Origin of the sequence: Luteibacter sp. UNCMF366Tsu5.1, assembly GCF_900119235.1 — a bacterium.
Lineage (GTDB): Bacteria > Pseudomonadota > Gammaproteobacteria > Xanthomonadales > Rhodanobacteraceae > Luteibacter > Luteibacter flocculans.
Window position 1 is genome coordinate 57,672 of the sequence record NZ_FPIS01000003.1, and the last position, 115,343, is coordinate 173,014.

Annotated in this window: 88 protein-coding genes, 1 pseudogene and 1 riboswitch (2 of these 90 cut by a window edge); of the genes and pseudogenes, 49 read left to right on the top strand and 40 right to left on the bottom strand. The window is 65.2% G+C overall.

All coding sequences use genetic code 11. The features are described 5' to 3' along the window. From BT115_RS14100 to BT115_RS14115, 4 genes are all read right to left on the bottom strand, one after another. A protein-coding gene (locus tag BT115_RS14100; RefSeq protein ID WP_072323268.1) for a copper resistance system multicopper oxidase crosses the window boundary here: on the bottom strand, positions 1-743 show its 5' end (the start). 943 nt of this gene lie to the left of the window's left edge; 743 of the gene's 1,686 nt are visible here — the first part of the coding sequence; it begins with the start codon at positions 741-743; its stop codon lies beyond the left edge, outside the window. A 90-nt stretch (positions 744-833) separates the two neighbouring features. Beyond that, positions 834-2,309 (bottom strand): S8 family serine peptidase, encoded by a 1,476-nt coding sequence (locus tag BT115_RS14105; protein WP_072323269.1) that lies wholly within the window; start codon positions 2,307-2,309, stop codon positions 834-836. Then, positions 2,306-2,848 carry a hypothetical protein gene (locus BT115_RS14110; RefSeq protein ID WP_072323270.1) on the bottom strand — a complete coding sequence of 181 codons (543 nt, stop codon included), beginning with the start codon at positions 2,846-2,848 and terminating at the stop codon, positions 2,306-2,308. Before BT115_RS14110 ends, BT115_RS14105 begins: the two co-directional genes overlap by 4 nt. A 124-nt stretch (positions 2,849-2,972) precedes the next feature. Beyond that, positions 2,973-3,815 (bottom strand): fimbrial protein, encoded by an 843-nt coding sequence (locus tag BT115_RS14115; RefSeq protein ID WP_177257423.1) that lies wholly within the window; start codon positions 3,813-3,815, stop codon positions 2,973-2,975. A 231-nt stretch (positions 3,816-4,046) separates the two neighbouring features. Here BT115_RS14115 and ligD point away from each other — a divergent pair, with 231 nt between their 5' ends. Together ligD and BT115_RS14125 are read left to right on the top strand one after the other, a co-directional pair. Then, the gene (gene ligD / locus BT115_RS14120) at positions 4,047-6,611 is read left to right on the top strand and encodes a DNA ligase D (RefSeq protein ID WP_072323272.1); all 2,565 of its coding nucleotides are present in this window, start codon (positions 4,047-4,049) and stop codon (positions 6,609-6,611) included. A gap of 76 nt (positions 6,612-6,687) precedes the next feature. Further along, complete coding sequence (locus BT115_RS14125; RefSeq protein ID WP_072323273.1) at positions 6,688-7,593, top strand: acyltransferase; 906 nt, start codon at positions 6,688-6,690, stop codon at positions 7,591-7,593. A gap of 27 nt (positions 7,594-7,620) precedes the next feature. On the opposite strand, the gene BT115_RS14130 is transcribed toward BT115_RS14125, so the two are convergent. Continuing rightward, positions 7,621-9,723 carry a prolyl oligopeptidase family serine peptidase gene (locus BT115_RS14130; protein ID WP_072323274.1) on the bottom strand — a complete coding sequence of 701 codons (2,103 nt, stop codon included), beginning with the start codon at positions 9,721-9,723 and terminating at the stop codon, positions 7,621-7,623. Positions 9,724-9,850: 127 nt separating this feature from the next. On the opposite strand from BT115_RS14130, the gene BT115_RS14135 reads away from it, so the two are divergent. The 4 genes from BT115_RS14135 to BT115_RS14150 all read left to right on the top strand — a co-directional run bounded on the left by BT115_RS14135 (position 9,851) and on the right by BT115_RS14150 (position 16,279). Next, the gene (locus BT115_RS14135) at positions 9,851-12,265 is read left to right on the top strand and encodes a S9 family peptidase (protein WP_072323275.1); all 2,415 of its coding nucleotides are present in this window, start codon (positions 9,851-9,853) and stop codon (positions 12,263-12,265) included. A gap of 192 nt (positions 12,266-12,457) precedes the next feature. Continuing rightward, on the top strand, positions 12,458-15,109 hold the full coding sequence (locus BT115_RS14140; RefSeq protein WP_072323276.1) for a sensor histidine kinase: 2,652 nt from the start codon (positions 12,458-12,460) through the stop codon (positions 15,107-15,109). After that, positions 15,106-15,804 carry a response regulator gene (locus BT115_RS14145; RefSeq protein WP_072323277.1) on the top strand — a complete coding sequence of 233 codons (699 nt, stop codon included), beginning with the start codon at positions 15,106-15,108 and terminating at the stop codon, positions 15,802-15,804. Before BT115_RS14140 ends, BT115_RS14145 begins: the two co-directional genes overlap by 4 nt. 145 nt (positions 15,805-15,949) lie before the next feature. Beyond that, complete coding sequence (locus BT115_RS14150) at positions 15,950-16,279, top strand: hypothetical protein (protein WP_072323278.1); 330 nt, start codon at positions 15,950-15,952, stop codon at positions 16,277-16,279. A gap of 25 nt (positions 16,280-16,304) precedes the next feature. Here the strand turns inward: BT115_RS14150 and BT115_RS14155 are convergent, their stop codons facing one another. Next, the gene (locus BT115_RS14155; RefSeq protein WP_218184760.1) at positions 16,305-17,096 is read right to left on the bottom strand and encodes an AraC family transcriptional regulator; all 792 of its coding nucleotides are present in this window, start codon (positions 17,094-17,096) and stop codon (positions 16,305-16,307) included. A gap of 138 nt (positions 17,097-17,234) precedes the next feature. Here BT115_RS14155 and BT115_RS14160 point away from each other — a divergent pair, with 138 nt between their 5' ends. From BT115_RS14160 to BT115_RS14180, 5 genes are all read left to right on the top strand, one after another. Further along, positions 17,235-17,489 (top strand): hypothetical protein, encoded by a 255-nt coding sequence (locus BT115_RS14160; RefSeq protein WP_072323280.1) that lies wholly within the window; start codon positions 17,235-17,237, stop codon positions 17,487-17,489. 59 nt (positions 17,490-17,548) lie between these two features. Then, positions 17,549-18,007, top strand: coding sequence for a MarR family winged helix-turn-helix transcriptional regulator (locus BT115_RS14165; RefSeq protein WP_072323281.1), 459 nt, complete (start codon positions 17,549-17,551; stop codon positions 18,005-18,007). Positions 18,008-18,029: 22 nt separating this feature from the next. After that, entirely contained in the window at positions 18,030-19,490 is a 1,461-nt protein-coding gene (locus BT115_RS14170) for an efflux transporter outer membrane subunit (protein ID WP_072323282.1), read from the top strand. Positions 19,491-19,514: 24 nt separating this feature from the next. Continuing rightward, positions 19,515-20,726 (top strand): efflux RND transporter periplasmic adaptor subunit, encoded by a 1,212-nt coding sequence (locus BT115_RS14175; RefSeq protein WP_072323283.1) that lies wholly within the window; start codon positions 19,515-19,517, stop codon positions 20,724-20,726. A gap of 106 nt (positions 20,727-20,832) precedes the next feature. Next, positions 20,833-22,359: a DHA2 family efflux MFS transporter permease subunit gene (locus BT115_RS14180; protein WP_072323284.1), complete on the top strand. Its 1,527-nt coding sequence runs from the start codon at positions 20,833-20,835 to the stop codon at positions 22,357-22,359. A gap of 288 nt (positions 22,360-22,647) precedes the next feature. Here the strand turns inward: BT115_RS14180 and BT115_RS14185 are convergent, their stop codons facing one another. Beyond that, positions 22,648-23,178, bottom strand: a complete 531-nt coding sequence (locus tag BT115_RS14185) for an acyloxyacyl hydrolase (RefSeq protein ID WP_072323285.1) — start codon at positions 23,176-23,178, stop codon at positions 22,648-22,650. 238 nt (positions 23,179-23,416) lie between these two features. Between BT115_RS14185 and BT115_RS14190 the strand changes: the two genes are divergently transcribed. Then, positions 23,417-26,404, top strand: a complete 2,988-nt coding sequence (locus BT115_RS14190; RefSeq protein ID WP_072323286.1) for a bifunctional diguanylate cyclase/phosphodiesterase — start codon at positions 23,417-23,419, stop codon at positions 26,402-26,404. A gap of 730 nt (positions 26,405-27,134) precedes the next feature. Here the strand turns inward: BT115_RS14190 and BT115_RS14200 are convergent. The 3 genes from BT115_RS14200 to BT115_RS14210 all read right to left on the bottom strand — a co-directional run bounded on the left by BT115_RS14200 (position 27,135) and on the right by BT115_RS14210 (position 32,984). Next, on the bottom strand, positions 27,135-27,578 hold the full coding sequence (locus tag BT115_RS14200) for a hypothetical protein (protein ID WP_143144577.1): 444 nt from the start codon (positions 27,576-27,578) through the stop codon (positions 27,135-27,137). Between the two features lie 192 nt (positions 27,579-27,770). After that, positions 27,771-28,016: a hypothetical protein gene (locus tag BT115_RS14205; RefSeq protein WP_143144578.1), complete on the bottom strand. Its 246-nt coding sequence runs from the start codon at positions 28,014-28,016 to the stop codon at positions 27,771-27,773. A 405-nt stretch (positions 28,017-28,421) separates the two neighbouring features. Further along, positions 28,422-32,984, bottom strand: coding sequence for an RHS repeat-associated core domain-containing protein (locus tag BT115_RS14210; RefSeq protein WP_072323290.1), 4,563 nt, complete (start codon positions 32,982-32,984; stop codon positions 28,422-28,424). Positions 32,985-33,228: 244 nt separating this feature from the next. On the opposite strand from BT115_RS14210, the gene BT115_RS14215 reads away from it, so the two are divergent. Then, positions 33,229-34,005: a DODA-type extradiol aromatic ring-opening family dioxygenase gene (locus tag BT115_RS14215; RefSeq protein ID WP_072323657.1), complete on the top strand. Its 777-nt coding sequence runs from the start codon at positions 33,229-33,231 to the stop codon at positions 34,003-34,005. Positions 34,006-34,025: 20 nt separating this feature from the next. On the opposite strand, the gene BT115_RS14220 is transcribed toward BT115_RS14215, so the two are convergent. Next, complete coding sequence (locus BT115_RS14220) at positions 34,026-34,802, bottom strand: SDR family NAD(P)-dependent oxidoreductase (RefSeq protein ID WP_072323291.1); 777 nt, start codon at positions 34,800-34,802, stop codon at positions 34,026-34,028. Positions 34,803-34,912: 110 nt separating this feature from the next. Between BT115_RS14220 and BT115_RS14225 the strand changes: the two genes are divergently transcribed. Both BT115_RS14225 and BT115_RS14230 read left to right on the top strand, forming a co-directional pair. Continuing rightward, entirely contained in the window at positions 34,913-35,875 is a 963-nt protein-coding gene (locus tag BT115_RS14225; protein ID WP_072323292.1) for a LysR family transcriptional regulator, read from the top strand. A gap of 61 nt (positions 35,876-35,936) precedes the next feature. Beyond that, on the top strand, positions 35,937-36,536 hold the full coding sequence (locus BT115_RS14230; protein WP_072323293.1) for a hypothetical protein: 600 nt from the start codon (positions 35,937-35,939) through the stop codon (positions 36,534-36,536). 54 nt (positions 36,537-36,590) lie between these two features. On the opposite strand, the gene BT115_RS14235 is transcribed toward BT115_RS14230, so the two are convergent. After that, positions 36,591-39,818: an efflux RND transporter permease subunit gene (locus tag BT115_RS14235; protein ID WP_083527495.1), complete on the bottom strand. Its 3,228-nt coding sequence runs from the start codon at positions 39,816-39,818 to the stop codon at positions 36,591-36,593. A 116-nt stretch (positions 39,819-39,934) separates the two neighbouring features. After that, a complete protein-coding gene (locus tag BT115_RS14240) occupies positions 39,935-41,815 on the bottom strand; it encodes a TonB-dependent receptor domain-containing protein (RefSeq protein WP_072323294.1) in 1,881 nt (626 codons plus the stop codon). A 135-nt stretch (positions 41,816-41,950) separates the two neighbouring features. Further along, positions 41,951-42,189: riboswitch (cobalamin riboswitch) on the bottom strand. 248 nt (positions 42,190-42,437) lie between these two features. Between BT115_RS14240 and BT115_RS14245 the strand changes: the two genes are divergently transcribed. Beyond that, positions 42,438-45,461 (top strand): TonB-dependent receptor, encoded by a 3,024-nt coding sequence (locus BT115_RS14245; protein ID WP_072323295.1) that lies wholly within the window; start codon positions 42,438-42,440, stop codon positions 45,459-45,461. A 318-nt stretch (positions 45,462-45,779) separates the two neighbouring features. Here the strand turns inward: BT115_RS14245 and nagA are convergent, their stop codons facing one another. From nagA to BT115_RS14260, 3 genes are read right to left on the bottom strand one after another with little or no spacing between them, the layout of a single operon-like run. Beyond that, positions 45,780-46,925: an N-acetylglucosamine-6-phosphate deacetylase gene (gene nagA / locus BT115_RS14250; RefSeq protein WP_072323296.1), complete on the bottom strand. Its 1,146-nt coding sequence runs from the start codon at positions 46,923-46,925 to the stop codon at positions 45,780-45,782. 22 nt (positions 46,926-46,947) lie between these two features. Next, on the bottom strand, positions 46,948-47,982 hold the full coding sequence (locus BT115_RS14255; RefSeq protein ID WP_072323297.1) for an SIS domain-containing protein: 1,035 nt from the start codon (positions 47,980-47,982) through the stop codon (positions 46,948-46,950). Positions 47,983-47,996: 14 nt separating this feature from the next. Beyond that, positions 47,997-48,749 carry a GntR family transcriptional regulator gene (locus BT115_RS14260; RefSeq protein WP_072323298.1) on the bottom strand — a complete coding sequence of 251 codons (753 nt, stop codon included), beginning with the start codon at positions 48,747-48,749 and terminating at the stop codon, positions 47,997-47,999. A gap of 236 nt (positions 48,750-48,985) precedes the next feature. On the opposite strand from BT115_RS14260, the gene zwf reads away from it, so the two are divergent. The 5 genes from zwf (at position 48,986) to BT115_RS14285 (ending at position 54,641) form a co-directional block, all read left to right on the top strand. Beyond that, entirely contained in the window at positions 48,986-50,458 is a 1,473-nt protein-coding gene (gene zwf, locus BT115_RS14265; RefSeq protein WP_072323299.1) for a glucose-6-phosphate dehydrogenase, read from the top strand. After that, entirely contained in the window at positions 50,455-51,156 is a 702-nt protein-coding gene (gene pgl / locus BT115_RS14270; protein WP_072323300.1) for a 6-phosphogluconolactonase, read from the top strand. Before zwf ends, pgl begins: the two co-directional genes overlap by 4 nt. 123 nt (positions 51,157-51,279) lie before the next feature. Beyond that, complete coding sequence (gene edd, locus BT115_RS14275) at positions 51,280-53,091, top strand: phosphogluconate dehydratase (RefSeq protein WP_072323301.1); 1,812 nt, start codon at positions 51,280-51,282, stop codon at positions 53,089-53,091. Between the two features lie 16 nt (positions 53,092-53,107). Next, positions 53,108-53,758: a bifunctional 4-hydroxy-2-oxoglutarate aldolase/2-dehydro-3-deoxy-phosphogluconate aldolase gene (gene eda, locus BT115_RS14280; protein WP_072323302.1), complete on the top strand. Its 651-nt coding sequence runs from the start codon at positions 53,108-53,110 to the stop codon at positions 53,756-53,758. A gap of 28 nt (positions 53,759-53,786) precedes the next feature. Beyond that, positions 53,787-54,641 carry a DMT family transporter gene (locus BT115_RS14285; protein ID WP_072323303.1) on the top strand — a complete coding sequence of 285 codons (855 nt, stop codon included), beginning with the start codon at positions 53,787-53,789 and terminating at the stop codon, positions 54,639-54,641. A 145-nt stretch (positions 54,642-54,786) separates the two neighbouring features. Here the strand turns inward: BT115_RS14285 and BT115_RS14290 are convergent, their stop codons facing one another. Together BT115_RS14290 and BT115_RS14295 are read right to left on the bottom strand one after the other, a co-directional pair. Further along, positions 54,787-55,815 carry a LacI family DNA-binding transcriptional regulator gene (locus BT115_RS14290; protein ID WP_072323304.1) on the bottom strand — a complete coding sequence of 343 codons (1,029 nt, stop codon included), beginning with the start codon at positions 55,813-55,815 and terminating at the stop codon, positions 54,787-54,789. Positions 55,816-55,904: 89 nt separating this feature from the next. Next, positions 55,905-57,194 carry a sugar MFS transporter gene (locus BT115_RS14295; RefSeq protein WP_072323305.1) on the bottom strand — a complete coding sequence of 430 codons (1,290 nt, stop codon included), beginning with the start codon at positions 57,192-57,194 and terminating at the stop codon, positions 55,905-55,907. Between the two features lie 387 nt (positions 57,195-57,581). Between BT115_RS14295 and glk the strand changes: the two genes are divergently transcribed. The 3 genes from glk to BT115_RS14310 all read left to right on the top strand — a co-directional run bounded on the left by glk (position 57,582) and on the right by BT115_RS14310 (position 64,046). Next, positions 57,582-58,607: a glucokinase gene (gene glk, locus BT115_RS14300; protein ID WP_255369458.1), complete on the top strand. Its 1,026-nt coding sequence runs from the start codon at positions 57,582-57,584 to the stop codon at positions 58,605-58,607. Between the two features lie 119 nt (positions 58,608-58,726). After that, positions 58,727-61,459 (top strand): TonB-dependent receptor, encoded by a 2,733-nt coding sequence (locus tag BT115_RS14305; protein ID WP_072323306.1) that lies wholly within the window; start codon positions 58,727-58,729, stop codon positions 61,457-61,459. Between the two features lie 313 nt (positions 61,460-61,772). After that, positions 61,773-64,046 carry a beta-N-acetylhexosaminidase gene (locus BT115_RS14310; protein WP_072323307.1) on the top strand — a complete coding sequence of 758 codons (2,274 nt, stop codon included), beginning with the start codon at positions 61,773-61,775 and terminating at the stop codon, positions 64,044-64,046. Positions 64,047-64,077: 31 nt separating this feature from the next. On the opposite strand, the gene BT115_RS14315 is transcribed toward BT115_RS14310, so the two are convergent. Then, positions 64,078-68,385 (bottom strand): DEAD/DEAH box helicase, encoded by a 4,308-nt coding sequence (locus tag BT115_RS14315; protein WP_072323308.1) that lies wholly within the window; start codon positions 68,383-68,385, stop codon positions 64,078-64,080. 126 nt (positions 68,386-68,511) lie between these two features. Between BT115_RS14315 and BT115_RS14320 the strand changes: the two genes are divergently transcribed. Both BT115_RS14320 and BT115_RS14325 read left to right on the top strand, forming a co-directional pair. Next, the gene (locus BT115_RS14320; protein ID WP_072323309.1) at positions 68,512-70,719 is read left to right on the top strand and encodes a beta-glucosidase family protein; all 2,208 of its coding nucleotides are present in this window, start codon (positions 68,512-68,514) and stop codon (positions 70,717-70,719) included. A gap of 238 nt (positions 70,720-70,957) precedes the next feature. After that, positions 70,958-71,743, top strand: a complete 786-nt coding sequence (locus tag BT115_RS14325) for a transporter (protein WP_177257424.1) — start codon at positions 70,958-70,960, stop codon at positions 71,741-71,743. Between the two features lie 326 nt (positions 71,744-72,069). On the opposite strand, the gene BT115_RS18485 is transcribed toward BT115_RS14325, so the two are convergent. From BT115_RS18485 to mprF, 3 genes are all read right to left on the bottom strand, one after another. Further along, positions 72,070-72,261 carry a hypothetical protein gene (locus BT115_RS18485; protein WP_143144580.1) on the bottom strand — a complete coding sequence of 64 codons (192 nt, stop codon included), beginning with the start codon at positions 72,259-72,261 and terminating at the stop codon, positions 72,070-72,072. A gap of 128 nt (positions 72,262-72,389) precedes the next feature. Next, entirely contained in the window at positions 72,390-73,193 is an 804-nt protein-coding gene (locus BT115_RS14330; protein WP_072323311.1) for an AcvB/VirJ family lysyl-phosphatidylglycerol hydrolase, read from the bottom strand. Beyond that, positions 73,190-75,799, bottom strand: coding sequence for a bifunctional lysylphosphatidylglycerol flippase/synthetase MprF (gene mprF / locus BT115_RS14335; protein WP_083527497.1), 2,610 nt, complete (start codon positions 75,797-75,799; stop codon positions 73,190-73,192). Before mprF ends, BT115_RS14330 begins: the two co-directional genes overlap by 4 nt. A 402-nt stretch (positions 75,800-76,201) precedes the next feature. Here mprF and BT115_RS14340 point away from each other — a divergent pair, with 402 nt between their 5' ends. Continuing rightward, positions 76,202-78,148 carry an LTA synthase family protein gene (locus tag BT115_RS14340; protein WP_072323312.1) on the top strand — a complete coding sequence of 649 codons (1,947 nt, stop codon included), beginning with the start codon at positions 76,202-76,204 and terminating at the stop codon, positions 78,146-78,148. A gap of 194 nt (positions 78,149-78,342) precedes the next feature. Here BT115_RS14340 and BT115_RS14345 read toward each other — a convergent pair whose 3' ends face one another. Further along, positions 78,343-79,779 carry a nicotinate phosphoribosyltransferase gene (locus BT115_RS14345; protein WP_072323660.1) on the bottom strand — a complete coding sequence of 479 codons (1,437 nt, stop codon included), beginning with the start codon at positions 79,777-79,779 and terminating at the stop codon, positions 78,343-78,345. 42 nt (positions 79,780-79,821) lie between these two features. Then, a complete protein-coding gene (locus BT115_RS14350; RefSeq protein ID WP_072323313.1) occupies positions 79,822-80,523 on the bottom strand; it encodes a pirin family protein in 702 nt (233 codons plus the stop codon). 192 nt (positions 80,524-80,715) lie between these two features. Between BT115_RS14350 and BT115_RS14355 the strand changes: the two genes are divergently transcribed. Next, positions 80,716-81,723 carry an LLM class flavin-dependent oxidoreductase gene (locus BT115_RS14355; protein WP_072323314.1) on the top strand — a complete coding sequence of 336 codons (1,008 nt, stop codon included), beginning with the start codon at positions 80,716-80,718 and terminating at the stop codon, positions 81,721-81,723. A gap of 4 nt (positions 81,724-81,727) precedes the next feature. Further along, entirely contained in the window at positions 81,728-82,153 is a 426-nt protein-coding gene (locus BT115_RS14360; RefSeq protein ID WP_343124054.1) for a PIN domain-containing protein, read from the top strand. Positions 82,154-82,175: 22 nt separating this feature from the next. Here BT115_RS14360 and BT115_RS14365 read toward each other — a convergent pair whose 3' ends face one another. Both BT115_RS14365 and BT115_RS14370 read right to left on the bottom strand, forming a co-directional pair. Continuing rightward, a complete protein-coding gene (locus tag BT115_RS14365) occupies positions 82,176-82,823 on the bottom strand; it encodes a DUF6348 family protein (RefSeq protein WP_072323315.1) in 648 nt (215 codons plus the stop codon). 28 nt (positions 82,824-82,851) lie between these two features. Further along, a complete protein-coding gene (locus BT115_RS14370) occupies positions 82,852-83,682 on the bottom strand; it encodes a DUF72 domain-containing protein (RefSeq protein ID WP_072323316.1) in 831 nt (276 codons plus the stop codon). Between the two features lie 113 nt (positions 83,683-83,795). Here BT115_RS14370 and BT115_RS14375 point away from each other — a divergent pair, with 113 nt between their 5' ends. Next, the gene (locus BT115_RS14375; protein ID WP_072323317.1) at positions 83,796-84,416 is read left to right on the top strand and encodes a response regulator; all 621 of its coding nucleotides are present in this window, start codon (positions 83,796-83,798) and stop codon (positions 84,414-84,416) included. Between the two features lie 9 nt (positions 84,417-84,425). Here the strand turns inward: BT115_RS14375 and BT115_RS14380 are convergent, their stop codons facing one another. The 5 genes from BT115_RS14380 to BT115_RS14400 form a co-directional block, all read right to left on the bottom strand. Then, positions 84,426-84,923 (bottom strand): hypothetical protein, encoded by a 498-nt coding sequence (locus BT115_RS14380; protein WP_072323318.1) that lies wholly within the window; start codon positions 84,921-84,923, stop codon positions 84,426-84,428. Between the two features lie 111 nt (positions 84,924-85,034). Next, positions 85,035-87,173, bottom strand: a complete 2,139-nt coding sequence (locus tag BT115_RS14385) for a phospholipase effector Tle1 domain-containing protein (protein ID WP_083527498.1) — start codon at positions 87,171-87,173, stop codon at positions 85,035-85,037. A gap of 30 nt (positions 87,174-87,203) precedes the next feature. Next, positions 87,204-87,716 carry a hypothetical protein gene (locus BT115_RS18490; protein WP_143144582.1) on the bottom strand — a complete coding sequence of 171 codons (513 nt, stop codon included), beginning with the start codon at positions 87,714-87,716 and terminating at the stop codon, positions 87,204-87,206. Positions 87,717-87,834: 118 nt separating this feature from the next. Beyond that, the gene (locus tag BT115_RS14395; protein ID WP_072323320.1) at positions 87,835-88,317 is read right to left on the bottom strand and encodes a peptidoglycan-binding domain-containing protein; all 483 of its coding nucleotides are present in this window, start codon (positions 88,315-88,317) and stop codon (positions 87,835-87,837) included. Continuing rightward, positions 88,314-90,164 (bottom strand): type IV secretory system conjugative DNA transfer family protein, encoded by a 1,851-nt coding sequence (locus BT115_RS14400; protein WP_083527500.1) that lies wholly within the window; start codon positions 90,162-90,164, stop codon positions 88,314-88,316. Before BT115_RS14400 ends, BT115_RS14395 begins: the two co-directional genes overlap by 4 nt. A 226-nt stretch (positions 90,165-90,390) precedes the next feature. On the opposite strand from BT115_RS14400, the gene BT115_RS14405 reads away from it, so the two are divergent. The 10 genes from BT115_RS14405 to hemC all read left to right on the top strand — a co-directional run bounded on the left by BT115_RS14405 (position 90,391) and on the right by hemC (position 100,307). Next, positions 90,391-92,601 (top strand): TonB-dependent receptor family protein, encoded by a 2,211-nt coding sequence (locus BT115_RS14405; RefSeq protein WP_072323321.1) that lies wholly within the window; start codon positions 90,391-90,393, stop codon positions 92,599-92,601. Positions 92,602-92,605: 4 nt separating this feature from the next. After that, positions 92,606-93,679, top strand: a complete 1,074-nt coding sequence (locus BT115_RS14410) for a PepSY-associated TM helix domain-containing protein (RefSeq protein ID WP_072323322.1) — start codon at positions 92,606-92,608, stop codon at positions 93,677-93,679. 97 nt (positions 93,680-93,776) lie between these two features. Then, on the top strand, positions 93,777-94,598 hold the full coding sequence (bla, locus tag BT115_RS14415) for a subclass B3 metallo-beta-lactamase (protein ID WP_072323323.1): 822 nt from the start codon (positions 93,777-93,779) through the stop codon (positions 94,596-94,598). A 123-nt stretch (positions 94,599-94,721) separates the two neighbouring features. After that, positions 94,722-95,126: a DUF350 domain-containing protein gene (locus BT115_RS14420; RefSeq protein ID WP_218184761.1), complete on the top strand. Its 405-nt coding sequence runs from the start codon at positions 94,722-94,724 to the stop codon at positions 95,124-95,126. A 10-nt stretch (positions 95,127-95,136) separates the two neighbouring features. Then, a complete protein-coding gene (locus BT115_RS14425) occupies positions 95,137-95,634 on the top strand; it encodes a hypothetical protein (RefSeq protein WP_072323324.1) in 498 nt (165 codons plus the stop codon). Beyond that, a complete protein-coding gene (locus BT115_RS14430) occupies positions 95,634-96,734 on the top strand; it encodes a glutathionylspermidine synthase family protein (RefSeq protein WP_072323325.1) in 1,101 nt (366 codons plus the stop codon). Before BT115_RS14425 ends, BT115_RS14430 begins: the two co-directional genes overlap by 1 nt. A 64-nt stretch (positions 96,735-96,798) precedes the next feature. Further along, positions 96,799-97,467: an alpha/beta hydrolase gene (locus BT115_RS14435; RefSeq protein WP_072323326.1), complete on the top strand. Its 669-nt coding sequence runs from the start codon at positions 96,799-96,801 to the stop codon at positions 97,465-97,467. An 89-nt stretch (positions 97,468-97,556) separates the two neighbouring features. Further along, entirely contained in the window at positions 97,557-98,615 is a 1,059-nt protein-coding gene (locus tag BT115_RS14440; protein ID WP_072323327.1) for a sensor histidine kinase, read from the top strand. Beyond that, the gene (locus BT115_RS14445; protein WP_072323664.1) at positions 98,593-99,306 is read left to right on the top strand and encodes a LytR/AlgR family response regulator transcription factor; all 714 of its coding nucleotides are present in this window, start codon (positions 98,593-98,595) and stop codon (positions 99,304-99,306) included. Before BT115_RS14440 ends, BT115_RS14445 begins: the two co-directional genes overlap by 23 nt. Positions 99,307-99,386: 80 nt before the next feature. Next, positions 99,387-100,307: a hydroxymethylbilane synthase gene (hemC, locus tag BT115_RS14450; protein ID WP_072323328.1), complete on the top strand. Its 921-nt coding sequence runs from the start codon at positions 99,387-99,389 to the stop codon at positions 100,305-100,307. Positions 100,308-100,397: 90 nt separating this feature from the next. Here hemC and BT115_RS14455 read toward each other — a convergent pair whose 3' ends face one another. Both BT115_RS14455 and BT115_RS14460 read right to left on the bottom strand, forming a co-directional pair. Further along, positions 100,398-101,267 carry a DUF481 domain-containing protein gene (locus BT115_RS14455; RefSeq protein WP_072323329.1) on the bottom strand — a complete coding sequence of 290 codons (870 nt, stop codon included), beginning with the start codon at positions 101,265-101,267 and terminating at the stop codon, positions 100,398-100,400. Positions 101,268-101,351: 84 nt separating this feature from the next. Continuing rightward, the gene (locus BT115_RS14460; protein WP_072323330.1) at positions 101,352-102,275 is read right to left on the bottom strand and encodes a hypothetical protein; all 924 of its coding nucleotides are present in this window, start codon (positions 102,273-102,275) and stop codon (positions 101,352-101,354) included. Between the two features lie 212 nt (positions 102,276-102,487). Between BT115_RS14460 and BT115_RS14465 the strand changes: the two genes are divergently transcribed. Continuing rightward, entirely contained in the window at positions 102,488-103,477 is a 990-nt protein-coding gene (locus BT115_RS14465) for a helix-turn-helix transcriptional regulator (RefSeq protein WP_072323331.1), read from the top strand. A 7-nt stretch (positions 103,478-103,484) separates the two neighbouring features. After that, positions 103,485-104,432 carry a patatin-like phospholipase family protein gene (locus tag BT115_RS14470; protein WP_072323332.1) on the top strand — a complete coding sequence of 316 codons (948 nt, stop codon included), beginning with the start codon at positions 103,485-103,487 and terminating at the stop codon, positions 104,430-104,432. Between the two features lie 27 nt (positions 104,433-104,459). On the opposite strand, the gene BT115_RS14475 is transcribed toward BT115_RS14470, so the two are convergent. The 5 genes from BT115_RS14475 to BT115_RS14495 all read right to left on the bottom strand — a co-directional run bounded on the left by BT115_RS14475 (position 104,460) and on the right by BT115_RS14495 (position 108,361). After that, positions 104,460-105,176 (bottom strand): glycosyltransferase, encoded by a 717-nt coding sequence (locus tag BT115_RS14475; protein ID WP_072323333.1) that lies wholly within the window; start codon positions 105,174-105,176, stop codon positions 104,460-104,462. A gap of 175 nt (positions 105,177-105,351) precedes the next feature. Next, positions 105,352-106,086 (bottom strand): DUF3379 family protein, encoded by a 735-nt coding sequence (locus BT115_RS14480; RefSeq protein WP_072323334.1) that lies wholly within the window; start codon positions 106,084-106,086, stop codon positions 105,352-105,354. After that, positions 106,083-106,616, bottom strand: coding sequence for a sigma-70 family RNA polymerase sigma factor (locus tag BT115_RS14485; protein WP_072323335.1), 534 nt, complete (start codon positions 106,614-106,616; stop codon positions 106,083-106,085). The genes BT115_RS14480 and BT115_RS14485 overlap by 4 nt, the downstream gene beginning before the upstream one ends. Before the next feature lie 22 nt (positions 106,617-106,638). Continuing rightward, a complete protein-coding gene (locus BT115_RS14490; protein WP_072323336.1) occupies positions 106,639-107,511 on the bottom strand; it encodes a ParB/RepB/Spo0J family partition protein in 873 nt (290 codons plus the stop codon). Between the two features lie 13 nt (positions 107,512-107,524). Beyond that, positions 107,525-108,361: a ParA family protein gene (locus BT115_RS14495; protein WP_072323337.1), complete on the bottom strand. Its 837-nt coding sequence runs from the start codon at positions 108,359-108,361 to the stop codon at positions 107,525-107,527. 696 nt (positions 108,362-109,057) lie between these two features. Between BT115_RS14495 and BT115_RS18975 the strand changes: the two are divergent. The 3 genes and pseudogenes from BT115_RS18975 to BT115_RS14505 form a co-directional block, all read left to right on the top strand. Further along, a pseudogene (locus tag BT115_RS18975) lies at positions 109,058-109,174 on the top strand (hypothetical protein); the annotation flags it as partial. Between the two features lie 54 nt (positions 109,175-109,228). Beyond that, a complete protein-coding gene (locus BT115_RS14500) occupies positions 109,229-109,708 on the top strand; it encodes a DUF4329 domain-containing protein (protein WP_255369459.1) in 480 nt (159 codons plus the stop codon). Beyond that, positions 109,701-110,078 (top strand): hypothetical protein, encoded by a 378-nt coding sequence (locus BT115_RS14505; RefSeq protein ID WP_072323339.1) that lies wholly within the window; start codon positions 109,701-109,703, stop codon positions 110,076-110,078. Before BT115_RS14500 ends, BT115_RS14505 begins: the two co-directional genes overlap by 8 nt. Here BT115_RS14505 and rsmG read toward each other — a convergent pair. Further along, positions 110,063-110,719 (bottom strand): 16S rRNA (guanine(527)-N(7))-methyltransferase RsmG, encoded by a 657-nt coding sequence (rsmG, locus tag BT115_RS14510; protein WP_072323340.1) that lies wholly within the window; start codon positions 110,717-110,719, stop codon positions 110,063-110,065. The genes BT115_RS14505 and rsmG overlap by 16 nt on opposite strands. Positions 110,720-110,787: 68 nt before the next feature. Beyond that, on the bottom strand, positions 110,788-111,222 hold the full coding sequence (locus tag BT115_RS14515) for a hypothetical protein (RefSeq protein ID WP_072323341.1): 435 nt from the start codon (positions 111,220-111,222) through the stop codon (positions 110,788-110,790). A 231-nt stretch (positions 111,223-111,453) separates the two neighbouring features. Here BT115_RS14515 and BT115_RS14520 point away from each other — a divergent pair, with 231 nt between their 5' ends. The 4 genes from BT115_RS14520 to bglX all read left to right on the top strand — a co-directional run. After that, positions 111,454-111,723, top strand: coding sequence for a hypothetical protein (locus tag BT115_RS14520; RefSeq protein ID WP_072323342.1), 270 nt, complete (start codon positions 111,454-111,456; stop codon positions 111,721-111,723). Next, positions 111,723-111,986 (top strand): hypothetical protein, encoded by a 264-nt coding sequence (locus BT115_RS14525; protein WP_072323343.1) that lies wholly within the window; start codon positions 111,723-111,725, stop codon positions 111,984-111,986. The genes BT115_RS14520 and BT115_RS14525 overlap by 1 nt, the downstream gene beginning before the upstream one ends. A 4-nt stretch (positions 111,987-111,990) precedes the next feature. Continuing rightward, positions 111,991-113,568, top strand: a complete 1,578-nt coding sequence (locus tag BT115_RS14530) for a PepSY-associated TM helix domain-containing protein (protein ID WP_072323344.1) — start codon at positions 111,991-111,993, stop codon at positions 113,566-113,568. Positions 113,569-113,674: 106 nt separating this feature from the next. Beyond that, positions 113,675-115,343, top strand: partial view of a beta-glucosidase BglX gene (gene bglX, locus BT115_RS14535; protein ID WP_072323345.1) — the 5' portion only. 512 nt of this gene lie beyond the right edge of the window; only the first 1,669 of its 2,181 coding nucleotides appear in the window; the start codon lies at positions 113,675-113,677; its stop codon lies off the right edge, out of view.

A 115,343-nucleotide genomic window follows, 5' to 3' on the forward strand; every position in this document is an offset into this window, starting at 1 on the left:
GCCGAGACGTCCGCGAGGTCCGTCGGGTTCATTCGCATGCGGTTCCACATGCGCCGCTTGTCCATCGCAGCGGTCACACCGTTCGAACGCACGTCGCGAACAAGATCCGCCAGGGTGGGCTGGCCCATGTTGTAGACGTCACTGCGTGATCGCAACGACGCATAGATGCGCTCGGGGTCTTCGTCGCTCCAATCGCTGATAAGCAGCACGTAGTCGCGATCTGCGGCGTGGCGCTCGCCGCCCTTGGGTTCGATCACGATGGCGCCATAGAGTCCGCTCTGTTCCTGGAAGCGACTATGCGCGTGATACCAGTAGGTACCCGATTGCCGAACGGGAAACCGATAGGTGAAGGTTTCGCCCGCTGGAATACCTGCGAAGCTGATACCTGGCACGCCGTCCTGGTCCGCAGGCACGACCAATCCGTGCCAATGGATGGACGAAACGGTGCCGAGTTGGTTGTGCACATGAAGGGCGACTGTTTCGCCTTCCCGCCATCTCAGGGTGGGGCCCGGCACGCCGCCATTGACCGTCACGGCCTGCCGCGAACGGCCCGTAAAGTCGACCGTCGCCTCGCGAATCATGAGATGGGCGTCGGGACCGCCGACTTCCTGTAGCGGGGGCATCGGCGATGTTGCCCGCGCGGGACGAACGATGCCCAGGCCCAAGCCAATGCCGGCGATCGTCAGTCCCTGGACGAATCGTCGGCGTGGTAGCAGAAGAGACGGCTCGTCGAAGTCGCGCATTGCTATAGGAATCGGTGGCATGGAGCTGCGAGAGTAGCGAGCCGTCAGGATGCGCGACAACTCTCGACAGGGCTCCATGCGGTCCCCGCGCTAGTTCGACATGCTCTCCACGCAGTCATCGATCGCAACGAAGGCCTTCTTCAAGTCCGGGTGCGTACCGATCACGGCCGAGTCGTTGTTGTCGAAGCTCGTGCCCGTGCTGCTGAGCAAGGTGCGCACTTCGGTACCGCTCAACGGCAGATGTTTCGCCTTGGCGTAGCTCGAAGCGCTCGCGGCGGCGCCGCCCACGATGGCAGCCGCCGCCACGGTGCCGCCGTGGATGTCGGTGTATCCCTCGACCTCCTTGCCTTCGATTACACCAGGCCCGATCGTTGCGGTGAGTACGTCTTGGCAGCTCCAGCTCGCACTATCGACACGCGAACCGTAGTTGCTCGACGGAGAGCGCCTCCCATCCTTGGCGCAGATACCACCGACGAGGATGGCGCCCGAATCGCTGTGAGAGCGACTGAATCGACCTGCAAAATCCGCATGATCGAGATCGATACCACTGTCGCCCACATTCTCGACGACCACTACGCCCCGATCGGTCAGATGCTTGATGGCATCCGCCCAGGCGGGCATGTATTCCATCGGCAACCTGCATTCGACACGACACCCTGCAATCGGTGCGGCAGCCGCGGCGTAAGAAAGGGTCAGCACGTCGCCGCGATTCAGGTATCGCGCGAGTTCGACAAAGTTCTCGATATCCAGCGATGCATGCGCCAGCCTCGCCTTGTTGGCGATACCGATCATGCCCTGTCCGTCGGCGACGGCCGCGAGGATGCCTGCCGTTGCCGTGCCAGCGCTATCGATCATATAGGGACCGAAATTGCGAGCCGAATCCGGAAGGTCCGGGTGGCGGTCGTCCCAGCCACCCGGCTCCATGGTGATGACGGTGACGTTCTCGCCCTGCCCGCCGGGCAGGCGACTCGCGTAGTGGAAATCGACGCCGCCGAGCCTATAGCCCCGCATGGGCGCGTCCGGTGCGTAGAGATAGAACTGCCGGTTGCTCAGATCAGACGCGGGATGTGCGGCCTTAGCCAGACCGTCTCGCACGCGCGCCTGATGGCTTCCGGCCGCGTGAGGTGATTCGACGGGCACGGGGCGCAGCTCGGGGTAGACGAGATCGACATCGTCGCGCGCGGCCAGCGCTTCCATGTAGGTGTTGATGCGATCCGTGTCCAACGTTGCATCCGTAGGCAGCACCACGCGGTAGTAGCGTCCAAGGCCCCGCGGATCATCGCGCTTCCCAGTCGGCGCTTGCCCCGCGTGCATAACGCCGAACAGAGGGAACACGTCGAGCCGCTGCTTTGCAACGGGCGACAGGCTGCCGCTTATCGAGTCCTGGACACCGACGGCGTCGCGAGAAGACAGGCCTTCACTCACCTTGACGACAATGAAGTTGTACGAAATTCCCGTAGATGCGCGAAAGTCCACAGTGCCAGCGGTCGCCGACGGCGTACCGAGCGCCAGGCTCAGGGCGATAGCGAGAGTAGCGATGGTGAGGGTACGTTTCGTCGTGTTCATGGCGTCTCCTTGAGCATGGCGTGCGCAGCGTCGCTGTTGCGGCGGCTTGTCGTCGACGCGGATGAGAGGAAGGGGCAGACCGGTCGCCGCACGGCGATGCGTGCATCGACAAGGTCGACGACGGCCTGCTCATGGCCATCGAAGCCGGCGGTCGCGAGCCGGCCGGTGCGCAGGTCGCCGCCCCGTTCCACGGGGCCGGTGACGACCAGTTGGACCTTCGCCGCACCCACATACGATTTGATGATCCACCCCATATAGAGCTGCTCGGGCGCCACCGCCTGACCGGAGTTGTAGTAGTCGAAGAATGTGCGGATGCCGATGCCTTCCACGTTGGTATCGTAGACGCCATCGCCGAACGCGCTTGGCGTGGTGAAGAGATGCAGGGACGAAGTACGCGTGGGATGGAAACACGTGACGAGAAACGTGTATTTGGGAGAGCCCGTTCGCTCAGCCAGGACCGTGCCCGGCTTGGCGTCCTTGGGAACAGTGACCTCGCCGAAAGAGATGGTCTGGGTCGCACCTTGGCTGGGATGCGACAAACATTGCTTTGCGAAGGACGAGCCCGTAGCACATAGAAGAAGCGCGGCGGCGCAGCACGAATAGCGTGTTCGATGCATGGTGTTCCTCATGGATGGAAGGTTGCGTGGTGGTCGTCGCGATGCATCACCGATAGCCCACGTTGACGGTGATGTGGGCGTTCGCGGGCCCGGGGGTCAACGTGCCGCTGGTGACCTTGTAGCGAGCACGAAACTCATGCTGATGAGCGCTCTGCCATGCACGCAGTTCGATAGCGCGGGGATCGTTTGGAACGAGAGGTACGTCCAGGTAGGTGCTTCGCAGCTCTACGGCGACGCCACGTGCGGCGCCGAAGCCGTTCAGCCTGAACAGACCAGGGGCGTCCAGGTCCGCTTCTCCATCGAAGGTGAGCTGCAGCGTCGTCGCGTGCTGGCACTCCGTGACAACCAACGGGGCGGTAACCCATGCGCTGTGGCCGTGGGCGGCCAGCTCTGCGCTGTCGACCTTGCCGAGATCGAAATGCACGTTGCGCGATTGAAGGACGCAGGTCGGCCGTTCGGGCTCGATGCGCGCATCGGCAAGGTCCACCCATGCCTGCACCTTGCCGTCGTATCCCGCGTGCGCAAGTCTGCCAGTGCGCAGCGTTCCGCCCTGGGCGATGGGGCCGGTCTTGATCAACTGCACGCTGGCGCCTCGCAGTTCGTCCTTTATGACCCAACCGATGTTGAAGTTGTCAGGCGCGGCAACGTCGCCGTAATAGGCGTAACGAAAGTGGATGCGCACCCCCACACCGGGCACATTGGTCTCGTAGGTGTGATCACCGAGGGGGCTGGACGTCTGGAACATGTCGAGACCGGACGTACGTGTCGGGTATTTGCAGGTGAACCCCCCGGTGCTGCCTGTAGTGGATCGCTCGGCAAGCACAGATCCCACTGCCGCCGATGCCGGCACTCGCACCACGCCGAACGACACGGCCTGCGGTGCTGGCATGACCGGATGCGTCAGACACCCCTTTCCGTGAGACGCCCATGCCGACACGAGCATGAGGACGGCGGCGACGACGCGCGCAGCGGGGCATGGCTTCATGATGGACTCTCGGTAGGGAGGCTCCGAGTTTGTCCGTGGCGATGGCGGCGACCCATACGACCAGTCTGAAAGTGCCCCGACAGCGCTCGCCTACGCTGCACGGCGCGTTCACCCGGCCTCGCCAACCATCCCGCCATGAGCCTGCAGGACTACCGACGCAAGCGGAACTTCGCGAAGACCCGGGAGCCGGCACCGGAGAAGTCGGTGCGGCCGGGAGGCCGGGCGATCTTCGTGGTGCAACTGCACCATGCGTCGCGTCGACACTTCGACTTCCGCCTTCAGGTCGGTGACGTGTTGCGCAGTTGGGCCGTGCCCAAGGGGCCTAGCTACGACCCGAAGTTGAAACGCCTCGCCGTGGAAGTCGAAGACCATCCCGTGTCTTATGCCAACTTCGAAGGCGACATCGAGGAAGGCTACGGCAAAGGCCACGTCGATCTCTTCGATCGCGGCGTGTGGGCGACGCAAGGCGATCCCGAAGCGCAACTGCGCAAGGGTCATCTCACGTTCGAGTTGTTCGGCGAGCGCCTGAAAGGCAGCTGGCATCTCGTGCGAAGCGCGAAGAAAGAGCGCCAACCCGCCTGGTTTCTTATCAAGGCGGAAGACGCTTATGCCGGCGACGTCGAGGCAGACGACTTGCTCGACGCGAAGATGCGCGAGAGCACGCGCCGCGCGGCGACCACGCCACGACTTCGCGCGGCAGCAAAGAAGTCCACGTCGCGCAAGAAGGCGCCGCCGGCGTCGAAGACACGACGGATGTCGGCCGCATCGCTGACAAAGGCCGCCGCTGCCGTGCCAGGGGCGCGCAAGGCGAGAGCCGATAATGCGTTTTTCCCGCCGCAACTCGCCCGCCTCCGCGAGACGCCGCCCAAAGGCGACGAGTGGGTGCACGAAGTGAAATGGGATGGCTACCGCATTCTCACGGGCATCGCGGACAGGGAGGTCTTGCTTTGGTCGCGTAACGCCCTGCCCTGGAACGATCGCATTCCTGAGATCGTGCAAGCGATCAAGGGTCTTGGCCTGGACAGCGCGCGCCTCGACGGCGAGCTGATCGCACTCGACGCATCCGGCCGTAGCGACTTCAATGCCCTGCAGCGCACGTTATCGGGTGAGGCACAGGCGCCGCTCGTATACATGCTCTTCGATGTGCCCTATCTCCAAGGCTACGACCTCTCGCGCGCGTCGCTCGTCGATCGCAAGGCATTACTGGAACGCTTGCTGGCACACGCGCCGAAGCACCTTGCCTACAGCGCGCACAACGTCGGCCATGGTGACGACGTGTTCGCCATGGCAATGGATCAGAAGCTCGAAGGCATCATCGCCAAGCGTGCGAATGGTGCCTACCGCAGCGGTCGCGGTGACGACTGGCAGAAGATAAAGCGCCTCGAAAGCGATGAGTTCGCTGTTGTCGGCTATACGCCCGCGAAAGGTTCACGCCTCGCATTCGGCTCGCTACTGCTGGCGAAGCCGGATGGCACGGATGGCTGGATCTACGTGGGTCGCGTCGGCACGGGATTCACCGACGAGATGTTGCGCGAACTCGGCAAGACGCTGACGAAGCATGGTTCGAAGAAGCCCACCGTGCGTATCGACGCCGTGGACCCAACCCTACGCGGTGCGCTTTGGGTAGCGCCAACGGCGGTCGTGGAGGTCTATTACCGCGGCATCGGCAACAAGGATTTGCTGCGCCAGCCCAGCCTGAAAGCCCTTCGTACCGACAAGTCGCCCGACGACCTTCGCGATTCGGATCGGGCGCCATCCGCCCCCTCGGCCCGAAAGAAGACGCGTGCAACGAAGGCGTCCGCAAAAGCCGCTCCCGCCAATGCGAGCGCGGTGGTCATCACGCATCCCGACCGTGTCGTCTTCCCCGACGACGGCATCACCAAGCAGGACGTGGTGAATTACTACCGCACCGTGATGCCGTGGTTGCTGCCACCGATCGCGGATCGACCCACGTCCACCATCCGCTGCCCTGGCGGCATAGGCTCGCCGTGCTTTTTCCAGAAGCACGTCATGGCGGGACTCGAACACGTCGGCACTGCCAAGCTCAAGGAGGAAACCGGCGCGCAGGCGGTATACCTCTATCCGCGCGACGAAGCCGGTCTCATCGAACTCGTGCAGTTCGGCGCAGTGGAATTCCATCCCTGGGGTTCGCACGTAGGTTCTCCCGATATCGCCGACCGCGTGGTTTTCGACCTCGATCCCGGGGAAGACGTGGACTGGCGGCGCGTGGTGGCCGCAGCGCGCATGGTGCGCGGTCTACTCGACGAACTGGGCCTCGTGTCCTTCGTGCGCACCACCGGCGGCAAGGGCCTGCACGTGGTCGTACCACTCAACCCCGGCGCCGACTGGGACACGGTGAAAACCTTCGCGCGTGGCTTCGCCGAGGCCATGGCGGCGCTTCACCCCTTGGAATTCGTCGCCACGGCCACGAAGCGATTCCGGCGCGGCAAGATCTATGTCGATTACCTGCGAAATGGCCGGGGCGCGACGGCCGTGGCGTCGTATTCGCTCCGCTCGCGGCCGGGCGCCCCGGTGGCCGTGCCCCTGCGCTGGGAAGAGCTGGGCAAGGTGAAATCCGGCAATGCCTTCGACCTGCGCAGCCTGCCGAAGCGGCTGGCCCGCCTCAAGAAAGACCCTTGGGAAGGCATCGACGAGGTCCGCCAGGACCTGGCTTCGGTCAGTGAAAAGCTCGGCGCGTGACAGTCTGTCGCCGTCCCATGGCGGCCGGCGGCCGGCACAGCCTGTAAACTCACCGGATTTCGCCGGGTTGCCACCGATGTTCGCCTCCCTTCCCGTTTTCCTGCGCGTTCCCCTCGTCTGCGTCGTGCTGCTGGTCAATACGTTGCTCCACGTGTTGCCCCTGTTCGCGCTGACGCTGCTGCGCCTCGTGATTCCCGTGGCAGCCATTCGGCGCGGCATCGGCGCCGCCCTGGTGGGGATCGCCGAAAGCTGGTTGAGCGTGAACGGATGGCTGTTCGACGCCTTCACTCGAACCCGCTGGCAAGTGGAAGGTCTCGAAGGCCTCGGCCCGCGTGAGAATTATCTGGTGGTGTGCAACCACCAGAGCTGGGTCGATATCCCGGCCCTGCAGAAGGTGTTCAACCGGCGCATCCCGTTCATGCGCTTCTTCCTGAAAAGCGAGCTGATCTGGGTGCCGCTGCTGGGTCCGGCGTGGTGGGCACTCGATTTCCCGTTCATGAAGCGGCATTCGCGCCAGCAACTGGAAGCGCGGCCGGAGCTGCGTGGCAAGGACCGCGAAGCGACGCGGCGCGCCTGCGAGAAGTTCCGTCACCTCCCGGTGTCGGTGATGAACTTCACCGAGGGCACGCGGTTCACCCGCGCCAAGCACGATGCCCAGGGCTCCCCGTACACACATCTGTTGCGGCCAAAAGCCGGTGGTGTGGCCTTCGTGATCGATGCCATGGGCGATGCGATCCGCCACATGCTCGACGTCACCATCGTCTACCCTGACGGCTCGGGCACCATGATGGACATGATCGCGGGGCGTATCCGCGAGATCCGCGTCCATGTGCGCCGCCTGCCCATCCTGCCGGCACTGCGTGGCGATTACGAAGGCGATGCGGCGTTCCGCGAGCGCTTCCAGGCCTGGGTCAACGACCTCTGGGCCGAGAAGGACGCACGCATCACCGCGATGCTGGCCGCGTCCGCTGCCAGCCGCTGAGCGGCCTGGCAGCGGACGCGACGCCGGTCACTCGCCCAGCCCGAGTTCGGTGGCGAAGAAGGTCATCGACAACGCCGCATTGCCGACGCGCTGACTGAAGGGCGCACCGATGCCGTGACCGGCATTCATCCGCGTGAGCAGCAGCACGGGCTGTCCCGACGTGCTCGCGTCCTGCAGCGCAGCGGCGAACTTGCGCGACTGCCAGGGCGCCACACGCGGATCGTTGGCGCCGGTGGTCAGCAGCACAGCGGGATACTTCGTGCCCTTCTTCACGTTGTGCAGAGGCGAGTAGGCCAGCATCGCCTTCGCCACGGCGGGATCGGTGACGCTGCCGTATTCGCTCACGTTGTAAGGACCGTTCGCAAAGGCGGTCTCGTGGCGCGGGACGTCATAGATGCCCACGGCACCGACCACGGCGCGGTACTGCTCCGGATGCTGCGTCAGCGCGGCGCCCATCAGCAGGCCGCCATTGCTGCCGCCCAGGATGCCGAGGTGCTTCGTGTCGGTCCAATGCGTGTCGATCAATGCCTGCGACGCGGCATAGAAATCATCGAACACGTTCTGCTTGCGGGTCTTCTGCCCCTGCTCGTGCCACGCCTCGCCGAACTCGTTGCCGCCGCGGATGTTGGCGTACGCCAGCACGCCGCCGCGTTCCAGCCAGGCAAGATTGGCACCGATAAAGCCCGGGGTGACGGGGATGCCGAAACCGCCGTAGCTGTAGAGGATGGTCGGACGCTTGCCATTCGGCGTCACGCCATCCATCGAGATCACCGTCACCGGAATCTTGCTGCCGTCCTTCGAGGTACCGTCCACTCGCGTCACGCGCACCTTCGAATAGTCGGCGGCGGGCTTCACCTCGAAGATCGTCTTCATCGAGCCGTTGCTGCCGTCGTATTCCACCCAGCGCGTGGGCTGGGTCCAGCCGGTATAGCTGATCAACGCCTTGCCCTGGCCTTTTTCCGCCGCGACGCCGCCAATCGTGATGCCCGTGGCGGGCAGCGGCACGCGGCGCACGAAGCCGGCCTTGGCGTCGTACTGATCCGCCCACCAGTCCGGACCGGCACTGCGGACGACGAGGAAGCCATCGCCCAGCGCCGTCACGTGCTGGATGGCGCCTTCGCCCTGCGGTAGCACGTCGACCGCCTTGCCGTCGGCACCCAAGGCGACGATCTTGCCGCGCGGCGCGCCTGCAAAGCTCACCGCGTAAAGACGGTCGCCCACCCAGCTCGCTTCGCGCACGTCGGCTTCGTGACCGAGCACGCGCTTGAAGGCCGAGGTGCCCTCGCGCAGGTAGACCTCCGCCGGACCGCCATCGCCTTCGTTCGCGAGCAACGCCGTGGCCTTGCCGCCCGGGCTTTCCTTGAGGATGTATTCGGCCACATGCGAGTAGCCCTTGCCGAAGACCACGGTGTCTTTCGCGGCGGGCTGGCCGATGACGTGGTGGGCGAGATACGCGTCGAACTCGCGCAGCGGTTTCCCTTGCGTCGGCGCATCGAAGCGCGCATAGGTCACGCCCTTCTCGTCGGCGTCCCAGGCCAGCGCCTGTGGCGTGGTACCGCCGCCCGCGAAGGGCAACTCGTCGCCCAGCGGCTTGCCCGTGGTCGTATCGAGAATATGGATGGTGGTCAGTTCGCTGCCGCCTTCGGCCGTGCCGTAGGCAAGATAACGGCCGCTCGGCGAAGGCCAGTACGCCGTAACGGCGGTGTTTCCGTCGCCCTTGTTGAGGTCCACCAGCGTACGCGTCGGGCCATCGGGCCAGGCCTTCGCCACGAGTACCGGTTGCGGCTGCGGGGGCGTGTTCTCGAAGTAGAACAAGGTGCCGCCGGCAAGCGTGGGCGAGGAACGCGTGGTGGACGTGATGGACAGCTCGCGAATACGGGCACTCAGAGCCTTGCCCAGTGGCATCGCACCGATCGTCGCCTCGGTATAGGCGTTCTGCGCGTCGATCCACTGCTTCACGTCCGCCGCTTCGGGATTTTCCAGCCAGCGGTACGGATCGTTCACCGGCTGGCCGGCCAGCGTCTCGGAAACGACCCGTTTCGGTGTGGCGGGAGGGGGCGTCGTGGCAGCTTGGGCGGCAAAGGCGAGGAGCAGGCTCGCAGCGAGAAGGCGGGGAACGAGGACGCGCATGGGTGAACTCCCGTGGAGGATTCCCGAGGGTAGCAAAGGCGGCGACTCGGCGACGGTGCCGACGGTTGGTTAGATTCGGCCGTGACCGAGCGCTATGCTCGACCGATTTGTCCCGCCGGAAATGCCGATGCGCGTACTTGTCACTGCCCTGCTTACCGCCCTCGCCAGCCTGCCCGCGCTGGCGGCTCCGCCGCCGTTGGACATGGAAACGATCATGGCCAATCCCGACTGGATCGGCGCCCCGGTGGAAGATGCTTACTGGAGCGTCGATGGCAACCGGGTCTATTACGCGCTGAAGCAGGACGGCAGTCCGGTGCGCGATCTCTGGCGGGTACCGGCAGGCGGCGGCACGCCCCAGCGTCTCGATGCGGCCGCGGCGGCCACGGCAGACGGCGGCAAGCCGGTCTTCGACCGCGCGCATCGCCACGCGGCATTCGTTCGCCATGGCGACATCTTCCTCCGCGACCTTGCGAGTGGCAGCACCGTGCAGGTGACGCGTACTGCTGCCAAAGAACGTGACCCTCGCTTTTCCCTCGATGGCCGCCTGCTGACCTTCCACGCGGACAACGACTGGTTCGTCTATCCCGTGGCGGGCGGCCCCGTGTCGCGCGCGGCGGATCTGCAGGAAAAGGACGATCCCAAGGCGAAGAAAAAGGACGAGCTCGCCGACGACCAACAAGCGTTGTTCAAGACGCTGCGTACGCTGCGTGCGGACGAGGACGCCATGACCGCCGACGCCGATGCGCTGGCGGCTGCCGATCCCGGTCGCGCGCCAAAGCCCTTCTGGCTCGGTGCGAAGGTCTCCATCGCCGATACCTCGCTGTCGCCTGACGGCCGCTGGCTGATCGTGGTGACGCAGGCCAAGGACGCGGATACGGGCAAGGTGGCCGACCTCACCCATTACGTGACGGATTCCGGCTACGCGGAAACTGAAGCCACGCGCAGCTACGTCGGCCGCAACGATCCCGCACCGCAATCCCTCCGCCTGCTCGACCTCACGACGCACGCGAGCTACCCGCTCGACACCAAGACCTTGCCAGGCATCACGGACGACCCGCTGGCGGATATCCGCGCAAAGACCGTCGCCATGTTGCGCAAGGAGGGCAAGACGGATCAGGCCGATGCGCTCGCCGCGCCGAAGACGCGCCCGGTCATCGTCAACGGCGAGTACAGCCCCGGCATCGTCTGGAGCGACGACAGCCACGAGGTGGCGGTGCAGCTTCGCGCCATCGACAACAAGGACCGCTGGATCGCCAGCGTGGACCTCGACCGGCACGCGCTGGTCAATCAGCACCGCCTCACGGACAAGGCCTGGATCAACTGGGACGGCAACGATTTCGGTTGGCTGCGCGACGGCCGCACGCTGTGGTACCTGAGCGAAGAGTCAGGCTATGCGCAGCTTTACACCCGGCCGCTCGGCGGCAAGCCCACCGCCCTCACCGCCGGGCACTTCGAAGTCGATCACCCCGTGCTCAGCCCGGACGGCTCGCGCTTCTTCGTGCGCACCAACAAGGTGGCGCCGTACAGCTACGACGTCTACAGCGTGCCGGTAAGCGGTGGCGAACTGACCCGCATCACGCAGTTCGAGGGGCTCGACGACTTCGCCCTGTCGCCGGACGGCGATCACCTTGCCGTGCTGCATTCGTCGCCTTACGTGCCGTCGCAACTCGCCACGGTCGACATCGGCACGCATGCGGTCCACGAACTCACCGATACGCGGAAGCCGGCGTACAGCGCGCGCGAATGGATCGCCCCCGCCATTGTCGAGGTGCCCTCGCAACACGGTGCCGGCACGATCTGGGCCAAGTTCTACAGTGCGGGCAAGGCGACCGCACCGGCGTCGCGGCCGGCGGTGATCTTCATCCACGGTGCCGGCTATCTGCAGAACGTGCATCTTTCCTATCCCGCGTACTTCCGCGAACAGATGTTCCATAACCTGCTCGTGCAGCGTGGCTACGTGGTGCTCGACATGGATTACCGCGCGTCCAAGGGTTACGGCCGCAACTGGCGCACGGCCATCTACCGGCAAATGGGGCATCCGGAACTGGAGGATCTTCTGGACGGCAAGGCCTGGCTGGTGGCGAACCAAGGCGTCGATCCGAAGCGCGTCGGCGTCTACGGCGGCAGCTACGGTGGCTTCATGACGTTGATGGCGCTGCTGCGTGCGCCGGGTGAGTTCGCTGCCGGCGCCGCACTGCGCCCGGTGACCGATTGGACCAGCTACAACCACGAATACACGTCGAACATCCTCAACGACCCGCAGCTCGACCCTGATGCCTACAAGACAAGCTCGCCGATCCGTTATGCCGAAGCGCTGAGCGATCCGCTTCTGATCGAGCACGGGCTCATCGACGACAACGTGCTCGCCAGCGACTCGATCCGCCTGTACCAACGTTTCATCGAGCTGCACAAGAAGAACTTCTGGATGTCGCTGTACCCGATGGAACGGCACGGCTTCGTCCACCCGGATTCCTGGTACGACGAATACCGGCGCATCGACGAACTGTTCCGCGACACGCTGGAGAAGCCCGCCTCGCACTGATTTGCGAGGCGGTTCTGCCGCAGAATTTACGCAAACGTTACGCCACGGCCGCGGCACGATACGCGGCCGCTATGCGCCGTGCCCAACAATGCGGTCCGTTTACCTCGACGGATCGCATCCGCGTGAGCTGAATCCGTTCTGCTCTTGCGCGCGTTCCGATACCCTTTCTCCATCCCGACCCCGGCCTTCCCGATGAACGATGCCCGCGAAGCCCGCGCAGACGCCCTGCTCCACGCGGTGCAGGACGAAGGCCAACGCCTGAAGGTCTTCCTTGGCGCGGCGCCAGGCGTCGGCAAGACCTTCGCCATGCTCTCGGCAGCGCGCGACCTGCGCCGGCAAGGCGTGGACGTGGTCGTTGGCCTGGTCGAGACACATGGGCGCTCCGAAACCGCAGCCCTGCTGGAAGGGATGGAAGTGCTGCCGACGCGCGCCGTGCAATATGCCGGGCGTGAATTCCGCGAGTTCGACCTGGAAGCGGCGCTGGCGCGCAAGCCGGCCGTCATCCTCGTCGATGAGCTGGCGCACACCAACCTGCCCGGGGGCCGCCACGCGCTGCGCTGGCAGGACATCGCCGAACTGCTGGCCGCGGGCATCGAGGTCTACACGGCGCTCAACGTGCAGCACCTGGAAAGCCTCAACGATCAGGTGCGACGCATCACGGGCGTCGCGGTGCGGGAAACGGTGCCCGATGCGTTTCTCGATCGTGCGCGCGACATCGTGCTCGTCGATCTTCCACCGCGCGAACTCATCGCGCGGCTGCGCCAGGGCAAGGTCTATGTACCCGAGACCGCTGCGGTCGCGTTGGACGCCTTCTTCTCGCCGAGCAACCTGGCGGCGCTGCGCGAGCTGGCGGTGGAAACCGTGGCCGCGCATGTGGAGCACGATCTGCGCGGGCACATGCTGGCGCGTGGCGATGCCATGCCGGTACGTCGCCGCGTGATGGCGGCCATCGATGGCGCGGGGCAAAGCGAATACCTCGTGCGCGTGACCCGGCGCATCGCCGAGCGGCGCGGCGCGCCGTGGAGCGTGCTCTTCGTGGATCGTGGCGGTGTCGATCCCGAGCGACGCGAGCGCGTGGACAGCGCCATGCGCCTGGCACGACGTCTCGGTGGCGAAGCCGTCACGCTACGCGGCCATGCGGTGGCCGATGAGCTGCTGACCTGGGCAGACCGCGAAGGCGTCGGCCAGATCGTGGTGGGCCGGACCCGCGAGCGCCCCATCGCACGACGGCTGGGTTACTCGCTGACCCAGCAACTGTTGCGCCGGGGCGCGCATCTCGAGTTGACGATCATCGCCACGCCCGCGGAGCGTGCAAAGGCCCGCCGCCAACTGCGCGCCAGCATGCAACCGATGCCGTGGCGGGATTACGGCTTCGCCACGTTCACGACCGCGTGCGCCATGGCCCTGTCGTTCGTGGCGGACCGCTTCCTGTCCGTGGCGAACCTGTCGCTGATCTTCCTGACCTCCGTGCTCTTCGTCGCCGTGCGCACGCGCATGGCGGTGGCCGTGTATGCGGCACTGTTGAGCTTTCTCGGCTACAACTTCTTCTTCGCGCCGCCGCGCTACACGTTCGCGATCGCGAATGCCGACGATGTGCTTGCGGTGGTGCTTTTTCTCGTCGCCGCACTCGTGTGCAGCCGTCTGGCGACGCGCCTGGCCGGCCAGGTGGCGTCGTTGCGCGCTGCACAGGTGCGCGGTCGCGTACTGGTCACGCTGGGACAACAACTCGCGACGGCGGCCGACGCCGATGGCGTGCGCACGGTAGCGGCGCATGCACTGGCGCGCGCACTCGACGCCGAGGTTGCGGTGCTCGCGCGCGACGCCGTCGAACGGCTCGTCACGTCGGCATCGGTGCCGGCGACGTTCGCGCTGTCCACACAGGATCTCGCAGCAGCGGACTGGAGCGATGCGCACGCGGAGCCGGCCGGTCGCAGCACGGACACGTTGCATGGCGCGTCGTGCTGGATGCTGCCGCTGGGTAGCGAAGCGCGTCGCGCAGGCGTCGTGGCGCTGCGCTTCCCCCCGGATCGCGAGCCGGACGCGGACCGTCGCAGTCTTGCGCAGGCGATGGTCCTCGACATCAGTCAGGCGCTGGAGCGTGCACGCCTCGCCTCCGAACTGGAAAGCGCGCGCGTGCAAGGCGAAACCGAGCGGCTGCGCAACGCGTTGCTGTCATCGGTGTCGCACGACCTGCGCTCGCCGCTCGCGTCGATGATCGGCTCCGCGGGCACCTTGCTCAGCTACGAAACGCAATTGCCCGAGAACGAGCGCCACGAGCTGCTGAACGCGATCCTCGGCGAAGGGCAGCGACTGGACCGCTACATCCAGAACCTGCTCGACATGACCCGACTGGGCCACGGCACGTTGACCCTGAAGCGCGACTGGGTAGATGCAGGCGAAGTGGTAACCGCCGCCGTCGGCCGGGCGCACAAGCTGTTTCCCGATGTGCGCATGGACGTGCAAACGCCGGCGAAGACCCTGCTTCTCCACGTGCACCCGGCCCTGATCGAGCAGGCTCTGTTCAACATCCTGGAGAACGCGGCGCGTTTCTCCCCGCCGGGCGAGGCCGTGCGAGTCACGGTGCGATCGGAGGCCGAGCGCTTGCTCATCGATGTCGCCGATCGGGGCCCGGGCATTCCCGAAGACGAGCGTGCGCGGATCTTCGACATGTTCTATTCCGTGTCGCGCGGCGACCGCGGTGGCCAGGGTACCGGCCTGGGATTGGCGATCTGCCGCGGCATGATCGGCGCCCATGGCGGAAGCGTGGAGGCCTTGCCGCATGTCGGCGGAGGCACCACCATCCGTATTTCGTTGCCACTGCCGGCGACGCCGGATGAACGATGACTCCTGCGACACCCCGAGTTCTGGTGATCGACGACGAAGCGCAGATTCGCCGCTTCCTCGACATCGGTCTGCGCGCCGAGGGATACCACGTGCTGTTGGCCGCGACGGGCGGTGAAGGCCTGGGCCTCGCCGCCACGCAGTCGCCCGACCTCGTCATCCTCGATCTGGGCCTCCCGGACATGGAAGGCCACGACGTGCTACGTGAACTTCGCCAGTGGAGCGAAGTGCCGGTTCTGATGCTTTCGGTACGCGATGCGGAAACCGAGAAGGTCAAGGCGCTGGACAGCGGCGCAAACGATTACGTGACCAAGCCATTCGGCATCCAGGAGCTGATGGCGCGCCTGCGCGCTCTGTTGCGTCAAGGCGCAAAGAGCGGGCAGGCCGATGCATCGCTGCGCTACGACGACGATCGCCTCTCCATCGACCTCGCCCGCCGCGACGTCACCGTGGACGGACGGCCGGTCACGCTCACCCGCAAGGAGTTCGCCGTGCTGGCGCTGCTGGTGCGGCATCCCGGCCGGGTGGTCACGCAACAGCAGATGCTTCGCGAGGTCTGGGGTGCCACGCATACGCAGGACACGCATTACCTGCGCATCGTCATGGGCAAGCTGCGCCAAAAGCTCGGCGACGATCCCACGACGCCGCGATGGCTGAAGACCGAACCGGGTGTCGGCTACCGTTTTCCGGCCACCTGATTCCTCACTCCGTCTTCATCTTCGAACGCTCGGACGTGATGCTCGTCACGCCTCGAGCGGTTCGCCGCAATTCTCGGAATTGTCCGATATCCTTCCGCGCCGCGTCCGCGCAGCCTCGCCGCTCTTCATCAAGAGGAGCACCGCGATGCATCATCGTTTTCCCGTCATCGCCTGGATGGTCGCCACCGTGTCTCCCCCGGACATGGGCAGCCTGAATTGCGCCAACGAACACTTCGTCGCTGGAGAGCGCCAGCTACCCACCTACGTCGAAGCGATAGCGCAATGCGCGGAGGAAGAACGCGGCATGACTCACCCGAAGACGGGCGAGTACGAACTGCAACGCTCCTGCTACGACGCCAGTCCTCCGGGCGTACACGGTGAATGGCGATACGGGCGCATCTCCCTCGACGTGATCGAGCGGCGCAGCGGAGACGCCTATACGTTCGAGACGCTATGGATGTGCAAGCCGCTCTAGCGGCGCGCGACCAAGACCATGCGCCTCAGGCACCGGCGGCCTGCCGCGCGAGGTACCTGCCCGGCGAATCGCCGAAGGCCTTGCGGAACATCGCCACAAACGCACTGGGCGTGGCATAGCCGAGGGCATCCGCGACCACGGATACCGATTCGCCGTGGGCCAGGCGCTCCAGCGCGCAGGCGAGCCGAGCTTGTTGCCGCCACTGCGCGACGCTGCATTGCGTCTCCTGGCGAAACAACCGGGTGAGGGTGCGCACGGACATGCCGGCCCAACTGGCCCACTCCTCGATACCGCGCGTATCGTCCGGACGCTCGAACATCGCCATGGCGATGCGCCGCAGGCGGCGATCGACGGGCATGGGCAGATGCAGCCCCTCCACCGGCGCGCGCCGCATTTCATCCAGCAGCACGGCGAACAGGCGATCCTTCTCCGGCTCGCGTGCCGCGTCCACCGGCCAGGTGGCTGCGCGCTTGATGATGGCGCGGAAGAGGTCGTTCACTCCCACGACGCAGGGCCGGTCGGGCAAGCCTTCCGCCGCGCACGGTGCGATGAAGACCCCCCAGGCATGACTGGGGCCCGCGATGCTCACCGTGTGCCGCACGCCCGGTGGCATCCAACCCGCTCTATGCGGCGGAAGCAACCACGAGCCGTGCTCGGTACGCGTGATCACCAACCCCTGTTCCACGTAGAAGAACTGCCCGCGCAGGTGGCTGTGCCAGTCGATTTCTTCCAGCGGCAGCTCGCCCCGCGCCTCGTAGGCGATCAGCGGCGGATCGTCCTCGCTATCAAGCAGGGCACGCATGCGTTCGTCCAGCATTTGGCCGTTCCTCGACATAACTTGGCCCGATAACGATATCAGGCCGATAGCTTCCATGGCTAACATTTGCAGTCCCAAACAATGTCCTGAGTGGCGATTGACCTCGGCACTGCGGACCTCGACGCCGGAGAAGTCCCCATGATCCGTCTCGTCACTTACGACTACAGCGACCTCTCGGAAGGCACCGAGGCCGGCGAGGCCCTGGTCACCTTCGTGGCCTGCGCCCACGCCATGCTGGACCCAAGCACGCCGGAAGAGCAGGTACGCCACCTCGAACCGCGTCTCCTGGCGCAACTGCCCACACTGCGCGCGCTCGGCGTCTTCGAGCTCTTCGATGTGCGCGACTCCGCACTGGCCGCCCTGCTAGCTGACGAAGAAGCTATACCGAGTTGAATATATGCCCGACGCATATTTGCCTTGACAACTATATTTAGGGCAATAGAATATGCGGCATGAACAATCCCGCCTGCCCCACACCCGACGGCAGGGACAGCCTCGGCTCCCTGATCGGCCTCGTCCGTGGCGAGATCGTCAGGGCGATCGAGTCTGACCTCGCCGCGCAAGGTGCCGACCTCCGCTTCACGCAGTTCCACATGCTCAAGCGGCTCGCCCTTCTCGGCCCCATGTCCGCCACCGAACTGGCCCGGTCCGTGGACCTGGACGGCGGCGCCATGACCCGGCAGCTCGATCAGCTCGAAGCCAAGGGCTATCTCCGCCGCCAGCCGCACGAACAGGACCGCCGCGCCCTGCGTATCGAATTGACCGAGGCGGGCGAGGCACTGTGGCGGCACCTGTACGAAAGCAATGTGGCGACGCTCGAACGCGCCCAGCGCGACCTGTCCGCTGAAGAGCGCGAGCGACTGCACGACTACCTGGAGCGCGTGCTCGTCTCGCTCCGCGACAAAGATTGATCTAGACCTCGAGGCAAAACGCATGCGTCTGCACACTCTTGTGGCGGCCGTCGGAGCCGCATTGATCCTTTCCGGCTGTGTGACCAGCCGTGGCCTGGATCCGCAGGGCCGACTCGCCGATCCGTCCACCCTTCATGCCGAGCGCAGCCTGGCCAAGGCGCAGGTCTCGCCGGCCAACTGGCCCGCGGCCGATTGGTGGACCGGGCTTGGCGACAGCCAGCTCAGCGCGTTGATCGAGGAAGCGCTGAAAGACAACCCGGACCTCGCCGCTGCCGACGCGCGCGTGCGCCAGGCGCAGGCGCAGACCGGCTCCGCTGATGCCGCCCGCGATCCGACCTTCGCAGTCGGCGGTGGCGTCGCGGGCGCGCACCTGCCGGGCACGCTGTTCCCGGCGCCGCTCGGTAACCACTTCAGCTGGACGAAGTACGGCTACGGCAATTTCAGCTGGGATCTCGACCTGTGGGGCGGCAAGCGCGACGCGTGGGAAGCCGCCGTCGGCGCGCAGCGCGCCAGCGAAATCGACGCGCGCGCCGCTCGCATCGAAATCTCCACCAATGTGGCGCGTGCCTACGTGCAGCTCGGCTATGCGTTCACGCAGATGGACGTCGCCAAGGCCGAACTGGATCGTAGCCGTGCCTCGCGTGATCTCACCCGTCAGCGCGTGGCTGCCGGCGTGGACAACCAGATCCAGGTCAAGCAGGCCGATTCCGAGCTCGCCACGGCGGAGCGTGAAATGGCCGTGGCGCAGCGTGCGATCGATTCATCGCGCAGCGCGCTCAGCGTGCTGCTCGGCAAGGGCCCCGACCGTGGCTTGGACATCGAACGACCGGCCGTGCTGACGCCGTCGGCGGTGAGCGTGCCGGCGAATCTTCCGGCCGACCTGCTCGGTCACCGCGCCGACCTCGTCGCCGCGCGCTGGCGGGTCGAAGCCGCGTCGAAGAACATCGCGGCCGCGAAGACGGAATTCCTGCCGAACGTGAGCCTCGGCATCCTCGCGGCGCAGGTGGCTGGCGGCTCGGAGAACCTGTTCGCCTCGCGCGCCCGCTTCTGGCAGGTGCTGCCGGCCTTCAGCCTTCCGATCTTCGACGGCGGTCGCCTGCGCGCGAACCTCGCGGGCAAGGACGCCGACTACGACCTGGCCGTGGCGCAATACAACAAGGTGCTCGTGGGTGCGGTCAACGAAGTGGCCGACGATCTTTCGGCGCTCGACTCGCTGGGTACGCAGATCCAGGCGCAGCAGCGCGCGCAGGACGCCGCGCAGCAGGCCTATGACCTTTCGCAGCAGCGTTACAAGGCGGGCGTCGGCAGTTATCTGGAATCGCTCATCGTGCGCCAGCAACTGCTCCAGGCCGAGCAGCGCATGGCCGCGCTCCGGGCGCAGCAGGTCGATACCTCCGTCCAACTGATCCAGGCGCTCGGCGGCGGTTTCCGCCCCGAGGCAGACGACCAGCCGGTCGCCGCCGCCACGCCGGCCCATAACTAAGAACACGTCCCGAGGCAGCTAACGATGTCCCAAGAAACTACCGCCCCTGCCGGCGCCGTCGTGGCGCCGCCACCGAAGAGCCGTCGCGGCTTCTTCCTCAAGCTCCTGTTGCTCGTCATCATCCTCGCCGGCATCGGCTGGACCATCTGGTACTTCGTCGACGGTCGCTGGTACGAGGACACCGACGATGCCTACGTCAACGGCAACGTCGTGCAGATCACGCCGCAGATCGCGGGCACCGTGACCTCGATCGGCGCCGATGACGGCGACCTCGTCCACCAGGGCGACGTGCTGGTGAAGCTCGATCCGAGCGACGCGCAAGTCGCCCTGGAAAGCGCGCGCGCGAACCTCGCCAATACCGTGCGTCGCGTACGCGGCCTGTACAACAACGTAACCTCGGCGCAGGCCGATGTGGCAGTACGTCAGACCGCGGTGGATCGTGCCCGTGCCGACTACAACCGTCGCCGCGACCTCGCGAAGTCGGGTGCCATCTCGGCCGAGGAACTGTCGCATGCGCTGGACACCCTCACCTCCGCCGAAAGCAACCTCGCGTCCGCGAAGCAGTCGTACAGCAGCAGCAAGGTGTTGGTCGACGACACCGTCGTCGCGTCGCATCCTGATGTGCGCGCCGCGGCCGCCAAGCTGCGCTCCGCATATCTCGATGACGTGCGGACCACGCTGCTCGCACCGGTGGACGGTTACGTCGCGAAGCGCACCGTGCAGGTGGGTCAGCGTGTGCAGCCGGGCGCCGCGTTGATGGCGGTGGTGCCGCTCCATGAAGTCTGGATCGACGCGAACTTCAAGGAAACCCAGCTCACCCATATGCGCATCGGCCAGCCGGTGGACGTGACCGCCGACGTCTACGGCAGCGACGTCGTCTACAAGGCGAAGGTCCGCAGCCTCGGCGTGGGCAGCGGCAGCGCGTTCTCGCTGCTGCCGGCGCAGAACGCCACGGGTAACTGGATCAAGATCGTGCAGCGTGTGCCGGTGCGCGTGGTCTTCACCGATCCGAAGCAGTTGGACGAGAAGCCGCTGCGCCTGGGCCTGTCGACCAAGGTCACCGTGTCGCTGCACGACCAGAGCGGCCCGCTGCTGGCGAAGCAGGCACCGACGCAGCCGGAATTCTCCACCACCGTCTACGACAAGCAGCTTGCCGATGCCGACAAGGACATCGAACGCGTGATTCACGAGAACGCGTCGGTCGGTGACGGCGACCAACAGAAAGCTCCGAAGTAAGGGAACGGCCTCCCTCGCCGTGGGAGCGGGCGGCGGTCATCGACGGTAGTACCGACGATGGCCCGCCTCCCCGTCCCGGTCCCTCCCTCAAAGACCAGGCTTATCCATGAGCACCGAATTTCGACCGCCCAATCTGGCGCTGTCCACGGTCGGCCTCTCGCTCGCGACCTTCATGCAGGTGCTGGACACCACCATCGCGAACGTGTCGCTGCCGACCATCGCCGGCAACCTTGGCGTCAGTTCCAACCAGAGCACCTGGGTCATCACCTCGTTCGCGGTGAGCAACGCCATCGCACTGCCGCTCACGGGCTTCCTGACCCGCCGCTTCGGTGAGACCAAGCTGTTCGTCTGGGCGACCCTGCTGTTCTCGCTGGCGTCGTTCCTGTGTGGCATTGCGCAGAGCATGAGCATGTTGATCCTGTTCCGCGCGATCCAGGGCGCGGTGGCGGGTCCGATGTACCCGATCACGCAAAGCCTGTTGATCTCGATCTATCCACCGGCCAAACGCGGCATGGCGCTCGCGCTACTGGCGATGGTGACCGTGGTCGCGCCGATCGCCGGCCCGATTCTCGGCGGCTGGATCACCGACAACTACACCTGGCCGTGGATCTTCTTCATCAACGTGCCCATCGGCATCTTCGCCAGCTTCGTCGTGGCCAACCAGATGAAGGGACGCCCGGAGACCACCGAGCGGCCGAAGGTCGACTATGTGGGCCTCATCACCCTGGTCATCGGCGTGGGTGCGTTGCAGGTCGTGCTCGACAAGGGCAATGACGAAGACTGGTTCTCATCCACGTTCATCGTCGTGACCGCGATCATCGCTGCCATCGGCCTGCTGGTGTTCCTGATCTGGGAGCTGACCGACAAGGATCCGATCGTCAATCTCAAGCTTTTCCGCCACCGAAACTTCGCCATGGGCACGCTGTGTCTGGTGTTGGCGTACGCGGCGTTCTTTGCGATCGGTCTGCTCGTGCCGCAGTGGTTGCAGCGCAACGTGGGTTATACGTCCACATGGGCCGGTTTTGCGGCCGCGCCGCTCGGCATCCTGCCGGTGATCCTCACGCCGTTCGTCGGCCGCTACGCGCACAAGTTCGATCTACGTGTACTGGCGTCGGGCGCGTTCATCGTCATGGGCGCCACCTGCTTCATGCGCTCGGAGTTCTTCCTCGACATCGACTTCTTCAGCGTGGCAATGGTGCAGTTGATCCAGGGCCTCGGCGTGGCGTTGTTCTTCATGCCGGTGCTGAGCATCCTGCTGTCCGACCTGCAGCCGCGCGAGATCGCAGCGGGCTCGGGTCTGGCGACGTTCCTGCGTACGCTGGGCGGCAGTTTCGCGGCATCGCTCACCACGTTCCTGTGGGACCGGCGCGCGATCGTGCATCACGAACGACTGGCGGAAAACATCACGCCGTTCAATCCGACGGCACAGCAGACGCTGACGCAGATCGGCCACGGCGACTCGCAGTACGCGGCGGCGGCGGTCAACCAGATGATCACGCAGCAGGGCTACCAGATCTCCTTCAACGAGGTCTTCCACATGCTCGGCTACGTCTTCATGGCGCTGATCTTCGTGGTGTGGCTGGCGAAGCCACCGTTTGCGGCGAAGGCGGGGCCGGCAGCCTCGGGGCATTGATATAGAGAGAGCGTTGTGGGAGCCGCCATGGCGGCGAGGTTGTGGGAACCGCTATAGCGGCGAGAAGCCAACGGAGCGAAGGTGGGAGCCAGCCTGCTGGCGAAAAGCCAACGAAGCGGTATAGCGGTGAGGCAAATCCATCGCCACCAGGGTGGCTCCCACCAGCAAGCCCCTTCGCCGCCATGGCGGCTCCCACACGCATAGAAGAGCGCGACCTTAAGCCTTTTCTCAAACCCACAAAAAAGCCGACGCCTCACAGCGCCGGCTTTTTCGTTTCCAAGGACCGGATCAGATGTCGAAGCCGATACCGACCAGGGCCATCGTCTCGCCACGGTTGGGCTCCTTGAAGCTGCCGTTGGAGATGTGGCGGACCTGGAAGCTCACGTTCTTGTACTGCCAGCCGAGCGTGCTGACGAACTCGTAGCCACTGGACAGGGCCTGGGTGCGGCCGCCGGCCGTGCCCGCGACCTGGAAGCTGAAGAAGAACGGGTGGTACCAGTCGCCGTCGCTACCGTAGTGCAGTCGCGCACCGAGGGCGCCGACCCAGACGTCGTTGGTCACACCCGGATGCGAGTCGCGATACCGACCAATGTCACGCCCCTCGATGTAGCCCAGGGACACGTCCGGCGACCAGGTGAACCGGCTCTGGCCCATGGCGCGCGGGTCGAATACGGCCTCGACGAAGAAAGCGTTGGTGCCGTAGCTGTCCATGTAGCTGCGGCCGCCCTGCACTTCGATGTGGGTTTGGGCGGCGGCGGGGACACTGACAGCGGCAAGTAAGGCGGCCGCGAGGGCGCCGAGTGCGAGGGACGATCGCATGGAGGGGGTAGTCCTTGTAGTGGGGCGTTTATGAACTGGATCGTTCGGTAAATAGTGTCCAGCGAGCGTGAATAAAGAGGCCGGCGACATATTTTTTTATGGGTCATGCCGGAAAGGCTTGGCGGCCCCTGCCGTGAAGGCGCATCGTTCAAGCCGCCCGGGTCGCTGCCGTTAAGAACCCACAGACCTGTCAGCGTACGGGCGGGCATTCGGGTCAATGCGGCGGAGGACAGGAGACGTGAAAGGCGAGACGTTCAAGGGAGCGACGAAGATCCGCGCCCGCCACGTGCGCCTGGCGACCTGGTCCGTTTCGGTCGCGTTGTCCGTGGGCGTCGTGGCGCTTGTGGCCATCCTCCAATACGACGGCTACCAGCGCATGCTCGGCAGCGCACGGCGGCAGACGGCGGCGTCGGTCGCGGGAACGGTACGTCTCATCGATCAATACGTCGACGCGAGCCTGGGGCCGCTGCTGGCCCTGCGCAACGTCGTGGACAGCCCCGACACCGGGCTTTTGCACACGCGCCTTGCCGAAGTACAGGCACGGCACCCCGAGCTGCCGAGCTTCGTGGCGCTGGACGCCGATGGCGGGGTCATGGCCTTGACCAATGGCCCCCTGCTCAACTGGCGCGACGCCGTCGCTTTACCTCGGCACCTGGCGCTGGGCGCACGCGTCCGCGTCGGCGTGGCGCCCGCCGAGGACCGGACGCCCCCTTCGCTCCGCGTGCTGGTCGATTCTCGCGTGCCGGTCCCCGCGACCTTCGGCACGCTCGTGGACGCGGAGCGCGTACGCGATGGCATGCGGCACTCCATGCTGGGCGCCAGCGCCGCCATGAGCGTGTTTTCGTTGGACGGGCGCCTGTTCGTCAGCAACCGCGACGACATCGTCACGCCCTGGATTCTTGCGCCGCCCGACGCTGGCACCTCGGGTGGCTACGATGACGACGAGCGACTCTATTCGTGGGCGGCGTCGGATCACCACCCTTATGCCGCACTGGTGAGTCTGGATCGCGCCAGCATCCGTGACGAGTGGCTGCGTCAGGCGCAGCCGTCGATGCTGGCGACCCTTGCCCTCGTGCTCTTGCTCAACGGATGCGCCGCGGTCTTCGAGCGCGCCTACCGCCGCCAGGGTCGGCTGCTGGACGCCCTTTCGCGCAGCGCGCGGCACCTGGGCGACGTGCAGCGTTCGGGGCACATCGGCCTGTGGGAGGCCGACCTTGCCGACGGCACTATCAGTTGGTCCGGGCAGGTCCATGAGATCACCGGGCTGCCGCCCGAACGCATGGGCGGACGCCACGGCACCTATTACAAGCTGGTGCATCCGGAGGATCAGCCCGCCATCGTCGCGTGGCTCGACCTGTTCAAACTCGGCGATGGGCCGTACGAGTGCGAACATCGGCTTTGCCGCCCCGACGGCCGCGAGGTACGCGTCAACCTGCGCGCGTCGCGCATCACCAACGAAGAAGGCCACGCGGTCCTCGCGGGGACCATCAGCGAGATCACCGCCCTGCACGAAACGCGGCAGCGTCTGCAGGACACCGACCGCGATCTAGCCGCGAGCGAAGCGGCCTATCGACAGTTGCTGGCGCGGATGCCCTTGCCGCTCGTGGTCGTGCGCAACGACCTGATCGAGTACGCCAACCTGCTCGCAGAGGAACGTCTGGGCGACGGGCAGTCCACGCTCGTGGGCCGCGCCGCCGCGGACTATCTCGACACCGATGCGTTGAACGCCGTCCGGCGCGGTACCGCGGAAGGCTCCAGTCTCATGGCATGGCTGAACCCCGAGCGCGGCATGCCCTTCGAGGCCGAGCTGGCATTGTCGGAATACCGCGATCCGCGCGGACTCGGCACGCTCGTCATCGTGCGCGACGTGACCGACCAGCGCCGCTACGAAGAGCGCCTCAATCATCAAGCCACCCACGACGAACTGACCGGACTGCCGAACCGCCGCGCCCTCCGCGAAAGGCTCGACGAATTGGTGGCCGCCGCATCGGTCGACGGTTCGGGGCTGATGGTGCTGTTCGTGGACCTGGACCACTTCAAGGTCATCAACGACGCGCTAGGCCATGCACTGGGCGATCAGGTGCTGCGTGACGTGACGCTGCGCCTGGGCGATGCGCTGGGCGGTGCCGGACAAGTGGGCCGGTTTGGCGGCGATGAATTCGTCGCCATGCTGCCTTTCGAGGGCTCGCCGGCAAAAGCCATCGACATCCTGCCGCGCATCCAGCGCGCGATCGAGGAACCGCTGGAAGTGGCCGGTACGCTGCAGCGCTTGAAGTGCAGCATCGGCGTCGCCTTCGCGACGCGCGATGGCGCCGACGCGGATACGTTGATCCGCAACGCCGACACGGCCATGTACGACGCCAAGCGCTCGGGGCGACATACGTGGCGCTGCTATTCCGCGGAAATGCATGCGACAGCCATGGCGCGACTGACCGTGCTCACGCGGCTCGCCGGCACGAACCTCGACAACGAGCTGGCACTCGCGTGGCAGACGCAGCACTCGGGGAGCGACGGGCGAGTGACCGGCGTGGAAGCCTTGCTGCGCTGGCCGTCGGCACCTGGGGATCTCGTGCGCAACGATCGTCTCGTGCCATTGCTGGAAGAAACCGGCGCGATCGTGCAGGTCGGGCAATGGGTATTGCGCGAAGCATGCCGCCACCAGCGCCTGCTGCTCGAAACGATCGGCCCCCATTGTCGTATCGCGATCAACGTATCGGCGCAGCAACTGGTACATACCGATCTCGTGGCCGAGGTGCGTCAGGCGCTCGCAGAAACCGGCGCCAGCGCGTCGGCACTGGAACTCGAACTCACCGAAAGCGCGTTCATGCACGAACCGGAACGCGCCATCCGCACGTTGCACGAACTGCGCGCCATGGGCGTCAGCATCGCGCTGGACGACTTTGGCACCGGATACTCCAATCTGACCTATCTCTCGCGGCTACCGCTGGACAAGATCAAGATCGACCGCCACTTCACCTCCACCCTTTTGCAAGACGAAGTCGACGCGTCGATCTGCCGCTCCATCATCTTCTTAGCCCGCAGCCTCAGCCTCGAAATCGTCGCCGAAGGCGTCGAAACCGACCGGCAACGCCACTGGCTGCTAGCCGAGGGTTGCAATGCGATGCAGGGCTATTTCTTCTCGCGACCTGTGCCGATCGAGGAGCTGCATGGTCGGTATGCGGTGGTAGCGCAGGCTTATGATTCGCTGGGTTCGCCTTTGAGTTGATGCTACGGCGCAGGAGCATTACCTGCTGCATTGTTCGCCGATCAAACCCGTGCATATCGCTTCAATGCGGCCGACGTCCACCGCCGCCAGCCGCTCCAAGCGTGATGCAGATCGCGTTCGGACATGAAACGGGCGCCGGGGCTACCGGCTAGTGACCAGGGCAACCATCAGTGGTTGAGCCGCTCGGTGGAGAGCTTCGAGGCCCTCTGCCGCATCATCGAACCAGGCGGCGCAGTTACATCAACAACACCAAGCCTCAACTGCACTGCAACCTTAGGCCCGCGACTGGGCTCATCCCCGACCAGCTCTGCCCTTTTAGCGCTGGCGTATTCGATCACTAGATGCCGCCCGTCTTGCCAACGAACGTTCACACCGTAAGCGCTAGCGTTTCGCGCGGCGTCATACAGCGTTGCCACTCGTTCGGACGGTCGGCACACATGATTCCTCTCCACCAGGCATACGACGTAGAAGAACGAGGTCGTGGCACCGCCGCCCTGTTCCAATACCACCGCCTCGGATAGGCGATCCGGCGAGGGTATTCGCGCAACTTCGTCATCTTGCGTCGAACACCCGATGAGCAAGAGCAGCGTGATCTTCAAGAATAATAGTGCCCAAGGTCTCACGACAGAACCCGCTCCCCACATGTCGACCATGAATACCGCGGCGACCTAAGGCGCATAAATGCAACCCTGATCGTGGAAGCCTGCATGCACGCAGCAGCCGAGAAACATCAAGCGCAATAGTCCGGACTACCCGTTTGATAAGTCCACTTGACAGTCATATATGCCGTCGTGCCCTGCTCGGCAGGAGTGGGCTCAATGACAGCGGCAACTCCATCACGGCAGTACGTCAGGGACACGTATGGATGGTCTCTCTCGTCAGTCAAAAGCCAGCCAGATTCTGGCATCTCGGATTTGAACGTTGCGACAACCTCCCCCAGAGGCAATGGCGTTGCTAACTTCGCGCTCACAGCCACGGACACGTCCTTGTCGAACGACTTCGATATCGTTGCAGACTCCGAAAAAGGTAATTTTCTAAGCACTTCCCTTAGCTCGACCACTGTCGAGCGCCGCATATTTTTCCCGCGAATCCAGTCAGCGGTCGTCATATAAAGCGCGGTGGAAAATATAACCAGGAAGAGAGCTATGCCTAGCTTGTTCGCTATCTCAATCACCAAGAAAATCCCGTATCAATCGTCTTATGGTTGTTCTCGAGAACCTGAAACGAGACGCCCGGATTGCCGAAACCTGTCGCTAGGCCGACCCCGCCGCGTTATCTCGGGGGACGTCGAACCTGGCGTCGTAGACGAAGTCGCGTACGCCGATGCGTGTGGTGTTGCCATGGATCTCGGGAACACGCCGGCGCCTTAGGGACGCATAAATGCGATCGTGATTGCGAAAGCGAACACACATATGGCAACCGAGAAAGTTGCGGCAAGCGACCTGACGAAAAATCGTCCGCTCTTTCGTGTTCGCAGCACAAGACTGGCCGAGATGACAGTCGCGACGAAGCCATAGGCCAGCGTCAGCCACAGGTTTTCCACCGATGCGCCAACAAAATAACCTGAGTTCGGCGTAGCCAACAAAGAATTCGGCCGCAGAGCGAGCACCATGATTCTGTCGAAGGATAGAAGTCCCACCGCGACAAAGAAGCATGCAACCTGCGCAGGAAGACACCGTATTAGCGCCATAGCCTTATCCACTCAAACATTCCATTAGGACGGCACTAAGGACTCCTTGAACGCAAAGCAGGGATACCAGCAGCCCTACGTCCTTGAGTAACCCACCACTCCTGGCTGCGATCGCCACAGACAGGAGAAGACATGCGATGTTGACGCTCATTAAGACGCCTGCGGTCGAACCGCCAATCGACACAGCCGATGGAATGCGGAGACCGCCCAACATCTTCCAATCCAAAAGCACGCCATGCGCCAATCGCTCGGCAGAGAAGCAGCACGTCGCTACCGCCAGGCTTGCACAACACGTTTCGACGCCGTAAAGAAGGCTCCTTGGCACGCTCAGTTCTCCACCCTAATTCGCCCGTACCGAATCAGTTCTTCGCTATCCTGACCGCCAGGCCATCTACTCATCGAGCGAACAGTCACGCGGTCCGTACTCGTTTTTTGCAGAACCTGATCAATGGGACGCCAGTCGTCCCACGAATTAGCGGATATGCAGCCGATTGTCATGCCGGGGCGGTGCAATCTGAAGTTGTTGCGACCGGTTCCCTCATGAACATCGTCTCCGTAGGTAGAATCAATCGGCTCAAGGCGATAGAAGTCATCTTTACCTTTTCGCTCCAATATGTCGTACCAACCGGATGGGATTGGATCACCATACGGCTTGCCACCCGATACGAACATTTGACTAATTGTTTCACCAGTATCCGCGTCTACTAATGTAAGTTGATTCGTTTTTTTGTCATAAATACCGTTTACGTGCAAACCAAGCGGATCAACCCGCAAATACGGATTGCTCCCCACATACGCATACGTCGATATGCCGCCCGCCAAACCAATCGGATCACTTTGCACGTATCGGCCGCTGAGTGGATCGTAGTCGCGCCAGCCGTTCTGGTGGAGGCCGGTGACGGCGTCGAAGCGTTGGCCGGGGAAACGCATGTCGAAGACGTATCGCGTGCCGTCGCCGTCGGGGTCTTCGTTGGGGGCATCGCTGCCGAACGCGTCGCCGACGATGGACCAGGCCCAGATGGGCTTGTCGGTGGCACGATCGATGACCACACGTGGCGTGCCGAGGTGATCGGGCTGGATGTCGCGGATGGCATCGCCGTCGAATGCCACGATCGGCATGTCGCCTAGCCACGCCACCTGACGAATCGGACGGCCTGCGCCGTCGTAGTCGCCCAGCCAGTGGCCCGCTTCGTCGTGCAGTGAAACAGTGGTCTGACCGGCGATGTACTTGGCGATTTGCTGACCGAACGGGTTGTAGACGTAGTTCATTTCCACTACGCCATTGATCTTGGCCTGGCTCATGCGCCCGCTGGCGTCGTAGACGAATTCACGGTCGCCGATGCGCGTGGTGTTGCCGTTGGCGTCGTATTCGCGTGGTACGTCGGCAGCCATTAGCAGTCTGTGACTGTCTGCGGCGTAGTCGAAGCGACGCTTCTGTAATGCGCCGGTGTTCCAGCTCATGCGATTGCCCGTTGTGTCATAGGTGTACTGATGTCCGATGGCCGGCACGCCGAGCCAAGTGGCCATGGTGAGGCGGGATACGCCATCGGCGGACATAAAGCCCGAGGTCAGGCCAGCACTGATGGATTCGATCTCGCTGTCTATGTACTCAATGTTGAGGTTAAGTCCACCTGGACGGCGGTCATGCACGCCGGTGACGAGACCCAGGGGGTTATAGCTGCGCGTCAACGTTCGTGCGCCAGCGGTCCATCGTAACGTTTGCCCGAGGGCGTCGTACCGCACGTCGGTCACTAGGGGCTGCGGAGCGACCAGTGGCAGTTGCGTAGTCACTGCCACGACCTGTCCTACAGCATCGCGCGTATAGCTGACTGTGCGGCCATCAGGGTAGGTCATCGCCGCCAAGCGTCCGGCCGGTGTATAGGCATAGCGTAAGTCGAGCCGAACCCCGCGGGTCACCTGAGTCTTCTGCACGACCCGTCCTGCAAAGTCGTAACAGAAGCTGGTGTGGCCGTCGCGATCTGTTGCCTTGCTCAAATGCCCCACGGCATACGTTGCATCGGCCGCGCACGTCGTGTCGGCTTGATCGTAGGCATACGTGACGCTTGCGCCATCGCTGTAGGTCACGGTGGTCAAACGGCCTGCGGCGTCGTACGTACGTTCGATGGTTCGCGCATCGGCGGGTGTTTCGCGCACCGGCTGCCCTGCGGCATCATGTTCGAACGCCGTTTCACCGGTATCGGGGCTGCCCTGCCACAGCAGATCGCCCAACCCGTTGCGCAGGTAACCCGTGGACAGACCCTTCGGGTCCACGACGGTCTTTACTTTATCCGTGCCGTCGTAGTCGAGGCTTATCGCGGTGCCCTCCGACTCAGGGTCCTGGGTAATGCGATCGACTCGTCCTCGCGCATCACGTCGCAGGAGAGGGCCGTTGGCCGAACCATGCGCCTGCAGTAGACGCCCGTTGGCGTCCACATCGTAGTCGATTGGGTAGCCGGAATATTGGATCCGCTCAGGGATACCACGGCTGTCATAGGTGAATTCGCGTTCCAGGTCTTCGGTATTGTCCGCACGAAGGAAGGTGTCGCGGGAAATCCAGCCTTGTGCGTCGCGCTCGATGTTGCGCTTTCTTCCCACCGCATCGACCAGCCCAATCAATCGGCGCGCCGCGTTGTAGCGATGCGTAAGCGTACCTCCGTCAGGATCGGTGAGCGTGTGCACGTCGCCGTTAGCCGTATACGTCGTTCGGACGACGATGTCCTGTGCCGAGGGTGCGCCGTCTCGTCGGGCACGCATGGTCACCGTGAGCGGGCGACCCATGGCGTCATAGGTGCGTTCGGTACGCGCACCATTGGAGTCGGTGCTGGCGAGTACCCGACCGGCGGCGTCGTAAGCCAGCACGGTTTGGACGTGACCGAGCGGATCGGTGATCGTGTGCAGGTCGCCTTTGCGCCAGGCACACGAGACACCCGTGGCGCAGCCCGCATCGTCGGTCGCACGGTAGGCATAGCGAGTGGTGTCCGCCGAGCCGTCGAGCGGTCCGTCAATGGTCAGGAGTCGCCCGGCCGCGTCGTAGCTGAGCCGAGTGATACGCTCCTCGGGCCACGGCTCGCCGCCGGCTTGACCCGCGTCGGCCGCGCCGCCTTGCCGTTGTTCGATGAGATTGCCCTTCTCGTCATACTCGAAGGTGGTCCAATGGCTGCCGTTGTCGATGCGCGTGGGCTTGTCGAAGACGGTATGCCAGCGTGTGGTCACCGTGTGCTGCACAGGGGTGCCTTCCGCTTCCGTCCGCTCGATTTCCAACTGACGCTTGCGGTCGTACTGGTATGTCGTTGGCACACCGAGGTAATCGGTCTGGCGGGTGACGAGTCCGCCAAGGTAATTGAAGTCGCGCGTTACCGTCTCGTTGCGCACATCCTCCTGACGCTGACCAAGGCGGATCACACCGCTGGCATAGGCGGGAATCAGATAGGCATCCCGTTGGTCTGGACGCATGACACGGATACGATCACTCCGTATATCCAGATCGGTACGTTCCGTATCGTCGCCATGTGCCGAGCCGATGGCCCGGTTGTCGCTGTCATATCGGAATGTGGCAAAGCGTCGGCCGTCCTTGCCGATGATGCCGGTGAGCTTGTGGTTCGGCGTACCGCCGAAGGCCGGCTCGTCGTAGCGGTACTGCACGTTGTGTCCGTCGGGATAGCCGACTTTCACCAGGTCGGCGTCGAGACCTTCGAGGATGTCGCCGCTGTAGCTGTAGTTGAGCCTGCCGTCGGGCGTATCGACCGTTTCGACACGACCCAGGTGGTCGTAGCTCAGGCGTAGCTCGCGACCCTGCCGATCCATGACGTTGACGAGTACCGTTGCCTTGAGGCCTATACCGACGGTGATGTCGTCGTAGCGCAGCGTCAACACGTTACCGTTCGCATCAGTACGCGCTTGCAGACGACCCTTATCGTCGTAGCGCTCCTCGGTCAGGTCGGGCCAGGTGTAGACCCAGCCGCCTTCGGGATGCTCGCGTAGCTTGCCGCGCTCGCCTTCCGTCGGTACGAATCCATCACCCTGTTTGACGAAACGCGTTTCACGGCCATCTTCGCGCAGCAGGTACAGCGCCGTGCCATAGGCAAGGCCATTCGCGTCGTAATAAGGGCGCCGCACGAACGCGCGGTCGAAGCTGTGTCGCCATCGTGCACCGATGCGAGCACCTGCGGGGTAGCGCGCTCCGGCCGTGGGTGACATGCCGCCCATCGGGAATGCGCCACTGTGATAGGTACGGGCGAAGACCAGACCCGAAGACTCCGCGCCCTGGTAGTCCACCACCTGTTCGATCTTGCTCAAGGTCAGCGGATTGATCGGATTGCCAACGACCGGGCTATTGCCGATCGGGCATTGGTTCGCGCCGCTCTCTTCGGGAACGCCCAGGCTTTCTGGCTTGGGCAGCACGTCGGGTGAAACACAGGCGACGGCAAATCGACCCGTGTCCGGGTCGCGGTTCCTGAAATAGGTGCCCCCATCACTCACAAGCACAGCCTCCGCAGGGCAACTGCGGACAACCGAAATGCCGCCGTTGATGATCCGTTCGCGGGAGCCAGTGACATCCTCCGTCAGTAACCTGATGTCCAGCACCGAATAGGCGCTCTTCCGCTCGGCCTTGCCCGGAATCTCACGCAGCGCGTGGGTCACATAGTCACAGCGGGAAAGCGACGGTTGGCCTGCGCACCACTGCGCTGCCGCGGTGCGTGCGTCGGTATCGAGCTGGTCGCCTTCGTGGTGTTCCGGCCCGTCGGGCGTGGGAACAAGGTGACCATCGACGAAGGACGGAAAATACAGCGGCTCCGGCTCTTGGGCCCAGGCGCTACCGGTAACCAACGCTAGGCTGACCGCGAGGGTGAGCGAGCGGTGCCGTGAACGCAGCAGACAATGGTGCGACATGATGTCCTTCCTGGCCGGCAGTCGATGAGCGGGCCAAGGTAGAGGTCGATGTCGCGGGTAGATACGGGATTATTCTGAAAAGCACGTACGATGTTTCGTAATCGATGGGGAGGCGAAAGCGGGACTGATGCCCCCGTCGTTCACCACCAGCGCCAATGCGTTCGCCGTATGACGATTTAACGCAATGCCCCAGGCGCCTACATTCACCGTAGTGGCACGTGCCACGTTCCCACCCGGTGATGCCATGTTCCGCGCCCCCGCGATCTTCGTTTCCCACGGAGCCCCCACCTTCGCCCTTGAGCCGGGCCTGCTCGGCTCGCGCTTGACCGAGCTTGGCGAGCGATTGGCGAGTGCCACGGCCATCGCGGTGGTCTCGCCGCATTGGCAGACCTGCGGCATTCGTGTGACCGGCGCGGCGTGGCCGTCGACGATGCATGACTTCGGTGGGTTTCCCGCGCCGCTGTACAGCCTCACCTACCCTGCGCCCGGTTCTGCGAGCCTTGCCTCGGAAGTGGCAGCGCTGCTGATCGACGGCGGCTTCGTGGCGATGGTGGATACCGAGCGCGGTCTCGACCATGGCGCGTGGGTGCCGCTGCGTTACCTGCGACCGGACGCCGATACGCCGGTCATCCAGGTGTCCATGCCGCACAACCTCGACACGCGCGGTGCGTTGCGCCTGGGGCGTGTGCTGGCTGGGTTGCGTGATCGCGGCATCGTCGTTATGGGCTCGGGTAGCCTCACGCACAACCTGCACGAGGTTCGGCGCGATGGCGACGTAGCCGCTTATGCCCGTGATTTCGCTGGCTGGGTACGCAAGGCCGTGACGGCGGGCGATGTAGATGCGCTGCTGGATTATCGAACCAACGCCCCGAGCGCCTTGCGCGCCCATCCCACCGAGGAACACTACCTGCCGTTGCTGGTGGCCGTCGGCGCCGCGATGGACGATGTGCCCATGGCGATCGACGGCGGTATTACCTACGGCGTGCTGTCGATGGACTGCTTCGCCTGGGGCGTCGCGTAAGCGACGCCCCGAGTGCGCCATCAGATCTGCGCCTGACCGCCGTCCACGAAGAGCTCTACGCCGGTGATGTAGCTGGCGTCGTCGGAGGCCAGGAACGACACCGCCTTCGCGACTTCGTCCGGCTCGCCGGTGCGGCCCAGCGGCGTGACGCTCGCCACATAGTCCGAGTACTCGGCGATCTGCTGGTCGCTCATGCCCAGCTCGCTCTTGTAACCCGGGGTGACCACCGTGCCCGGCGCGACCACGTTGACGCGGATGTTGCGTCCCTTGAGGTCGTTGGACCAGGTACGAGCGAAGGAGCGCACCGCGGCTTTCGTCGCCGCATACACGCCAAAGGCCGGCGCACCCTTGATCGACACCATGGAGCCGTTCAGCACGATCGCCGAACCCGGGCCCATCAATTCGATCGCCTTCTGCACCGTGAACAGCGTGCCTTTGACGTTGATGCCGAAGTACTTGTCGAACTGCGCTTCGGTGATCTGGCCGAGCGGCGCGAACTCGCCGCCGCCCGCATTGGCGAAGAGGATGTCCAGGCGACCACTCTTTTCGCGGATGGTGGAGAAGATGCGATCGAGATCCTGCACGTTGGCAATGTCGCCCTGGATCGCGGTCACACCCAGGCGCGCGGCCACAGCGTCCAGCTCGGCCTGGCGGCGTCCCGTGATGTACACGGTGGCGCCTTCGCGCATCAGGCGTTCGGCGGTGGCGAGGCCAAGGCCCGAACTGCCGCCGGTCACAAGGGCGATCTTGCCGGCGTGGCGGGTCGCGTGGATCTTGCTGGTGTCGAGGGAAGTCATGGGAATCTCCGGGGAGGCCGCGGCGCGGCCGATGGACGCCACTCTAGTTATTCGCCGCTGGTGGATAAATAATCTGATTTCGATTTCTTCATTCATAGGAAGAAACAATCATGGATCGCCTCCTCGCCATCCGCGTGTTCGACCGCCTGGTGGAAACTGGCGGCTTCGGGCGAGCGGCAGAAGCTCTGGATATGCCGAAGTCGACAGTGACGAAACTGATTCAGGGGCTTGAGCGGGAGCTCGGTGTCCGCCTCCTAGACAGGACGACGCGGCGTGTCACCGTCACCGCCGAGGGCGCGGCCTATTACGAACACACGCGTCACTGGCTTGCCGACCTGGACGATTTCGAGACGACGCTGGCCGCGGGCCGGGGCAACCCCGTAGGCACACTGCGCATCGACACCGGTGGCTCCGTTGCCGCCGGACTGATCCTGCCGCGCCTCGCCGAGTTTCGTGCACGCTACCCCGGCATCCGCTTGCAGGTCGGGGTCACCGACCGGACCATCGACCTGGTGAGCGAAGGCGTCGACTGCGCCATCCGCAGCACGAATGACGACACGAGCCTCGTCACCCGGCAGATCGCCGAACTGCGCTGGTCGCTATGTGCTTCGCCCGACTACCTCGCACGGCGCGGCGCGCCATCGACGCCCGAGGACATTCACCGCGACGCGCACGACGTCGTCGGCTATTTCTCCGCACGCACGGGACGGATGCTCCCGCTGCGCTTCCGCCGGGCGGGTGAGGACATTGCGATCGACGCGGCCGCCGTGGTCCAGGTCAACGAAAGCAACGCACACACGGCCGCCGTGCTCGCAGGCCTCGGCCTGGCGCAGACGCTCGCTTTCAGCACCGACGCTCACGTGGCGGCGGGCCGACTGGTGTCCCTGCTGTCGGACCTGCAGCCGCCGCCTCTTCCGGTCTATCTCGTTTACCCCCCGGAACGGCGGAACAACGCGCGGCTGCGCGCGTTCGTGGACTGGATCGCGGACGCCCTCCCCGCCCAGGCGGCTTCGCTCATCCATCCGTCGAACTCGTCGCTGGGATACGCAAACCATCGCGATATTTCAGATTGATCGTATGGATGGCGTTGGCGCCGCGAATGAGGATGAGTGGCCCCCAACGCAAGGAGACACCATGTCCCTCCATAGCACCCTGCCACGTTCTATCGCGCTGACGTCGCTGCTCGCCATCGCGCCAGTCCTGGCGTTCGCCGGCACTCATGACGACGCACGCAACCGCCCGCTTACCACCGGCACCATGTCCTTCGAGTGCCCGGACATGCCGGGCACGTTCCCCGAAATCGGCGGCAACTGGAGCTTGACTGTCGATGGCGTGGCTCACGCGTCGGAACCAGCCTATAGCGAAGGCCACCCCCACCCCGACCCCCTGAAAAGCGAGCGCCCACACACAGTGCATCTGCTCGGAAAGACTCACGAAATCACCATCGAGATCTATCCGTTTCCCGGCGATCGCTGCGTCGCGCCCGGAAGTTACCTGATCGGTTCTACGCCGGGCCCGGGTGTCGCCATCGTCACGTACAAGGAAAAGTCGCAGTCGGGTTCGACCACGTACGACGGTCACGACGGATTTGTCATGTTCGTGTTCTCGGGCGACGACGGCAGGCGGCGCAAAATGGACGGCATCTTCGGCTTCCTCGCAACGCACAGCGAACTGGGCACGAAGACCATCGCCGACGGCGCGTTCAGCGCGAACAACGGCGAGCTCTTTCAGTAGAGATCGTCAATGACCCACGGCGCCCCGCCCTGCTGCCGGCAGGACGAGGCGCCTTCAGTTCTCGGGGGTCGTCACTCGTGTCATCGGACGCAGGGATCCACGTGGGTCCGTGTTCTGCTCCGCCGATGCCTTCGCACGCGCCTTGCGAATCTTCAACCAGCGCTTGTACCGGCGCTTGAGCTTGCGGCGGTATTTGCGTTCCTTGCGGTCGTGATTCCACAGATAGATGGCCGGCGTGCTCAGCAGCGTGAGCAACTGCGACACCAGCAACCCACCGACGATGGCGATACCGAGCGGGCGACGCATTTCCGAACCGACGCCGAAGCCGATGGCGAGCGGCAACGCCGCACCCATCGCCACGAGCGTCGTCATCGTGATCGGGCGGAAGCGCACCAGCGCGGCCTGGCGAATCGCCTCCACCGGCGACATGCCCTGCTCCCGCTGCGCCACCAGGGCGAAGTCGACCATGAGGATCGCGTTCTTCTTCACGATGCCGATCAACAGCAACACAGCGATGATCGCCATCAGCGTGAGCTGCGTCTGCGTGATGAGCATCGCCAGGAACGCGCCCGCACCCGCCGCCGGCAGCGTGGAGATGATCGTCAGCGGGTGACCGAGGCTCTCATAGAGAATGCCGAGCACGATGTACACCGCGAGAATCGCACCGATCAGCAGCACCATGCCGTTGGATTGCGCATCGCGCAGGCGCTGGTTGGCGCCTGTGAAATCCATCCGGATGCCTTCGGGCAGGTTAATGGCGCGCACCGCCTGCTCCACCAGCGTATTGCCCTTGTCCGCCGTGATCTTCGGCGCGAGGTTGTACGTGATGTCTGCCGACTCCAACTGGTTCTGGTGCGTCACTGCGCTGGGTACTGCCACGGGTGCGATCTTCGCCACCGCAGAGAGCGGGATCATCTTGCCTACCTCGTTCTTCACGTAGGTGTTGAGCAAGGCGTCAGGGCTCAGCGTCTGCGCCGCAGCGGCAGTCAGCACCACCCAGTACTGATTGATGTCGGAATAGATGATCGACACCTGGCGTTGGCCGAAAGCGTTGAACAAAGCGGAATCGATCATGCCCATGCCGATCTGAAGACGACCCGCGGCGTCACGGTCTACCTTCACCATCTGTTGCTTGCCGACGATGTCGAAGTCGCTGCCGACGTCACGGAACTCCTTCATCTTGCGCATCTGCCGTACGAGCTTCAGCGTCCATGGTTGGAGATCTTCGCCGCTGGTGCTGATCAACTGGAACGAGTACTGCCCGCGGTTGCTGTTGCCGCCTCCGCCGCCGAGGAACTGCACGGGGTTCATGAAGACCTGCACGTTGGAGATCTTCTCGTACTCCTTGCCGAGCCGATCCATGATCTCCTTCAGCGATTCCCGGCGTTCGCCGGGACCGCTGCCCTTGGGTTTCAGGTCCACGAACATCAGGCCCTGATTGCCCACGGCGCCGCCGTTGTCACCGCCGAGAATGGTGGACACATCGGCAACCGTGCTGTCCTTCTGCAGGACCTCGGCCACCTGGAGCAGGCGCCGGGTCATCTCGTCGGGAGAGATGTTGGCATCCGCGCTGACCTGCAACTGCAGCATGCCCGTGTCTTCGTCGGGCATGAAGTTGCCGCCGGCCGTCTTCACCACGGCGATGGCGAGCACCACCGTCGCTACGAGCAGAATCAACGGCTGCCAGCGCATCAGGCGGCGATGCCGCATCGCCCAGTCGAGCCCGCGCTGGTACAGGCGGAGGAAACCGCGGTCGAAACGTTCCAGCGCCAGCTCCCAGCGCGAGGGCTTGCGGTCCGGGGCGTCGTGTTTCAGGTAATGCGCGCACAACGCGGGAGTCAGCGTCAGCGACACCACCGCGGAAATCAGCACCGCCGCGGCAAGCGTTACGGAGAACTCGCGCAGCAGCTTGGTGATCATGTTGTTGCCGAACAGCAACGGCGCGAACACGGCCACGAGCGACAGTGTGATGGAGATCACCGTGAAGCCGATTTCGCGCACACCTTCCAGCGCGGCCTCCATAGGCTTCGCGCCATTTTCCATGTGGCGAACGATATTCTCGATGACCACGATGGCGTCGTCCACGACGAAGCCGATGCACAGCACCAGCGCCATGAGCGACAGCGTGTTCAGCGTGTACCCCAGCGACCACATCACCACGAACGCGCCCGCGAGCGACAACGGCACGCTGAGCGTGGCGATCATTGTCGGCCCCATCCGGCGCAGAAACACCAGCATCACCAGCACGACCATGACGATACTGATCATCAAGGCCACTTTGACCTCGTGCAGTGCCGACTGCGTGGTCTGGGTGAGATCGAAGATGGGCGTGACTTCCGCATCGGCGGGCAGCAGCGAGCGGAACCGCGGCAACGCCTGGCGGATGGCCTCCGCCGTGGCGATCGAGTTGGCTTCCGGCCGCTTGCTGATCTGCATGGTGACCGAGCGCTCGCCCTGGAACCACGCCTTCTGGTACTGGTCCTGCTGGCCGCTGTACACCTTGGCGATGTCGGAGAGCCGCACCGGGACGTTGTTGCGCACGGCGATGAGGATCTTGCCGAAGTCCTCGGGGCTGCGCAGGCCGTCGTTGGCGATCACCGTCATCTGTGAGTCGCCGTCGGAGAGCACACCTTGCGGTGAGTTCACGTTGGCGGCCTGCAGTGCATTCGACACGTCGTTCGCGGTGAGCCCCTTCGACGACAGGGCGTTGGTATCCAACTCAATACGGACCGCGTGCGGCGTACCGCCGAAGATCTGCACGCGCGATACGCCGTCGATCTGCGCGACCGCCGGCCGGATCAGCGTGTCGACCACGTCGTAGAGCTTGTCGGGCGGCATCGTCTTCGAGGTGAGCGCGACGAGCAGGACGGGGATCTGGCCCGTATCGAACTTGAAGTACTGCGGCGGCGACGGCATGCCGGCCGGCAAATCCGCGGCGGCGGCGTTGATGGCGGCCTGCACGTCGCGCGCAGCAGCGTCCGTCGATCGGTTCATATCGAAGCGGATACGTACGAACCCTGCGCCTTCCGTACTGTTCGAGTACATCTGGTCCACGCCCGGGATCTGCCCCAGGTGTCGCTCGAGGGGCGCGATCACGGTGGACGCCATCGTCTGCGCGCTGGCGCCAGGCATCTGCGTCTGGACAAACACCGCCGGCACCTCGATCGAAGGCAACGCGGCAACGCCCAGCAACATATAGGCGATGGCACCGGCCAGGGTCAGCCCCGCGGCAAGCAGCGAGGTACCGATGGGCCGGCGGATGAAGGGAGCAAAAAAATTCACGGCACGTCCTGTGTTCGCGGGAAGGTACCCCGCGCCCGCGGACTTTATGACGTCCCGCGCGTTTCGTCGCGTGTGCCTTTAGTGGGGCCCCTGCCGGAAGACAGGGGTTCCCGGTTTCAGTGTGCGGGGGCGTAGCGCAGGGTCAGATAGTAGGTGCGACCCAGCTGGTTGTAATAGGCCGCCGTCTCGTAGCGCTTGTCGGCGAGGTTGGCGACGCGGCCCTGCACGCTCCAGTCGGCATCGACGTGCCATGTCGCGCGGAGGTCGGCGGTGGCGTAACCGCCCAGCCGGCGCGTGTTGGCGGCGTCGTCGAAGCTGTGGCCGGCCGCGTTGAGCGAGCCGCCCAGCGTGAATGCGCCCAGGTCCTTGTCCAGGTCCACGCGGGCGGTGCGTTCCGGGCGACGCGCGAGCAGGTTGCCGTCCTGGCTTCCGCCGTCGCGGTTCTTCGGCTGCTGGAGCGTGACGTAGCCGCGCACGTGCCAGCCATCGACGTCCGCGCCCACCTGCCCCTCGATGCCACGGATGCGTGCCTTGCTCACGTTGATCGGCAGGAAGTTGGCATCGAAGCCGATGAGGTCGTTTACGGTGGTCTGGTAGGCGTTCACCGCCCAGTTCCAGATCCCGGGACGCGCAGACAGCCCGATCTCGGCGGTACGCGAGGTTTCCGGATTCAGATTGACGGGCGCGCCGTACGGATAGAACTCGTCGTTGAAGGTCGGCGCGTGGAAGGCGGTGCCGTAGGACGCCGTGAGCTTCATGCCGTTGTCGAAGCGGAAGCCATAGGCCGCCGAACCGGTGGTGTGGTTGCCGAACTGGGTGTTGTGGTCGTGACGGACCGAAAGCTGGAGTTCGTGGGCGCCAAACAGACCCTGGTACAGGGCGAAGATGCCTGTGTTGTTGCGCGAGTCGGCCAGGTAGTCGGTATCGCTCTTCAACTTTTCCTGCTGGTAGTCGACACCGGCCGTCAGGGTCTGGCCTGCGGCGAGGGTCACGTCGTTCTGCCAGGACGCCTGGTTGCGCTTGGAGTAGAGATAGCCCACCCGCGCCTTGTCCACGCCGTAGTTCACGAAGTCGAGCGTCTTGTCTGCGCCATTGAGGTAATTGTCGGCGCGGTCCTGGTTCTGGCCGAGCGCGAGCGACATGCGCCACGCCGGCATCACGTCGAAAGCCAGCTTCCCACCCGCCACCTGCTGGGAGCGGCGTGTGAAGTTCTGGAAGTCGCCGTCGTACTCGATGTCGCCCTTGCTGCGCAGCCAGCTACCGGTGAGCTCGGTGCCATCGTCCCAGCGATAACCGCCCGACAAGGCGCCGTTGTACATGCGCGAGGCATCGTGATCCGGCTCGTCGGTGAAGCAGCCCGCCATGGCCTCCGCGGCGCCGACGCGGCAAGCGTTGATACCGGCCGTGTATTGCCCGCCAAGGCTGGCGTTGTACCAGCCGTGCTGGCCGCCACCGGAAATGCCGGCCTGCCCCGCGGTATAGCCGTGGCTACCGCCCGTGACGGATAGCGTCGGGGTCGGCGCCTCACCGGCCTGGCCGTGGCGGGTGAAGATCTGGATGACGCCGCCAATGGCGTCCGATCCATACAGCGTCGAACGCGGGCCGCGCACGATCTCGATGTGGTCGATCTGCTCTACGGGGAGCTGCTCATAGGCTGGCAGACCGGCACCCACCGTGCCGACGCGCACGCCGTCCACCAGCACCAGCGTGTGCGACGAATTGGTGCCGCGCATGAACAACGAGGTCTGCTGGCCGATGCCGCCGGTGTTCGCGATCGCCACGCCGGGCAGGCCAACGAGAAGATCCTGCACGCTCACCGGCTGCAGCCGCTCGATGTCCTCGCGGGTGATGAGGGTGACCGGTGCCAGCACCTCGTCCAGCGGCGTGGGTGCACGGTTGGCGGTCACCACCACCGGATCGAGCCGGTCGGGCGCGTCGGCGGCATGGGCCATCGTCATCGTGGACAAAAGCGCCGCCGCGAGCAGGGTCTTCTTCATGGAACGTCTTCCTTTCGCCGCAAGGCGGCTCATGCAGGCAATCGGAGGACGTGCGACGAACGGCAAACGGGAGGGAACCCGGCGGCTGTCCGGATCCGCCCTCCGCGAATCGATCGAAACAGGGACGCCCGCCGGGGTGGCGGGTCGACATCGGGCCGGTCTCCGGACTCGCGTCAGCCATCGACGATGGCCGGACCCGGTGCCTTCCCGCTCGCGCAGTGGCGTCTTACCGAGTCCGCGAACGGGCAAAGCCCGCCTGGACGCATACCGTTGCGGGGGCAGTGCCGGCCTTGTCCTACGAAAGAACGCACCGGCTTCCCGTTTAATCCGCGCCAACCACCGTCGGCGCGGACACCCGAACGGCGCGGATAGTAGCCGGCAAGTGCTTGTTTGTCACGACAAATTTAATTTTTGCTTAACACAGGGTTGACCATCGCAAAATAATTCGATTACAAGCGAAAGGAATTGCTGTCGGGCGCGCGGTATGGCGCAACGGGAGGCATGGCCCACGAAACCGCGTCCGGGGAGACCGGTGGAGCGGGGCGATGAGACGGCAACACCGCCGGAGTTCGGCTCGCATCTTCGCAGCCGGCTTTCTTGCTTTCCTCGGGGAGACATACACATGCAGGCCTTCAACGTTCGCAATGGCGCCATGCGGCGCACCGCCTTGTGCACCGCCCTCGCCTTCTGCTTCGCCAGTGGCGCCGTGCTCGCCCAGTCCAATGCTTCCGGTGTCGTGTTCGGCCGCGTCGCGCAGCCGGACGGCGCCGTCGTCCATCTCGAAAACCTGGATACGGGTCTGACCCGCGACGTCGGCGTAGACGCCGATGGGCGCTACCGCGCCAGCTCGCTGCCGGTCGGCCGCTACAAGGTATCGGTCCAGCGCGGCGGTCAGGTCGCGGAAAGCCGCGACAACGTGCAGGTGAACCTCGGCGGCGGCGTGGACGTGTCCTTCGGCGGCGCAGCGACCGCTTCAGCGACTTCCGCGCAGAACCTGGAAGGCGTGCAGGTCACCGGCAACGTCCTCCCCGCGATCGACGTGTCCCAGGTCGACTCGCGCACCGTGCTCACCTCGGAACAGCTGCAGAAGCTGCCTCTCGCGCGCGACGTGACAGCGGCCGCGTTGCTCGCGCCGGGCGTCATTTCCGGCGACAGCCGCTACGGTAACGTCGCCTCGTTCGGCGGTTCGTCGGCGTCCGAGAACCAGTACTACATCAACGGCTATGCGGTGACCAACGCGCTCACCGGCCTGGGCTTCACCAGCCTGCCCTACGACGCGATCGACCAGCAACAGATCTTCACCGGTGGTTACGGTGCGGAATACGGTCGCTCGACGGGCGGCGTGATCAACATCGTGACCAAGCGCGGCGGCAACACCTGGAAAGGTGGCGTCGGCATGTACATCCAGCCGAACGGCGCACGCCAGTCGCCACGCAATATCTATCGCACCAACGGCCAGCTGTACCAGAACCGCGGCGACAACGAGCGCAGCGACACCCAGTACACCGCCTACATCAGCGGTCCGCTGATCAAGGACAAGCTGTTCCTGTTCGCTGCGGGCGATTTCACCCGCACCGATACCAAGTCCACCAGCAGCATTCTGGCCCCGCAGCGTACGAACCAGACGCAGAAGGCCACGAAGTGGATGGGCAAGATCGACTGGAACATCACCGACAACCATCTGCTCGAAGTCACCGGCATCGGCGACAAGACCAACACCGAACGCAGCGTCTACGCGTACGACTACGACACGCGAAGCCGCGGTGCGTATCTCGGCACCGACAACCTCAAGAACTTCGATGCGGGCGCGGGCTCGGCACCGGGCGGTGACGTCTACATCGGCAAGTACACGGGCTACATCACCGACGACCTGACCATCAACGCGCTGTACGGTCACACCACCACGAAGCACGAGCGCGATCTTGGCTACGCCGGTTCGTCGAACTGCCCGTGGATCACCGACAACCGTCGCGGCATCGCCAATCCGATTACGGGCTGCGGCCTCGTCAACGGCACGGTGCTGAATGCCGGTGCCAAGGACAAGACGCACGGCTGGCGTCTCGACGTGGAATACCGCGCGGGCGATCACGATCTGCGCGTCGGTGTGGACAACCAGACGCTCGAATCGACCTCCGGCAACATCTACGAAGGCGGCTACCGCTGGGTCTATCGCAACGCGGGCACGGTCACGGGCCGTCCCGACATCGTGCCGCCGCCCGGCACCACGTACGTCGCGGAAAAGCGTCTCTTCGAGACCGGTGCAAGCGTGAAGACCGAACAGGAAGCGCAGTACATCGAAGACCACTGGCAGGTCACCGATCGCTGGATGGTATACCTCGGCCTGCGCAACGAGCAGTTCAAGAACTTGAATGGCGACGGCGAGACCTATGTGAAGCAGCGTCATCAGCTTGCGCCTCGCCTCGGCGCGACCTGGGACGTGTTCGGCGATTCCACCTTCAAGATCTACGCGAACGCCGGCCGCTATCACCTCGCCATTCCGTCCAACGTCGCGATCCGCGGCGCATCGGCATCCACGTACTACAGCGAGTACTACACCTATAGCGGCGTGGCTGCCAACGGCGAGCCGACCGGCCTGACCCCGTTGGGCAGCCGCGCGTACCTCAACGGCGAGGACGGCACCACGCCCGACCCGAAGACCGTGGCCGCGAAGGGTATCGACGCGTATTACCAGGACGAATACATCCTCGGTTTCGACAAGGCCATCAACGAGAACTGGAGCTTCGGCGCCAAGGCCACATACCGCAAGCTGAAGAGCTCGATCGACGACTTCTGCGATTCGCGCCCGTTCGAGTCGTATGCCGCGCGCAACGGCATCGACATCAGCAACGCGTCGCTGCCCGGCTGCTATCTGTTCAACCCGGGCAAGTCGAACACCTTCCTCGTGGACGTAGGCGGCGGCCAGTACGTGCCGTTCAAGCTGACCAAGGACGACTTCACTTCCCCGCCGCCGGGCAATGTGCCGTTCCCGGATCTGAAGCGCAGCTATTACTCGCTCGACCTCTACCTGGAACACCACTTCGCGGATGATTGGTACGGCCGCATCGACTACACCTTCTCGCGCAGCTACGGCAACTCGGAAGGCCAGTTGAAGTCGGACATCGGCCAGCTCGATCCGTCGGTGACGCAGGACTGGGACGCGCCGGAAATCATGCAGTACGCAAACGGCCCGCTGCCGAACGACCGCACGCACCAGTTGAAGGCGTACGGTTACTGGCAGGCCACGCAGGAATGGTTGTTCGGCGGCAACCTGGCCGTCGCGACGGGTCGTCCGAAGAACTGCATCGGCCTCGATCCGGTCGATGCGATCCAGTACGGCGCCTCGTATTTCGAGTGCGGCTTCCAACCGTCGCCGCGCGGGTCGAAGGGCCGCTTGCCGTACACCTGGAACCTCGATCTCAACGCCGAGTACCGCCCGATGTGGGCAGGCCAGAACCAGCCACTGGCGTTCTCTGCCACGGTGTTCAACGTCGTCGGCAGCCAGCGTCCCGTCGGTCAGATCGACGTGGGCGAGACCGGTACGGTGCAGAACGGTGTGCCGGTGGTCAGCGACGACTACCGCCGCCCGATCGCGTTCCAGAACCCGCGCTACCTGCGGCTTGGCGTGCGTTACGACTTCTCGCTCTAAGACGAAGGACACAAAACAGCACAGGTGGGAGCCACCCTGTTGGCGATAAGCCAACGAAGCGGTGCGGCAGCGAGGCAAGTTGCCATCGCCAGCAGGCTGGCTCCCACCGACGATCTCCCTATCATGGCCGGCGCGGAGCGCCGGCTTTTTTTTGCGGCGATAAAGCGCAGACGCCGGGATGAGTAGCGTGTGGGAGCCGCTATAGCGGCGAGAAGCCTATGGCACGATGAAGCGGCAAGGCAGATTCCCCTCGCCGCCATGGCGGCTCCTACAACTTCCTTTCCTAGCTGGCTTGGATGCCTGAGCTGCTTTCGTGGCTTAGCCGAAGACCTTCGTGCCGCCGATCCAGGTTTCGGTGACCTCGAAGGCGTCGTCCATCACCACGAAGTCGGCGCGGTAGCCGGCGGCGACGTGGCCGTGAGTGCTGCCCAGGCCGAGGAACGCAGCGGGGTAGGTAGAAGCCATGCGAGCGGCTTCGTCATACGGCACGCCGACCATCTGCACCGTGTTGCGCACGGCGGTCGCCATGTCGAGCGCCGAACCGGCGAGCGTACCGTCAGCCGTCTGGCAGACGCCATCGCGTACCGTGATCGTCTCGCCCTTCAACACGAAGTTCGGATTGTCCGAGCCAACCGGCGGCATGGCGTCGGTGACCAGCATCATCTTCTCACGTGCCTTCGCCGCGATCGCCACACGCAGTGAGGCGGGATGCACGTGGTGACCATCCACGATCAGACCGCACCAACTCGCCGCGTCTTCGAGCGCCGCACCGACCACGCCGGGTTCGCGGCTGGTGAAGGGCGTCATGGCGTTGAACAGATGAGTGAACCCACGAACGCCGCTGCCGAGCGCATGGCGCGCGGTGTCGTAATCGGCGGCGGTATGTCCGGCCGCCACGATCACGCCGTTGGCGACGAGCTGCGCGAGGACGTCGTCCGAAGCGCGTTCCGGAGCCAGCGTGAGCAAGGTCACGCCGCCGTGGCGGCGCGCGATCATGGCGACGTCGTCCGCACCCGCGACGCGGAACTTGGCCGCATCGTGCACGCCCTTGCGCTCCGGTGCGATGAATGGACCTTCGAGATGAATGCCGAGCACGCCCGGCACGCCCTGCTCCACCGCCGCGTTCACGGCATCGATGGCTTTCGCCATCACGTCGGGGTCGTCGCTGATGAGCGTAGGCAGGAACCCCGTGGTGCCGAAGCGCGCATGGGCTTCGCCGATGGTACGGATCGCGTCCACGGTGGGCGCGTCGTTGAACAACACGCCGCCACCGCCGTTGACCTGGCAATCGATGAAGCCCGGGAGCAACGTTTGCCCACCGAGGTCGTGGCGCTCGGCAGCGCGTACACGCGGATCGGAAGGCAGGGCGAGGCCGGTGATCGTGCCGCCATCGACCAGGACGGCAAAGCCGCCCTGGAATCCGTTGTCGGTAAGTACGCGGCCGTTGACGAGGGCGATGGTCATGGAATGTCCTTGGAATGCGGCGTCACACCGTTTCCGTCACCTTGTTCAGGTGCGGCGGAACGTCGGGATTGAAGCCGCGCTTCAATGCCAGCGCGGCGGTGGCGCGATAGAAGCTCTGCACCGTGACGAGCGGTGCGCTGATCGGCGCGGTCGCAACGAGAGGCAATACGCCTTCACCGCTGGCCCCCGGGGCGGCGATCCACACCTTCGCACCGCGCTTGCGGAATTCGGCAGCGACGTCGAGCACACCCGGGAGCGTGTCGTCGTTCTGCGCAAAGAACAGCACCGGGAAGTCGGGGCCGACCAGCGCCATCGGGCCGTGCTTCACTTCCGCAGAACTGAAAGCCTCGGCATGCAGGCCGCAGGTTTCCTTGAACTTGAGTGCGGCTTCGAGCGCGCCGGCGAAGCCAAAGCCACGACCGACGACGAAAAGGTTATGTGCATCGACGAGACCATCGGTGAGCGCGCTCCAGTCGGCGTCCCACCCGCCGCGCAACTGCGCAGGCAAGGCAGCGAGGGCGTCGCCGATCTCGGCGCTGCCGCTCCAGCGCGCAGCGATATGCAGGATGGCGGCAAGCGCACCGAGGTAACTCTTCGTCGCAGCCACGCTTTTCTCAGGACCGGCATGCAGCGGCACCACGACATCCGCGATTGCAGCCAGCGGCGAGTCGACGACGTTGACCAGCGCGACGACATACGCACCTGCCTTCTTGGCGGCCTCCGCGTTGCGCACCAGATCGGGACTCTTGCCCGACTGCGATACGGCGATATACAGCGCGCCATCGAGACGCTGCTGCGCGTGATAGATCGACGTCACCGACGGTGATGCCGACGCCGTCACCACGCCGAGCTGGGTCTCGAAAACATACTTCGCGTACATCGCGGCGTGATCGGAACTGCCGCGCGCGCAGGTGATGATCATGCGCGGCGGGTTGGCGCGCAGACGGCCGGCCAGCGCGCTGACCACGGCCTCGTTGTCGGCCAACTGCCGTTCCACGACCGCGGCGGTCTCGTGCGCTTCGCGGAACATCAGGGTGTCTTGCGGCTGGATCGTCATGATGATGAGGCTCGTCAGTCGCTCTGCAGTTCGGCGACGAAGTCGTAGATGTCGCCGCGATACCAGGAGCAGGTGAATTCGACGATGCGGCCATCGTCGAGGAAGCTGCGCCGCTCGATGTTCAGGCCGGCACTGCCGGCCCCGAGACGAAGCAGACGCGTCTGCGCAGGCCCGAGCACCACGGCGCGCAAACGCTGCAGTGCGCGTCGCGGGCGGTTGCCGAGCTTGTCCAAGGCGTCGTAGAGGGAATCCTCCACAAGATGCGGATCGGGCAGGAGGTCCAGCGGCACCGCGCTTCGCTCGATGGCGAGCGGCTCGTCGCCTGCGTAACGCAGGCGGTGCAGGCGGACCACCTGGGTGCCCGGCGAGAGATTCATCGCCATGGATTCCTCGGGCGTGACCTCCCCGATGGCCTTCTCGAAGAACTCCGAGCGCGGGTTGAGTCCGCGTGCCCGCAGGTCTTCCGTAAAACTGGTCATGCGCGAGAGCGGTTTCACGATGCGCTCGGACACGAAGGTGCCGGCGCCGTGGCGCTGGGTAAGCAGGCCATCCTCGACAAGGCCTCCGATCGCCTTGCGCACCGTCACTCGGGATAGCGTGAGCGCCCGGGCGAGATCGCGCTCGCTGGGCAGCGCGTGGCCGACCTGGACCTCGCCCTTTTCGATCACGTTGCGGATGGCACGGCGCAGGCGCATGTACGCCAGCGGCTGCCGGGAAGCCGGATCGTGTTGAAGGCGCTGGTACTCGGCGACGAGGGCGTTTTCCATTCGCCGAAGATACCAATCCACGACCACTGCGGCAACCCTGTGCAAGGCCAAGCAGACCACCGGGGAGTTCAAACGCTCGTTTGCACGATCCAAAACGGTCATACAAACGTTTTCTGCGGGTTACCGATCCGTAAAACGGGGCGCAACGCCGCAGCCAGTGGTACGGGGCTGGTACCTCCTGGTATGTCACTGGTACGATCGACCGGACTCCACCGATCCCTCAAGAGGCCACTCCCGTGAGCGCTCCCCTCCTGCCGATCGAACCGTTCGATCTGGTCATTTTTGGCGGCACCGGCGACCTCGCCGTCCGCAAGCTGCTACCTGCCATGTACCACCGCTTTGTCGATGGACAGATCCAGCCGTCCAGCCGCATCGTCGGCGTGGCCCGCGAGGGCCTGGACGATGCCGCCTATCGCGAACAGGTCCGCGCGGCCGTCGAGAAGGGCGTCTCGCATGTGGTGCCGGCCCAATTGGATGCCTTCATCCGCATGATCGGTTACCGCTCGCTGGACGCGCGCAAGGCCGACGGCTGGGACGAGTTCGCGGCGCTGATGGCGGAACAGCCCACCCACATCCGCGTGTTCTATCTCTCGACCTCGCCGGACATCTTCACCGACATCTGTCAGCGGCTCGGTTCGCTTGGCCTCAACGGCGAGCGCTCACGCGTGGTGCTGGAAAAGCCCATCGGCCGCGACCTGGAAAGCGCCAACGCCATCAACGACGCCGTGGCGAAGGTCTTCGGCGAGTCGCAGACCTACCGTATCGATCACTACCTCGGCAAGGAGACGGTGCAGAACCTGCTTGCGCTGCGCTTCGGCAACGCGTTGTTCGAGCCGCTGTGGAATGCGCAGCACATCGACCACGTGCAGATCACCGTAGCCGAGACAGTCGGCGTCGGTCACCGCGCGGGCTATTACGACCGTGCCGGCGCGCTGCGCGACATGGTCCAGAACCACATTCTCCAGTTGCTTTGCATGCTCGCCATGGAGCCGCCGTCGTCGCTCGCGCCGGATGCGGTGCGCGACGAGAAGCTCAAGGTGCTGCGCTCGCTGCGCCCGATCGATGGCGCCAACGCCGCGCAACTCACGGTGCGCGGCCAGTACCGCGCCGGTGCGGCGGAAGGCCAGAGCGTGCCCGGTTACCTCGACGAACTGGGCAGCGACCAGTCGCGTACCGAAACCTTCGTCGCCCTCAAGGCGGAGATCGGTAACTGGCGCTGGGCCGGCGTGCCGTTCTACCTGCGCACGGGCAAGCGTCTGCCGAGCCGCGTGTCGGAAATCGTGGTCACGTTCCGCGCACTCCCGCATTCGATCTTCGACCTGTCCAGCGGTCCGCTCCTGCCGAATCGCCTGACCCTGCGCCTGCAGCCGGACGAAGGCGTGAAGCTGTGGCTGACGATCAAGCACCCGGGCCCGGGCGGTCTGCGCCTGCGCCACGTGCCGCTGGACATGAGCTTTGCCGCTGCGTTCGGCGTGCAACAACCCGACGCCTACGAACGACTGATCCTCGACGTCGTGCGCGGCAACCCGACCCTGTTCATGCGCCGCGACGAAGTCGAAGCAGCATGGAACTGGGCCGGCCCGATCCTGGATGCCTGGGAGGCCAGCGGCGATACGCCGAAGCCGTACACCGCCGGCACCTGGGGCCCGAGCGCCGCCGTGGCGCTCATTGAACGCGATGGCCGCACCTGGGCCGAGGACGCTGCATGAACGCCAAACTCGTACGCCATGAATTCGCCGACAAGCCGACCCTCGCCGACAAGCTCGCACGCGATGTCGCCAGCAAGCTGGAAGACGCCATTGCAGCGCGCGGCAAAGCCACGCTCGCCGTATCCGGCGGCAGCACGCCGAAGATGATGTTCGCGCTGCTCGCCGAACAGGAGATCGACTGGTCGAAGGTCACCATCACCCTCGTGGACGAGCGTTGGGTGGATACCGACAGCGACCGCTCCAACGCGCGGCTGGTGGGCGAGCATCTGCTGCATCACGAGGCGCACACCGCCGCGTTCCTGCCGCTGTTCGACCGCGCGCACAAGGACGACGTGGACGCCGCGCTTGCCGACGTCGGCGCACGCATCGATGCGCTCGGCCTTCCGTTCGATGCATTGATCCTCGGCATGGGGCCGGACGGCCATACGGCATCGTTCTTCCCGGGCGGCGACAACCTCGCCGCAGCGCTCGATCCGAACGGCAAGGCGACCGTGATCTCGATGCGTGCGGGAGGGGCGGGCGAACCGCGCATCACGCTCACGCTGCCGAAGGTGCTCGATACGCGCACGCTTTATCTGCACATCGAAGGGCAGGACAAGAAAGACCTGCTCGCCCAGGCCGAGGCCGGTGCGGATTTCCCGATCGCCGCCGTGCTGAAGCAGTCGAAGGTGCCCGTCGAGGTCTACTGGGCGCCGTAGCATCCATGCCACACGCCGCGCGGACAACGCGCGGCAACGGATCGTCCGGCAAGGGCCGGCGATCCTTCCGAAAGCCGTGCCCCCGAGTGGGGTCCGGCGCGGTCAAAGCCTCAGGAACATGCCATGACCCTTCACCCCGTCCTCGCCGAAGTGACCGAGCGCATCGTCGAGCGCAGCCGCGCCTCGCGTGCCGCCTACCTCGCCAAGATCGACGCCGCGCGCGGCAAGGGCGCCAAGCGTCACCACTTGTCGTGCGGCAATCTCGCCCATGGATTCGCCGCCTGTGCGGAAAACGACAAGGACGCGCTGCGCAACGGCCACGCGGCCAACCTCGCCATCGTCACTTCGTACAACGACATGCTTTCGGCCCACCAGCCGTACGAGCGCTATCCCGAGTTGATCCGGCAGACGGCGCGCGCGCTGGGTGCCACCGCTCAGGTAGCCGGCGGCGTCCCGGCGATGTGCGATGGCGTGACGCAAGGCCGCCCCGGCATGGAGCTGTCGCTGTTCTCGCGCGACCTCATTGCCATGGCCACGGCCGTGTCGCTCTCGCACGACATGTACGAAGGCGCGCTGTACCTCGGCATCTGCGACAAGATCGTTCCGGGCATGCTGATTGGCGCACTGAGCTTCGGGCATCTTGCCGGCGCATTCGTGCCATCCGGCCCGATGCCGTCCGGTATCCCGAACGAAGAGAAGTCCAAGGTTCGCCAGGCCTTCGCCGCCGGCAAGGCCACGCGTGCGGAACTGCTGGAAGCCGAGGCGCGCTCGTACCACGGCGCGGGCACCTGCACGTTCTACGGCACCGCGAACTCGAACCAGATGCTGATGGAGATCATGGGTCTGCATCTGCCCGGCGCGAGTTTCGAAGCGCCGGATACGCCGCTGCGCGACGCGCTGACCAAGGCCACGGTGCAGCGCGTGCTCGCTGTCGACACGCTGGGCGATCACTACTTGCCGCTGGGTCGCATCATCGACGAGCGCGCGATCGTCAACGGCGTGGTGGGCCTGCATGCGACCGGCGGATCGACGAATCACCTGCTGCATCTCGTCGCGATCGCCCGCGCGGCGGGCGTCGAATTGCGCTGGGACGATTTCGATGCGCTCTCGGCCGTCGTGCCGCTGCTCGCGCGTGTCTACCCGAACGGCTACGCCGACGTGAATCACTTCCACGAAGCCGGCGGCATGAGCTTCCTCATCGATCAGTTGCTCGATGGCGGTCTGCTTCACGACGACGTGAATACGATCATGGGCCCGGGGCTGCACGCCTATCGCCAGGTACCGTCGCTTGAGAACGACGTGCTGGTGTGGAAGCCGGTGTCCAAGGAAAGCGGCAATCGCGGCGTGCTTCGTGCAATCCACGAGCCGTTCCGTCACGACGGTGGCCTGCGCATGCTCAAGGGCAATCTCGGCCACGGCGTCATCAAGGTCTCCTCGGTTCCCGAGGACCGTATGGTGGTCGAAGCACCGGCCATCGTCTTCGACGAACAGGACGACGTGAAGGCGGCCTTCGATCGTGGCGAACTCAATCGCGACTTCGTGGCCGTCGTGCGCTTCCAGGGGCCGCGTGCGCGCGGCATGCCGGAACTGCACAAGCTCACGCCGACGCTTAGCCTGCTGCAGGATCGCGGCTACCGCGTGGCGCTGGTGACCGATGGCCGCATGTCCGGCGCCTCGGGTCGCGTTCCCGCCGCGATCCACGTCACGCCCGAGGCGGAGGCCGGCGGTCCCATCGCCCGCATCCGCACGGGCGACCTGGTCCGCGTGGACGCCATCGCCGGCACGCTGCATGCGCTCGTCGATGCCGACGACTGGGACAACCGTCATCCCGACCACGTCGACCTCGCCGTGCATCACACCGGCATGGGTCGCGAACTCTTCGCCATGTTCCGCCAGTCCGCCGTCACGGCGGATCTCGGCGCAGGCGTCTTTTGATTCACCGGAGTAGCAGATGAGCAACGAAGCCAAGCAACAGCGCGTCGAATCCACCCTGCGCCTCGCGCCGGTGGTCCCCGTCGTGATCATCGAGGATGCCTCGAAGGCCGTAGGGATGGCGCGCGCGCTGGTCGCCGGAGGTATCCCAGCCATCGAAGTCACCTTGCGCACGCCCGCTGCGCTGGATGCCGTTCGCGCGATTGCGGCGGAAGTCGAGGGTGCGGTGGTCGGCGTGGGCACCGTGTTGAATGCACGCGACCTGGAAAACGCCCTCAAGGCCGGTGCGACCTTCGCCGTGTCGCCGGGCAGTTCCCCCCGCCTGCTCGATGCCGCCGACGACTCGGAGCTGCCGTTGCTTCCCGGCGCCGCCACGTCGAGCGAAGCGATGGAACTGCTGGAGCGCGGTTATCGCTTCCAGAAATTCTTTCCCGCAGTGCCGGCTGGCGGTTCGAAGCTGCTGGGCGCATGGGCCAGTCCGCTTCCGCAGATTCGCTTCTGCCCCACGGGCGGCATCAGCCTCGCCAACGCACCGGAATTTCTCGGGCTGGCGAACGTCGTCTGTGTCGGCGGATCGTGGCTCACGCCTGCGGACAAGCTGGCGTCGTCGGACTGGGCGGGCATCGAAGCTCTGGCTCGCGAGGCCGCGCAGCTCAAGGCCAGGGTATAAAGGCCAACCTTCGCTCGACTGACGTCCCATGCCTTACATCCTTCTCGCGGTCGCGTTCAGCGTCGCGGTCTCGGTTCTGCTGAAACTTGCACGGCGCACGAACGTCGATATCGTGCAGGCGGTGGCGACCAACTACGTCGTCGCCGCTGCGCTCGCCTGGTGGCTGCTCAATGCCACGCCACAGGCAGCGGAGGCAGCGCTGCAGTCGGATGCCACGCGCGGTCCCCTGCTGTTGCTCGGCGTGTTTCTGCCGGCGATCTTCCTCGTGCTGGCATCGTCCGTACGCAGTGCGGGCATCGTGCGTACCGATGTCGCGCAACGGCTCTCGCTGTTCCTGTCGCTCGCGGCCGCGTTCCTGTTCTTCGGCGACACGCTGGTCCCGTGGAAGGCCGCTGGCATTGCGCTGGCCGTGGTCGCCCTGCTGTGCATGCTCTGGCGCAGCGAGCGCGTCGAGCGCGCGGGTTGGCTGGCACCGCTGGCCGTCTTCACCGGCTTCGGCGCCATCGACATCTGCTTCAAGCTCATCGCAAAGGCGGGTGCGTCGTTCGGCAACGCGCTGTTCGCGTCGTTCCTCATCGCCATGGTGCTGTGCTGGATCGCCGTGCTCGTACGCGCCGCGACGAGGCAGGCGCCGCTTGCGTTGCGCAGCCTCGGCTTCGGTGTGGTGCTGGGTGCCGCGAACTTCGCGAACATCCTGTTCTACGTGCGCGGGCATCAGGCCCTGCCGAACAATCCGTCGCTCGTGTTCGCCTCGATGAACGTGGGTGTGGTGGTGCTGGGTGCCCTGGTCGGCGCGATCGGCTTCAAGGAACGACTCGCGCCGGTCAACTGGCTGGGCGTGGCGCTGGCGATAGCCGCCATCATGATCATGACGAATCCGTAGGAACCGCTATAGCGGCGATGGGAGCTTGCCGGTGGGAGCCAGTGCTTGCCGGTGGGAGCCGCCATGGCGGCGAGAAGCCTATGAAGCGGTGTAGCCGTGGGGTGCATCCCCTCGCCGCCATGGCGGCTCCCACAGCATGGAAGCATCAGAGCCGGCGCGGCGCCGTCGAGCCGCGTACCACGAGGTCGGGGCTGAAGCCCTCGTTATCGATGTGCGGCTCGTCGTCCTCGCGCTCCAGTTCGGCGATGAGGCGCTGCGCGGCATGGCGTCCGATCTCCTCCGTGTTCTGCCGCGCGGTCGTCAGCGCCGGCCAGGATTGCTTGGAGAACGGGCTGTCTTCGAAGCCGGCGATGGACAGCTCCCACGGCACATCGACGCCACCCGAACGCGCGGCTGCGAGTACGCCCGCCGCGATTTCGTCGTTCGAGCCGAAGATCGCCGTAGGTGGATCCTTCAGCGCAAGCAGCTTGCGCGCGCCACGGAAACCGTCGTCGAACGAGTAGTCGCCCTCGACCACCAGGCGCTTGTCCACCTCGATACCGTATTCGCGCAGCGCATCGGCGTAGCCCTGGTAGCGCTCGGGGCTGGAACGGTGCTCCTTGCCGCCCCACAGGAAGCCGATGCGATGGTGGCCCAGCTGGATCAGGTGTTCGGTGATGGCGTAAGCCGCATCGCGGTCGTCCACGAAGACGCAGGGCCAGCCATCCTTGGGATCTTGCCTGGCCGAAATGATCCGCACGAACGGGACGTTCTGCTCGGTCAGCGCCGCCAGCAGCTTCGGTTGCTCGGACATGGGGGGGCACAGCACGAGGCCGGCGAGGCGATTGCGCCTGACGAGGTCGCCCAATTGCTCGGCCAGCTTCGGCGCGGAGGAATCGCAAGGGTGGATCTGCAAACCGAAGCCGCGTTCCCGGCACACCGAGAGCACGCCGTTCTGCATGGCGATGACGTAGTGGGCGTTGGGATTGTCGTAGACCAGGCCCAGAGCGTAGGTGCGGGCGCTGCGCAGGCTGCGCGCGGCCTGATCGGGCTGGTAATCGAGCGCCTCGATGGCGCGCTGGACCCGCTCGCGGGTGCGCGCGTGCACCGAGGGCTCGTGATTGATGACGCGTGAAACGGTCTTCAGCGAGACGCCGGCCCGTTCGGCCACGTCCTTGATGGTAGGACTACGCAATCTGCGACCCTCGATAGCAGGACGGCCATCCGACGGGACGACCTCGGCAAGTTTACACAAGCGGTCGTCCCATCATGGCGGTCCCGGGGTCAGTCCCTGACGTGCTGACCGACCCGGTGGCCTGCCGCGCCGTAGTACAGGATGTAGAGGTAGCAGGGCACCATCAGGCCGAGAAACACGGCCTGGAAGTCGTAATGCTGCTTCAGGTGGGCGAACAGCACGGGAATGATGGCGCCGCCGGCAATACCCATGATCAGGAAGGCCGAGCCGAACTCGGTCAGGCGACCGAGACCCTTGATCGCCAGGGGAAAGATTGCCGGCCACATCATGGCGTTGGCAAAGCCGAGCGCCGCTACGAAGCCGACGGAAACGTAACCGCTGGTCACGTAGGTGCCGATGGAGAACACCACACCGAGGATCGCCGAGAGGGCGAGATAGCGCTGCTGTGAAACGAACTTCGGAATCAGCAGCAGGCCCGCTACGTAGCCAACGAGCATGGCGATCAGCGTGTACGAGGTGAAATGGCTGGTGTCGGCCGGCGACATGCCGAAGCCCTGGCCGTAGGTGCCGATCGCGTCACCCGCCATCACTTCCACACCCACGTAGACGAACAAACAGAGCACGCCGAGCCACAGATGCGGGAAGCTGAAAAGGCTGCCCTTGTCATGGCCGATGGCGCGTTCGGAGTTGTCGCTGGACGGCTTGATCTCGGGGAGCGAAGAGCGCACGACCCAGATGGCGAGGAGGACGAGAAGCCCGGCCATGACCATGTACGGCATGTGCACCTTCGCTGCGAACGCGGCGAGCAGGGCGTCCTTATCTGCGGGCGTCGCCGCATCGGCAATCTGCTTGCCGAAGTTCTGGATGTCGCGCATGACCAAGGCACCGAAGACAAACGGTGCAAGCGCACCGGCCACCTTGTTGCAGATACCCATGAAAGCGATGCGCTGTGCGCCGCTTTCGATCGGACCGAGAATGGAAATGTACGGGTTGGACGCGGTCTGCAACAGCGAAAGACCGGCGCCGATGACGAAGAGCCCGGTGAGTGCGCCCGGATAGACACGCATCGTGACGAACTGGCCGAACATCACCGCGCCGATCGCCATCACGAACAAACCGAGCCCCATGCCTTTCTTCATGCCCGTTTTCTTGAGGATGAAGGAGGAGGGCAGGGCGAGGAAGAAGTACGACAGATAGAACGCCATCGGCACGAGGAAGGCGTTCACGTCGTCGAGGTCGAAGGCCAGCTTGACGAAGGTGATCAGCGGGCCGTTGAGCCAGGTGACGAAGCCGAAGATGAAGAACAGGACGCCGATGATGATCATCGGGACCAGGCTGGAATGACGATTCTCGTCGACGGCGACCGCGGTGGACGACATGGTGGCTCCCCTCGTGATGGATGTACGCACCCGGAGCGGCAGCACCGGGCACCTCCCTTTGGGGCCCTTTATCGACCTGCATGCACAACGTTGTCAATTGCCTCGGCGCACCTGGGCATGACCGGTGGCAGGGGTCGGTGCCATCGATGTCGCGCCGCGTCAAACGGCAGATTCATAGGGAATACCCTGGGATAACGCGTGTTTTCGAGCCTGCTGATGTGCAGCGACCGCATGGGCGCCTCGCTGGTGTTGCGGCGCGTTATGGAATGCCCGCTGTCCTAGCCATCTGTCCAGTTGACAACGTTGTCATTGCGCTCACAGACTCCGCGGCAACAGGGGCGCCGTGGCGAGACCACGTGGGCGCAAGGCATCGACAAGGGGCAAGGTGTGGGCGATTCGGCCAACCAACGGGACGTTCGGCGTATGCCGGGGATCGGGGCGTTTATCGCCGCCGACGTCGGCGGGACGCATGCCCGTATCGGGCTGGTACGTCGTTCCCCCGGCACATCGGCGATCGAGGTGCTGCGCTACGAGCGTTATGCCTGCGCCGAATGGCCGAGTCTTACCGCCGCCCTCCAGGATTTCGTGAGTCGTCTGGACGGCCAGGTTGCGATCGAGCACTGCGCCGTCGCCTGCGCCGGGTATGTGCTTGGCGATGCCGTCGTCAACGACAACCTGCCCTGGCCGGTGTCGATCGGCGACATCCGCCACGCGTTGGGCCTTACCGGTCTCGCTGTCGTGAACGACTTCGAGGCAGTCACCTACGCCTGCCAGTTCCTGCACGACCACGAGACCACACCGATCATCGAGACCGACGCGCCAAAGACCGTGGGACCGATCATCGTGATGGGCCCGGGCACCGGCCTCGGCTCCGCCGTGTTGCTGCCCGGAAAGCCGCACGCGACGGTGCTGCCGACCGAAGCAGGGCAGATTTCGCTTGCGCCGGGCAACGATCGCGAAGTGGCTATCCTCGGCGAACTCGCGCGCGGTCGCGACTATGTCTCCTACGAAACGGCGCTTTCGGGCCCCGGTCTCGTCAATCTCTATCGCGCCTTATCCACGCTGCGCGGCACCGCCGCGACGCTGCACGAGCCCGCCGCAGTCAGCGCTGCCGCGCTCGACGGCAGCGATGCCACTGCAAGCGAAGCGCTGGACGTCTTTTGCGGTCTGCTCGGCAGCTTCGTCGGCGATCTCGCCATGCTCTATGGCGCGCGCGGGGGCGTGTATCTCGCTGGCGGCATCCTGCCGCAGATACGCGAACGTCTGCTTGCCAGCAGCTTTGCCACCAGGTTCTTCAACAAGGGCGTCATGCGCGCCTTTCTCAAGCAAGTGCCGGTACGTCTGATGGACCACGGACAGTTGGGTGTGATCGGTGCCGCCGGTCTCTACCTGCACGGTTCGAACGCTCATTGAAGAGCGGGAAAGGAACGCAGGCTTAGTTCGAAAAACCGGGCCGCGAGGCCCTTCGATAGCAACGAAGCACGACGCGGTCGCGAAACCCGTCGCGCTACATCCTCTGAGGGGAGGACACCATGTCGCATCGTAGAAACCTGCTCACGGCGAGCATCATCGCCGGATTGTGCTGTTTCACCGGAACCGTGGCCGCACAGGACACGACCGCGCCGGAGAAGCCGCAGACCGCCCAGCAAAAAGCCGACGCCGCCAAGGCCGCCGAGCTCGAGGGCATCACCGTCACCGGCATCCGCGCGAGTCTCGAGAAGTCGCTCGACACCAAGCGCAATGCGGATGCCGTGGTCGAGGCCGTTACCGCCGAGGACATCGGCAAGTTCCCGAACACCAACGTCGCCGAAGCGATGACGCAGATTCCGGGCGTCGTGATCGATCGCTCGTTCGGTCAGGGCGATCGCGTGTCGATCGACGGTACCGATCCCAGCCTCAACCTCACCTTCCTCAACGGCCAGCCGATCTCGCAGACGCCGTGGCAGTACGGTGCGCAGCCGAACCGCGGCTTCGACTTCACCATGCTCGCGCCGGAAATCGTCGGACGCCTGGAAGTGTACAAGTCGCCGGAAGCGCGCCTGCCGGAAGGCAGCCTCGGCGGCACGATCCTGCTGCACACGTTGCAGCCGCTCGATTTGCCGGCGAACACGATTCGCGGCTCGTTCGGTCTCAACTACAACGATCAGGCGACGCCGGGCACGCGTCCGAATGCCTCTGCGCTGTACAGCTGGAAGAATGCTGCGAGCACCTTCGGCGTCATCGCCTCCGTGCAGCACTACGAGGAAAAGATCGATCGCCAGGGCTTCGAGATCTTCAGCTATAGCCCGGTGTCGAAGTGGGCTTCCAGCCCTGCCGTCGCCGCCGGCATCGCCAACGGCACGCTCGATCCCAACGCCAAGGTGCCCGACGAGGTGAACTCGGCGTGGTTCCAGCAGAAGCGCAAGCGCGACACCGCAACGCTCGGTTTCCAGATCCATCCGACGGACAACTGGGACATCGACATCAACAACCTGTTCGTCCGCGAGAACTTCGACAACTGGAACCAGTCGCTCTACCCGTTCACCGGTGCCACGCCGGGCAACGTCACGAGCTTCAACCAGGGTCCGAACGGCATCGTCACGGGCGGCCACGTGTGCGGCAACGATACGGTGGGTTGCCCGGCCATCGCGCAGGGCACCTTCGACAGCAACATCCGCAAGTCCGTCGTGCGCACCTCCGCGTTCGACCTGAAGTCCACCTATCGTGGGGACGGCTGGAAGCTCGGCGGCGCCGCGGGTTACAGCAAGGCCAACAACGACAACATCTCGCAGGCGGTGATGGAACCGGTATATGCCGGCGGCTACACCTGGGATATCAACAAGGGTTTCGCTTTCGACAACCCGGCTGCGGCGCGCGATCCCGCCAACTGGCACATGGGCGACGTGGACGGCCTGGGCGGCTGGCCGGGTAACTACGGCGACTATTCCGCGCAGTCGCGCGATACCTATGCGCAGCTCGACTTCTCGAAGTACTTCGATTCGTTCTTCAACGAACTGGCCTTCGGCTACCGCTGGAACCGCCACGAAGAGGGCATGCAGGCGCATGTCTACGGCGGCAACGCGCCGACCAACCTTGCCGCGCTCGGCTTCGGCGGCTACACCGATACGCTCGACGCCTTCGACGGCGCGCTCGACGGCGCGTCCAGCCACGTGATGCCGGACCGCAACGCGCAGTACGCCTGGGTGCGCAACACCAACGGCGGCAACGAAGATCCAGGTACCTACCTCAACGGCACCTACAAGCTGGTCGAGAAGACCAATGCGGCCTATGTGCAGGGCAACTTCGCCGGTGGCAACTTCCACGGCAACGTGGGCTTCCGCTACGTCGACACCAAGACCGACGGCACGGGCTTCGTGTACAGCGGCGCCCCGGTGCTGCCGGCACCGGCCGGTTCGTGGCAGACCTCGTCGCGGACGACGAAGAACTGGCTGCCCAGCCTCAACGTCGCCTACGACGTGAGCGAGGATGTGGTGCTGCGATTCGCCGCCGCCAAGGTGATCGCGCGTCCGCCGTACAACATGCAGGTGAACAACCTGTTCCTCAACGACTCGGTGCTCACCGGCTCGGGCGGCAACCCGAACCTGAAGCCGTACAAGTCGAAAAACTTCTCGCTCTCCGCCGAGTGGTACTTCGCGCCGCAGTCGTACCTGGCGCTGACCGGCTTCTACAAGAAGATCGAGAACTACACGTTCGTGGATTCGGCACCGGAAACGCAGTTCAACTCCGGCCTGCTCAACGACCCGACGACGTTCGCACGTCAGGTGGCACAGGGCCTTTGCACGCCCGACGGCTTCTGCACGTACAGCATCAGCCGTCCGCGCGACACGGGGTCGGGCAAGGTGCGCGGCGGCAGCCTGAGCTACCAGCAGGCGTTCTGGGATACCGGCTTCGGTGTCACGGCGAACTACACGTACGCCAAGGGCACGCTCGATTCCGGCGGTTCGCTGCCGTACAACTCGAAGAACTCGTACTCGGTTAGCCCGTACTACGAGATGGGTCCGTTCAGTGCCCGCCTCACGTACAACTGGCGTAGCAAGTACCTCGCTGGTGGCTACATCGCCGGCGCGCCGCCGGCCACCACCGCCGACTACGGCGACCTCGGTGCCACGCTGGGCTGGAAGCTCAACCAACAGGTCTCGTTCACCCTCGCGGGCATGAACCTCACCAACGAGAAGTACAAGCAGTACCTCGGCATCACGGCCATGCCGGTCGCGAAGTACACCACGGGCCGCCGCTACATGGCCTCGGTGCATTTCGAACTCTGACAAGCGACATGCGACGCGGCCAAGGACGGCCGCGCCGATCCAAGCTCCATTCCCCTCGGGCCCGTCAACTCCTCGACAGGGCCCGTTTTTTTTTGTGATTGTGGGAGCCGCTATGTAGCGATGCGAAACCTACAAAGCAAAGGTGGGAGCCACCCCTGGTGGCGAAAAGCCAACGAAGCGGTGTAGCGGCAACGCACGCCCCCATCGCCAGCAGGCTGGCTCCCACCGGCAGGTTTCCCCTCCGCCGCTATAGCGGCCCCCACGCGGAAGGCGCCACAATCGCCCGATCGCCTCACCACGACAGGAGCCCTCGATGCGCCGATTCCTTTTCCTCGCCCTGGCCGCCGGCCTCAGTGCGTGTGCCAGCCAGCCGAGGCAAGAATCCGGTCCCGTCGATCAAACGCCGCTGTCGCTCATTCCCATGCCGGCGCAGCTCCAGCGGCTGCCTGGCCACTTCCGCCTCGACGCGTCGACGACCATCAACGTGGCCAAGGGCGACGTGCAGGCGAAGCGCGTGGCGAATCAGTTGCAAGGCTGGATTCGACAGGCGCGTGGCATCGCGCCCGCCATCGTCGAAGGCAAAGGAAAGGGCGGCATCGCCCTCGCGACCACGGCCAGTGTCAAAGGACGCGAGGCTTATACGCTCGACGTCGATGCCAGCGGCGTACGCATCGCCGCCAACGACGAAACCGGGTTGTTCTACGGCGCGGTGACCTATTGGCAGCTGCTGACCGATCCCGCCGCGCACAGCGGCGTTCCCGCCGTGCACATCGTCGATGCGCCGCGTTTCGAGTGGCGCGGCCTGATGCTCGATTCCAGTCGCCATTTCCAGTCGGTCGCAGAGATTCAGCATCTGCTCGACCAGATGGCGATGCACAAGCTCAACACCTTCCACTGGCACCTCACGGACGATCAGGGTTGGCGGTTGCAGATTGAAAAATACCCGAAGCTCACCGAGACAGGCGCTTGCCGCAAGCCGGTGGGACCGGACGTCGCACTCACCGGCGGTGCCGACACGCCTTACTGCGGTTTCTACACACAGGAAGAAGCCAAGCAGATCGTCGCCTATGCCGCCGAGCGGCACATTACCGTCGTGCCCGAGATCGAAATGCCAGGCCATGCACAGGCCGCCGTGGCGTCGTATCCGAAGGTGGGTGCAGGCGGGAAGAAGCTCGCGGTGTCGACCGACTGGGGCGTCAACACCGCGCTTTACAACGTCGACGATGGCACGTTCACCTTCCTGCAGGACGTGCTGGATGAAGTGATGGCGATCTTCCCGTCCACGTATATCCACGTGGGTGGCGACGAGGCGGCCAAGGATGAGTGGGAGCGCTCGAAGACGGTGCAGGCGAAGATGAAGGCGCTGGGCATCGATGACGAGGAACAGATGCAGGGGTGGTTTATCGCGCGCATTGGCGATTACCTCGAAAAGCACAATCGCCATCTCATCGGCTGGGACGAGATCCTGGACGGCAAGGTGCCCGCTAGTGCTACCGTTATGTCGTGGCGCGGTACGAAGGGCGCGATCAAGGCGGCGAATGCGGGACATGACGTGGTACTCGCGCCGTCCCCGACGCTGTACCTCGACCAGTTGCAATCGACGCTGCCCGACGAACAAGCAGGGCGCCCCTCAGGCCAGACACTCAAGACCTTTTACGACTTCGAGCCGGTGCCTACGGACATCACCGCCGACAAGGCGAAGCACGTGCTCGGCGCCGAGGTCACGGTGTTCAGCGAGTACCTGCCCAACTGGTACCGCACGCAGCATGCGATCTTCCCGCGCATGGCGGCGCTCGCCGAGCGCACCTGGTCGCAGAAGGCGGACTGGAGCGGATTCATCGCGCGCTTGCCGGCGCAGATGTCGCGGTATCGCGCGGCCGGCATCGTGCCCTCCGACGGCGCCTACGCCGCGGCCATCGCCGTGGCGCCTGCCGCGGATGGCAAGGCGACGGTCACGCTGTCGAACCAGAGCGGTTACGGCACGCTGCGCTATACCACGGATGGTTCGGCGCCCACGGCACAGTCCACGGCCTATGCCGGTCCGTTCGACGTAGCGTTGCCGACCACCGTGCGTGCGAATGCCTTCGCCGGAAACTTCGGACTTGCCGGTCCGCGCGATCGCGAGATCGATGCCGCCTCGCTGCTGCGCCGGAGCAGCGACGAACTCGCCACATGCAGCGACAAGCTCGTCCTTCGCCTCGAATCGCCGGAAGCCGTGGACGGTCGCCGTCCCGTCTACAAGGTTGACATCATGGACACGTGCTGGATGTGGAAGGGCGTGAAGCTGGACGGTCGCTACGGCGTCGCGGTGACCGTGGATCGTCTGCCGTACAACTACGCGCTGTGGAAGGACACCAAGGGGATCGTGTCGCGCAAGTCACGTTCGGCCGCGGGCGAACTGGAAGTCCATCAAGACACCTGCGACGGCCCGAAGCTGACGAGCATTCCGCTCGCCAAGGCCAAGGACGGACGCGCCACGCTCGATGGCATTCTGCCCAAGCGCGAGGGCACGCACGATCTCTGCTTCGTCATCACCGGCAAACCCGGTCCGAAGCTCTGGGTGCTGGGCGACGTGCAGCTTCGCTAAGCGGATCGCGCGTACGTCACGTATGCCGATATCAGAACAATGGTATCGGCGTCCGCATGTCCGCCTTGCGTTGCAAGGCGGTACGCGCTTCGCGTTCTTCGTCGCCTTCCAGCGGCATCAGCGTCACGAACTTGCCCGCGATCATCGCTGCCAGCGGCATGCCGTCGCGAATGGCGATGCGGTTGCCTATCGTCGCGGGTACCTTGGTGCCTACGACGATGGTGCCAACGAGATTGAGCGGGTCCGTGCCCGCAATACAGACGATCTCGCCATCGTGCACTCGGTGACGAATCTGCCTGAGCGCAGGCAACGCTTCGGGTAGCGCGAACTGTTCGCCAACGAGACCGTCGACAAAGCGACCGCCACGGATTTCGCCGCGGGCTTCGAGTCGGTGATACACACGACGCAGTTCTCGCCATGGCGGCAGCCATGCGGCTTCGCGTTCGAGGATGCGCCAGCTCACCACACCGTAGCGACGAAGCAGTGTGCGTGCGATGTGTTCGAGACCATCCGCATCGGTGCGCGTTTCGTTCGCGCGACGCGCGAGCGCCCAGCGCCCCGCATCTTCGATACCGCTCAGCATATGCCTGCGCGTGCGCCGATGCCGGCTGCCGTTGCGCTTGGATGCGGGCAGCAGCAAGGCGCGCAGGCCGGCGAAGCTGTCGGCCGTGACGCGACCCGCGGCGACCAGTTCGCCCAGCGCGTCTTCCAGCTCCGTGCGCAGGAGACGCGTGGTGGACGCCAGCTCGTCGAAGAACAACGCGCCTTCGTCGCGAAGTGCATCGACCACCGCCTGCGCCCGTGACGAGAGCGACACCTCGTCGGCAGACACGGGGGCGGCAGCGGACCAGATGGGGAGTTGCCGCCTCGGCAAGAGCACGATGGGCGTCGAGCGAACCGGGCCACCGCTACCCGACCCGAGCCGCAACCGGCTCCAGACGACGCGGCCAGCGCGGCATAGGTCGTCGAGCCAGCCGATGCTGTAGTCGGTGACGCGCGCAGGAAGCAGCTCGGATTCCCACGCGCCGGCGGCCGCCTCGAAACCTTCCAACTGACCGATAACGCCTGCCAGGGCATCGGGACCGGCGACTTGCGTGGTGCGCGTGACGTGCTGCCAGTCGAGCAGGAAGCGCAGGAAGTCGCGCGGCGCGACCGGTTCGATCTCGCGACGCAGGCGGCCCAACGTGTAGCGATGAATACGCGCGAGCAGGTGCCGCTCGCACCATTCGGTGTCCGTCGCGCCCGGCGAGAACGGACCGCGCATGACGTAACCCTCGCTTTCGAGCGACACGAGCGCTGCATTCACGTCCATCGATGCCACGCCCAAGGACGCGGCCAGCGATTCGGCAGAGACCGGCCCCAGGCCGCCGAGGCGTCCACGCACGATGTCCACGCGTGCCGACTCCGGCGTCCATGCCTGCGCCTCGAACTCCGCGGGCGCGGCAATGGATGGCGTGAGCGTCGCTTCCGGATGGATCGTGCGCCAGATGGGCAGGCGTTCGGCAGCCACCCAGAGCGAGGTATTGCCTGCGCGCAACAAGGTGGCGCGCGCGTCCGTCGCCAAGGCGGACAGCAACGCCGCCCAGCCCGCGTTGTCGCGCACTTCGTCGAGCGTGACCGCACCGAGCTGGACCAGGGCCTCGTGCATCTCATCCGCACTGCGCGCCTCGGGCCACGCTTCTTCGCGCACGGAGGCAATGGCTTCCGGATCGAGACGTCCGAGGTCGTCGGCGCTTTCCGCATCGTTCCAGCGCCGTGACTGCACGGCCTGCGTGCGGCGCTCTTCCAGCGGCGCATCGTCGAGGAACGCGTACGGTGCCGCGCTCAACACTTCGGCAGCGAGCGGCGACGGCGTGGCGAGATCGCGGGCCACCATGCGAATGCGCCCGCTTTCGAGGCCACGCAGGATCGCCAGCAGACCCTCGCAATCCATCGCTTCGTGCAGGCAATCGTCCAGCGTCTGCTTCACCAGCGGATGATCGGGTACCTCGCGCTCACCCGCCAGGTTTTCCGCGCAAGCCACCTGATCGGGAAACACGGTCGCGAGCAGGTCCTCACTCTTCATCCGCTGCAGTTGCGGCGCCACTTTCTTGCCACCCGTAAAGCGCGGCAGCGCCAGCGCCGTGGTCGCATTCCAGCGCCAGCGCACCCCGAACAGCGGCGCATCGAGCAATGCCTGCACGAGCACGTGCTCGGCGGACTGCGAGTGCAGATAGCGCGCCACTTCATCGAGCGGGAAACTGTGGCTGGTGGACAGCGAGAGCACGATGGCGTCTTCCGTCGCCGCGGCCTGTAGCTCGAAGTTGAACTTGCGACAGAAGCGCTTGCGCAGTGCGAGACCCCAGGCACGGTTGATCCGGCTGCCGTACGGCGTATGGATGATGAGCTGGGTGCCGCCGGATTCGTCGAAGAAGCGCTCCATCACCAGCGTGTCGAGCGTCGGCAACGCACCGAGCGCCGCGCGTGCGCGGAACAGGTAATCCACGATCTGCTCTGCCGCGGCCTTGGTCAGGGCCAGCTCGCCCGTGAGCCACGCCAGCGCCGCCTCGCGACCGCCTTCGTCGAACGCGGCCGACAGGGCTTCGCGCAGGCGCGACACGCCGAGCGACAGCTCGTTCGTTCGTCCCGGCGCTTCACCGAGCCAGAACGGGATGTTCGGCGGCGCGCCCTGAGCGTCCTCCACACGAAGACGCCCCATCTCCACGCGCAGGATGCGGTACGAACGATTACCGAGCTGGAAGATGTCGCCCGCGAGGCTTTCCACCGCAAAGTCTTCGTTCACCGTGCCGACGACGGTCGCCTGCGGTTCGAGCAGGACGTTGTAGTCGCCGGTGTCGGGAATGGTGCCGCCCGAGGTGACCGCCGTCAGCCGCGCACCGCGGCGTTCGCGCAGACGTCGGTTCACCGCATCGCGATGAATGTACGAGCCCCGCGGACCGACGCGCGTGGTGAATCCGTCGGCCAGCATCCTTACGGTTTCGTCGAAGGTCTCGCGTTTCAGTGCGCGGAACGGATAGGCGCGACGTACGAGGTCGTAGAGCGCGTCCTCGTCCCATTCCTGGCAGGCCACTTCCGCCACGATCTGCTGAGCCAGTACGTCCAGCGGTTCGTGCGGGATGATCAGCGTGTCGAGTTCGCCACGCCGCACGCAGTCGAGCAGGGCGGCGCATTCCACGAGGTCGTCACGCGAGGTCGCAAAGAGGCGCGCCTTCGGCGTGCCGCCGACCGCATGGCCGGCACGACCGGCACGCTGCAGGAACGCCGCGATGGAGCGGGGCGAGGCAATCTGGCACACCAGGTCCACATCGCCGATGTCGATGCCCAGCTCCAGCGACGCCGTGGCGACGAGCGCGCGCAGCTCGCCGCGCTTGAGGCGTTGCTCCGCGTCGAGGCGCTGCTCGCGCGAGAGGCTGCCGTGGTGCGCGGCCACCGCATCGTTACCCAGGCGTTCGGAAAGATGCCGCGCCATGCGCTCGGCCATGCGGCGCGTATTGACGAAGACGAGCGTGGTGCGGTGCTGCTCGACGAGATTGGCGAGCCGGTTGTAGACCAACTGCCACATGTCGTTCGACATCACCGCTTCGAGCGGTACCGGCGGTACTTCCAGCGCCAGATCGCGCGCGCGGCTGTGGCCGATATCGATGAGGGCGCAGTCTTCGCGCTCGTTGCCGGTGAGGAAAGCCGCCACGCGCTCGATGGGCTTCTGTGTGGCGGAGAGACCGATGCGCGTGATGCGCCGCTGCGCCACGCATTCCAGCCGTTCCAGCGAGACCGCGAGATGGCTGCCGCGCTTGCTTCCCGCGACGGCATGGATTTCGTCGACGATCACCTCGCGGATGTTCCGCAGCATGGTGCGTCCGGACTCGGAGCCGAGCAGTACGTAAAGCGATTCCGGCGTCGTGACCAGGATGTGCGGCGGACGACGCTTCATCCGCTCGCGATCGGACGAGGGTGTGTCGCCCGTACGCACGGCGGTGCGGATTTCCAGATCCGGCAGACCACGCGCGCGCAGTTCTTCGCGGATGCCGGCCAGGGGCGCCTCGAGGTTGATGCGAATGTCGTTCGACAGCGCTTTCAGCGGCGACACGTAGAGGATCGTGGTGCGATCGCGCAGCCCGCCTTCGTCCACGCCCTCACGCACGAGATCGTCGATGGCGGAAAGGAATGCGGTGAGCGTCTTGCCCGAGCCGGTGGGCGCCGCGACCAGCGTATGGCGGCCCGAGCGGATCGCCGGCCACGCCGCGACCTGCGCGGCGGTGGGCTCGGGAAACGTCTTCGCGAACCACGCGGCGACGGCGGGATGGAAGGCGCTGAGCGTTGTCGACTTTTGTGAATTCATTGAATCACTTAAGTGGGGTCCGCACGACCCCGGGGCAAGCGACCAGCGTACGCTTCGGCGTCTCACGGGTTGCGATGAAAACGTTACTTCGCGATGGTGGGGCATTCCTTGCCACGAATCGTGACCATGACCGACCTCGCGCGCCGCTCCGCTCTCGCTCTTGCCCTCGCCGCCGGCCTTGCCGGCTCGGCCCACGCCGCCGTCCCTGCCGACCGTCCGTGGATGGACCGCTCGCTGTCGCCCGACCGCCGCGCCGAGCTGATCGTGGCGGCCATGACGGACGACGAGAAGTTCCGGATGATCCGCGCGGACTTCGGCCAGAAGAACGACAAGGCGCCGCACTCGCCCGAATCCCTGGAGGGCGCGGGCTTCGTTCCGTCCATACCTCGCCTCGGTCTGGCCGCACTGAACGAGACCGATGCCGGGCTCGGCGTTACCCGTCCGGGCAACGATGGGCTCGGCGCGATCTCGCTGCCGGCCGGTCTTGCGACCGCCGCGAGCTTCGATCCCGCGGTAGCGCATGCAGGCGGACGCATGATCGGCGGCGAAGCGCGCGGCAAGGGCTACGGCGTACTGCTCGCGGGCGGCGTGAACCTCGTTCGCGATCCGCGCAATGGCCGCAACTTCGAATACGCGGGCGAAGACCCGGTGCTGGCGGGCACGATGGCGGGCGCGGCGGTGAGGGGCGTGCAGGAGCAGAAGGTGGTCGCCACGGTGAAGCACTTCGCCATCAACGACCTGGAATCCGGCCGCAATACGCTCAGCGCCGACATTGACCCGGTCGCGCTGCGCGAGTCGGACCTGCTCGCCTTCCAGCTTGCGATCGCCAAGGGCGATCCGGGCTCGGTGATGTCCTCGTACAACAAGGTCAACGGCACCTACGCGGGCGAGCACGACTGGTTGCTCAATCAGGTGCTCAAGCAGGAATGGGGGTTCAAGGGCTGGGTCATGTCGGACTGGGGCGGCGTGCACAGCGGCGCCAAGGCTGCGCTCGCCGGCCTGGACCAGGAATCGGCCGGCGAGGTCTTCGACAAGGAAGTGTTCTTCGACAAGCCCCTGCGCGAGGCCTATGCCGCGGGCCAGTTCCCGAAGACGCGTCTGGACGACATGGTCAAGCGGATCATGCGCAGCCTGTTCGCCCACGGCGTCATCGATCAACCGATGAAGCCGACCAAGGTGCCTTACGAGGCCGATCGCATCGTGGCGCGCGATGCGCTGGAAGCAGGCGCAGTGCTGCTGCGCAACCAGGACGCGTTGCTGCCGCTGGCTCGCAAGGGACAGTCCGTCGTCGTCATCGGTGGCCGCGCCGACAAGGGCGTGCTCGCCGGTGGCGGGTCGTCGGCCGTGTCCGACGTCGCTGGCGATCCCGTGCCAGGGCTGGAACCGAAGGCGTGGCCGGGCCCGGTCAAATACCACGCGTCCGCGCCCCTCACGTTCATGCGCAAGCTGGGCGGCAAGGTGAGCTTCGACGAGGGCACCGACCCTGCGGCCGCCGCGAAGGCCGCAGCCAACGCGGACGTCGCGGTCGTTTTCGTCACGAAGTGGGCCGCCGAATCGTTCGACACCCCGAACCTCGCCCTGCCGGACGGGCAGGACGCCCTGGTGGAAGCCGTGGCAAAGGCCAACCCGAAGACCATCGTCGTGCTGGAAACCAACGGGCCGGTGGCGATGCCGTGGCTGGATCACGTGGGCGCGGTCATGCAGGCGTGGTACCCGGGGGCGGGTGGCGGTGAGGCCATCGCACGCCTGCTCTACGGCGTAAGCGCGCCATCTGGCCGCCTGCCGCTAACCTGGCCGAAGGACGAGTCGCAATTGCCTCGCACGACCATCGCGGGCGCGGGGCTGTATTCCAAGGAAAAGCCTGCGGACAACGTCGACTACAACATCGAAGGCGCGGATGTGGGCTACCGCTGGTTCGAGAAGACCAAGCGCGAGCCGCTGTTCGCCTTCGGGTACGGCCTGACGTACACGAGCTTCGCCTACAGCGAGTTCTCGGTGGACAAGGATGCGAGCGGTCACCCGGTCGCGCACGTTACGGTGAAGAACACGGGCAAGGTCGCCGGCGCCGACGTCCCGCAGATCTACGTCACGGCACCCGGCGCCAGCACGCGGCGCCTGGCGGGCTGGAGCAAGGTATCGCTGAAGCCGGGCGCCAGCCAGCGCGTGGACATTCCGCTGGAACCGCTGGCGCTGGCCCGCTACGACGACAAGGCGAAGCGCTGGCAGGTCGCGGCAGGCAGCTACAGCGTCAAGCTGGCCCGCTCCGCCACCGATGTCGCCACGGAAACGTCGCTGACCCTTCCCGAAAGCTTCCCGACGGCGAAGGCCCCCTGACGGGGGCTCGCACCCGCTTGCGGTAGCGGCGTGTGGTAGCCGATTGGGGGAGCTGTTTGTGGGAGACGCCATGGCGGAGAGGAAGACTTGCCGGTGGGAGCCAGCCTGCTGGCGATGAGAACTTGCCTCACCGCTACACCGCTTCGTTGGCTTATCGCCAGCAGGCTGGCTCCCACCGGCGGCTACCACTGTGGTTATCTGCACGCCATGGCGACAGCGCATCGCCACAATGCGCGGCATGACCTTTCGCCATGCTCTCGTCGTCTTCGTCGCCGTCGCCACCGTCCTCGTCGCGACGGGCGCCCATGCCGACCCTCCGGACTTCGATCGTCCCGGCGCGGGCTTTGCCACGACGGTGCTACCAGTGGGCACCGTGGCGCTGGAGCAGGGCCTGCCGACCTACGAGCGGCAGCGCGACGACGGTTACCTGGATCGCACGTACACCGCGGATAGCCTCATTCGCGTGGGTCTCGGTGGCCCTGTCGAGCTGCAGGTGGGCGGGTCGGCGTGGAACCGCCTGGAAGAGCGGGGCCAGGGATCGCGCCGCCACGCGGTTGGCCACGGTGACAGCAGCGTGGGCGTGAAGTGGGCGCCGGGCGGCTCGGGCGATGCAGGCGCTTTCAGTTGGGCCGCCCTGGGCCAGGTGACCTTCGCCAACGGCGACAGCGACTTCGGCAACGGCGCGCGCCAGGTGAGCCTGGGCGCGACCATGCAGTGGCAGCCGGACAAGGTCATCCAGAACACGCTTTACGCAAACGTCGACCGACTCAAGGGACGCAACACGTGGACGCTGGCGCCGACGTTCGGGCGCAAATTCGGCGAGAACGTGGTTGCCTACGTGGAAGCGGACGCCATCCACGACGCCGAAGATGGCAACGAACTTCAGCTCGGCGGCGGCATGGCCTACACGCTGGGCGATCACATGCAATTGGACGCGTATGCCCTGCACCGCGTCGGGCGACACGGCCCGTCGGTGAGGGCCGGCTTGGGACTGTCCGTCTTCTTTGGCAACCCCAAGAATTAACCGGGTTCGAGGCGAAGCCCGCGAGGTCGCTCGGCTTGGCCAGAAAAAACATGGCCCCCACGCTCACGCGGGGGGCCATGGTGACCGTCCCTGGGTCCGGCGGCTTGAGCCGCCCCAACGCGGCCCGGCATAGCCGGCGCGGCGTTATCGCCGATGAAGGGGGGGATCGATCCTTGCGCTAGGGACGGACGGCATCCTGCCGTCGGATCGGTCATCGGCGATTCGTTTGCCTCGCCTGGGCATCCAGGCGGGGCACGGACCTAATCTTGCGTAGGTCAGGTGCCGACGGATATAGGAGAATTCTTAAAATTAGTGCCGATTTACCTTCACCGCGTGGGAGAAGGCGCACCTTCGGCTGAGCGGCTCCGTCCGGGGCCGCGCGAAGCGGGGCGCTCGCGACGGCTCTCGCGTAACGGCGGTCGGGTCGGCTGCGGGACGTTGACGCCGCGGCTCGCCAGGCTGCGCAACTGCGCGGCATCAGATGAGCCGTAATCCCGTTTCTTCGTGTCGTTCTGCATCACTCGTCTCCTGCCGCGCTCCCGCCCGGAAGGACAGGTTGGGCCTGCGAACCGAAATTTTCGGTGGCGCAGCAGTGAACGTTCTGTGACACCTCTTCACATTCGCGAAGACGCGACGGTCTTCCGAGTTAGGGCGATGCGGTATCCGCGTGATGTCCGGGCATCCGCTGGATCAGTTCCGTCGCCAGCTTCTCGTAGTCCTCGTCGAAGTGGTGCGAACCCGGCTTGCGATAAACCGTAACGAACGACGGCAGCTTCGGATCGGTGCAGCCGCTGTCGTCCGCATCCTCGGCGCCGTAGTAGCACGCCATGGGTGGACGACCCGCCAGCGCGGCAATGGGCGGCATGGCGTCGGTATGCACCACCGGATTCAGCCACTGCAGGAAGTTGTGCGTGTGGGTGGTCCACCAGCCTTGCTGCATGTACCCCTCCAGCTCGATCTCGAAGTTCACGTCGCGGCTGGCGGAAAGCAACACGAGCTGGCTCAACCGGTCGCGATTGTCCGGACGCAGCTTGCCGACGATAGTGGGCAGCACGTCGGCGCCGAACGAGTAACCGATGAGGAGCACACGACGCTTGTTCCACTGGCGGGTGTATCGATCCAGCAGACCATCGAGATCGTGGGCGGATTCGTCGGGCGAGCGGTAACGCCAGAAGTACTTGAACGTGCTGACGCCCGCGACCGGAATACCGCGCTGCGTGAACACGGCACCGAGACGTTGATCGAGATCCCACCAGCCGCCGTCGCCCGAGTAGATCACCACGAGCAGGTCTTCCTCGCCGGTCGGCGGTTCCTTCAATGCCGGCAACTCGACGGTGGACTTCTCCATCGACGCACGCGTCCACGGATGCCATGCCAGCAAGCCCAGCACGAGCAGCGCGGCGAGGCCGAGCAGCCCGCGGCGAACGATTTTCCGCGACGAGGCCTTCATCGACGCACCACGCCGCCGAGTCCGCCGGAAATGAGGCTCGCGACGTTCGCCAGTGCCAGCGGCAAAGCGATACCCCCCGGCACCGCGATGTAGCGCGGCTCCCATTCCGGATCGAACTTGTCCTTGTAGCGATGCAGGCCGCGGAAATTGTAGAAGCGCTCGCCGCGTCCGAAGACCATCGCACCGAAGCGACTCCACAACGGCGCCGTACGCCGGTTCTGCAGACCGGAAAGCGGCGCCATGCCGAGATTGAACCAGCGATAGCCTTCGGCCTTCGCCCAGACCATCAATTCGATGAACAGAAAATCCATGATGCCGGAGGGGCCTTCGGGAAGGTGGCGCATCAGATCGACCGAGGCTTCTTCCTTGGTCTCGGTCACGAAGACATTGGCGAAGGCAACAGGCTCCTCACCCTGCCAGACCACTGCCATCGGCGTGCGGCAGAGGTAGCGCTCGTCGAACAGACCGAGCGAGAAGCGCTTTTCGCGCACTTTCTTGTCGCGCATCCAGGCATCGGAAATCGCCTTGAGACGCGGCAGCAGCGCCGGCACGCGTTCGATCGGCACGATTTCCATGCGCAGGCCGTCGCGCGACAGCTTGTTGACCGTGCCGCGCAAGGTCTTCTTCGACTTGCCCTCGAGATTGAACTGGTCGAGGCGCACGCGCGCCTCTTCGCCGATCTTGAGCAGGTTCATGCCGACATCGAGATACAGGTCGAGGTCCTGCGGACGCACCTGGTAGAAGAGCGGCCAGCCGCCGGCACGCTCGCAGTTCTCGCGGAAGGTCCACACCAACTCGCGCCGCGCGTCTTCGTCGTTGCCGACGGGATCGCCCATCGCGACCCAGCTGCGCCCCTCGATGTCATACATGATGAAGGCGCTGTCGCCGGGGGCGAACATGAGCATCTTGTCGCCGACCAGCGCCAGGTGCGCCTGCGCGGAGTCGAACTGCTTGATGAGCGGCATGGCCCTGGCGAACTCGGCCTCGCCCGGCATGGCGCGGCGCGGACGAGCGGGGCGGATCAGGTTGGCGAGCGCTACCAGCATCACCACGGCCGTGGCACCCACGAGAGCACGCAACGCGCGCGGTGCGCCGCCGTGGTGAAAGCTGAATTCCCACCAGAGGTTGTTGCTGTATTCCACGTGCTTGAAGCTGAAGAACACCAGCCACGTGGAACAGGCGAGCACGGCACCGATCGCCAGCATCCAGCCCGGCGAGAAGCTCGCGCGGAACAACGACGCGCGGCGATGGAAATACCGGTGAGCCGGCGCGAGCGCCAAGGCCAGCAGCGAAAGCAGGGTGGCCTCTTCGTAATCGATGCCCTTGAGCAGCGAGAAAATCGCACCAAGGATCAACAGCACCAGCGTCAGCACGTAGGCTGCATCGAGGCGACGTTGCAGTCCTCGCGCCAGGATCAGCAACAGCATGCCGACCACGCTGGAAAGGAAATGCGAGACCTCCACCAGCGGCAGCGGCACGAAGCCGCGCAGGATCTCCATGCGGCCGGGAATCGCCAGCGTCGCGCCGGAGAACAGGAGCACGGCGCCACAGACCAGCGTCAGGCCGGCGAAGAACGGAGGCAACAGGCTGCTGAACCACGGCGAGACCATGGCGGCGTGGCGCAACGCACGCACCTCGCGCCAGATCACCATGACCGTCGCCACACACAGCGGCAGCAGGTAATAGACGAGGCGGTATGCGGCGAGCGAACCGAGGATCGGCGCTTCGAGACCCTGGTTTCCGGTGGCGCCGAAGCCCGCCAGCATCACTGCCTCGAAGACGCCCAGGCCACCCGGCACGTGACTGATGAGTCCCGCCATCTGCGCGACGACGAAGATCGCCAGGAAATGGCCGAAGCCCCCGGCGATGGCCTCGGGCATGAGCACGTAGAGCACGCCAGCGGCGAGACCCCAGTCGAGCGCGCCAATGAGGATCTGCCGCGCCGCCACGATCGGCGTCGGTGCACTCACGGTCCAGCGCCACACTCTCAGCGGCCGACGCACCGTCAGGGATACGGCAAACCAGGCCAGCGGTACGAGCACGAGCACGATCGCCAAGGGAATACGCAAGCCCGACAACGGCACGTCGGGCGGAATGGGGACCAACAGCAGCGTGCAGCCCGTGATGGCGGCCAGCCCGAGCCAGAAGCTCAGCGTGGTGTAGAGGACGACGCGGCCGATCTCACCCGTGCTCAGCCCCGCCTGCACGTAGAAGCGGTAGCGGATCGACCCGGAAATCAGCAGCGACATGCCCAGCGCATTGGAGAAGGCGTAGCTGATGAACGAGATCAGCCCCACCCGTCTCGGCGGCAGGCGACGCCCGATACTGGCGAGGCCGAACCAGTCGTAGAGAGTCATCACCGCGTAGCCGGCGGCGGTCAGCAGCACCGCGAGACCGATGTCCGTATTCGGCAGCGTGTGCACGTATCCGGCGATCTGCCGGTAGGTGACTTCGCTGGCCATCGCGTGCAGCGCCCACAAGGCGAGGCACAGCAGGACGGCGGACAGCAGGGGGCCACCCGCGCGACGCAGCAAGGCGATGTGGAGCGCTCGCCGGGCCTGGGTCTGATCGGTCGACGGGAGCTCCGTCCTGGTCTCGTGCTCCACGTGCGCCGTGGCTCCGGGTGGTCAATCGTAAGGTCGTGTAGGTTGCCACATTAGTGGCCCTACTGGGCATCCCGGCGCGCACCGTGGCGCACCGCGGCGGGCTGGCGCGTATCGTCGCACCGTACCCGGTGATCTACGGAAAGGATCAAACCAAGCGGTGTAGCGCAGGCCCATGGAACCGGTCCGCTGTCGTCCGTTTGGGGGCGCGCGTGTGGAGGGGGCGGTGGTCGGTCGAGGCCTTGAAGGGACGCCGCCGGGACGCCGAAACCCCTGGTTTCGCTCCCCGACAACGCGTCTACTAAGCCTGTCCTCAGGCTAGGGAAAGCTTGACGTAAGCACTGGTTCTTACTCTCCTCGGCACCCCGTGCCCGCTTCTGGCCGGTTTTCGTCTCGTGAGGGTCCATGCGTCCTGCTTCTTCGGTTCCCGGCGCGCTGCGCCAGCGTTTCCGGCCGCTCGTGTGGTTCGGCGTGCTGTTCGTCAGCGTCGCGTTCCTGGTCAGGCTCATCCTGCTGATCAAGACCCGCCACGACGTACCGCCCGACCTGGGCCAGTACCTCTACCTGTTCCTGGTCGGCTTCGGCTACGACCTGGTCACGTACATCTACTTCGCCTGGCCGCTGCTGCTGGCGTTATGGCTGCTGCCGCGCCGCGCCTACCTGTCGCGCTGGGGGCATCGGATCTTCCTGGGTCTGTGTTTCGTGCTGGCCTTCGCCGTGCTTTACCTCGGCGCGGCCGAGCTGGTTTTCTGGGGCGAGTTCAGCGCCCGCTTCAACTTTATCGCGGTGGATTACCTCGTCTACACCCATGAGGTGGTCGGCAACATCCGCGAGTCTTACCCGATCGGTACCTGGAGCACCCTGCTGCTCGCGGGCACCCTGCTGGTGATGTTCCTCAGCCGCCGCGTGCTCGCCGCGCGCGACGACGGCTCGCGCTTCCTCGCCCGCATGGGTGTGGTGGGCGTATGGCTGGTGCTGACCGTAGCCGTGAGCTTTGCGGTCACCGGGTCGATGAAGGACCGCTCCAGCAACAACTACGTGAACGAGCTGGCGGGCAACGGCATCTACCAATTCTTCGCCGCGTTCCGCGAGAACGAGCTGGACTATGCGAAGTACTACCCCACGCTGCCGGACAAGGAGGCGTTCGCGAACCTGCGCAGCCTGCTGAAGACGCCGGATGCGACGTACACCAGCGACGACCCGATGAACCTCACCCGCAACATCGTCGCGGATCGGCCGGAGCGCAAGCTCAACGTCGTGCTCATCAGCGTGGAGAGCCTGTCCGGCGACTACGTGGAAGGGCTCGACGTCAGCAAGCACAAGCACCTGATGCCGAACCTCGACGCGCTGGCGTCCAAGAGTCTGTTCTTCACCCAGCTCTACGCCAACGGCACGCGCACGGTGCGCGGCCTGGAAGCGTTGGCTTTGTCGGTGCCACCGACGCCGGGCGAATCGATCGTGAAGCGGCCGGACAACGAGAACCTCTGGTCGCTTGCTGACGTGTTCAACGCGAAGGGCTACGAGTCGGAGTTCGTCTACGGCGGCTACGGCTACTTCGACAACATGAATCACTTCTTCTCGACCAATGGCTACAACGCGGTCGATCGCGGCGCCATCGACGACAAGGACATCCATGCGGAAAACGTGTGGGGCGTGGCGGACGAGGATCTCTACACCCTCGTGATGAAGCGCATGGACGATGCGTACGCGAAGGGTAAGCCGTATTTCGCGCACGTGATGACCACCTCGAACCATCGGCCGTTCACGTTCCCGGAAGGGCGGGTGTCGCTGCCGCAGGGCTCGCGTCGGGCTGCCGTGCAGTACACCGATTGGGCGATTGCCGATTTCCTGAAGCGCGCTGCGACCAAGCCCTGGTTCGACGACACGATCTTCGTCATCACGGCCGATCACTGCGCCACCAGCGCCGGCAAGACCAGCCTGCCGGTCGACCGGTATCACATTCCCCTGTTGATCTACTCGCCCAAGCACGTGCCCGCAGGCCGTGTGGATCGCCTGATGAGTCAGATCGACATCCCGCCGACCCTGCTGGGCATGCTCGGCTTCAGCTACACGTCGCGCTTCTACGGTTACGACCTGTTCCGACTGGAACCGGGTCGCGAACGTGCCTTCCTCAGCACCTACCAGGAACTGGGCTACCTGCACGGCGACCGCCTGACCTCGCTCGTACCGCGCCAGCCGGTGAAGGAAATGCTGCCGCAGAAGAGCACGGGCGACGCGGTGCCGGTGGAGAAGATGGACCCGGTAGATGCGAAGGACGCCATCACTTACTACCAGACCGCCGCGTATCTGTTCACCCACGGCCTGATGAAGCGAACCGCTCCGGCCCACTGAACGCGCCGGCAAAAATCGGGGCACGGGTGGGAGCCAGCCTGCTGGTGAATATCAAAGCACGGTGGGAGCCAGCCTGCTGGCGATTGGGACTTGCCTTGCTGCTACAACGCTTCGTTGGCTTTTCGCCAGCAGGCTGGCTCCCACCGGCAAGTTCCCACCGGCGGGTCAATATTCATTGCCTCCAAGGTGGCGTGTCAGCCGCCCGCCGCAGCGCGTTCGCGCACGTCCGCGAACGACCACTCGCGAACCGGCTCACCGTTCTCCCACACCGTGACCATCGCTTCCTCCCAGCCCGGTTCGATGGCCTCGGGCGGCATAGCGATCGCATCGCCCGGCAGGGGCACGGTGCGATAGGTACCGCTTTCGCGGTGATGCAGCAGCGTCATGCGCCCGCGCTTGGAAAGCTTGCCCTGGTCGGTGACCGGATCTTTCCAGACGTCGCGCCATGCGCCATCCACGCGCGCCGCAGAACACTTCAACGCAAACTTCTGCGTGTCGCGGGTGAGTTTCTGTAGCAACGCGCCGCCCATGCCGAAGGCGAGGTTGTCGGCCGAGTAGCCGGCCGTGGTGATGCGTTCGAGAATCGCTCGAATGCTGTCCGGATTCACCCCGTCGCCCTGGATCACGCGCACGTGGTTCAACACGCGGTAACCCTTGCCGTTGACGGTACTGCCGAAGGCCTCGTCGAGCAGGCTGACGCAGCGGTGCACCACCTCCACGGGATCGCCGGAATCCGGTCGTACGACCACGGTAGCGCCCGAAGCGATCACCTCGTCGCGCAAGGTCTTGCCCCAGTGTTCCTTGATCGCGTGATAGATGTCGTAGCTGTCGGAAACCACGGCCACCAGCGAGCCGGGCTTCGCGAAGTGCCGAAGCATGTTCCGGTACGCGTCCACTTCGTGGTCGCGGCCCCAGCTCGTGATCGTGCTGTGCTCGGCGGCGGGAATCGAGAAGCCCGCCATCGGTTCACCGTAATAGGCACGCGCCGCGAGCACGCCGGACACGGTATCGGTACCCAGGAAATTGACCAGATGGGCCATGCCGCCAAGCCCGGCGGATTCCGCACTCGATACGCCACGCGCACCGAAGTCGTGCAGCTTGAATGGGATCTGTGCGGCGGGATCGTCGGAGGTCGTGTCGAGGTAATGCGCAATGGTCTGCCGCGCGTGCCAGCTCGTGGTGGCGACCGTGACCGGATACCAGAGGCGCAGCAGTCGTGTCTCGAGATACGAAGGCAACCAGTAGGTGCGCGGATCGGTGGATTCGATGGTCACCAGCGCCTGATGCGTGGGCACGACGCTGCCTTCCGGCACCGCGCGCACGCGCACCGGCAGCCGACCGCCATGCGTATCGACAATGTATCGCCAGCCTTCGTCGTTGAACGGTTCGCCGTGTGCGGCGAAGAAGTCGCGCGCCTCGTCCACGTCCGCATGGGTCACGGGGCGTTCGAGGCGCGCTTTCAACACGGCCTGTAGACCGAAGAACAGCGTGCGGTCATAGGTACCGCCGCGCGACTCCACATAGAAAAACGTGGCGTCCGTATTCGGCGGGTACTGCAGCCAGTGGCTCGCCTTGTAGCTATCGGTATCGAGGATCGGGTTGTCGAGGTAGGAAACGCTGTGGGTCGTCATGACCCACAGCATACCCTCAGCGCCCCTCACCGCCGACGCTCATCAGGCGACGGTGTCGACCAGCACCAGCTCCGCGTTCTCGCTGGCCGTGATGCGCAACGTCGCTTCGTCGCGGATTGCGGCGCCGTCCCGGGCGTTCAGTGCCACGCCGTTGACTTCCACGTGGCCGGTGGCCGGCACGAGATACGCATAGCGACCCGGGGCGAGTGTGTATTCCACGGTCTCGCCGGCCTTCACGCTGGCGCCCAGCACGCGCGCGTCAGTGCGGATCGGCAATGCGTCGCCGTCGCCTTCCACGCCACTGGCCAGGGTCACGAAGCGACCCGAGCGCTCGCCCTTCGGGAACGGGCGGGTGCCCCACGACGGCGCCTTGCGCTCACCATCCGGAATGATCCAGATCTGGAAGATGCGCGTGGTGCCCGGCTCGGCGTTGTACTCGGCATGGCGGATGCCGGTGCCGGCGCTCATCACCTGCACGTCGCCCGCTTCGGTACGCCCCTTGTTGCCAAGGCTGTCCTCGTGGGTGATCGCGCCTTCACGAACGTAGGTGATGATCTCCATGTCCGCATGGGGGTGCGGCGGGAAACCGGTGCCCGGAGCGATGGTGTCGTCGTTCCACACCCGCAGGGCGCCCCAGCCCATGCGCTTCGGATCGTGATACGAGGCGAACGAGAAATGATGCTTCGCGTCGAGCCAACCGTGGTTGGCACCGCCCAGGCTGTCGAAATGGCGGACGTCGATCATGTGGTGCTCCCCCGGGATTACCGGACTGGATGAGTGGATGGGTGTATTTTCCTCCTCCCCATCGGCTGTGGCGCATCGCTCCACGGAACGGATTGTTTCCTCCACGCACCCTTTGGGGTTGCAATGCCGCCCCCTGCGCCCATGTGAAACGCATTGGCGGAACGTCCGCCGCTCCCTTCGAGGTGTTTCCGGATGATTCCGTTCTCCGTGCTCGACCTGTCCCCCGTCGTTCGTGGCGCCACGCCTGGCGACGCGTTGCGTAATACGCGCGATCTCGCCATTCACGCGGAAGCTCTTGGCTTTCATCGCTACTGGCTGGCCGAGCACCACAACATGACGGGCATCGCCAGCGCCGCCACGTCCATCGTGATCGGCTACGTGGCCGAAGCGACGAAGACCATCCGTGTCGGGTCGGGCGGCATCATGTTGCCCAACCACGCGCCGCTGGTGATCGCCGAGCAGTTCGGCACGCTGGCCTCGTTGTATCCGGGGCGCATCGATCTGGGGCTGGGCCGCGCACCGGGCACGGACCAGGGCACCGCGCGCGCCTTGCGCCGCGCGCTAGGGCCGAGCGACGACCGTTTCCCCGATGACGTGCAGGAACTGCAATTCTTCCTCGGACCGCAACAACCCGGACAGACCGTGCGCGCGGTGCCGGGCATGGATACCAACGTACCGATCTGGCTGCTCGGCTCCAGCTTGTTCAGCGCGCGACTGGCAGCGGAGCTGGGCCTGCCGTTTGCCTTTGCCTCGCACTTCGCGCCGGATTTGATGATGAAGGCGCTGGAGGTGTATCGCACGATGTTCCGTCCGTCGGAAGCACTGGCCGCGCCGTACGCCATGCTGGGTATCAACGTGGTGGCCGCGGACACCGACGACGAAGCACGGCGCCTGTTTACGTCACAGCAGCAGGCGTTCTGGAACCTGCGACGCGGTGCGCCGGGGCAGTTGCCGCCGCCCGTGAATTCGATGGATGGCGTGTGGACGCCCATGGAGAAGGCGCAGGTGGATCACGCATTGTCGTGCGCCGTGGTCGGCTCGGCCGATACGGTACGCGACGGCCTCGCGGCGTTCATCGAGCGCACTGGCGCGAACGAACTCATCATCACTGCGCAGATCTTCGATCACGAAGCACGCAAGCGCTCCTACACCATCGTGGCGGAGCAGCACGCGGAGCTGGCGCAGCGCGAAGCTGCCTGACCTGGTGCGCGTCGTTCTCGACACCAACGTCTGTCTGGACGTCTTCGTGTTCGCCGACCCACGAGCCGCGGCGCTGGCCGCGGCGTTGGCCTCGGGCGAGGTCGGCGCCGTCACCCGCGCCGACTGCCGTGACGAATGGATTGCCGTGCTCGGCTATCCGACGCTGAAACTGGACGACGCGCGGCGCGCGGAGGCACTGGCCCGTTACGACGCGCAGACCCTCATGCTACCCACGTTGCCGGCACCGGTGGGTCTGCCACGTTGTCGCGATCCCGACGATCAGAAGTTTCTCGAACTCGCCGCAACATCGGGCGCAGGCACGCTGTTTTCGCGCGACGCGGAGGTGCTGCGCCTCGGTCGCCGGGCGCAGCGAGACGGCCTGTTCGCGATCATGGTGCCGGAAGCGTGGGAAGGATCGGCGCGCGCGTAATCACCGCGCCGGAAACGCTGGTTCAGTCCGCAGGGACCAGCGCGATGAGGTTGCGCAGGCTGTAGTAGCGCTCGTGCTGCGGCCAGTCGGCCGAGACGATGGCCTTGAGACCCGCGGTCCAGGGCTCGTTGTCCAGCAGCACTTCCACCTGCGTGCGGCCGTCACCGACGTTGCCGTAGAACACGCGTATCCAATGCACGTCTTCGCTGAGCGGTGCCGTGGTAATGGCAGCATCCAGTGCCGACAGCGCGTCCTCGGGTATGTCCATCGGCGCACCTTCGTCGCCGCGCAGGGTGAAGTCGCCCACGTAGACGGTGAAACGATGCATGCCGACAGCCAGCTCGCGCACGGCCACTTTTTCTGCATTCACCGTATGCCAGCACGCGGCGAGCACCACGTGGAAGTCGTTGCGCGCAAAGGCGTCGAGGGCGTCGCGGCAACCAGCCTTGCCCCCACCCACACCGCCGAAGCTTTCCTCGATGGTGCGTTCCTCGTCCAGCACGATGTCGATGTCCAGGCGACCCATGCCGCCGTCTTTGCCTTCGTGCCAGATGCCGCGAATCGCAGGGAAGTCCTCGCCTTCGGTCAGCAGCCAGTCTTCGTCGGCTTCGAGCTGGATGCCGTGATCGGCAAAGAGATCGATCAGGGTGTTCTGGATAAGACGATCCATGGGGTATCCGGTCGAGGAAAGGGTGAGATTATGCGCCGCGGACGAGCTTGGCGAGCGCGACCGCGGCGGCCGGGTTGCGTTCCTTGGCCGCCGAGATGAAATAGACAAAGACGTCGCGACGCGTACCGTCGGCTGTGGCAGCGCCCACGTGCGGAAGATCTTCGGGGTCGTCGCCGCCTGCCCACGCCATGGCACGCTTGGCCCAACCTTTCAACGCACGGGTCGGATAGCCGGCCTTCTCGTCGGATTCGCTGCGCATCAGGCGCGCGTACACGAACGGGCCCGTGAGATCGGCGAGCGACGGGTACTTCGGCGAATCGGTGAAGACCGTGGCGACACCACGCTCGCGCGCCAGCTCGATCCAGCGTGGGTCGATGAAACTTTCATGGCGCACTTCCACCGCGTGACGCAGTGGCACGCCCGCATGCTTTTCGGGGAGCAGATCGAGAAAAGCTGCGATGTCGTCAGGGTCGAACCGGCGCGTGGGCAGAAACTGCCAGAGCAGCGGACCCAGACGATCGCCGAGCGCCACCGCGCCATCGATAAAGTCGGCGATGCGTCGTCCCGTGCCGGCCAAAACGCGTGTCTGCACGATGTGGCGGGGCGCCTTCACGGAGAAGACGAAGCCGTCCGGCGTCTCCGCGGCCCACTTTTCGTAGGTGGAGGGGTCCGGCGCCCGATAGTAGGTGCCGTTGATCTCGATGGCTCGCACCTGACGGCTGGCGTATTCAAGCTCGCGCTTCTGCACCAGGCCTTCGGGGTAGAACACGCCGCGCCACGGCGGAAACACCCAGCCGCCCATGCCGGTGCGGATCGCGCCCGCCGCGGATGCCTTTGCCCGAGCCTTGTTCGTCGCCATGCCAGCGATGCTCCCAGGGAAGAAGTGGAGGATGTGTCTTCGGGTTTCCGTGCAAGCGGGCACGGATGGCTTTGCGCGATACTCGATCCTCCCGAGTTTCCCGCGTGCGTCCCATGCCGTCCATCCGCATCCTGACCGTTGACGACCACCCCCTGTTGCGCGAGGGCATCGCCGCCGTTATCGAAGGCCACGAGTCGCTGGAACTGATCGCCGAGGCCAGCACCGGTGAGGAAGCGATCGAGCGCTACCGCGAGCACCGGCCTGATCTCACGCTCATGGACCTGCAAATGCCAGGCATGGGTGGCATCGCGGCCATCGAAGCCATTCGCGCCGAATTCCCGGACGCGCGGATCCTCGTGCTGACGACCTACCGCGGCGACGTCCAGGCGCTCCGCGCGTTCCGCGCGGGCGCGCAGGGCTACCTGCTGAAGAGCGAACTGCGCAAGGACATGCTCGCCACGATCCACCAGATCATGGAAGGCAAGCGGCGCGTACCTGACGAGATCGCCCAGGAAATGGCCGGGCACGCGGAAGACGACGAGCTGACACCGCGCGAGACCCAGGTGCTCACGCATGTGGCCCGCGGCGAAGCCAACCGCGACGTGGCAGGCGCCCTCGGCATCGCCGAGGAAACCGTCAAGGCGCACATGAAGAGCATCCTGGCGAAGCTTCAGGCCAACGACCGTACTCACGCTGTCGCGATCGCGCTCCGGCGCGGCATCATCGAACTGTGAGGGCCACGCTCAACTGAGCGCGGTCGGTTGCTCGAACGGCAGTGGCGTGGCGCCGGTGGCAACCACGGCCATATCCGCGCGTTCGCCCACCTCTCCGTCGCCATCGACGACCAACAGGATGCGTCCTCCTTCGATCTCGTCCTCGAACTTGCGTCGTACCGGATCGGGTACCGCCGAGCCCATCAACGCGCCCGACCAGGCGCCAACGGCCGCACCTGCCGCACCGACCGCCACCGCGCCTGCCAAGGTCACGCCCAGGGGCGGGATGGCCAGGGCCACGAGACCGGCCAGCAGACCGGTGGCGCCGCCTTGCGCCAGACCCCGCACGGCGGCTGGCATGAAATCCGAATGATCATCCTTGCGGTCTTCTGGGATGACGTCGAGCTCGATGTCGTGGCGGGCGACGAGGGAGAGATCGTCGTCGGGAATGCCCGCCTGGCGGGCGGCGCCAAGGGCAGTGCGGGCGCTCTGGATGTCAGGCGTGCTGTAGACGCGGCGAGTCTTCATCGCGGCTTCCTCTGGCGAACGGAGCCCCATCGTTCAGCCCTGGCGGTCGAACGCGTGTGACGGCTCGGTCAAGTACGCACCTACCGGCACCCGCGCGGGCCACTCCATGGCTCAGCGCAGCGGACCCTGCTGCGCTAGCTGCGCGCTCTGCGCCACCTCGTGCGCCTGCACCTTCCATTGATCGAACTGCTCGATCTTCTGGATGGCCTCTTCAGGCTGCGGTGACTGCTTGAGGTCCACCGTCACCGGCAGCGCCATCCAACCGTCGCCTCGGAAGCTGATCGTCAAGGCGTCTTCGTCGAGGCGGATGTCGCTGAGATTCCGAGCGGTGATTTGGCTTTCGTGACAGGCCGCGGTGAACTGCAGCAGACGATCCTCCGATGCATCCGGTATGTATTCGCGCAATGCGTTGTAGAGCACGTGGGTCGAGCTTTCGGGATGGCGGGGGTCGCTGGCGTTCCGCGGTCCGGCAGCGAGTGGTGGTGTATCCGGCTCGGGTTCTTGGCGAGCAGGTGGCGGCGACGACGGCGACGATGCAGCGGGCGATGACGGGAACAGCGTCGGCTCGGGCCATGCGGCGGGCCAGTCGGTGCGATCGTTCGATACGGCATCGTGTGGCTGCGGCCGCTCGACGCCACGCTGCTGCGCTGTCATGGAACGCGCCTGATCGAGAGTGGCCTCGGCGATCGCCGTGCGCGTCTCAGGGCCGACGATGCCGTCCACCTGCAGCCCGCGTTCGACCTGAAATACCTCCACCGCCGCCTGGGTGAAGTCGCCAAAGACACCGTCCGCGGGAAGCGGGCGGGCACGGGCGTCGGTGAAACCCAGCTGAGCGAGCTGACCTTGCAGCGCGGCGACGTCGGCCCCTTGCATGCCGTGCCGTAGAGGCCTCGCTTCGATGTGCGCGGCAGGTGGCGATACCGGGTCGGCATCTATGGGATCGAGACGGAGGGGTACTTGGGGCCTTTCGTTGAGCGCCCCGAGACCGGGGAGCAGCGGCGCGGGGGAGGGCTCGCGTGTCGAGCGTTCGGGTGTCGTGGTCTCCGGCGTCTGGGTCTCGACATCACGAGACGCACGTGCCGAGGCCTCCATGGCCGCCACGATGTCCGCAGGGTCCGACGGCGGCACGGGTCCAATGGTGACGGGATGGCGTTCGCCGATACGCACCTGCAAGGCGGGATCGAGAGGTTCGGGCAGGGCACACACCTGGACCAGGCGGCAATTCGGCGGCGACACCTGCGCTCCCATGACGTCGCGCAGGCCATCGTCATCGAAGCGCGAGGTGCGATAGATCGGCAGGTGTTCCTCGGAATGATGAATCACGTAGCGCCGAGGGTCCTTCGGCTCGCCTTGCTTGACGACCAACGGCACATCGCTATGCGCATTGATGAAATCCGCCGCGAGGTTGAAGTTGAGAATGGACAAGCCGTCGAGGTGATAGCTGCCACCGATGTCCGAATGCGAGCCCGGCACCGTGACGCCGAGAAAGCGCCCGTCGCTGGAATGTCCCTGGGGAATGATCTGCGTCGACGGAAACGAATTGCGACGCTCGTCGCGCGCCACGATCTGCAAGCCGGACACCACCGACGACGGCAGCGTGCGATCGTGATCCCTCGGGCGACCGGTACCCACAGGATCGAAGAGCACTTCACTGATGGGTGTGCGGCCCGGCGGCACGAGTGGCGGAAGAATCCAGGCGATGTCTTTGCTGCCAATGGTCTTCGATGTCAGACCCTTGATGTCCTGAATGCCGCGCTCGTGAACCATGCGCGAGAAGCCAGCGGCTTGCTCGGCGCCGCGGCTGAATCCGGTGGTGATGATGCGGATGTCGGCTTGGGGGTCTTCTTGCTTCCAAGCTCTCGCCTCCCTGACGAGCAACTCGTACATCCTTTGCACCCGATCATCGTAGGTATTGCCGGTAGCTCCATCCCAAACACGGGTGAACGGGTTGCCCTGGGTACCCGGACCTGGGAGGTAGCGGGACGATATTCGGGCATCTCTTTCTGCAATGACTTCAAGTTGTGCGTGTAGGTCGCCGACATTGGTGGAATGTTCTGGATCGGCGTGAAGATCGTTCCCAGTGCCGTCAAAGTTGGCAAAGAAGATCCTTACGTGCGGGTTGCCCACATTAATGAGGCGCGGGACATTCATTCTCGATAACTCTGAACGCGCACTCGCGTACCAGATTTCGTCGATTTGCGTCATTGAGTCCGTCGTGACGCCATCCTGCAAGAGGCCGCTCGGCCCCATCCTATGCTTCTCAACCACGTCCGTATGTCCTCAAAAATTCCTGGTGAAAGCGAGCACAACATCGTGGCGCATGTCGCTGTACGGGTTGCTTGGCACAATTGGGTGGCGCAGAAAAACCATGGCCCTCATGTACACACTGATCGTTCGGTTATCGACGACCAAGATGATGCCGGGATCAGGAAAATGTCGATCTAGGGCGACGTCGCTTACATCTAACTCCGGGCCATATAAAATGTATTGGTCCTCGAATATTTCACCGACGTCGACGTTGGCCTCCAAGGGTGTTCCATCTTTGGCTACCCAACTCACGCGGGCGGCCGGAGGGAAATTGGCGATGCCGCCCCAGCTGCCATCAAGACTCCTTCGAATAGCTTCCGTTAGCGGTGGAGAAGGTTTATCGAACTTTGCTGCGTAACGCCGACCATAGATAACCTCGCATTTCAGCGTGTCGTAGCATCTTGCTGAGAAATTGTGCGACGAGAAGGGAACCTTCAACTCACCATTCACGATTCTCGCTTCGCGTTCGCTGTGTTCCTCAGCCATGGCACTTGCTCCGATGCTGGTCATAAATAGTGAGGCGGTAAACGCGCACACGATTCGCATATTTCCAAGGGACTTGCTCCGCGTATCGATCACGTCCGTGTCTCCGCTGTTCCAGATCTCATGGGACCGTTTCGACATGACCAAGGTCCTCCGCTGCATTTTGGACGAGCGCCCGCGTGGCCTGATCGCAGACGCCGTTTGCTTCCACGCCATGCTCCACTTGGAAACCGAGGAGGGCCATGCGGGTGACCGGGCCGAACCGACCGTCCGCTGCGAGAGGCCTGCCGCGCGCGTCGGTGTAGCCGAGCCGTTTCAGATGCGCTTGCAGTTCCATGATGGGAAATCCGCACATCCCCTCGCGCAGCACCGTGGCTTGCGCAGGCTGAGGCAAATTGGGCTTGCGCCTTGTCTGCTTGACCAAGCCCTTGCGTGGCGACGGCCCCAATTCCGCCCTCGTACGCTCGTTAATGATGGCAAGATCGCGCAACAACTGCTGCTCGTAGATTGGATCGTGCATCGAGAGCTTGTGTACGGATTTCAGCGATGAGGCGCGGGCGCCTTCGTCGTGATCGAATGCGTCGTCGGATACATGCGTGGTCATTCCGTGGCCTCGTGTACTTGCGGAAGGATTGGCGGTGTCGTGCGGGTCGATGCTTCGCCAAGGCACGCGAGCGCCCGGCCTTGGGCAGGCGCGATCGCTTTCGGCTTTTCCGCCACGACGCTCAGCGTCCCCTGAGGGTGCACGGCGACCGGCGGCAAACTGGAGCGCGCCTTGAAAGCCTTGTCCTTGAAGAACCAGTTCTTGCGCGCCCGGATGGGTTTACAGCCCTCGTAGAAGATCAGCTCCTCGTCCGCCGGCAGTTCCTTGACCTCCTGCGGGAGCATCAAGGCGCGTCGTTCTTCGATGTGATTGGTCGACACCTGGCGCCCGCCGCCTCCGTGGCTGGTGCTGCGTTGCTGCTTACGCACCGTCTTGTAGCCGAGCATGTCGCTGTATTCGTTGGCGTCCGCCTGCTCGCGCGGCGCGAAGACGATCTGCGCGCCGTGGTTGGTGATGAAATTCTGCGCGTCGTGGTCGCCATAGGCGGCGCGCAACTGCGAGCGGCTTTGCACAATGCACAGGTCGCGTACGCCGTAGCTCGCGGCAATGGAAATACGCTTGGCCCACACATCCACGCGCCCCATGGCCGTGAACTCGTCCATCAGCATGAGCATCTGGTATTTGAGATCGGGTTCCTCGCCCAGTTGCTTGTCGAGGTTGTTGCCGATGACGGTGCTGAAGAAGATGTTGAGGAGCTTGGCGCTCTCATCCAGCTTGTTCGTGGGGATGATGACGTAGAGGGTGGTCAGCTTGCGGCGCAAACTGCGCACGTCGATGTCGGTGGCGTTGGTGGCCGCGGCGAGGATGGGGCTGAGGAATTGCTGCAACGGCGCGTGCATCGATGCCATCACGGACGAGAAGGTCTGCTCGGCCAGCCCGGTGAGATTGGAGAACACGGTGCGGGTCTGTGTGCTGATGAACTGGCGCTTGGGATCCTTGAGCAGCGCCTGAAGCATCGCCATCGTCCCGCCGCCGTCTTCGCCACTGGAGAAGCGCAGCACGCGCTCGAACGAAGGAAACTCGGGATGCGTGTTCGGATCGGGCATGACGCCCTTGCTCGACGCGATCGCGTGGTCCCACGCCTCGAACATGTACGAGACGAACGCCGTGAAGGCAGCGCGGCTTTGCGCGACCCAGAACGGGTCCTGGCCCGCTGCGTCCGGATAAAGGATGGCGGCCATGGTCTGGATTTCGCCGATCCGCCGGGTATGTGGCATGTCGGCGAGCGTCGTCATGGGACTGAAGCGATGCGTCTTGCCGTGCTCGTCGTAGGGCGCCCAGATACGGACGTGTTGGCCCTTGGATTCGCGCCAGCCGCTGGTGGCCTTGTACAACTCGCCCTTCAGGTCGAGCACCACCATCGAGTGCTCATAGGACAGCAGGACCGGGATGGCGATGCTGGTGGTCTTGCCGGAGCGCGTTGGGCTGATGGTGATGACATGCTGTGCGCCACCGAGCCACAGCTCGCGCCCCTTGTATTTGCCGATCAGGATGCTTTGCGGTGTCTGGGTAAACAGGCCTGCCTTCCTGAGTTCGGCATACCCTGCGAATCGTGCATCGCCATGGGTCGTTTCGCCGCGTGCGCGGAAGCTCAGGACGGCCAGACCCAGCCAGGCAGACAGGGCGCCGCCGAAGCCGAGCGCGCCGCCAAGTTTGATGGTTCCCGCGTAAGGCACGTACGCCGGGAGGTCGATGGCCTGCCAGTACCGCCAATACGTGACCCAGCCAGTCGGCTCGTCGCCCAGCCCGAGAAGGCGCAAGGTGATGACACCCGCCGCGTACTCGCCTGTCACGATTGCGAGGCCGCCGATGACAAGAAGAAACGCCACCTTTGCCTTGCCAGACATGAATCGCGCTCCTTGCGCCACTTGGGCTGCAAAGCATGCCGCAACATGTCGGCAAATCATTGGGTTGCGCCAAATCTCGGCCCACTTTTCAGATTTATTCGATACTCGATGTCAATGCAAAGAGGTCATCGGCCAACATGACTGACGCCACCGGCATCTATAATTTGATCTGAGAATCATTCGCACTTACGATAAGGAACTTTGTTCGTTTCAGGGTCGTCGCTCCATGCGTTGTGTTCCTACCGTTCTCGCCTTGGCTATCGCGGGCGTGCTTGCTGCGCGTCCCGTGCTCGCGCAGGAGGCCGCGCCACCGCCAACCGAGTTGGAAGGGGTCAAGGTCGTCGGCGACTGGCTGGGCGAGGCGGCGCGCAATACGGTGGTGAATCACCCTGGCGCGCGCACCGTCGTGCGCCGCGAGGAATTACGCGAAGCGGGCGCCACGAACCTGCGCGATGCGCTTCGCCGCATTCCTGGTGTGCAGGTGCAGGAAAGCAACGGCACGGGTGGCAGCGACGTCTCGTTGAACGTGGGCGTGCGCGGGTTGACCTCGCGCCTGTCGCCGCGCTCGACCATCCTGCTCGATGGCGTGCCCATCGCCGTGGCGCCGTATGGCCAGCCGCAGGTGTCGATGGCGCCGGTGGGTCTGGGCAATCTCCAGGCCGTGGACGTGGTGCGCGGCGGCGGTTCGGTGCGCTACGGGCCGCAGAACGTCGGCGGCATCATCAACTTCGTGACCCGCGACATTCCGGAGACGTTCGGCGGCAGCGCGGGCGTGCAGTTTCAGGGTGGCAGCCAGGGCGGCATCCGCACGAACAGCAATGCGTTCGTGGGTGGCACCACGGCGAGCGGTCTCGGCGTTGCCTTGCTTTATAACGGCCTGCACGGTCCGGGATTCCGCGAGCGCGAGGACAACGAAAGCATCGACGACGTGATGCTCAAGGCCAAGTACGCGTTCTCCGCCGAGGACACACTGACCGGCAGCGTGCATCACTACGACGGACAGGCCGGCATGCCGGGCGGTCTCGATCAGGCTGACTACGACGCGAATCCGTTTCAATCGCGGCGTCCCTTCGATGACTTCCACGGCCGGCGTACCGATTACGTTTTGAAGTACGCACACGTGGACGACCGCCGCAGCTTCGAAGTGCAGTCGTACTACTCCGACAGTTTTCGGGGCAGCCACATCGAAACGATCACGGAGAACGCGAACGGCAGCTACACGCACCAGTTGAATGCGTACCCGCGGAACTACCACGTGTTTGCGATCGAGCCGCGCTATTCGCAGTTGTTCGACTGGGGACAGGTCACCCACGAGATCGGCATCGGCTATCGCTACACGAACGAAGCCATGCACGAGCGCACGCTGCGCAATGCCAAGTTCGTGTCGAACCTGCCCTATACGCCGTACGACAGCTTCCCGTATGACGCACCCTATGTGCTGTCGGGCAACAACACCGGCAGCAACGAGGCGCATGCGCTCTATATCGACGATGCCATCAACGCGGGTAACTGGACCATCACGCCCGGCATCCGTTACGAGCGCATCGACAGCGAGTGGGAGGCCCATCCCAGCACGACCGTCGTGGTGAAGGGGCCGACCGAGCGGCAGAAGACGTATTCGAAGCCGCTGCCTTCGCTCAACGTGATCTATCACCTGAGCGACGCGCTCAAGCTGTATGCCAACGCCGAGACCTCGTTCGGCTCGCTGCAGTATTTCCAGATCGGCCAGAAGGATTCGAACAACCAGTTCGCCACAGGCCTGAAGCCGGAAACCGCACGAACCTACGAAATCGGCACGCGCTACGACACGTCCGCCTGGGGTGGCGAGGTCTCGTTGTTCCGCATCAATTTCGACCACGAGCTGCAACTGGTGGGCAAGCTGCCCAACGTGCCGGACTCACACGACGGCTGGACCAGCCTCGGTGCCACCACGCACAAGGGTGTGGAATCGGCCGCACACGTGGATCTCGGTGCCTTCGACGACGCACTCAAAGGCCTCACGCTCTGGGGCACGGCGACGTACACGCATGCGTACTACAAGCACGGCTCGTTCGCCGGACGCGATCTTCCGTTCTATTCGCGACGCACGGCTAACGTCGGCCTGCGCTACGGCGTCGCGCAGTGGACATTCAATCTCGATGCGTTCGCGCAATCGCGCCAGCATTCGCCGGGATCGCCCGGCTTCGACCCCGCGCACCCCACCGAGTACGTTACTCAGCCGACGCCCGAGGGCGACCTCGGCGACATCCCGGGCTGGACGACATGGAATGCGCGTGCCGAGTACGCTTTCGGCCCCGCGGCGTCCAACCTGCGTCTCGGCGTCGGCGTGAAGAACCTCACCGATCGGCGCTATTTCACCCGATCGACCGACAACAACGACGGCATCTATGTCGGCATGCCGCGCACGTATTTCGTGCAGGCATCCGTGGACTTCTGAATCGATGACCCTTCGACCGCGCCGCTTCCGCCATGCACTGAAAGTCTTGCACCTGTGGCTCGGGCTCAGCCTGGGCGTGTTGCTGGCGCTGGTCACACTCTCGGGCAGCGTGCTGCTGTTCGAAGATCCTTTGTTCGCGGCGGGCCATCCCGAACTGACATCGCGGCCGTTGCCCGATCTCGCCACGCAGGGGCGCTCGCTGCAGGCGATCCTGGCGTCTCCTGAGGGCAAGGGGCTGCGGGGTCTCAGCTTCCCGGATGCGGAATTGCCGGTATGGGAAGCGCAGCAACGCGGCGGCGATCGCGTCTATTTCGATGCGACGGACGGAACGCAGTTGTTGCAGCGGGCCAAGTCCAGCGATGGGCTGCTGCTTTTGATGGACTGGCATACGCATCTATTGAGCGGCGAGGTGGGCGAGACGGTGCTCGGCTTCGTGGCGTGCACTGGATTGTTCATGCTCTTCTCCGGCGTGTGGCTCTATTGGCCGGGGCGGCAACGCGCGCTCCGGCACCTGAAGCCGCACACGCAGCCGCCCGTGCTGCGCTGGGCCAGTCTGCATCGTTTCGTCGGCGTGGTGGCCCTGCCCCTACTCGTGGTGATGATCGGCACCGGCACGACCATGGCCTACCGCGGTGCCGTGCGCACCGGGCTCGCTGCGGCGTTCGGTGAACGGGCGCCAGCGCGTCCGCCCAAGACTCCGCCGTCGCACGAGTCCATCGACTGGCCCGCCGTGTTGGCCGCCGCACAGGCGGCCGCACCCGATGCCCAGCTCACGCGGCTGATGTTGCCCTCGAAGGACAACGGCACCCTCACGCTCCGCATCCGTCGGCCCGGCGAGTGGAACCCCGCGGGTCGCAGCTCACTCTGGATGGATCCGGTGGCCGTGAAGGTGCTCGGTGGCGACGATGCGACGAAGCTGGGTCCCGGCGGCCGGCTGGCCAATGCGCTGTTCCCGATCCACTCTGCCGCCGTTGGCGGCACGACTTGGCGGGTACTGGCCTGCCTCACCGGCATGCTGCCGATGTTCCTGCTGGTTACGGGGTTTCTCTTCTGGCGAGCACGCCAGCGGCGCCGCTGAGGGGTTCTGCGAGCCGCGCCATATCAGTGCCATAGGTAGCGCCGACGCCTGCCCCGGTCGATGCGTATCGTGGCGCCGGTCCATCAAGGGGAATCCCATGCGCCGACTCGTCTTCGCTCTTGCCATCTGCACCGCCCTGCCCGTCCTCGCCGACGACAACGCCGCATGGACCGAGCCGGTGGCGCCCCATGCGATCTACGGCAACAGCTACTACGTGGGCACCAAGGGGTTGTCCTCGATCCTCATCACCTCGCTACAGGGCCACGTGCTGATCGACGGGACGCTCCCCGAAAACGCCGCGCTCATCGAGGCCAACATCCGGAAGCTCGGATTTCGCGTCGAGGACATCAAGCTCATCCTCAACACGCATGCGCACTCCGACCATGCCGGTGGCATCGCGCAACTGGCGAAGGACAGCGGTGCGACCGTGCGTGCCACTGCGGCGGGCGCACGCGAGATGCGACTGGGAGGCGCCGACCCCACCGATCCGCAATACGTCCGCGGCGGGCCACGGTATCCCGCGGTGAACGCCGTGGGCGACATCGTGGACGGCACGGTGGTCAGGGTGGGGCCGCTGGCACTGACTGCGCACATCACCCCCGGCCATACACCGGGCGGCACGGCCTGGACGTGGCAGGCTTGCGAGGGGTCGTCCTGCAAGACCATTGCGTTCGTCGACAGCCTGTACGCTTTCACGGCCGGCAGCTACCGGTATAGCGATCACCCTGCGTATGTGGCCGAGTTCCGGCAGACCCTCGCGCGTGTGACGACGCTGCCTTGCGACACGCTGATCACACCGCACCCCGAGCAAGGCGAGGGAGAAACCTGCGCCAGCTACGCCGCGGCCGCTCGCGAACGGCTGGACGAGGTACTGGCGAAGGAAGCCAAGCAAGCCAAACCCAGCTCGGCGCACCCATAGCCCGAGGTCGATCGCGGGGACTGAGGCGTCCCTCGCGTCGCAACGTCGCCGACGCCTACCGACGCACGCTTCGCTTATATTGGCGCCGCGGCCAACGCGGCCGCGTTGCCAAGGAAGCATCGCGTGATCGTATCGGACCTGTTTACCCTGCCCGCCTTCGTGGCCTATCTGGCCCTGGGCGCGGTGTATTTCGTGGCCTTCCTGGTCACCTATATCTGGATCACGCCGCAACGCGAGATGGCGCTGATCCGCGACGGCAACCTGTCGGCGGCGATCAGCCTCGGCGGTGCCGCCATCGGCTTCGTCCAACCGCTTGCCAGCGCTATTGCACACAGCGTCAACCTGCTCGATCTAGCGCTATGGGGACTGGTGGCGTGGGTGGTGCAACTGCTCACGCATTTCGTGCTCCGCGTGATCGTGCGCGACCTGCGCGCCAAGATCGAACAGGACGTGCGCTCGGTGGCGCTCTTCGTCGCGGTCGTGGCCGCCTGCATCGGCGCGATCAACGCCGCTGCGATGACCTACTGAGGACCGGGTCATGAGCAAGGACGATTCGCCGCTAACGCCCCGCAAACCCAGCCATGCATCGACCAAGGAAGACGCACGCTTCTCGGTGCAGCCCGGTTATCGCCATCCGTCGTTCCATCCGCCACGCGATCCGCTGCTGCGCCGTCGCTCCCTGGTCGTTGCCGTGGGCATGGCGGGTATGGCGGCCGTCGGTTTCGCCGCGTTCGGTGGCAAGGACGTGCAGCGCAACGGTTACGCCTCGTTGGAAGACTGCGAGCACGACTACGCCACGGGCCAATGCACGCAGGACAAGCCCGTGTCGTCCGGTGGCACCGGCGGCTATCACTACTACGGCCCTTGGTATCGCAGCGACTGGCGCAACGGCCGCGTGGACGGCGATCCAGGCCCAGGGCGCAGCTACGCCAGCGGCGCGAGTGCAGGCTTCGCCGGACACGGCCCCACGAGCCTGGACTTCGGCCGTCGCGGCGGCTTCGGCTCTACCGGACGCGTCTCGGCGCGGGGCAGTTGATGCGTCGCGAACGCATCGAACCTCGAGCGGACTGGCAAGCCCGCGTCGAGGCAATCGGGTTCGGCTTCCACACCGTGGACGGTCAGCCGTACTGGCGCGAAGACGCCTGCTATGTGTTCGACGAACATGCCATCGACACGCTCGAAGCAGCCACGGTGGAACTGCACGGCCTGTGCATGGAGGCGGTGGATCGTATCGTCCGGGCGGGGCGCTACGAGGATCTCGGTCTCGGCGACGCCGCGGCGCGTCTCGCCGAGCGCAGTTGGTTCGATCGCGATCCTGCGCTGTATGGGCGGATGGATCTGTCGTTCGATGGACGCTCGCCACCGAAGCTGCTCGAATACAACGCCGACACGCCGACCTCACTGTTCGAAGCATCGGTCGTGCAGTGGTACTGGCTGGAAGACGTGGCCCCCGATGCCGATCAGTTCAATGCGATCCACGAAGCACTGATCGAGCACTGGCGCGTCGTGGGCGGCGGCGCGCGCATGCACTTCGCCGCGTGCTACGACAACCCGGAGGACGGCACGACCACGGATTACCTGCTCGACACCTGCGCGCAGGCGGGTCTGGATGTGCAGGCGCTGGACATCGAAGAGATCGGCTGGTCGGGCAAGGCATTCATCGACCTGGCCGATCGTCCGATCGATCGTCTGTTCAAGCTGTATCCGTGGGAATGGCTGATGAGCGAGCCGTTCGCCGCGCATATCCCGGCAAGTGGTACGCGCTGGCTCGAACCGCCCTGGAAGATGCTGTTGTCGAACAAGGCGATCCTGCCCTTGCTCTGGGAGTTCTTTCCCGGGCATCCGAACCTTCTGCCCGCCAGCCGGTCGCGCGAAGCGATCGCTGGCACTGCGGTGGTGAAGCCGTATTGGGGCCGCGAAGGCGAGGGCATCGCTGTGCTGGCTCCTGGCGAGCGAGGACACGGTAAGCCGTGTCATATCTACCAGGCGTTCGCGCCGCTGCCGGTGTTCGATGGCAGGCATGCGCTGGTGGGCTCCTGGATCGTGGGCGACACGCCCGTCGGCGTCGGCATGCGCGAGGACGGCGACCTGATCACGCGCAACACGAGTTGCTTCGTGCCGCACCTGTTTCGCTGATCGCTCCGCCGCGGCTCGGTTTCATGCGCTGGTACCATGCGCGGTCTGTCGAAGGAGTTGCCCCATGCCGTTGCCCACCGTCGAACACGAGACTCATGCCGATCCGACCTGGTCGGTGATCTGGCTGCATGGCCTCGGCGCCAGCGGCGACGACTTCGTGCCGATCGTGCCCGAGCTGGTGGACCCGTCCTGGCCCGGCATTCGCTTCGTCTTTCCGCATGCGCCGGTGCGACCCGTCACGGTCAACAATGGCATGCCGATGCGGGCCTGGTACGACATCAAGAGCCTCGGCATCGCCGATCGACAGGACGCCGAAGGCATCCACGCCTCCGTGGCCGACGTGGAGGCATTGATTGCGCGCGAGATCGAACGCGGCATTCCTCCGTCGCACATCGTGCTGGCGGGGTTCTCGCAGGGGGGCGCCATGACGCTGGCCGCGGGGCTGCGGCATCGCGAGACCTTGGGCGGACTGCTCGTGCTCTCGGCGTACCTGCCGCTGCACGAGACCATCGAGGCGGAACGGCACGGTGCCAATCACGCCACGCCGATCTTCTGGGGCCACGGCAGCGCCGACCCGATCGTCCCCATGGCGCTCGGCGAACGGTCGCGGCAGCTCCTGGAAACGCTGGGGCATCGCATCGAGTGGCATAGCTACCCGATGGGTCACCAGGTGAACATGACGGAGATCCAGGACATCCGACATTGGCTGACGGAGCGTTTCGCGACGGTGTGAGTGCGTCCGCCGGGCCGCCGACGGGACCGGCGTCACGGAACACAGCGCGGCCGAGAAGGCCGCTCGACCGACTGTTGCATACTCGCCGCATGTCCAGCCTCGCGCCCCGTACACCCCGGCCACCGTCGGCACCGCTGCCCGATTTCTGCAGCCTGCCGGTGCTGTTCGCATTGCTGCTGGTGGGTGCGCTGACGGTCACGCTGATGTGGCTTGCGCCGGGCAATGACGGCGACCTGCGCGACTACAGCATCGCCGTGTTGTTCACGAGCTGGCTATCGGTGCTGCTCACCGTGGCACTGTGCAAGCTGCGGCCGTGGATGCAGCGCCTGCCATCGCTCTGGCCCTATGCCGCCGTCTGGCTGCTGCTGGTGACGACCGTGGGCGCCAGCGCCGCGCTTCTCGGTTGGATCGACCACAACCTGGGTGCCGGGCTCAGCCCGGCATCGCATTTTGGCTTCGTGCGCGACAGCATGCTCGCGACCGGCCTGCTTGGCGCGGGCCTGCTGCGCTATTTCTATGTCGTGGCGCAGTGGCAGGTACGCGTCGCCGCCGCCGCGCAGGCCCAGGTCGCAGCCTTGCAGGCACGCATCCGGCCGCACTTCCTGTTCAACAGCATGAACGCCGTCGCCGCGCTGATTCGTGTGGACCCCGACGCCGCCGAGCGCACCGTCGAAAACCTCGCCGAACTGTTCCGCGCCGCACTCGGCAGCGATCTCGCTGCGCTGAGTACGCTCGGTGAGGAATGGGCGCTGGTGGATCGCTATCTGGATATCGAGGCCTTGCGACTCGGCGACCGTTTACGCGTGCAACGCGACATCGACGTCCCGGCGGATCTGCCGCTGCCGCACCTGTTGCTGCAGCCGCTGGTAGAGAACGCCATCCGCCATGGCATACAGCCCCTTCGCGAAGGTGGCACGATCCGGCTCGGCGGCACGCGTGTGCCGGGCGGCGTGGAGATCGTGATCGACAATCCGCTGGCCGACGCGCCCGCTGTACCAGGCAACGGCCATGGCCTGCGCAACGTGCGCGAGCGCGTGCGCTTTCACTTCGGCGAGCGGGCGTCGGTGCGGGCGCAGGCCAGCGACGGGCGCTTCGTCGTGACCATGTTTCTTCCGGAGGCTGCGCATGCGCGTCCTGATCGCCGATGACGAACCGCTCGCGAGAGTGCGCCTGCGTGGCCTGCTCGCGCGCCGCACCGACGTGACCGTGGTGGGCGAAGTGGCCGACGGCGACGCGGTGCTGGAGGCCTGCGCCAACTGGAAGCCCGACCTCGTGCTGCTGGACGTGGAGATGCCCGGCCTTTCCGGTACCGCGACCGCACGCCGCCTTGCCACCTTGCCGTCGCCGCCGCAGATCGTGTTCTGCACCGCCTACGAGCAGCACGCGCTCAGCGCATTCGATCTCGGCGCGACCGATTACCTGTTGAAACCGGTACGCGCGGAACGTCTCGACGAGGCCCTCGATCGCGCCGCCGCGCGGCAGCCACCGACGCGTGTGGAGCGCGGCGCGTGGCTGCGTGCCCGCAGCGGCGCGAACGAGGTCCGCGTGCCATTGAGCGACGTGTTCTATCTGCTGGCGGACGAGAAGTACGTCGCCGTGCAGCACGCGGGGGGCACGTGGCTGATCGACGAGTCCCTGCGTCAATTGGAGACCGCGCACGGCGAGCGCTTGGTCCGCCTGCACCGGAACTGCCTCGTTCCGCGAGAGCGTCTGTTGGGGCTTACCACCTTGCCCGACGGTCGCGTGCTGGCCCGCCTTGCTGGCACCGACTTCGCTCCCGAGGTCAGCCGGCGCAATCTGCCGGCGGTTCGCCAGCGGCTCCGCGCACCCGACGCCTGATCGCTTTGCATCCGGCGCTGCGCTGGCGCGTCGTTTGCGGGACAATCGCACGCTTCGCCAAACGCTTGCCCGGATTGACCATGACCGCACCGCTTCGCATCGCCACCCGCAAGAGTGCGCTGGCTCTCTGGCAGGCCGAACACGTGGCCAGCCTGCTGCGCCAGGCGCATCCGGGCCTGCAGGTGGAACTCGTGCCCCTGTCGACGCGTGGCGATGAGATCCTCGACCGGTCGCTCGCCACCATCGGCGGCAAGGGCCTGTTCCTCAAGGAACTGGAGATCGCGATGCTGGAGGACCGCGCCGACATCGCCGTGCATTCGCTCAAGGACGTGCCAGCCGAGCTGGAGCCGGGGTTCGTGCTTTCAGCGATCCTGCCGCGCGCCGACGCCGCGGACGCCTTCATCAGCAACGACTACGCCACACTGATCGACCTGCCGAACGGCGCACGCGTCGGCACGTCGTCGCTGCGCCGCCAGGCACAGCTGCGCGCGCTGCGCCCCGACCTGCAGCTTCTCGACCTGCGCGGCAATGTGAACACGCGCCTGGCGAAGCTGGACGAGGGGCATTACGACGCGATCATCCTCGCCTGCGCCGGCGTCGAACGCCTTGGGCTCGGCGGACGCATCCGCGCTCGACTCGCCAGCCCGGACTGGCTCCCGGCGCCCGGGCAGGGCGCCATCGCCGTGGAATCGCGCGCGACTGACGCCCGCATCAACGCCTACGTGGCCGCACTGATCGACGAGGAAACCCGGATCGCCGTCGAGGCGGAGCGGGCCATGAACGAAAAGCTCGGGGGGAGCTGCGCCGTCGCCATCGGCGCATGGTGCGTCGTTGCCGAGCACGGCCTCACGCTGCATGGCATGGTCGGCAACGCGGCGAGCGGCGAGTTGCTCCGCGCACAGGCCGACAGCCGTGGCGATACGCCGGTGGCGCTCGGCCACGAAGTCGCGGCGATGTTGCTGGCGCAGGGCGCCGAGACCTTCCTCACGCCGCAGCGGTAGCGCCGTCCATCGCGCCCTGGTGCGTCGCGGCAGGGCGGCGAGAAGGCGCCGCGCGATACGTTCGCGTCGCGCCCTTCGCCGCCGCGCGGCTTAGAAGTTGTAGACGAGGTTGGTCGTGGTGAGCTTGTCGGTGCTCTTCGTACCCGGCTGCGTGTCGCTGTTGTAACGGATCTGGTAGCCAACCTTGAGCGCCATCTTCTTCGTCATGCTGACCGAGAGACCGATGTCGTTCTGGTAGTACTGGTTCTTCGAGCCCGCTTCCACCAGCAGCGTGTCTTCCAGTGCGGTGTTGTCGGTGAGGCGGTACTTCGCGTTGATCAGGCCACGGCCGACCACTTCGCTCTCGGCATCCGGCGTGTAGCGCTGGCTGAGCGCATTACCCTCGGCATCGGTCGCCGGCGTGCCATCGGGATTCAATACGGCGCGCGTGGTCGTTGCCGGCTGGTAGCGCTTGAAACCGGGACCGATTTCGAACGACAGCTCCGCGCGCTCGTTCTTCAGCGCGATGTAGCCGTAACCGACCGAGACGATGCCCTGCCACAGGTTGGCACCGAAGTCGTCGTGCTCATAACGGGCCGCCGTAACGATGTAACTGCGCGGATCGAACTTGTAGCCGACCGAGGCGCCCGTGTCGTAGCGGTTGGCCGTGGTGCTGAACTTGTCCACCGTATTGCCGTCGGCATCGGTGACCGATACCTCGCCCTTCGAACGCAGGCCATTGAGGTAGAAGTTGTTCTTCCACACCTCGTTTTCCTGGCTGAGGCCAAGCTTGGCGTTGGCGTTCTCGGAACGGGAGTTGCCGCGGGCCGAGGCAAAACCGAATTCACCGGAGCCCGTCCAGCCGCCATTCTGGGCCGCATTGGCGTTGCCGTCGGTATTGCCGTTGGCGTTGGCGTCCTGGGCCGCCGCCGTGAACGGCAGGGCGGCAAGGACGAGCGTGGCGATAAGAAGTCGTTTCATCGTCTACCCGGATGTGTATGGAAAACCGTCAATGTATTCGGCCGTATGGATGGCCGGCGGCGCGCCCCCCGCGCCATGGATCAATCAGGTCATGCCAGCCGTAAGGCTGGCGTATGCGCGACCGTAGAGTCGCTGTTCGAGGCATTGACCGACAACGCAGCTTAACGCTGCCAGACCGGCCGCCAGCGGATGCGTCGGGCCGGCCGGATGAGCGATCAGAAAGACGCATGGCAGACCGACCGACAACGTCGCCACGGCCAGCCGCCAACCCAGCAAGCCGCCATGACGGAACGATCGCTCGGTTCGCCCCGCCTCGATCAGCTGCCGCAGCGCGCGCCAGCGCATGCCTTCCACCAGTCCCAGCGCCAGCGCCACCGCGAGCAGGACCAGGCGCCACGGATCGAGCGGATCGGCCGGTGCATCATCCTGCAAGGCCACGCAGAGCCAGAACCAGAGGCCACCGGCGAACAGCGCGGCAATCGTCCGCCCCAGTGGCAGCCCGTAGGCGACGGAGGCGACCGTGCCGGACAACCCGCGCGAGGCGCTGCGTGTGGTGTGGATCAAGGTGGCGAGGCTGCAGACCATGAGCGCCGCACCAGCCAGCCGCGTAGCCCAGAAATCGTTGCCGCCGCGGGCAAGCCCGGCCAGGGCGAGCATCGGCAGGAAGTTGACCATGGCGATCATGCCTTCGAGCGTGGGCATCATGCGTTTGACCGGGTTCCAGCCGTGCCAGTCGGGTGCGAACGGTAAGCGCAGGCATGCGGCCAGCAAGCCCGCACCGACGAACACCAGCCCGATCGACAACGGCACGAGTACGTCCCCCCGTCCGTTGGGATACGTGCCCAGGGCCAGCGCCGTACCGAGCACCATCCACAGGCCGTAACCGGTCGCACTGGCCGTTTGCACGACCACCGTGGGGAGGGAAAACAGGGCACGGGCGGGCTCCGCCGCGTCGGACTGGCCCGGGAGGGCCGATGCGACGGGTGGGGCCTCGTTCGGTTCCGCCATGGTCGGGGAAGGCCTTCGGCGAATCGCAAAGCAGCATTTTTGCGCCTTATGGCCTCCGGCGCAAACCGGGCGCCCCACGCCGACGGATCGGGCCGCCGATCGCCCTTGCGCGGTGCCCCTGCCGCCGCCATGCTTCGCGCGTGGATCGCGTAGATACGGGCGTCACGCCAGCGCGGACACACTTCCCGAAGCTCCATCTGCCGGCGACACCCATGGACCGCTACGAGCGCATTCTCACGCTGCACCGACTTTTGAAGTCCGCGCACTATCCAGTGCCGCTGTCGCGGCTCATGGACGAACTGGAATGCTCGCGCGCCACGCTCTACCGCGACGTGGCCTTCCTGCGCGATGCGCTCGGCGCGCCGGTGCAGAGCGTGGCCGGCGAGCAGGCGTCGTTCCGCTACGAATCGGGCGAGGGCGACAGTTTCGAACTGCCTGGGCTATGGCTGACCAGCGACGAGCTGGCCGCACTGATGGCGCTCAACGAACTGATCGGCCGCTCCGATCCCGGCGTGCTCGCGGGCGCGCTGGCGCCGTTCAAGGCGCGCATCGAACGGCTGCTGTCCGACCATGGCAGCGGCAAGGCACTGCCAGTGGATCGCATCCGCGTGATCTCCTGGGGCGCCCGCCGGATGGACCAGCAGGTGTTCCGCATTGTGGCCGGTGCCGTGCTCGAACGGCGTCAGGTCAGCTTCCGTTACCGTGCCCGCACCACCAATTCCGATACCAAGCGCACGGTCTCGCCTCAGCGGCTGACGCATTACCGCGACAACTGGTATCTGGACGTGTGGGACCATGACCGCGAAGCGTTGCGCAGCTTCGCCGTGGACCGTATCGCCGAGCCGCAGGCGCTCGACGCCAAGGCGCGCGACGTGGAAGAGGCCGAACTCAACGATCTGCTGGCATCCAGCTACGGCATCTTTGCCGGCAAGCCGAAGGCATGGGCGACGATCCGCTTTTCGTCGCATGCCGCGCGCTGGGTCGCCGACGAGCACTGGCATTCGCAGCAGAAAGGCGAGTGGTTGTCCGATGGCCGCTACGAATTGAAGGTGCCGTATTCCAATTCGCGCGAACTGCTCATGGACGTGCTCAAGTACGGGCCGGATGCGGAGATCGTCTCGCCGCTGCCCCTGCGCGAGGAAATGAAGATCCTGCTGCAACTGGCGCTGTCTGGATATCAGGCGAACGGCCACCATCATTGAGCGTCACATGAGCGACCTGGATACCCTCGACCCTGGCACGGCGGATGCCACCTCCGGCACCTCGCGACGGCCTCGCGTAGCGCTCGCGCTCGGCGCGGGAGCCGCCAAGGGGCTGGCGCACATCGGCGCGCTCGAGGTTCTGGAAGAACGCGGCTACGAGGTCGCCGCCATCGCGGGTACGTCCATGGGCGCGCTGATCGGCGGTGTCTATGCGATGGGCAAGCTGGACATCTATCGCGACTGGGTGTCCACCCTGGCCAAGTTCGACGTGCTGCGGCTCGTGGACTGGAGTTTTTCCGGGGGCGGATTCATCAAGGGCGACCGGATCATGGCCGCGCTGCGCGAGCTGATCGGCGAGGTCAACATCGAGGAACTGCCGCTGGCCTTTACCGCGGTAGCCACCGACATCGACCGCGAACGCGAGGTATGGCTCACGCGCGGACCGTTGTTCGACGCCATTCGCGCGTCCATCGCCATCCCGACGCTGTTCCGTCCGTACAACCATGAAGGCCGTCGGCTCGTCGATGGCGCGTTGCTCAATCCGCTACCCGTGCTGCCGTTGATGCGCGAGGACGCCGATTACGTGATGGCCGTGAGCGTGGATGGTGCGGCAGAAATGCAGAAACCACCGGAGCGCGACGTCATGGCGGTGCCCGATACGGGCTATGCCGCGCGCATCGGCCGATTGTTCGGCAAGGTGCTGCCGCAGAGCACCGAGCCGAAGGTGCGCGATCCGGGTGCGTTCGACCTGATGACGCAGTCGATGGACCTCATGCAGGCGAATCTGTCTCGCCTGCGTCTCGCGGCGTATCCGCCGGATCTTCTGATCGAGATCCCGCGCAACGTGTCCACGCTGTACGAGTTCTATCGCGCGCGCGAACTCATCGACCTGGGCCGCGAGCGCACCACGCAGGCGTTGGACGCCTGGAAGCCCCGCGCGCTGGCGCTGCGCTGAGCGCGCGACCAGCGTATTCGACCGAGCCTAGATTTCCTCGGTACGCGTCACCTTGGCGCGACGCATCAGCCAGGCCACGCCGCGAAGATCGGCCAGACCCACCCACAGACGATCGAGCATGCCGTACTTCGAGCTGCCGGCCGTGCGCGGCCGATGGCTCACGGGCACGCTCTGGCTCGCGAAACCTGCGCGCTTCACCAGCGCCGGCAGATAGCGGTGCATGTGGTCGAAGTAGGGCAGGCGCAGGAAGGTTTCGCGCTCGAAAAGCTTCAAGCCGCAGCCGGTATCGGGCGTGTCGTCGCGCAGCATGCGCGAGCGCACCGCATTGGCGACCTTCGAGGAAATGCGCTTGTTGAAGCTGTCGCGGCGCGTGACGCGCCAGCCAGCGAACAGTTTCAGATCGGCCGCAGCGCCGGCACGCGCCGCGAGCAGCTTGGGAATATCGGCGGGATCGTTCTGCCCATCGCCATCGAGCGTGGCGATCCACGGCGCGCGCGCGGCGCGAACGCCGTTCCACACGGCAGTGCTCTGCCCGCTGCGCGTCACGTGGCGGATGATTCGCAGTTCCGGGTACTGCGCCTTCGCCGCCGTGAGCACGGCCACGCTGTCGTCGGTACTGTCGTCGTCGACGTAGATGATCTCGAAGTCGATCCGTCCGCGCAGGGCCGATGCAATTTCGGCGAGGAGGGGCGGGATGTTGTCGCGCTCGTTGAAGACGGGCACGACCACGGCGAGGTCGGTCATCGCGGTTCCGGGGCAGGGGGATTGAGGCGGCATTATCGCCCAAGCCGCCAGCGGGGGACACCGTCACCGAATGTGGGGATCGCTATAGCGGCGAGGGAATGTACCTCACGGCTTCATCGCTTCGTAGGCTTCTCGCCGCCATGGCGGCTCCCACAAGGACGAGGAAAGCCTGCCTTCAGATCTGCCCTACCCTCGGCGCCGCCGGCCCCTCGATAGCGGCCCGCCAGCCACGTTCCACCGCGTCCATCGTGCCGCGGCTGGCGCCTTGCGCCATCACAACGAGCGTGCCGCCGCTGAGCGCCACTTGGCGCCCCTCCCAGCCATCGCGGCGGAAATCGGTCGTCTTCGAACTCATCTTGCCGGGCATGTAGAGCGCCACCACGGGCTCGTCGTTCATCCGCGTCACGAGGTGGACCGCGGGGTACGGGCCCACGGTGCAGTCGTGCACGTAGGTAACGCCGGCCGGCGCCGGGCCCTTCAAACGCGTGGCGCGGCCGACGAAACCGGCCTCGACCTGGGCGTCCGTCATCGGCTGGGTGAGGTCCAGTGAGTCCAGTTCCCCGGGCATGTGCGCCACGGCGAGGGCAGGCAGGGAATTGAGGTCGGCCTGACGCCACAGCATGCCGCCGCCCGCCAACCCGATCAGCACCGACGCCGCGAGGGCCATCCAGGTCCGGCGCCGCACGAGCTGGCGACGGCGCTCGCCAGTGGCCTGGGCCAGCAGGATTCGATCGGCCAGACCTTCCGGAATGGCTACGGCCATGGCCGCCTCGATGTCGTCCTCGAAGCGCTGAGCGCGCTGCCAGAAAGCGGCGCAGCCGTCCTTGCAGGCGTCGCGATGGGCGAGCAATTCGGGATCGCGCGAGCGCGGCTCGGCACCGATCCGGCGGCGGAAATCGAGGCAATTCATTTCCGGGCTCCCTCCGCCGCGGCACGTCCACCGAGTAGCGCCTTGAGTCGCTGCCGGGCACGAAACAACTGGGTCATGACCGCGCCGGGCTGCTGACCGGTGCTTTCCGCGATCTCATCGCAGCTCATGCCGCCGAGCACCTGCATGGCCAGCGGGTCGCGGTACTTGTCTGGCAACTTGAGCATGGCCTCGCGCACCTGCGCCGCGTCGCCGCTGCGCTCGGGGCTGGCGAAGGCGGTGTCCTCGGGCACGTTGTCGTCCAGTTCGACGGTGTCCAGGCGCTTGCGCTCGTACAAACGCGCATGTTCGCGGCGCAGGATCGTGATCAGCCACGGCTTGGCCGCCTCCGCGTCGCGCAACGCGTCGAGGTTCTTCCACGCGCGCAGGAACGTCTCCTGGACGAGGTCCTGGGCGACGGTCTCGGAACGCGACAACCAGAAGGCGTAACGGTACAGGTCCGCCGACAGGGCGCGCACCATGGCTTCGTACTGGCGCTGCTTGGGATTCACACCCTCTTTGACCGGAGCCATGGTGGTTCCCTTACAGCGTGTTTCAGCGGACCTTGCTGAGGATGCCGTCCAGCTCGTCGAGGCTGTGGTAGTGGATGACCAGCTTGCCCTTGCCGCCGCGACCATGGGCCACTTCGACACGGGTGGCGAAGCGCTCGGCCAGCTCGCGCTCGAGGTTGGCGATGTTTGGGTCGATGGTGGCGGACTTGGCCTTGCCCTTGGGCGCCAACTGCGCCTTGCGCGCGGCCTCTTCCAGTTCGCGCACGGTCCAACCGTTACGCGCCGCTTCCAGGGCGAGCGGTTCCGCGACCGTGGCCGGAAGGGTCAGCAGCGCACGGGCATGGCCCATTTCCAGCTTGCTCTCGTCGAGCAGTTGCTTGATCGACGCCGGAAGCTCCATGAGGCGGAGCAGGTTCGACACCGCGGCACGCGAGCGGCCAACGGCGTCGGCGGCCTGCTGGTGGGTAAGGTCGAATTCGTCGATCAGGCGCTGGAGGGCCTGCGCTTCTTCCAGCGGGGTGAGTTCCTGGCGCTGGATGTTCTCGATCAGCGCCATGGCGAGCACGGACTGCTCGGGCACGTCCTTGACCAGCGCCGGGATCTCACTCATCGACGCGCGCTGCGCCGCGCGCCAGCGACGTTCGCCCGCAATGAGTTCGTAGCTGTTCTTGCCGATGGCGCGGACCACCACGGGCTGGATCAGGCCCTGCGCCTTGATCGAGGCGGCCAGCTCATCGAGCGCCTCGTCGTTCCAGTGGCGGCGCGGCTGGTACTTACCGGCCTGGATCTGCTGGATCGGCAGGGTGCGCAGTTCGCCTTCCTGCTCGATGATCGACGGCGCGGCAGCGGGACCGGCGCCACCGCCGAGCAGGGCGTCGAGGCCACGGCCGAGTCCACGTTTCTTCGCTGCTGCCATGGATTGCTGTTCCTTAAGGAGTCGTCGGAGCGGCGCCCGGTGCGGCTTCATCGAGCTCGCTCGCGGTGTCGCCGCCCTGTGCATTCAGCACGCGCTCGCGGCGGATGATCTCGCCCGCCAGACCGATATAGGCGATAGCGCCGCGCGAACCGCGATCGTACAGATGGATCGGCTGACCATGGCTGGGCGCCTCGGCCAGACGCACGTTGCGCGGGATGATCGAGCGCAGCACCTTGTCGCCGAAATGCTGGGTGAGCTGGGCCGACACCTCGTTGCCGAGGTTGTTGCGCACGTCGTACATCGTGCGCAGCAGGCCTTCCACTTCCAACCGCGGGTTCAGGCGCTGGCGCACGGCCTCGATGGTATCGAGCAGGCTCGACAGACCTTCGAGCGCGAAATACTCGCATTGCACGGGGATCAGCACGCCATCGGCGGCCGTCAGCGCATTCAGCGTGAGCAGGTGCAGCGACGGAGGGCAGTCGATCAGGATGGTGTCGTAACGGTCCGCGACCTTCGCGAGCTGTTCCTTCAGGCGCTGCTCGCGGGCGAGGCCGTCCATCAGCTTCAACTCGGCAGCCGTCAGGTCACCGTTGCCGGGAAGCAGGTCAAAGCCCGCCTCCGTGCGGACCAGCACGTCGGCGATCGCGGCTTCGCCCAGCAGCACTTCGCAGCCGTTCGGCTTGGTCTCGTGCTTGTCCACGCCCGACGCCATCGTGGCATTGCCCTGGGGATCGAAATCGACGAGCAGCACCTTGCGCTTCGCAGCGGCCAGCGCCGCAGCGAGGTTCACGGAGGTGGTGGTCTTGCCGACGCCGCCCTTCTGATTGGCGACTGCGATGATGCGGGCCATGGGTTACCGGTAGCTACCGTGCGCGGAAAGGGCGTTAGGTTAGCATCGACCGGGCGCCCTTGTGCCCGGAGGGCTCGCCGGTGCCTGGTAGTACTCGTCGACTTCGTGCTACTCGGAAGGCGTCGTAACTCCTGGGACCGGCGGCTAGCGGCTCACCTGAGTCCCTACTCCATCGCGATAATCGGCAACGCATTCAGCTCTGCGGATTTGCAATATAGCTAGAGGGAGCTAGCCCTTGGGCGCTTGAGGGGCGGTTATGCTCCAATCCGTTGAAGGCCCATCTGGGGAGGCCTTGACGATGGGAATGGGGACCTGTAGTAACGGCAAGACAATTTTTGATGTTGCTTTTAGGCCGGCAAGGCCACCATCCAAAATGGTCATTCAATAAGAAATGGCTTACACCGAGTGCTTCAGGGGGCTGAGAGCATGCGCTTGTCGGGAATAGCATTATTAGTAGCTATCGGATTCTCATCACCTGCTGCTCAAGCGGCAAAGACGGTCACTTACTATTACTCCGATCCACAGGGCACGCCACTCGCAAAGGCCGATGGGGCAGGAAACATAACTGGGGTGTTTGATTACCACCCTTACGGTGCCGATGCATCTAACGCAACCGTTGGCGAAAGAGGCATCGCCTATACAGGGCACGTGGCCGACGAAGAGACGGACCTCATTTACATGTAGGCTAGATTTTATGATCCTGGTACGGGCAGGTTTTTATCACTGGATCCACAGGGCATGCAGGCCGCCGTCGGCAACATTTTCTTCGCCAACCGATTTGCCTATGCGAACAACTCACCAATTCGCTATTCCGACGATCATGGTGATCGACCAGGCGACCACTTTCGATCACCTCAAGCGGCGGCTTTGGACGCCTTGAAGTACATCAACGATCGGTCGATTGCAGAGAATGCTGAGTTTCAAGGGTACATAGTGGTATCTGGCGAGAACGACTTTATTGCTACCGAGCCGGTCAGACTATCGATTGACGGTGGAAGTACTGATGCAACTCCGCCGGGTGCGATCGGCGATTACCATACTCATGGTGACTGGACGACCGGAACGAAAGGCAACCTTGTCCGAACCAATGATCCTTCGAAAGACAGCGTCAATAGCGCGCACTTTTCAAAAGAAGACATAGCTCGGTATATCGCCTTAGCTTCGATGCTAAGTCATCAATATCGGGGATACCTTGGCACGCCAGCAAGAAGCTACCTATTCTTCGACGCCACAACGCGCGCGTCAGGTGATCTACAGAAGGTTGTGGATGCAGAACAGAAGTCATGGGAAGAGAAGGAGCGTATTCGCCAAGAGATGAGCCCTGATAGGGATCGGCCCCATGGATAAGCATGCCCGCTTTAGCCTTGTTTTCTCGTTGGTGCAGTTAACGCTGGCCGGGGGCGCCCTAGCCCAGTCGATGCCAGTCCTTTCCCCCATTCCCAAAGAACTGGCGACAGGCTATGGGCCGCGCATGGAGTCGTGCGACGCTGTCGATTGCAACGTGAGCGCTGCGCAGATCAGGGCTTTCGACAAGGCACGCGGGCTTTATGTCCACGATGCAATCGCGGCGCCGACGTACTCGATAGTTTTCGGGCAGGAGAGCGGGGACATCGCTGTCACTTTCATCCCCTCCCCACTTGGCACGCGCGGACGAGCCGTGACTTATGTGTTCGACGCGTCCGGCGCTGAAATGAAGCGGAGCTACATCAACCGTTGATGTGATCCCGCTTGGGCGCGGCGAATGACCACGAGGTGACGTTCGCCATCGACGCCCGGTACGGCAAGCGTGTGGATCGCGTCCACGCGGAACCCTTCGGGCACGCCGTCCAGTTCTTCCGCCGGATGACGGCCCTTCATGGCGAGCCAGATGCCGTTCGGTGCCAGCAGGTGGCCACCCCAGCCGAGCATGTCGGCCAGCGAGGCGAAGGCGCGAGCGGTGATGCACTCGAACGCGCCTTCCACGTCCTCCACGCGGCTTTGCTCGGCACGTGCGTTCGCGAGCTTCAACGAGCGGATCGCCTCGCGCAGGAAGCGGACCTTCTTGCCATTGGAGTCCACCATCAGCACCTCGCGCGCAGGCTCCGCGATGGCGAGCGGAATACCCGGGAGCCCCGGACCCGTGCCGAGGTCGGCCAGCGATCGGCCTTGCACATAGGGGAGGATCGCCAGCGAGTCGAGCAGGTGACGCGCGATCATCGCCTGATCGTCGCGCACGGCGGTCAGGTTATAGGCGGCGTTCCAGCGTTCGAGCAGCTCGCGGTAGTCGAGCAGACGCTCGATGGCCCCGTCCGGCAAGGCGATGCCCAGCGTGGACACACCGTTTTCGAGTTGAGCTTTGAGGGTTTCGCGCGCGGTCATGCCGTCGTGGGATCGGGCGGGGGGGGCGCAAAGTATGGAAGCGCCGGCGCGATGGCGCCAGCGTGGAATCAGGCGGCGTCGAGTTCGACGCGAGTCACGAGCATGCCGCGCGCACGGAGCGAGCCGTTCATGGCGTGCTTGAGCTGCGTGCCGACGGCACGGCGGTCGGCCTGGTGCGCGGTGCTGGCGTCGCGCAGGGCGGCCACCACGTTGGTGCGGATCAGTTCCGGCGCCTCGTCGATCACTTCGTCGGCGACTTCGGGCTCGAGCACCTGCCAGTAGACGGTGCCGCCCTCGAAGCGCAGCACCTGACCACCGAGATCGATCTTGTGGGCGACGCGATCGAGCACCGGCAGTACCACGTGGGTACCGGCGGTCAGCAGGGCGGGGCCACGACCAAGACGGCGCACGCTGTAGACCTGACCCTCGGGAATGCGTCGGACCGAAGCCATCGCGAAGGCGAAGGCAAGGACGGTCGTGGCAATGAGGGCGGTGGTCAACATGGCTGCTACATCAAGGTGTTATCGAATGTTCCTGTCGCATCGCAGAGCGAGATGGCCCATGGCGATGATCGGTGGGGTGTTAATCCTAATTTAACGAGGCCACTTAACGCTAGTTTCACCGCAACCCCGTATTCAGTTAACGGTTGGGTTGGTCAAAACTTGAGCAGTGGCGAATTTGACCGCAGGGGTGCAGATGATAATAATTATCAATCAATCCCTACGGTCCCGCCCATGGATGTCCTCGGCTGCGTGGCGGCCTTCGCCGCTATCGCGTTCTTCTATCTCGCCTCTTCCCAGCAGCGTCTGCTGCGTCAGCCGTTAGGGCGTGGGGCGCGCTTGGCGGCCGCCGCGCTCGCCGTCGTCGCCGTCCTGGCCTGGGTGGCGAGCGCGACGTCGCTGCCGGGCTTCTTCGCGGCGCTGACCGCGCTGATGCTGGGCGCGGTCGCCCTGCCTTATCTGGTCTGGCTGGTCCGACCCGCCGCCGAGCGGAGTCGGCGCTGATGCTCGCCAAGACCCTTGCCGGCATCCTGCTCGGCCTCCCGCTATCCATGGCCTTGATTTCCCTGGCGATCTGGCTGTGGCCCGGATCGAGCGAGGCCGTGGTCATACCGATGCTGGTCGCGTTCTTCCCGCTCTGGACCGGCGTGATGGCTGCCACATTTCTCTTTACCAGCGGTGCCCGTGCGTGGGCGTGGCTGGCCGTGGCGAATCTCGGCGCGTTTGCCGCGCTCTACCTCGCCAAGCAGACGATGCCGGGGCTGTGAACCCATGAAGACGTCCACGCTCCGCACCTTCACCACCGTACACACCTGGACCGGTCTGCTCGCCGGCTTCGCCTTGTTCGTCGCCTTCTATGCCGGCGCGCTGACGATGTTTCACGAGGAGATCGACATCTGGGCCATGCCGCATGCGGAGGAAGCGCGGGCCGACAGCATGGATCGCGCGCATGCGCTGCTGGCCGACATCGTCGCGAAGCATCCCGCGGCACGCGAGCAGATCGGCGTGACCTTCCCCGCCGACCACCCATCCCATGAGGTGACGGCGTACTGGATGGACAAGGACGGCTGGAAGACGCAGACACTCGACAGCGGCGCGCCGCATGACGCCGAGGACCACGAACACGGTCTGGCCGACTTCGTCTACGAACTGCACTACGACCTCGGCATTCCCAAGGTCGGCATTTACTTGATGGGTGTCGTCAGCGTGATCTACGGCCTGGCCTTGGTGACCGGCCTGTTGATCCACCTGCCCCACCTGCTGCGCGATCTGTTCGCGCTTCGCCCCGGCCACAACCTGAAGCGGCTGTGGCAGGACGCGCACAACGTGATCGGCATCCTCAGCCTGCCCTTCCACATCATTTTCGCGGTGACCGGCGCGCTGCTGTGTCTCTCGCTGGTGACGTTGATGGCTTTCAACACGCTGACGTTCGGCGGCAAGCTCATGCCTGCGTACGACCGTGCGACCAGTGCAATGCCCGCCACGCAAGACAAAGGCGGTACGGCCACGATGCTGTCCCCGGCCGAGCTGGGTGCACGTGCGCGGCAGGCCGCGCTCGCGGCCGGTGCTGCCGACTTCTCGCCGGATTACATGCGTTACGTGCATTACGGGCGACAAGGCGCGACGGCGGAAGTCCGCGGAACGTCCACGAAGGCGCTGGGCGAATACGGTGCCGTGGCGCTCGATGCGATCGACGGGCGCGTGCTCAATCTTCAACTGGCGGGTGCGCGCGACGCGAACCACGCGACGCATTCGGCCATCTTCGGCCTGCACTTCGGCACCTTCGGCGGTCTCTCGCTGCGCTGGCTCTATTTCCTGCTCGGTCTTGCCGGCGCCTTCCTGTTCTATTCGGGCAACTTGCTCTACGTCGAAACCCGGCGCAAACGCCGGCATGCGGATCAGCCGCGAAAGGTGCGTGCGATGGCGATCGCCACCGTGGGTATCTGCCTCGGCACCTGCCTTGGCGTCTCGGTCGCGTTTCTCGCCAACCTGCTGGGACCGTTGGCGGGGGCGGAACCCAACGCCGTGGTGAAGCCGACGTTCTTCGCCGTGGTCGCCGCGGCCATCGGCTGGACGCTGTGGCGCCAACCGGCTCGCGCGGCCGTCGATCTGCTGTTCGCCACGGCCATCGCCAGCGCGGCCGTAGGCCTGCTTGACGTAGCGCTCCACAGCGACCGACTCCTGCGCAGCCTGGCCGAAGGACGCTATGCCGTGATCGGCACCGATCTCGTTGCGATCGCCATGGGTGTAGGCTTCGCCTGGCTCGGCGTGGCGACACGACGTCGTGGACGCGAAGGCGATCCCTGCAGCATCTGGGCCTGGCCCCGCGCTCCCGAACCCGCGCGCTGAGTCGTCACGACGGGCTCAAGTGGCCCGATTCTCTGCGTCTGCGCGCGTATTTGACCGAATGTAATCGTTTACGTAGCATGCGCGCAAATCGCCTGGAGCGCGTTGCATGAGCTCAAAAAAAGTGGACATCGACTCGTTGATTGCCAAGATGTCCCTTCCCCAGAAACTGGGGCAGTTGACGGTACTTGCCGACGCGCTCAGGCCGTTCGCCTTCGACGTGAATCCGGACACGTTCCCGTGGCCGCCGGATGTCGTGAGCGACATGATCCGTAAGGGGGAAATCGGCGCACTGTTCAACGGTGTCGGCGCTCGCGAGGGTTACGACCTGCAGCGCATGGCCGTCGAGGAAAGCCCTCACGGTATTCCACTGCTGCTGGGTGCCGACGTGATCCACGGCATGCGTACGATGTTCCCGATCCCGCTCGGCGAGGCCGCCAGCTTCGAACCGGCCCTGGCGGAACGCACCGCGCGCGCCGCGGCGGTGGAAGCAACGGCAGAAGGGCTGCATTGGACGTACGCGCCCATGGTCGACATCGCGCGCGATCAGCGCTGGGGTCGCGTTGCCGAAACGGCCGGTGAGGACACGCACCTGTGCAGCGTCTTCGCTGCCGCGCGCGTGCGCGGCTTCCAGGGCCCGCATCTGGACGCCGACGACTCGATGCTCGCCACGCCCAAGCATTTCGCGGCGTATGGCGCGGCCGCGGCCGGGCTCGACTACAGCGGCGCGGACATTTCCGAGCAGACGCTGCGTGAAGTGCACCTGCCGCCGTTCCGCGCCGCGATCGACGCAGGCGCGTTGTCGATCATGAGCGCCTTCAACGACGTCAACGGCGTGCCCGCCACGGCAAATCGCCATCTGTTGACCACCGTGCTGCGCGACGAGTGGGGCTTCGAAGGTTTCGTGGTGTCCGATTACACGTCGGATTTCGAGCTGATCGATCACGGCTTTGCGGAAGACGAAAAACACGCGGCGCAACTGAGCCTCAATGCCGGCCTCGACATGAGCATGCAGAGCGGCGTGTTCATGAAGCATCTTGCCGATTGCGTTGCCGATGGCAGCGTCTCCATGGCGACCATCGACGAAGCCGTTCGCCGCGTTCTGACGGTCAAGCAGCGCATGGGGCTTTTCGAGAATCCCTACCGCTCGCTGCGCGAAAGCGATCAGCCACCGCCGTGGATCGCGGAACACGATGAACTCGCCCGCGATGCCGCCCGGCGTTCGGTGGTCATGCTGCGTAACGATGGCGTGCTTCCCCTGTCGCGCGACACCTCCCGCATCGCGCTGATCGGCCCCTTTGCCGAGGACACCGAAAACCTCGACGGCTGCTGGAGCATCTTCAGCGACCGCTCGCGCAGCATCGATCTGGTGACGGGCCTGCGCGCCGCCATGGGTGACGGTAGCCGGCTCGACATCGTGCAGGGCTCGGGCATCGACACCGATCTGGACGGCGGCATCGATGCGGCGGTGGCTGCCGCCTCGTCAGCTGATGTGGTGCTGCTGGCGGTCGGCGAGCCGGCCAGCTATTCGGGCGAGGCGCAATCGCGCACGCAGATCGTGCTGCCGGATGCCCAGCGCCGCCTCATTGCCGCGGTACGTGCCACGGGCACGCCGGTGGTGCTGCTGCTGCGCACGGGTCGCGCACTGGCACTCGATGACGAGGCCTGCGCATCCAACGCCATCCTGCTCACCTGGTTCCTTGGCACGCAGACGGGCCACGCCATTGCCGACATCGTGTTCGGCGACTACAGCCCGTCCGGTCGCCTGCCGATCAGTT

Bases quoted from the DNA above. Each gene is read 5' to 3' on its own strand.
- BT115_RS14105 (WP_072323269.1), bottom strand. From the start codon at position 2,309: ATGAACACGACGAAACGTACCCTCACCATCGCTACTCTCGCTATCGCC.
- BT115_RS14115 (WP_177257423.1), bottom strand. From the start codon at position 3,815: ATGCCAGCACCGCAGGCCGTGTCGTTCGGCGTGGTGCGAGTGCCGGCA.
- ligD (WP_072323272.1), top strand. From the start codon at position 4,047: ATGAGCCTGCAGGACTACCGACGCAAGCGGAACTTCGCGAAGACCCGG.
- BT115_RS14125 (WP_072323273.1), top strand. From the start codon at position 6,688: ATGTTCGCCTCCCTTCCCGTTTTCCTGCGCGTTCCCCTCGTCTGCGTC.
- BT115_RS14130 (WP_072323274.1), bottom strand. From the start codon at position 9,723: ATGCGCGTCCTCGTTCCCCGCCTTCTCGCTGCGAGCCTGCTCCTCGCC.
- BT115_RS14135 (WP_072323275.1), top strand. From the start codon at position 9,851: ATGCGCGTACTTGTCACTGCCCTGCTTACCGCCCTCGCCAGCCTGCCC.
- BT115_RS14140 (WP_072323276.1), top strand. From the start codon at position 12,458: ATGAACGATGCCCGCGAAGCCCGCGCAGACGCCCTGCTCCACGCGGTG.
- BT115_RS14145 (WP_072323277.1), top strand. From the start codon at position 15,106: ATGACTCCTGCGACACCCCGAGTTCTGGTGATCGACGACGAAGCGCAG.
- BT115_RS14150 (WP_072323278.1), top strand. From the start codon at position 15,950: ATGCATCATCGTTTTCCCGTCATCGCCTGGATGGTCGCCACCGTGTCT.
- BT115_RS14155 (WP_218184760.1), bottom strand. From the start codon at position 17,096: ATGCTGGACGAACGCATGCGTGCCCTGCTTGATAGCGAGGACGATCCG.
- BT115_RS14160 (WP_072323280.1), top strand. From the start codon at position 17,235: ATGATCCGTCTCGTCACTTACGACTACAGCGACCTCTCGGAAGGCACC.
- BT115_RS14165 (WP_072323281.1), top strand. From the start codon at position 17,549: ATGAACAATCCCGCCTGCCCCACACCCGACGGCAGGGACAGCCTCGGC.
- BT115_RS14170 (WP_072323282.1), top strand. From the start codon at position 18,030: ATGCGTCTGCACACTCTTGTGGCGGCCGTCGGAGCCGCATTGATCCTT.
- BT115_RS14175 (WP_072323283.1), top strand. From the start codon at position 19,515: ATGTCCCAAGAAACTACCGCCCCTGCCGGCGCCGTCGTGGCGCCGCCA.
- BT115_RS14180 (WP_072323284.1), top strand. From the start codon at position 20,833: ATGAGCACCGAATTTCGACCGCCCAATCTGGCGCTGTCCACGGTCGGC.
- BT115_RS14185 (WP_072323285.1), bottom strand. From the start codon at position 23,178: ATGCGATCGTCCCTCGCACTCGGCGCCCTCGCGGCCGCCTTACTTGCC.
- BT115_RS14205 (WP_143144578.1), bottom strand. From the start codon at position 28,016: ATGGTGCTCGCTCTGCGGCCGAATTCTTTGTTGGCTACGCCGAACTCA.
- BT115_RS14210 (WP_072323290.1), bottom strand. From the start codon at position 32,984: ATGTCGCACCATTGTCTGCTGCGTTCACGGCACCGCTCGCTCACCCTC.
- BT115_RS14215 (WP_072323657.1), top strand. From the start codon at position 33,229: ATGTTCCGCGCCCCCGCGATCTTCGTTTCCCACGGAGCCCCCACCTTC.
- BT115_RS14220 (WP_072323291.1), bottom strand. From the start codon at position 34,802: ATGACTTCCCTCGACACCAGCAAGATCCACGCGACCCGCCACGCCGGC.
- BT115_RS14225 (WP_072323292.1), top strand. From the start codon at position 34,913: ATGGATCGCCTCCTCGCCATCCGCGTGTTCGACCGCCTGGTGGAAACT.
- BT115_RS14230 (WP_072323293.1), top strand. From the start codon at position 35,937: ATGTCCCTCCATAGCACCCTGCCACGTTCTATCGCGCTGACGTCGCTG.
- BT115_RS14240 (WP_072323294.1), bottom strand. From the start codon at position 41,815: ATGAAGAAGACCCTGCTCGCGGCGGCGCTTTTGTCCACGATGACGATG.
- BT115_RS14245 (WP_072323295.1), top strand. From the start codon at position 42,438: ATGCAGGCCTTCAACGTTCGCAATGGCGCCATGCGGCGCACCGCCTTG.
- nagA (WP_072323296.1), bottom strand. From the start codon at position 46,925: ATGACCATCGCCCTCGTCAACGGCCGCGTACTTACCGACAACGGATTC.
- BT115_RS14255 (WP_072323297.1), bottom strand. From the start codon at position 47,982: ATGACGATCCAGCCGCAAGACACCCTGATGTTCCGCGAAGCGCACGAG.
- BT115_RS14260 (WP_072323298.1), bottom strand. From the start codon at position 48,749: ATGGAAAACGCCCTCGTCGCCGAGTACCAGCGCCTTCAACACGATCCG.
- pgl (WP_072323300.1), top strand. From the start codon at position 50,455: ATGAACGCCAAACTCGTACGCCATGAATTCGCCGACAAGCCGACCCTC.
- edd (WP_072323301.1), top strand. From the start codon at position 51,280: ATGACCCTTCACCCCGTCCTCGCCGAAGTGACCGAGCGCATCGTCGAG.
- eda (WP_072323302.1), top strand. From the start codon at position 53,108: ATGAGCAACGAAGCCAAGCAACAGCGCGTCGAATCCACCCTGCGCCTC.
- BT115_RS14285 (WP_072323303.1), top strand. From the start codon at position 53,787: ATGCCTTACATCCTTCTCGCGGTCGCGTTCAGCGTCGCGGTCTCGGTT.
- BT115_RS14295 (WP_072323305.1), bottom strand. From the start codon at position 57,194: ATGTCGTCCACCGCGGTCGCCGTCGACGAGAATCGTCATTCCAGCCTG.
- BT115_RS14305 (WP_072323306.1), top strand. From the start codon at position 58,727: ATGTCGCATCGTAGAAACCTGCTCACGGCGAGCATCATCGCCGGATTG.
- BT115_RS14310 (WP_072323307.1), top strand. From the start codon at position 61,773: ATGCGCCGATTCCTTTTCCTCGCCCTGGCCGCCGGCCTCAGTGCGTGT.
- BT115_RS14315 (WP_072323308.1), bottom strand. From the start codon at position 68,385: ATGAATTCACAAAAGTCGACAACGCTCAGCGCCTTCCATCCCGCCGTC.
- BT115_RS14320 (WP_072323309.1), top strand. From the start codon at position 68,512: ATGACCGACCTCGCGCGCCGCTCCGCTCTCGCTCTTGCCCTCGCCGCC.
- BT115_RS14325 (WP_177257424.1), top strand. From the start codon at position 70,958: ATGACCTTTCGCCATGCTCTCGTCGTCTTCGTCGCCGTCGCCACCGTC.
- BT115_RS18485 (WP_143144580.1), bottom strand. From the start codon at position 72,261: ATGCAGAACGACACGAAGAAACGGGATTACGGCTCATCTGATGCCGCG.
- BT115_RS14330 (WP_072323311.1), bottom strand. From the start codon at position 73,193: ATGAAGGCCTCGTCGCGGAAAATCGTTCGCCGCGGGCTGCTCGGCCTC.
- BT115_RS14340 (WP_072323312.1), top strand. From the start codon at position 76,202: ATGCGTCCTGCTTCTTCGGTTCCCGGCGCGCTGCGCCAGCGTTTCCGG.
- BT115_RS14345 (WP_072323660.1), bottom strand. From the start codon at position 79,779: ATGACGACCCACAGCGTTTCCTACCTCGACAACCCGATCCTCGATACC.
- BT115_RS14350 (WP_072323313.1), bottom strand. From the start codon at position 80,523: ATGATCGACGTCCGCCATTTCGACAGCCTGGGCGGTGCCAACCACGGT.
- BT115_RS14355 (WP_072323314.1), top strand. From the start codon at position 80,716: ATGATTCCGTTCTCCGTGCTCGACCTGTCCCCCGTCGTTCGTGGCGCC.
- BT115_RS14365 (WP_072323315.1), bottom strand. From the start codon at position 82,823: ATGGATCGTCTTATCCAGAACACCCTGATCGATCTCTTTGCCGATCAC.
- BT115_RS14370 (WP_072323316.1), bottom strand. From the start codon at position 83,682: ATGGCGACGAACAAGGCTCGGGCAAAGGCATCCGCGGCGGGCGCGATC.
- BT115_RS14375 (WP_072323317.1), top strand. From the start codon at position 83,796: ATGCCGTCCATCCGCATCCTGACCGTTGACGACCACCCCCTGTTGCGC.
- BT115_RS14380 (WP_072323318.1), bottom strand. From the start codon at position 84,923: ATGAAGACTCGCCGCGTCTACAGCACGCCTGACATCCAGAGCGCCCGC.
- BT115_RS14385 (WP_083527498.1), bottom strand. From the start codon at position 87,173: ATGGGGCCGAGCGGCCTCTTGCAGGATGGCGTCACGACGGACTCAATG.
- BT115_RS18490 (WP_143144582.1), bottom strand. From the start codon at position 87,716: ATGGCTGAGGAACACAGCGAACGCGAAGCGAGAATCGTGAATGGTGAG.
- BT115_RS14395 (WP_072323320.1), bottom strand. From the start codon at position 88,317: ATGACCACGCATGTATCCGACGACGCATTCGATCACGACGAAGGCGCC.
- BT115_RS14400 (WP_083527500.1), bottom strand. From the start codon at position 90,164: ATGTCTGGCAAGGCAAAGGTGGCGTTTCTTCTTGTCATCGGCGGCCTC.
- BT115_RS14405 (WP_072323321.1), top strand. From the start codon at position 90,391: ATGCGTTGTGTTCCTACCGTTCTCGCCTTGGCTATCGCGGGCGTGCTT.
- BT115_RS14410 (WP_072323322.1), top strand. From the start codon at position 92,606: ATGACCCTTCGACCGCGCCGCTTCCGCCATGCACTGAAAGTCTTGCAC.
- bla (WP_072323323.1), top strand. From the start codon at position 93,777: ATGCGCCGACTCGTCTTCGCTCTTGCCATCTGCACCGCCCTGCCCGTC.
- BT115_RS14425 (WP_072323324.1), top strand. From the start codon at position 95,137: ATGAGCAAGGACGATTCGCCGCTAACGCCCCGCAAACCCAGCCATGCA.
- BT115_RS14430 (WP_072323325.1), top strand. From the start codon at position 95,634: ATGCGTCGCGAACGCATCGAACCTCGAGCGGACTGGCAAGCCCGCGTC.
- BT115_RS14435 (WP_072323326.1), top strand. From the start codon at position 96,799: ATGCCGTTGCCCACCGTCGAACACGAGACTCATGCCGATCCGACCTGG.
- BT115_RS14440 (WP_072323327.1), top strand. From the start codon at position 97,557: ATGTCCAGCCTCGCGCCCCGTACACCCCGGCCACCGTCGGCACCGCTG.
- BT115_RS14445 (WP_072323664.1), top strand. From the start codon at position 98,593: ATGCGCGTCCTGATCGCCGATGACGAACCGCTCGCGAGAGTGCGCCTG.
- hemC (WP_072323328.1), top strand. From the start codon at position 99,387: ATGACCGCACCGCTTCGCATCGCCACCCGCAAGAGTGCGCTGGCTCTC.
- BT115_RS14455 (WP_072323329.1), bottom strand. From the start codon at position 101,267: ATGAAACGACTTCTTATCGCCACGCTCGTCCTTGCCGCCCTGCCGTTC.
- BT115_RS14460 (WP_072323330.1), bottom strand. From the start codon at position 102,275: ATGGCGGAACCGAACGAGGCCCCACCCGTCGCATCGGCCCTCCCGGGC.
- BT115_RS14465 (WP_072323331.1), top strand. From the start codon at position 102,488: ATGGACCGCTACGAGCGCATTCTCACGCTGCACCGACTTTTGAAGTCC.
- BT115_RS14470 (WP_072323332.1), top strand. From the start codon at position 103,485: ATGAGCGACCTGGATACCCTCGACCCTGGCACGGCGGATGCCACCTCC.
- BT115_RS14475 (WP_072323333.1), bottom strand. From the start codon at position 105,176: ATGACCGACCTCGCCGTGGTCGTGCCCGTCTTCAACGAGCGCGACAAC.
- BT115_RS14480 (WP_072323334.1), bottom strand. From the start codon at position 106,086: ATGAATTGCCTCGATTTCCGCCGCCGGATCGGTGCCGAGCCGCGCTCG.
- BT115_RS14485 (WP_072323335.1), bottom strand. From the start codon at position 106,616: ATGGCTCCGGTCAAAGAGGGTGTGAATCCCAAGCAGCGCCAGTACGAA.
- BT115_RS14490 (WP_072323336.1), bottom strand. From the start codon at position 107,511: ATGGCAGCAGCGAAGAAACGTGGACTCGGCCGTGGCCTCGACGCCCTG.
- BT115_RS14495 (WP_072323337.1), bottom strand. From the start codon at position 108,361: ATGGCCCGCATCATCGCAGTCGCCAATCAGAAGGGCGGCGTCGGCAAG.
- BT115_RS14505 (WP_072323339.1), top strand. From the start codon at position 109,701: ATGGATAAGCATGCCCGCTTTAGCCTTGTTTTCTCGTTGGTGCAGTTA.
- rsmG (WP_072323340.1), bottom strand. From the start codon at position 110,719: ATGACCGCGCGCGAAACCCTCAAAGCTCAACTCGAAAACGGTGTGTCC.
- BT115_RS14515 (WP_072323341.1), bottom strand. From the start codon at position 111,222: ATGTTGACCACCGCCCTCATTGCCACGACCGTCCTTGCCTTCGCCTTC.
- BT115_RS14520 (WP_072323342.1), top strand. From the start codon at position 111,454: ATGGATGTCCTCGGCTGCGTGGCGGCCTTCGCCGCTATCGCGTTCTTC.
- BT115_RS14525 (WP_072323343.1), top strand. From the start codon at position 111,723: ATGCTCGCCAAGACCCTTGCCGGCATCCTGCTCGGCCTCCCGCTATCC.
- BT115_RS14530 (WP_072323344.1), top strand. From the start codon at position 111,991: ATGAAGACGTCCACGCTCCGCACCTTCACCACCGTACACACCTGGACC.